Annotated in this window: 91 protein-coding genes (2 of these 91 cut by a window edge); 50 read left to right on the forward strand and 41 right to left on the reverse strand. The window is 48.9% G+C overall.

Annotated elements, in window-relative coordinates:
- Window positions 1–157, forward strand: partial view of an FHA domain-containing protein gene (locus tag AC1S5B_RS02850; RefSeq protein ID WP_482034210.1) — the end only. It extends 842 nt beyond the left edge of the window; only the last 157 of its 999 coding nucleotides appear in the window; its start codon lies off the left edge, out of view; its stop codon occupies window positions 155–157.
- A gap of 61 nt (window positions 158–218) precedes the next feature.
- On the opposite strand, the gene nadB is transcribed toward AC1S5B_RS02850, so the two are convergent.
- The 3 genes from nadB to AC1S5B_RS02865 form a co-directional block, all read right to left on the reverse strand.
- Window positions 219–1,937 (reverse strand): L-aspartate oxidase, encoded by a 1,719-nt coding sequence (gene nadB / locus AC1S5B_RS02855; protein WP_482034211.1) that lies wholly within the window; start codon window positions 1,935–1,937, stop codon window positions 219–221.
- 114 nt (window positions 1,938–2,051) lie between these two features.
- Window positions 2,052–2,531: a photosystem II complex extrinsic protein PsbU gene (gene psbU / locus AC1S5B_RS02860; protein ID WP_482034212.1), complete on the reverse strand. Its 480-nt coding sequence runs from the start codon at window positions 2,529–2,531 to the stop codon at window positions 2,052–2,054.
- 145 nt (window positions 2,532–2,676) lie between these two features.
- Window positions 2,677–4,965, reverse strand: a complete 2,289-nt coding sequence (locus AC1S5B_RS02865) for a tetratricopeptide repeat protein (RefSeq protein ID WP_482034213.1) — start codon at window positions 4,963–4,965, stop codon at window positions 2,677–2,679.
- A 209-nt stretch (window positions 4,966–5,174) separates the two neighbouring features.
- Between AC1S5B_RS02865 and der the strand changes: the two genes are divergently transcribed.
- From der to proC, 6 genes are all read left to right on the forward strand, one after another.
- Complete coding sequence (gene der, locus AC1S5B_RS02870) at window positions 5,175–6,551, forward strand: ribosome biogenesis GTPase Der (RefSeq protein ID WP_482034214.1); 1,377 nt, start codon at window positions 5,175–5,177, stop codon at window positions 6,549–6,551.
- Between the two features lie 3 nt (window positions 6,552–6,554).
- Complete coding sequence (locus AC1S5B_RS02875; protein ID WP_482034215.1) at window positions 6,555–7,541, forward strand: energy-coupling factor transporter transmembrane component T family protein; 987 nt, start codon at window positions 6,555–6,557, stop codon at window positions 7,539–7,541.
- Window positions 7,542–7,663: 122 nt separating this feature from the next.
- Complete coding sequence (gene pipX, locus AC1S5B_RS02880) at window positions 7,664–7,933, forward strand: transcriptional coactivator PipX (protein WP_482034216.1); 270 nt, start codon at window positions 7,664–7,666, stop codon at window positions 7,931–7,933.
- The gene (locus AC1S5B_RS02885) at window positions 7,930–8,607 is read left to right on the forward strand and encodes a YggS family pyridoxal phosphate-dependent enzyme (RefSeq protein WP_482034217.1); all 678 of its coding nucleotides are present in this window, start codon (window positions 7,930–7,932) and stop codon (window positions 8,605–8,607) included. Before pipX ends, AC1S5B_RS02885 begins: the two co-directional genes overlap by 4 nt.
- Before the next feature lie 632 nt (window positions 8,608–9,239).
- Entirely contained in the window at window positions 9,240–9,848 is a 609-nt protein-coding gene (locus AC1S5B_RS02890) for a cell division protein SepF (RefSeq protein WP_482034218.1), read from the forward strand.
- A 120-nt stretch (window positions 9,849–9,968) separates the two neighbouring features.
- The gene (gene proC, locus AC1S5B_RS02895) at window positions 9,969–10,775 is read left to right on the forward strand and encodes a pyrroline-5-carboxylate reductase (RefSeq protein ID WP_482034219.1); all 807 of its coding nucleotides are present in this window, start codon (window positions 9,969–9,971) and stop codon (window positions 10,773–10,775) included.
- 81 nt (window positions 10,776–10,856) lie between these two features.
- Here proC and AC1S5B_RS02900 read toward each other — a convergent pair whose 3' ends face one another.
- The 3 genes from AC1S5B_RS02900 to AC1S5B_RS02910 all read right to left on the reverse strand — a co-directional run bounded on the left by AC1S5B_RS02900 (window position 10,857) and on the right by AC1S5B_RS02910 (window position 22,801).
- Complete coding sequence (locus tag AC1S5B_RS02900; protein ID WP_482034220.1) at window positions 10,857–19,091, reverse strand: cadherin-like domain-containing protein; 8,235 nt, start codon at window positions 19,089–19,091, stop codon at window positions 10,857–10,859.
- A 220-nt stretch (window positions 19,092–19,311) separates the two neighbouring features.
- Entirely contained in the window at window positions 19,312–21,900 is a 2,589-nt protein-coding gene (locus AC1S5B_RS02905; protein WP_482034221.1) for a type I secretion system permease/ATPase, read from the reverse strand.
- Window positions 21,901–22,015: 115 nt separating this feature from the next.
- Window positions 22,016–22,801, reverse strand: a complete 786-nt coding sequence (locus AC1S5B_RS02910; protein WP_482034222.1) for a peptidylprolyl isomerase — start codon at window positions 22,799–22,801, stop codon at window positions 22,016–22,018.
- Between the two features lie 422 nt (window positions 22,802–23,223).
- On the opposite strand from AC1S5B_RS02910, the gene AC1S5B_RS02915 reads away from it, so the two are divergent.
- On the forward strand, window positions 23,224–23,859 hold the full coding sequence (locus tag AC1S5B_RS02915) for a peroxiredoxin (RefSeq protein WP_482034223.1): 636 nt from the start codon (window positions 23,224–23,226) through the stop codon (window positions 23,857–23,859).
- Between the two features lie 140 nt (window positions 23,860–23,999).
- Here the strand turns inward: AC1S5B_RS02915 and AC1S5B_RS02920 are convergent, their stop codons facing one another.
- On the reverse strand, window positions 24,000–24,692 hold the full coding sequence (locus AC1S5B_RS02920) for a uracil-DNA glycosylase (RefSeq protein ID WP_482034224.1): 693 nt from the start codon (window positions 24,690–24,692) through the stop codon (window positions 24,000–24,002).
- A gap of 133 nt (window positions 24,693–24,825) precedes the next feature.
- On the opposite strand from AC1S5B_RS02920, the gene AC1S5B_RS02925 reads away from it, so the two are divergent.
- The 3 genes from AC1S5B_RS02925 to AC1S5B_RS02935 all read left to right on the forward strand — a co-directional run bounded on the left by AC1S5B_RS02925 (window position 24,826) and on the right by AC1S5B_RS02935 (window position 26,946).
- Window positions 24,826–25,527, forward strand: coding sequence for a phosphoribosyltransferase (locus AC1S5B_RS02925; RefSeq protein ID WP_482034225.1), 702 nt, complete (start codon window positions 24,826–24,828; stop codon window positions 25,525–25,527).
- Between the two features lie 69 nt (window positions 25,528–25,596).
- Window positions 25,597–25,902, forward strand: coding sequence for a hypothetical protein (locus AC1S5B_RS02930; RefSeq protein ID WP_482034226.1), 306 nt, complete (start codon window positions 25,597–25,599; stop codon window positions 25,900–25,902).
- A gap of 210 nt (window positions 25,903–26,112) precedes the next feature.
- The gene (locus AC1S5B_RS02935) at window positions 26,113–26,946 is read left to right on the forward strand and encodes a DUF2259 domain-containing protein (protein ID WP_482034227.1); all 834 of its coding nucleotides are present in this window, start codon (window positions 26,113–26,115) and stop codon (window positions 26,944–26,946) included.
- Between the two features lie 110 nt (window positions 26,947–27,056).
- On the opposite strand, the gene AC1S5B_RS02940 is transcribed toward AC1S5B_RS02935, so the two are convergent.
- Entirely contained in the window at window positions 27,057–28,622 is a 1,566-nt protein-coding gene (locus AC1S5B_RS02940) for a glycoside hydrolase family 1 protein (RefSeq protein WP_482034228.1), read from the reverse strand.
- Window positions 28,612–29,820: an MGDG synthase family glycosyltransferase gene (locus AC1S5B_RS02945; RefSeq protein ID WP_482034229.1), complete on the reverse strand. Its 1,209-nt coding sequence runs from the start codon at window positions 29,818–29,820 to the stop codon at window positions 28,612–28,614. The genes AC1S5B_RS02940 and AC1S5B_RS02945 overlap by 11 nt, the downstream gene beginning before the upstream one ends.
- 294 nt (window positions 29,821–30,114) lie before the next feature.
- Here AC1S5B_RS02945 and AC1S5B_RS02950 point away from each other — a divergent pair, with 294 nt between their 5' ends.
- Window positions 30,115–30,753: a hypothetical protein gene (locus AC1S5B_RS02950; protein ID WP_482034230.1), complete on the forward strand. Its 639-nt coding sequence runs from the start codon at window positions 30,115–30,117 to the stop codon at window positions 30,751–30,753.
- 325 nt (window positions 30,754–31,078) lie between these two features.
- Here the strand turns inward: AC1S5B_RS02950 and AC1S5B_RS02955 are convergent, their stop codons facing one another.
- Together AC1S5B_RS02955 and AC1S5B_RS02960 are read right to left on the reverse strand one after the other, a co-directional pair.
- Window positions 31,079–31,429: a DUF4870 domain-containing protein gene (locus tag AC1S5B_RS02955; protein WP_482034231.1), complete on the reverse strand. Its 351-nt coding sequence runs from the start codon at window positions 31,427–31,429 to the stop codon at window positions 31,079–31,081.
- Between the two features lie 156 nt (window positions 31,430–31,585).
- Entirely contained in the window at window positions 31,586–31,927 is a 342-nt protein-coding gene (locus AC1S5B_RS02960; protein ID WP_482034232.1) for a DUF4870 domain-containing protein, read from the reverse strand.
- Between the two features lie 204 nt (window positions 31,928–32,131).
- Between AC1S5B_RS02960 and prfC the strand changes: the two genes are divergently transcribed.
- Together prfC and AC1S5B_RS02970 are read left to right on the forward strand one after the other, a co-directional pair.
- Window positions 32,132–33,760 (forward strand): peptide chain release factor 3, encoded by a 1,629-nt coding sequence (gene prfC / locus AC1S5B_RS02965; protein WP_482034233.1) that lies wholly within the window; start codon window positions 32,132–32,134, stop codon window positions 33,758–33,760.
- Between the two features lie 37 nt (window positions 33,761–33,797).
- Entirely contained in the window at window positions 33,798–36,188 is a 2,391-nt protein-coding gene (locus tag AC1S5B_RS02970) for a M48 family metallopeptidase (RefSeq protein ID WP_482034234.1), read from the forward strand.
- 16 nt (window positions 36,189–36,204) lie between these two features.
- On the opposite strand, the gene AC1S5B_RS02975 is transcribed toward AC1S5B_RS02970, so the two are convergent.
- Complete coding sequence (locus tag AC1S5B_RS02975; RefSeq protein ID WP_482034235.1) at window positions 36,205–36,897, reverse strand: Crp/Fnr family transcriptional regulator; 693 nt, start codon at window positions 36,895–36,897, stop codon at window positions 36,205–36,207.
- Window positions 36,898–37,494: 597 nt separating this feature from the next.
- Here AC1S5B_RS02975 and AC1S5B_RS02980 point away from each other — a divergent pair.
- A complete protein-coding gene (locus tag AC1S5B_RS02980) occupies window positions 37,495–38,226 on the forward strand; it encodes a DALR anticodon-binding domain-containing protein (protein WP_482034236.1) in 732 nt (243 codons plus the stop codon).
- A 299-nt stretch (window positions 38,227–38,525) separates the two neighbouring features.
- A complete protein-coding gene (locus tag AC1S5B_RS02985) occupies window positions 38,526–39,596 on the forward strand; it encodes a glycosyltransferase family 4 protein (RefSeq protein ID WP_482034237.1) in 1,071 nt (356 codons plus the stop codon).
- Window positions 39,597–39,694: 98 nt separating this feature from the next.
- On the opposite strand, the gene rpmA is transcribed toward AC1S5B_RS02985, so the two are convergent.
- The 3 genes from rpmA to AC1S5B_RS03000 are packed head-to-tail and all read right to left on the reverse strand — an operon-like array spanning window position 39,695 to window position 40,604.
- Entirely contained in the window at window positions 39,695–40,000 is a 306-nt protein-coding gene (rpmA, locus tag AC1S5B_RS02990; protein ID WP_482034238.1) for a 50S ribosomal protein L27, read from the reverse strand.
- A 56-nt stretch (window positions 40,001–40,056) separates the two neighbouring features.
- Window positions 40,057–40,467 carry a 50S ribosomal protein L21 gene (gene rplU, locus AC1S5B_RS02995; protein ID WP_482034239.1) on the reverse strand — a complete coding sequence of 137 codons (411 nt, stop codon included), beginning with the start codon at window positions 40,465–40,467 and terminating at the stop codon, window positions 40,057–40,059.
- 11 nt (window positions 40,468–40,478) lie between these two features.
- Entirely contained in the window at window positions 40,479–40,604 is a 126-nt protein-coding gene (locus tag AC1S5B_RS03000) for a hypothetical protein (RefSeq protein WP_482034240.1), read from the reverse strand.
- A gap of 177 nt (window positions 40,605–40,781) precedes the next feature.
- On the opposite strand from AC1S5B_RS03000, the gene aroH reads away from it, so the two are divergent.
- The 4 genes from aroH (at window position 40,782) to AC1S5B_RS03020 (ending at window position 43,830) form a co-directional block, all read left to right on the forward strand.
- Window positions 40,782–41,177 (forward strand): chorismate mutase, encoded by a 396-nt coding sequence (aroH, locus tag AC1S5B_RS03005; RefSeq protein WP_482034241.1) that lies wholly within the window; start codon window positions 40,782–40,784, stop codon window positions 41,175–41,177.
- Window positions 41,178–41,189: 12 nt separating this feature from the next.
- Window positions 41,190–41,357 (forward strand): DUF29 family protein, encoded by a 168-nt coding sequence (locus AC1S5B_RS03010; protein ID WP_482034242.1) that lies wholly within the window; start codon window positions 41,190–41,192, stop codon window positions 41,355–41,357.
- A 134-nt stretch (window positions 41,358–41,491) separates the two neighbouring features.
- Window positions 41,492–42,982 carry an Asp-tRNA(Asn)/Glu-tRNA(Gln) amidotransferase subunit GatB gene (gatB, locus tag AC1S5B_RS03015; RefSeq protein ID WP_482034243.1) on the forward strand — a complete coding sequence of 497 codons (1,491 nt, stop codon included), beginning with the start codon at window positions 41,492–41,494 and terminating at the stop codon, window positions 42,980–42,982.
- A gap of 638 nt (window positions 42,983–43,620) precedes the next feature.
- Window positions 43,621–43,830, forward strand: a complete 210-nt coding sequence (locus AC1S5B_RS03020) for a hypothetical protein (protein WP_482034244.1) — start codon at window positions 43,621–43,623, stop codon at window positions 43,828–43,830.
- A gap of 12 nt (window positions 43,831–43,842) precedes the next feature.
- Here AC1S5B_RS03020 and AC1S5B_RS03025 read toward each other — a convergent pair whose 3' ends face one another.
- The 4 genes from AC1S5B_RS03025 to AC1S5B_RS03040 all read right to left on the reverse strand — a co-directional run bounded on the left by AC1S5B_RS03025 (window position 43,843) and on the right by AC1S5B_RS03040 (window position 49,290).
- Entirely contained in the window at window positions 43,843–45,648 is a 1,806-nt protein-coding gene (locus AC1S5B_RS03025; RefSeq protein ID WP_482034245.1) for an N-acetylmuramoyl-L-alanine amidase family protein, read from the reverse strand.
- A 306-nt stretch (window positions 45,649–45,954) separates the two neighbouring features.
- Complete coding sequence (locus AC1S5B_RS03030) at window positions 45,955–46,575, reverse strand: cytochrome c oxidase subunit 3 (RefSeq protein WP_482034246.1); 621 nt, start codon at window positions 46,573–46,575, stop codon at window positions 45,955–45,957.
- A gap of 11 nt (window positions 46,576–46,586) precedes the next feature.
- Window positions 46,587–48,272 carry a cytochrome c oxidase subunit I gene (ctaD, locus tag AC1S5B_RS03035; RefSeq protein ID WP_482034247.1) on the reverse strand — a complete coding sequence of 562 codons (1,686 nt, stop codon included), beginning with the start codon at window positions 48,270–48,272 and terminating at the stop codon, window positions 46,587–46,589.
- Between the two features lie 25 nt (window positions 48,273–48,297).
- Window positions 48,298–49,290, reverse strand: a complete 993-nt coding sequence (locus tag AC1S5B_RS03040; RefSeq protein ID WP_482034248.1) for a cytochrome c oxidase subunit II — start codon at window positions 49,288–49,290, stop codon at window positions 48,298–48,300.
- Window positions 49,291–49,770: 480 nt separating this feature from the next.
- Here AC1S5B_RS03040 and AC1S5B_RS03045 point away from each other — a divergent pair, with 480 nt between their 5' ends.
- Window positions 49,771–50,031, forward strand: a complete 261-nt coding sequence (locus AC1S5B_RS03045; RefSeq protein ID WP_482034249.1) for a MoaD/ThiS family protein — start codon at window positions 49,771–49,773, stop codon at window positions 50,029–50,031.
- A gap of 70 nt (window positions 50,032–50,101) precedes the next feature.
- On the opposite strand, the gene AC1S5B_RS03050 is transcribed toward AC1S5B_RS03045, so the two are convergent.
- Complete coding sequence (locus AC1S5B_RS03050) at window positions 50,102–56,758, reverse strand: FG-GAP-like repeat-containing protein (RefSeq protein WP_482034250.1); 6,657 nt, start codon at window positions 56,756–56,758, stop codon at window positions 50,102–50,104.
- 643 nt (window positions 56,759–57,401) lie between these two features.
- On the opposite strand from AC1S5B_RS03050, the gene AC1S5B_RS03055 reads away from it, so the two are divergent.
- A complete protein-coding gene (locus tag AC1S5B_RS03055) occupies window positions 57,402–58,490 on the forward strand; it encodes a mannose-1-phosphate guanylyltransferase (protein WP_482034251.1) in 1,089 nt (362 codons plus the stop codon).
- Between the two features lie 40 nt (window positions 58,491–58,530).
- Here AC1S5B_RS03055 and hemW read toward each other — a convergent pair whose 3' ends face one another.
- Window positions 58,531–59,805, reverse strand: coding sequence for a radical SAM family heme chaperone HemW (gene hemW, locus AC1S5B_RS03060; RefSeq protein ID WP_482034252.1), 1,275 nt, complete (start codon window positions 59,803–59,805; stop codon window positions 58,531–58,533).
- Between the two features lie 186 nt (window positions 59,806–59,991).
- Between hemW and AC1S5B_RS03065 the strand changes: the two genes are divergently transcribed.
- On the forward strand, window positions 59,992–61,074 hold the full coding sequence (locus AC1S5B_RS03065) for a PIN/TRAM domain-containing protein (protein WP_482034253.1): 1,083 nt from the start codon (window positions 59,992–59,994) through the stop codon (window positions 61,072–61,074).
- Between the two features lie 26 nt (window positions 61,075–61,100).
- On the opposite strand, the gene AC1S5B_RS03070 is transcribed toward AC1S5B_RS03065, so the two are convergent.
- From AC1S5B_RS03070 to AC1S5B_RS03080, 3 genes are all read right to left on the reverse strand, one after another.
- The gene (locus AC1S5B_RS03070) at window positions 61,101–62,846 is read right to left on the reverse strand and encodes an AAA family ATPase (protein WP_482034254.1); all 1,746 of its coding nucleotides are present in this window, start codon (window positions 62,844–62,846) and stop codon (window positions 61,101–61,103) included.
- Window positions 62,847–62,857: 11 nt separating this feature from the next.
- Window positions 62,858–63,445 carry a hypothetical protein gene (locus tag AC1S5B_RS03075; protein ID WP_482034255.1) on the reverse strand — a complete coding sequence of 196 codons (588 nt, stop codon included), beginning with the start codon at window positions 63,443–63,445 and terminating at the stop codon, window positions 62,858–62,860.
- 113 nt (window positions 63,446–63,558) lie between these two features.
- Entirely contained in the window at window positions 63,559–65,088 is a 1,530-nt protein-coding gene (locus AC1S5B_RS03080) for a DUF4912 domain-containing protein (RefSeq protein ID WP_482034256.1), read from the reverse strand.
- Window positions 65,089–65,453: 365 nt separating this feature from the next.
- Between AC1S5B_RS03080 and AC1S5B_RS03085 the strand changes: the two genes are divergently transcribed.
- A complete protein-coding gene (locus tag AC1S5B_RS03085; RefSeq protein ID WP_482034257.1) occupies window positions 65,454–66,263 on the forward strand; it encodes an LmeA family phospholipid-binding protein in 810 nt (269 codons plus the stop codon).
- A gap of 59 nt (window positions 66,264–66,322) precedes the next feature.
- Here AC1S5B_RS03085 and hemB read toward each other — a convergent pair whose 3' ends face one another.
- The 3 genes from hemB to AC1S5B_RS03100 all read right to left on the reverse strand — a co-directional run bounded on the left by hemB (window position 66,323) and on the right by AC1S5B_RS03100 (window position 69,178).
- Window positions 66,323–67,306, reverse strand: a complete 984-nt coding sequence (gene hemB / locus AC1S5B_RS03090; protein ID WP_482034258.1) for a porphobilinogen synthase — start codon at window positions 67,304–67,306, stop codon at window positions 66,323–66,325.
- 93 nt (window positions 67,307–67,399) lie between these two features.
- Window positions 67,400–67,825, reverse strand: a complete 426-nt coding sequence (locus AC1S5B_RS03095; protein WP_482034259.1) for an MAPEG family protein — start codon at window positions 67,823–67,825, stop codon at window positions 67,400–67,402.
- 84 nt (window positions 67,826–67,909) lie between these two features.
- The gene (locus AC1S5B_RS03100) at window positions 67,910–69,178 is read right to left on the reverse strand and encodes a vWA domain-containing protein (protein ID WP_482034260.1); all 1,269 of its coding nucleotides are present in this window, start codon (window positions 69,176–69,178) and stop codon (window positions 67,910–67,912) included.
- A gap of 200 nt (window positions 69,179–69,378) precedes the next feature.
- Between AC1S5B_RS03100 and AC1S5B_RS03105 the strand changes: the two genes are divergently transcribed.
- The 4 genes from AC1S5B_RS03105 to AC1S5B_RS03120 all read left to right on the forward strand — a co-directional run bounded on the left by AC1S5B_RS03105 (window position 69,379) and on the right by AC1S5B_RS03120 (window position 72,181).
- The gene (locus AC1S5B_RS03105) at window positions 69,379–70,071 is read left to right on the forward strand and encodes an ATP-dependent Clp protease proteolytic subunit (RefSeq protein WP_482034261.1); all 693 of its coding nucleotides are present in this window, start codon (window positions 69,379–69,381) and stop codon (window positions 70,069–70,071) included.
- 45 nt (window positions 70,072–70,116) lie between these two features.
- A complete protein-coding gene (locus AC1S5B_RS03110) occupies window positions 70,117–70,713 on the forward strand; it encodes an ATP-dependent Clp protease proteolytic subunit (protein ID WP_458649363.1) in 597 nt (198 codons plus the stop codon).
- Between the two features lie 47 nt (window positions 70,714–70,760).
- Complete coding sequence (locus AC1S5B_RS03115) at window positions 70,761–71,399, forward strand: J domain-containing protein (protein ID WP_482034262.1); 639 nt, start codon at window positions 70,761–70,763, stop codon at window positions 71,397–71,399.
- Between the two features lie 356 nt (window positions 71,400–71,755).
- Window positions 71,756–72,181: an ATP-binding protein gene (locus tag AC1S5B_RS03120; protein WP_482034263.1), complete on the forward strand. Its 426-nt coding sequence runs from the start codon at window positions 71,756–71,758 to the stop codon at window positions 72,179–72,181.
- 80 nt (window positions 72,182–72,261) lie between these two features.
- Here the strand turns inward: AC1S5B_RS03120 and cobM are convergent, their stop codons facing one another.
- Together cobM and lgt are read right to left on the reverse strand one after the other, a co-directional pair.
- A complete protein-coding gene (gene cobM / locus AC1S5B_RS03125) occupies window positions 72,262–73,107 on the reverse strand; it encodes a precorrin-4 C(11)-methyltransferase (RefSeq protein ID WP_482034264.1) in 846 nt (281 codons plus the stop codon).
- Window positions 73,108–73,280: 173 nt separating this feature from the next.
- Complete coding sequence (gene lgt / locus AC1S5B_RS03130) at window positions 73,281–74,168, reverse strand: prolipoprotein diacylglyceryl transferase (RefSeq protein ID WP_482034265.1); 888 nt, start codon at window positions 74,166–74,168, stop codon at window positions 73,281–73,283.
- A 164-nt stretch (window positions 74,169–74,332) separates the two neighbouring features.
- On the opposite strand from lgt, the gene AC1S5B_RS03135 reads away from it, so the two are divergent.
- Window positions 74,333–75,241, forward strand: coding sequence for a DUF4037 domain-containing protein (locus AC1S5B_RS03135; protein WP_482034266.1), 909 nt, complete (start codon window positions 74,333–74,335; stop codon window positions 75,239–75,241).
- 54 nt (window positions 75,242–75,295) lie between these two features.
- Here AC1S5B_RS03135 and AC1S5B_RS03140 read toward each other — a convergent pair whose 3' ends face one another.
- From AC1S5B_RS03140 to AC1S5B_RS03150, 3 genes are all read right to left on the reverse strand, one after another.
- Window positions 75,296–76,012: a sugar transferase gene (locus AC1S5B_RS03140; RefSeq protein WP_482034267.1), complete on the reverse strand. Its 717-nt coding sequence runs from the start codon at window positions 76,010–76,012 to the stop codon at window positions 75,296–75,298.
- A 172-nt stretch (window positions 76,013–76,184) separates the two neighbouring features.
- Complete coding sequence (locus tag AC1S5B_RS03145; RefSeq protein ID WP_482034268.1) at window positions 76,185–77,633, reverse strand: hypothetical protein; 1,449 nt, start codon at window positions 77,631–77,633, stop codon at window positions 76,185–76,187.
- 49 nt (window positions 77,634–77,682) lie between these two features.
- Window positions 77,683–78,723, reverse strand: coding sequence for a peptidoglycan recognition protein family protein (locus AC1S5B_RS03150; protein WP_482034269.1), 1,041 nt, complete (start codon window positions 78,721–78,723; stop codon window positions 77,683–77,685).
- A 321-nt stretch (window positions 78,724–79,044) separates the two neighbouring features.
- Here AC1S5B_RS03150 and AC1S5B_RS03155 point away from each other — a divergent pair, with 321 nt between their 5' ends.
- The 5 genes from AC1S5B_RS03155 to AC1S5B_RS03175 all read left to right on the forward strand — a co-directional run bounded on the left by AC1S5B_RS03155 (window position 79,045) and on the right by AC1S5B_RS03175 (window position 84,778).
- The gene (locus AC1S5B_RS03155) at window positions 79,045–80,235 is read left to right on the forward strand and encodes a BMP family ABC transporter substrate-binding protein (RefSeq protein WP_482034270.1); all 1,191 of its coding nucleotides are present in this window, start codon (window positions 79,045–79,047) and stop codon (window positions 80,233–80,235) included.
- Between the two features lies 1 nt (window position 80,236).
- The gene (locus AC1S5B_RS03160; RefSeq protein WP_482034271.1) at window positions 80,237–81,382 is read left to right on the forward strand and encodes an ABC transporter permease; all 1,146 of its coding nucleotides are present in this window, start codon (window positions 80,237–80,239) and stop codon (window positions 81,380–81,382) included.
- An 81-nt stretch (window positions 81,383–81,463) separates the two neighbouring features.
- Complete coding sequence (locus tag AC1S5B_RS03165) at window positions 81,464–82,420, forward strand: ABC transporter permease (protein WP_482034272.1); 957 nt, start codon at window positions 81,464–81,466, stop codon at window positions 82,418–82,420.
- Between the two features lie 85 nt (window positions 82,421–82,505).
- Window positions 82,506–84,080 (forward strand): ABC transporter ATP-binding protein, encoded by a 1,575-nt coding sequence (locus AC1S5B_RS03170; protein ID WP_482034273.1) that lies wholly within the window; start codon window positions 82,506–82,508, stop codon window positions 84,078–84,080.
- A gap of 2 nt (window positions 84,081–84,082) precedes the next feature.
- Window positions 84,083–84,778 (forward strand): cysteine hydrolase family protein, encoded by a 696-nt coding sequence (locus AC1S5B_RS03175; RefSeq protein ID WP_482034274.1) that lies wholly within the window; start codon window positions 84,083–84,085, stop codon window positions 84,776–84,778.
- Between the two features lie 43 nt (window positions 84,779–84,821).
- On the opposite strand, the gene AC1S5B_RS03180 is transcribed toward AC1S5B_RS03175, so the two are convergent.
- A complete protein-coding gene (locus tag AC1S5B_RS03180; RefSeq protein WP_482034275.1) occupies window positions 84,822–85,604 on the reverse strand; it encodes a helix-turn-helix domain-containing protein in 783 nt (260 codons plus the stop codon).
- Between the two features lie 42 nt (window positions 85,605–85,646).
- On the opposite strand from AC1S5B_RS03180, the gene AC1S5B_RS03185 reads away from it, so the two are divergent.
- From AC1S5B_RS03185 to AC1S5B_RS03195, 3 genes are all read left to right on the forward strand, one after another.
- Complete coding sequence (locus tag AC1S5B_RS03185) at window positions 85,647–85,856, forward strand: hypothetical protein (protein ID WP_482034276.1); 210 nt, start codon at window positions 85,647–85,649, stop codon at window positions 85,854–85,856.
- 2 nt (window positions 85,857–85,858) lie between these two features.
- The gene (gene ppk1 / locus AC1S5B_RS03190; RefSeq protein WP_482034277.1) at window positions 85,859–87,994 is read left to right on the forward strand and encodes a polyphosphate kinase 1; all 2,136 of its coding nucleotides are present in this window, start codon (window positions 85,859–85,861) and stop codon (window positions 87,992–87,994) included.
- 359 nt (window positions 87,995–88,353) lie between these two features.
- The gene (locus tag AC1S5B_RS03195) at window positions 88,354–89,385 is read left to right on the forward strand and encodes a sigma-70 family RNA polymerase sigma factor (RefSeq protein WP_482034278.1); all 1,032 of its coding nucleotides are present in this window, start codon (window positions 88,354–88,356) and stop codon (window positions 89,383–89,385) included.
- 194 nt (window positions 89,386–89,579) lie between these two features.
- On the opposite strand, the gene AC1S5B_RS03200 is transcribed toward AC1S5B_RS03195, so the two are convergent.
- Window positions 89,580–89,768 carry a hypothetical protein gene (locus AC1S5B_RS03200; protein WP_482034279.1) on the reverse strand — a complete coding sequence of 63 codons (189 nt, stop codon included), beginning with the start codon at window positions 89,766–89,768 and terminating at the stop codon, window positions 89,580–89,582.
- A gap of 204 nt (window positions 89,769–89,972) precedes the next feature.
- On the reverse strand, window positions 89,973–90,236 hold the full coding sequence (locus AC1S5B_RS03205; RefSeq protein ID WP_482034280.1) for a hypothetical protein: 264 nt from the start codon (window positions 90,234–90,236) through the stop codon (window positions 89,973–89,975).
- 105 nt (window positions 90,237–90,341) lie between these two features.
- Between AC1S5B_RS03205 and AC1S5B_RS03210 the strand changes: the two genes are divergently transcribed.
- The 7 genes from AC1S5B_RS03210 to AC1S5B_RS03240 all read left to right on the forward strand — a co-directional run bounded on the left by AC1S5B_RS03210 (window position 90,342) and on the right by AC1S5B_RS03240 (window position 103,598).
- Window positions 90,342–90,917 carry a DUF2854 domain-containing protein gene (locus AC1S5B_RS03210; RefSeq protein WP_482034281.1) on the forward strand — a complete coding sequence of 192 codons (576 nt, stop codon included), beginning with the start codon at window positions 90,342–90,344 and terminating at the stop codon, window positions 90,915–90,917.
- Window positions 90,914–92,347: a DUF2079 domain-containing protein gene (locus AC1S5B_RS03215; RefSeq protein ID WP_482034282.1), complete on the forward strand. Its 1,434-nt coding sequence runs from the start codon at window positions 90,914–90,916 to the stop codon at window positions 92,345–92,347. Before AC1S5B_RS03210 ends, AC1S5B_RS03215 begins: the two co-directional genes overlap by 4 nt.
- Window positions 92,348–92,370: 23 nt before the next feature.
- On the forward strand, window positions 92,371–93,789 hold the full coding sequence (locus AC1S5B_RS03220; protein ID WP_482034283.1) for a DUF2079 domain-containing protein: 1,419 nt from the start codon (window positions 92,371–92,373) through the stop codon (window positions 93,787–93,789).
- A complete protein-coding gene (locus AC1S5B_RS03225) occupies window positions 93,786–94,889 on the forward strand; it encodes a hypothetical protein (RefSeq protein ID WP_482034284.1) in 1,104 nt (367 codons plus the stop codon). Before AC1S5B_RS03220 ends, AC1S5B_RS03225 begins: the two co-directional genes overlap by 4 nt.
- A gap of 385 nt (window positions 94,890–95,274) precedes the next feature.
- Complete coding sequence (gyrA, locus tag AC1S5B_RS03230; protein ID WP_482034285.1) at window positions 95,275–97,986, forward strand: DNA topoisomerase (ATP-hydrolyzing) subunit A; 2,712 nt, start codon at window positions 95,275–95,277, stop codon at window positions 97,984–97,986.
- Window positions 97,987–98,131: 145 nt separating this feature from the next.
- Complete coding sequence (locus AC1S5B_RS03235) at window positions 98,132–99,586, forward strand: uracil-xanthine permease family protein (protein WP_482034286.1); 1,455 nt, start codon at window positions 98,132–98,134, stop codon at window positions 99,584–99,586.
- A gap of 253 nt (window positions 99,587–99,839) precedes the next feature.
- On the forward strand, window positions 99,840–103,598 hold the full coding sequence (locus tag AC1S5B_RS03240) for a Yip1 family protein (RefSeq protein WP_482034287.1): 3,759 nt from the start codon (window positions 99,840–99,842) through the stop codon (window positions 103,596–103,598).
- Window positions 103,599–103,620: 22 nt separating this feature from the next.
- Here AC1S5B_RS03240 and AC1S5B_RS03245 read toward each other — a convergent pair whose 3' ends face one another.
- The 4 genes from AC1S5B_RS03245 to AC1S5B_RS03260 all read right to left on the reverse strand — a co-directional run bounded on the left by AC1S5B_RS03245 (window position 103,621) and on the right by AC1S5B_RS03260 (window position 108,924).
- On the reverse strand, window positions 103,621–104,460 hold the full coding sequence (locus AC1S5B_RS03245; RefSeq protein ID WP_482034288.1) for a nitrate ABC transporter ATP-binding protein: 840 nt from the start codon (window positions 104,458–104,460) through the stop codon (window positions 103,621–103,623).
- Between the two features lie 34 nt (window positions 104,461–104,494).
- Entirely contained in the window at window positions 104,495–106,495 is a 2,001-nt protein-coding gene (locus AC1S5B_RS03250; RefSeq protein WP_482034289.1) for an ABC transporter ATP-binding/substrate-binding protein, read from the reverse strand.
- A 146-nt stretch (window positions 106,496–106,641) separates the two neighbouring features.
- Window positions 106,642–107,484: a nitrate ABC transporter permease gene (ntrB, locus tag AC1S5B_RS03255; protein WP_482034290.1), complete on the reverse strand. Its 843-nt coding sequence runs from the start codon at window positions 107,482–107,484 to the stop codon at window positions 106,642–106,644.
- Between the two features lie 90 nt (window positions 107,485–107,574).
- Window positions 107,575–108,924, reverse strand: coding sequence for a CmpA/NrtA family ABC transporter substrate-binding protein (locus AC1S5B_RS03260; RefSeq protein ID WP_482034291.1), 1,350 nt, complete (start codon window positions 108,922–108,924; stop codon window positions 107,575–107,577).
- Between the two features lie 509 nt (window positions 108,925–109,433).
- Here AC1S5B_RS03260 and AC1S5B_RS03265 point away from each other — a divergent pair.
- The 4 genes from AC1S5B_RS03265 to AC1S5B_RS03280 all read left to right on the forward strand — a co-directional run bounded on the left by AC1S5B_RS03265 (window position 109,434) and on the right by AC1S5B_RS03280 (window position 111,651).
- Window positions 109,434–109,661, forward strand: coding sequence for a DNA-directed RNA polymerase subunit omega (locus AC1S5B_RS03265; RefSeq protein ID WP_482034292.1), 228 nt, complete (start codon window positions 109,434–109,436; stop codon window positions 109,659–109,661).
- A 51-nt stretch (window positions 109,662–109,712) separates the two neighbouring features.
- Window positions 109,713–110,222: a hypothetical protein gene (locus AC1S5B_RS03270; RefSeq protein WP_482034293.1), complete on the forward strand. Its 510-nt coding sequence runs from the start codon at window positions 109,713–109,715 to the stop codon at window positions 110,220–110,222.
- A 52-nt stretch (window positions 110,223–110,274) separates the two neighbouring features.
- On the forward strand, window positions 110,275–110,640 hold the full coding sequence (locus AC1S5B_RS03275) for a DUF1818 family protein (RefSeq protein WP_482034294.1): 366 nt from the start codon (window positions 110,275–110,277) through the stop codon (window positions 110,638–110,640).
- 168 nt (window positions 110,641–110,808) lie between these two features.
- Window positions 110,809–111,651 (forward strand): C39 family peptidase, encoded by an 843-nt coding sequence (locus AC1S5B_RS03280; RefSeq protein ID WP_482034295.1) that lies wholly within the window; start codon window positions 110,809–110,811, stop codon window positions 111,649–111,651.
- Between the two features lie 186 nt (window positions 111,652–111,837).
- Here AC1S5B_RS03280 and AC1S5B_RS03285 read toward each other — a convergent pair whose 3' ends face one another.
- A complete protein-coding gene (locus tag AC1S5B_RS03285; RefSeq protein ID WP_482034296.1) occupies window positions 111,838–112,425 on the reverse strand; it encodes a TetR/AcrR family transcriptional regulator in 588 nt (195 codons plus the stop codon).
- 121 nt (window positions 112,426–112,546) lie between these two features.
- Between AC1S5B_RS03285 and AC1S5B_RS03290 the strand changes: the two genes are divergently transcribed.
- Together AC1S5B_RS03290 and AC1S5B_RS03295 are read left to right on the forward strand one after the other, a co-directional pair.
- Window positions 112,547–113,245 (forward strand): GNAT family N-acetyltransferase, encoded by a 699-nt coding sequence (locus AC1S5B_RS03290; protein WP_482034297.1) that lies wholly within the window; start codon window positions 112,547–112,549, stop codon window positions 113,243–113,245.
- Window positions 113,235–113,930, forward strand: coding sequence for an SDR family NAD(P)-dependent oxidoreductase (locus AC1S5B_RS03295; protein WP_482034298.1), 696 nt, complete (start codon window positions 113,235–113,237; stop codon window positions 113,928–113,930). The genes AC1S5B_RS03290 and AC1S5B_RS03295 overlap by 11 nt, the downstream gene beginning before the upstream one ends.
- A gap of 102 nt (window positions 113,931–114,032) precedes the next feature.
- On the opposite strand, the gene AC1S5B_RS03300 is transcribed toward AC1S5B_RS03295, so the two are convergent.
- Window positions 114,033–115,343 carry the 3' portion of a putative PEP-binding protein gene (locus AC1S5B_RS03300; protein ID WP_482034299.1) on the reverse strand. 1,074 nt of this gene lie beyond the right edge of the window, so 1,311 of the gene's 2,385 nt are visible here — the last part of the coding sequence; its start codon lies off the right edge, out of view; the stop codon is at window positions 114,033–114,035.

Raw genomic sequence — 115,343 nt, forward strand, 5'->3', positions numbered from 1 at the left:
TCAATATATCTCAACCTTGGGGAACGGCTCCACGCCCTTGTCAGAGCATACCGTCACAATGCATGGCTATGAGGCACCCGCGATCGCCTATGCTTGCACCTTTCCTGAACTCGAAACGTTTCTCAAAAAAGCTGAGTGCAACAGCACTGAGTCATAGTTTTTGTAGCGCTATTCTTGCTTGCATGAGCTAACTCACACGTCTCACACCCGCCCCCTAATTACTCTGTTTTAACAGGTTCTGTCCACCAGCGATCCGCTTGCACTAAGGTATGAACTTGCCATTCAGGTTGCGTTTGTGGATAGTCTAGGCGATAGTGTCCACCTCGGCTTTCTGTGCGGAAGTTAGCGCTTTTCAGCATTAAACCAGCCACTTCTAGTAAGTTCCGCGTTTCGCCCCATAGCCGCAAAATAGGGGCGAGATTGGGCGAAGTGAATTCAATTGTTTGCCCCGGATTCACTGCCTGTAGCGATCGACTCATGGGAAGGGCTGCCAACTCCTGTTGCCAGATTTCAACTTGAGCGATCGCCGCTTCCATCTGGTGTTGATTTCGACAAATTCCAGCACTTTGCCACATCAAGCGCGGCAGTTCTCGCCGCAAAAGTTCTAAAGATTCAATCTCAGAGGGACTAGGACAAAGATTTTGCTCGCCATTCGCCACTCGCCATATCTCCTGCGGAGACGCTACGCGAACGCCACTCGTCATTTCCCATTCGCCACTCGTCATTTCTCGAAACTGAGCACCAAACACCAAACATTCCAACAACGAGTTACTCGCGAGGCGATTAGCACCCTGTACGCCCGTGCTAGCGGTTTCGCCCACTGCATACAAGCCTGAAATAGAGGTGCGGTTAGCGATATCTGTGGTGATGCCCCCCATCCAATAGTGGGCGGCAGGTGCAACGGGGATCGGTTCGTTAAAAACATCAATTCCCCACCGTTTGCACACTTGGATAATGTTAGGGAACCGATGCTGAATTTTATCAGCAGGAATGGAGCGCAAATCGAGCCAGACATGGGCAGTTGCCGGATCGGTTTTGGTGGCTTGTAGATAGCTGAAAATGGCTCGACTGACCACATCTCGTGGCGCTAGTTCCCCATCAGGATGGTAGTCAAAAGCAAAACGCCGTCCCTGATCATCCACTAAATGGGCACCTTCACCCCGCACTGCTTCACTAATGAGAAATCGAGGCGCACCTGGTTTCGTTAAAGCGGTAGGGTGAAATTGAACAAATTCTAAATCCCGTAGGGTCGCTCCAGCCCGATGGGCGATCGCCACACCATCGCCCGTACTCAACTCTGGATTCGTCGTTTGGGCAAACACCTGTCCGCCGCCGCCAGTCGCCAAAATTACGGCTCCAGCGCGAATCCAACCGATTTGTTCTCCGTAAACAATCGCAACACCTAAGCAGCGTTGAGTTGTGTCATCCATCCACAGATCCAGCGCAAAGCCTTGCAGCACTTGAATATTTTTCTGAATCAGAACCTGTTCTGCTAAGGTGCTGACGAGGGCACGTCCAGTGGTATCGGCAGCATGAAGCACCCGACGACGAGAGTGGGCGGCTTCTAGGGTTAAGGCTAAGGTGCCGCGATCGCGATCAAAGCCCACTCCCATTTCCACCAGCGCCTGAATACACGAGGGCGCTTGCTCTACCAAAAACTTAACCGCATCATAATCACATAAGCCTGCCCCAGCGCTAAGAGTATCCTGGATATGTAGATCTGAAGAATCGTTTGGGTCAATTACAGCCGCGATTCCACCCTGCGCCCAATCACTGGCTGACAGGGAAATTGGCTCTTTGGTGATCAGACCAATGCTGAGATGTTTGGGCAAGCAAAGCGAGGTGTATAGCCCTGCTGCACCCGCTCCAATAATCAGCACATCAAAGGCTGGGAGCAGTGACAGAGATTGAGGTGTTGCTGCAAAGCTAGAAGACAAGGGCTAACCCCATAAACAGATTTTTCTGAGAAAGTGGTGGATAAAAAAAAGTTGCTCTTTGTCTACTTTAAGCATAGACATTGAGCAACTTAAGATAGGCGGTAGGAAAATGATCTAACGATAGATGCCGTTATTAATTCGGTCTGCCCCTTCAACCAACGCTGATTCTTGAGTGGTTGCGGTGAAGCTATCTAGGTTTGTCCGCAAGATTTCCTTTTGGCGATCGCTTAAGCCATCAATCTCCAATACATCCTCTACGTTTTCGTAGGGGGCGTTTTTAACAATTAAGCTTGCCAAAGTCGGATACATCCCTTGATATAACCGAAATGACCGCATATTGGTATTGTTCAAATCGATTTTTGCACCCAACTCGTTCATTTTGTCGCTAACAACATCCCGAAGATCGGCTTCGGCTTCTACTTCTGCTTTCGCAAAAAACCTAGGGGCTGAAGCGGTATTGAGCCAGCTAAATTGAGCGATCGAAAGTTGGCTGGCTGAAGCAGTTTGGGTCGTAGCGAATGCAGTTTGGCTTAAACCTGACCAACTCAAAAAGCTAACCATGCAGGTTACCAACAGGCAGAATAGTCGTTTCATAAAGTTCATATCTCCCATTCCATCTCACGGAATTTTGATGATGTGTGGTATTTCTTAGAGCCTATCATTTCCCGGTGCCTATCTATCATTGCTCTCAGCCGAACAGCCCGCTTCTACAGAAAACGTGATATTTGCGCCATCTTTTTCACAGCTTTCTCATGATTTCTGGCAAAAGATTGGCTGGAATGTTGGAAAGCGCCAGAGTTTGACCCTGGATACCAAATTCACTATGGAAAGCGCGGGTCGTTTGGGTGATGTAGTCTAAGGTTGTCTGATAAAAATCGGAGTGGGGTTCCCACCCTTGGAGCGCTCGCACATGTTGATTTAGAGCGGACTCTAACAAGGTTTGGCGCTGAGGTAGGGTGAGGCTATTATGTCGATCGCCCGCAAGCTGAAAATAAGACAAGCCCAAGTTGTTAAACGTGGCGCAGATATCAAAAGTGAGGGCAGGGCGCTGTTCAGTTGGGGCGGAGAGTGATTCTACCGCCGCGATCGCAGCTTCATAAGCTTTAATCGCTTGCTGTAACTGTTGCCCGCGATCGCTCTGGGCAGTTGTTTTCAAGTTTGCCAGGTTCCAATAAGCAGTACCCAAATTATTTTGGGTTGCCGCAAAAGACGCAGGTACAGTGTCCACCGTGCGGTAGTTAAGGGCAGTGTGATAAGCGGCGATCGCCAGTTGCAACAGTCGAGTTGGAGACACCGTAGAATGAGCCAGATTTGGATTTGGGTTAGGTTTAAGATGCTGCGCTAGATTCCAGTAAGCAGTGCCCAAATTATTTTGAATCATGGCATAGTGCATCGGCTCAGAGTTTGGGCTGTAATACTGGAGGGCAGCGTGATAGGCGGCGATCGCCTGATTGAGTCGAACGATGGGCTGTTGATGCTGAGCTAGATTCCAACAGGCAGTGCCTAAGTTGTTCTGAGTGGCGGCGTTGCGTGCCGTGTCCTCTTGTGGATCGCCATAGCGCAAAGCCGATTCGTAGGCTTCAACCGATTTCAGTAAATTATTGGCTGGGTCTTGATGGTGAGCCAAATCTCCGTAAGCCGATCCCAAATTGTTTTGGATCATGGCGTAGGTGTGAGGATTGGCTTGAGGCGGGGTTTTATCCAACGCCAAGGTATAAATGTGAATCGCTTTTTGCAAGCTGCTAAGCGGTTGTTGCGGATCGGCTGTCACCCCGCTGTGAGACTGCATCCAATACAGATTGCCTAAATCATTTGCCCCATCCACCCATTGCCGGGTGTCATCTTGCAGCCATTCCAGAGTCTCTTCATGAACCGCGATCGCAATATCTAGGGTTTCGGGTGATGGATTGCCCCGCTCCAATCGATTTTGATAGAGCCGACCCAACTCGCGATAGGCTGCTGCGATCGTTTTTTGAGCGGCTCGTTGCACCAATAGCTGATCGATTTGCTGCAAGCTTCTCAGGGCTATTTGATGTTCGGCTAGGGTCGGTTCTTTGGCAATTGCGGCGAGAATTTGCTGAGTCAGGCGAGATGTAGAAGCGAAAGAAGAGGTGACTTGTGAGTTTTGTAAGGTATTTGAACTAACTGCATCAACGATCGCTTCCGTAATGGTGTGTTTTGCTCCGTTGCGCTGCGGGTTGCCTGCGTCTAACTGGGCTAAATCATAGGTCAGCATATCCCAAATGGATTCTTCGACTGGGGCAACTTCTAGGAAAGATTCAGGCAAAGGCTCAGGGTGATAAACGGGAATGGCGGGGGCGGGGATAGAAGATTGGGCAGGGCTGGAATGATCGGTGTAGCGAGTTGCTGGCAATATTTGAAGCGGGGCGATCGCAGACTCTAGGGGGCGATCGCTGCTTAGCCGGGATTGACTGAGGCTTCGCAGCGGGGCGGGATCACCCTCAAACTCAAATAATGCCGTGTGCCAATCCCAAAAAGCTGGAGCCGATTGTTGCAGCGATCGCAGCCAAGGACGCGGCAACCACAACACGATCGTGCCGTCGATTCCTGGCAAATAATATTCAATCGCTTGAAGATGGGTCAAAAATCGTTTTTGCACAGGAGCGGGCTGGCGGGTGAGATGCTCGACCCCAAGAATCTGAAAGCCCGGAGAGTGGCTCGTATCGGACGAATGATCATGCTGCGATAACCACTGAGCCACTTGAGCCATCGGGTTAGGATCACTCAGATTCAAATTCAAACTCACAAAGCGCGGAGAGCAAAGCGCCGTCTGCAACTGGGCAACCAGATAACTGCGTAGCTCTAGATCATCGCAGACTGCTAAAAAGATTTGACGACGCAAATTAAGTTGCAGCGACGTTTTCAGCCGCGAATACAGCTTCTGGTTTGCTCCAGAAATAGAATAAGCGGCAGCATTCATCACAATGGCAGGCGTAGGGCAGTCGGCAAATGTCATGGTTAAAAAAATCAATGCCAGAGCCTTTGGATCAAGAGGCTCTGGCGGCATTTAGGACATATCACTCTCTTTCAGAGTTTTTTGGTCTTCTCAGGAAAGTGGGCAGAAAATTGTGGCGTTATTTAAGAAAAAAGGAAGTCGCATAAAATCAACACAACAGCATCTTGCAAAGATCGTTAGAATGAAGAACTGAGATTCAAACGAATTTGCATTAAACAAATTAATAGTTTGAACTCGCTTTCCTTTCAGCGTCTTCACCTATGCCACTCCCTATTGTTGCCATTATTGGTCGCCCAAATGTGGGCAAGTCTACTGTTGTCAATCGGTTGGCGGGGGTGCAAGAAGCGATCGTCTATGACGAACCCGGCGTAACGCGCGATCGCACCTACAAGCCCGCCTATTGGCGCGATCGTGAATTTATGGTAGTCGATACGGGCGGCTTAGTATTTGACGACGACACAGAATTTTTACCCCTGATCCGCGAACAAGCATTGACCGCATTAGCCGAGGCGAGCGCGGCGATCTTCATTGTGGATGGTATGACTGGACCAACCGGTGGCGATCTAGAAATTGCTGACTGGCTACGACAACAGCCTGTACCCGTGTTGGTGGCAGTGAACAAGTGCGAATCAGTTGATCATGGCATCATGCAGGCAATGGAGTTTTGGGAATTGGGCTTGGGTGAACCCTACCCGGTTTCTGGCATTCATGGCAGCGGCACCGGGGATCTGTTGGATGAATTGCTGAAGCATTTGCCGCCCCAGGATGAAATCGTTGAAAATGACGAAATCAAAGTGGCGATCGCAGGAAGACCGAACGTCGGCAAATCGAGCCTCTTGAATGCGTTTGTTGGCTCAAATCGTGCCATTGTTAGCCCCATTTCGGGCACCACTCGCGACGCGATCGATACCCTGATCGAGCGGGATGGCAAAACCTATCGCTTGATTGACACTGCTGGCATTCGCAAAAAAAAGAGTGTGGAATACGGTCCCGAATTTTTTGGCATCAACCGCGCCTTTAAGGCGATCGCCCGTGCCGATGTGGTTTTGTTTGTCCTAGATGCGATCGATGGCGTGACCGAGCAAGATCAAAAACTGGCAGGACGCATTGAAGAAGAAGGGCGCTCCTGTGTGCTAATTGTCAACAAATGGGATGCCATTGAAAAAGATAATGAAACAATTTATGAGTACGAACGTGACATTCGCAATCGGCTGCACTTTGTAGATTGGGCAGAGATGATTTTCATTAGTGCAAAAACGGGACAACGGGTCGAAAAGATTTTGGATCTTGTGAACGTTGGCGCTGAGCAGCATCGTCGTCGCGTGACAACCTCCGTGATTAACGAAGTGCTGGAAGATGCCGCTAGTTGGCATACGCCGCCCACCACCCGTGGAGGTCGCCAAGGCAAGATTTACTACGGCACTCAGGTTAGCACTCAACCGCCCTCGATCGCATTATTTGTCAATGATCCTGACCTATTTAGCGATGGCTATCGACGCTATATTGAGCGCCAGTTTCGTCAATCTCTTGGATTTACAGGAACGCCGCTGCGGCTATTTTGGCGGGGCAAAAAGCTTCGCGATCTAGAAAAGACTGAACGAACTGTGAACCGAGCCACACGAGTGAAAACAAAGTAGCGTATGGATTTGCTGCGATCGCTCCCATTGGGGCTTTTTTTAGAACAACCCACCACCTGGCTGCATCGCCTTGATCCTCGGATCAAACTAGCATGGCTATTAACTTTCCTGCTAGCGCCAATCCTAGCAACTCCACTCTGGCGGCTTCTGTTGGTGGCATTGCTGCTGTTATTAACTCTTTCCGCCCAAATCCCGCTGCGAGTTTGGCGGCAACAGCTTGGTTGGCTAACGTTCGTTTGTGTCCTCACTTTTGTGCTGACAACGCTGCTTCCTGACGGGTTAAATGCCAGTCACCAGCCCCGACTGCCTGAAAATGAACTTGCGTTTTCTCAACAAACAACACTGCCACCCCCCCAAGAATCCCAATCCTGGAATCCATTCACTTGGACGAAAGCTCCAGAGAATCCTATAGAACTACCGCCAGAGATCGCATTATCACAGCCCACTGATTATCGCTATGTGCTGCTGAAGGTGGGTTCGTTGACCGTCACCCGTCGATCGCTGGATCTTGCCATTCGAGTTAGCACCTTACTATTCACGCTGCTTTATAGTACAAACCTGTTTTTGCTAACGACCGCACCCGAAGCCGTGACTGCTGCGATCGAAAATTGGCTGAGTCCACTACGCCGCTTCAAAGTACCCGTCACGGAAATTGCCCTAACGCTGACTCTTTCTTTGAGGTTTATTCCACTCGTGCTAGAAGAATTTCAAAATCTGGTGCGATCGGTCAGCACCCGCGCCATTAACTGGAAAAAGCTGGGGCTACGTCGCACCCTTCAGATTTGGCTGCTCGTGGCGGAGCGATTGCTAGAGAACCTGTTGCTTAGGGCAGAGCAAATCTCCAGCGCGATGACCGTTCGCGGGTTTACCACACCAAATCAGCACCACGTTCCATGGCACCAATTTCGCCTGAGAATTCTAGATTGGGTGGCGATCGCGGCTATCATTCTATTCTGGGGAGTTCGCATCTTCTGGAATGTCGGTCTTTAATGGATTGATTTATCGTTCCAGTCCCATCGTTGGATCGATTACCTCATAAGAAAATAGGGTAATCGATAGGCGTAGAACCAAAACCATGTACTATCGAGAGCGTTTATCCAAAGCAAGTTTCAATGAGCGACGAAAATTACTTAAATCATCCAAACTTTGGCTTGCTTTTTAGAATGTGTCTAGTTGATGCAAACCGTGAGTTATTCACAACGCTTTACGCCCAGAGGTTGTTTTTCCTAGTGTCCACGGGCGAAAGCGGCTTAGAGTTTGAGCCTGTTGGTCGAGCTGATGCCCGATTAGCGATTGAAAATCGTATTCGGCAATTGCGACGTTTAGGCTCTTCACCCGAACACACTGAACTCCTCAAACTCTACAAACAAACCTTTCAATGACGATTCAATTAGTCGGTACAATTTCCGAGCGCATTGCTGCCATTCAAGCGTCCCTGCCGCCCTCCGTTCGGTTAATCGCAGTCACCAAACGGGTGCCGATAGAAGCAATGCGAGAGGCTTATGCAGCGGGAGTTCGAGATTTTGGGGAAAGTAAAGTTCAAGAAGCTGAAAGTAAGCAAAGAGAATTAGTCGATCTGCCCGACATCGTTTGGCACTTGATTGGACATTTGCAAATGAATAAAGCCCAGAAAGCCTTGCAATGTTTTCAATGGATTCAGTCGGTTGATAGCTTGAAACTGGCTCTGCGGCTTGATCGTCTAGCCGCCCAACTCACCCAAAAGCCTCAGATTTGCTTGCAGATAAAACTGTTGCCAGACCCTAACAAATACGGCTGGGCACCATCGGAGCTATTAACTGATCTCACCGAACTAGAGCAGTGTCAGCATCTTCACATCAAAGGATTGATGACCATTCCGCCAATGGGCTTGAGTGATACAGAAGTGCTTAAATTATTTGAACAAAATCGTCAGCTTTCCAGCACAATTCAAGCACAAAACTGGCAGCGAGTTCAGTTAAGGGAACTTTCCATGGGGATGTCAGGAGATTTTCCTCTAGCCATTCAAGCAGGAGCGACGATGATTCGCTTGGGACGGGTTTTGTTTGCCGATTCGTGAAACGTTAGCGAAGCTTTCCGCAGGACTCCCTACAGGAATCGTCAATCTTAAGCGTTAGTCGAATGTATAAAAATTGACAGAAAAAACTAAAGAGTTAATGGTAGTAAACACAGACTACTAGGGATAGCGTCAAACTCTTTAAAGCGTTTGTTTGCTTTAGCTTCTAGCATTGCTTTTAGAGTTTCATAGTTCAACCAAGAAAGTAGAAATAAATTAGCAAAAAGGTTTAATTTACTAACATCAACGAGTTCTTCTGTTTTCTAGGAAGGATCATTAGTGCTGAGGTTTTGGATTCTGTTGGGTGATAAGGCTGTTAAATTGAGCAAAATCAGGCTTTTTGAAACTTTCTTTCTTCATCTTCAACAGAAAAATTAAAAATCTTAACAAAAGATCCACTTTCCCCAAGTAAGAGTATACTAACCTATCAATTAAGCAAAAATGGGTAGGAGCATTGAATTGATTGACCTACCGCGTCAACCAATGCCATCATCTAAAAGTTTTTAATTAGCGCGTAACCTGAAAGGCAGTTTTTATTGTGCTTTGACAGATTGAAACTGCTGATTATCAGAGTGCATCGGTGAGTATTGGAAAATGTGTGTGAATAATTAACTGATCGTGATGGAGCGTAAACAGTGAGCAACAATATTTTTGGTAAGCTACGAGATTTTGTTGGTTTTAATGAGCCAGCGGAATATGAATATGAGTATGACGAAATGGACGGGGAAGACTATCAAGGTCTTTATCAACAAGATCAAGATCAACAACCTTCTCTTGAAGAGCCTCGCGCTCGCCGGAGTCGTTTTCGCGATCGCCCGATGATGACTGAAACAACTACTGTGGGAGCACCAACCATGAATGCAGCCTCAATGAGCAACGTAATTGGTATGCCGGGAGCCGTCAATGGCATTTCTGAAGTAGTGGTGATGGAGCCGCGCTCTTTTGAAGAAATGCCCCAAGTGATTCAGGCTCTGCGGGAACGCAAGTCTGTTGTGCTAAATCTAACGATTATGGACCCTGATCAGGCTCAGCGAGCAGTTGACTTTGTGGCAGGTGGCACCTACGCGATCGATGGTCACCAAGAGCGAATTGGCGAAAGCATCTTCTTGTTCACGCCTAGCTGTGTTCAAGTCAGCACGCAAAATAACGTGGTTCACGAAGTCCCACAGCCTCAAGTTCGCATTCCCCGTGCAACGAACCCCGCTGCAACATGGGGTGGTGAGCAAGTCCGCATGGCACAGTAACATAAGCTGTTAAAAATTAATCATTAGTCGTTGTCGCTTGCTGATTGTAGATTAACGATTGATGATTCATTTTTGCGCTTCTTGATTTGAAGAGCGCGGTCAAACAGCTCAGGAGATGAAATGTCGATTCAACTTGGCATGATCGGTGGCGGGATGATGGGAGAAGCTCTCATTTCCCGCCTTGTTGTTCAAGACGTGTATGCGGCTGAGCAAATTTTAGTGAGCGATCCGCAAGCAGAACGCCGGAAGTTTTTGAGCGATCGCTACGGCGTTCAAACGACTGCTCAAAATTTAGAAGTTGCCCAGGCAGAGGTGCTGCTGTTGGCAATTAAGCCGCAGGTATTTGATCGAGTTGCGGCTGAGCTTGCAGAGGATAAAACCCCATTGCTGGCACTGATCTTATCGATTCTGGCAGGCACACCCTTAGAAAAATTAGAACGGGCTTTTCCTGGAAAAGCGGTGATCAGAGCGATGCCCAATACTCCTGCAACCGTTGGCGCAGGAATCACTGCGATCGCGCCGGGTCTGCTTGCTCAACCCCATCACTTAGAAGCAGCAACGCACATTTTTGCAGCGGTTGGAGAAGTGGTAGAAGTGGCAGAGTCCTATATGGATGCCATTACAGGTTTATCTGGCTCTGGTCCAGGGTATGTCGCCCTGATGATCGAAGCCTTGGCGGATGGCGGGGTCGCAGTAGGATTGCCGAGAGCGATCGCTACAAAACTTGCCGTTCAAACCGTTAAAGGCTCCGCCCAACTGCTGCAAAACACTGGAATGCACCCGGCTCAACTAAAAGATCAGGTGACTAGCCCCGGCGGCACTACTATTGCTGGTATTGCTCATTTAGAGCGTGCTGGAGTTCGCTCTGCTTTGATTGAGTCTGTTCGCGCTGCCTACGTGCGATCGCAGGAATTAGGCAAGTCATAAGTCTTTTAGGGTTGCTGAATTAAACATACTAAAAAGGGACAGGAGTTACTAAGTAGCCCCTGTCCCTTTTTTCAGAGAACTTTAAGCAGAAGTGAAGGAGATTTGGAAGAAACCGCTGCCTCCCACCTTACCTAGAGAATCTACAATCGTGAATTGGAAGCCATCGCTGGAACCAACCCCAGAATAGCTGTAGAGGACAACGCCATCCGTAATATCCTTCTGGCTAAAGGTTTGTCCTGTAGTCAAAGGTTGACCAGCGCGACTTAATGATCCCGCACTGGGTAGCGATCCTAATCTAAAGAGTACTTCAGCCGGTAGGTTATCACTATCCGTTGCCCGTAAGATGCTGCTGCTAATCTGACGAGTTGCCGGAGTTCCCGCAGTTAGCGTTAATGGAAGATTAGTCACTATAACCGGCGCATCATTTACAGGGGCAACTGCGATATTGATAATGCCAGGAATCGGCGCAGATAAACCATCTCCTACCACAAAGGTAAAGGCATCTGCCGGCTGTTCGCTACCGTTATGCTGGTAGCTAATTAAGCCGTTATTAATATCTTGCTGGGTAAAGATAGCGCCAGTTCCAAGACTTAGGCTTCCTCTGAGTAACGCTCCGAAGATTGGCTGACCTTGTAGGGTATAGCGCACTTCAGACGGCAGATTATCCGGATCAGTGGTGAACAGCACGTTTCGCAGATTGCGAGAGGTGCCCTCATTCAGAGACACTGAACCAGTCGAAACCAGCGTGGGCGCATCATTAATCGCAGTGACAGCAATATTGAACGATCCCAATACCGTACTGTTGCCATCTGTCACCGAGAAGTTGAATCCATCCGTAGGCGACTCAGCACCATTATTCTGATAAATCAGCAGACCATTGTTGATATCTTCCTGGGTAAAGGTTTGACCTTGGCTCAACGGCGTGCCGCCGAACTGTAGTTCTCCTGCATTCAGGTCACTCTCTAAGGTGTAAACGAGTTCAGCAGGATCAGGGTTATCCACATCTGTGAACGACAGGAGAGTATCCAAAATTGCGCTACTCGCCCCTTCAGAGAGAGCCAGCCCCGTATTGACCAATGCCCTCGGTGGATCATTAAACGGCAGAATCGCAATATTGAAGGTCTCTGGTGTTGCTGGCAAGAGCGTTCCACCATCCGAAATTTGGAAGGTGAAGCTATCTGAGGTTGCCTCGCTGCCGTCTTGGGCATATCTCAGGCGGTTGCTGTCAATATCTGCCTGAGTGAATCGGCTACCTGCCGTCAGCGTGGTAAATCCGGCTCCATTAGAGATACGTAACTGTCCGGCGGTTGGTGTTCCAGCAACCACGTAACTAATCTGAGCCGCAGTGTTGTCTACATCCGTTGATCGAAGCAAACTGTTGCTGATGATGACATTCGTTGGAGTTCCGCTACTTTCACCAACGGTTAAGGTGTTGACGGATAGCAAAACCGGATCATCATTCACCGAAGTCACATTGATTGTGACAGTGCCGATCGCCGGAACTATTGAACCAGAACCCGTTGCTCCTAGATCACTGATGTTAATAGTTAGCCGATCGGTGCCAGAGAAGTTGGCATTGGGTTGGTAGCTGACGTTGGCAAAGGCACTCACAAAGTCGGCGATCGCCCCTGTAAAGGTAACGAAACGACCGCCATTCGAGCCACCTGTCACATTCAGCCCAGCAGCTTGTGGCAACGTAATCGTCCCTTGCTGTACCGAGAGTATGACCCGGACAGGACTGCTACCCGAATCAATATCGGTAAACTGAATCGCATTCGCTCCACTAAACACCAGTGGCGTTAGCGGATCTTCCTGAATGGTCTGGGTTCCAGGCAAGGTCAATGTTGGCGCATCATTCACCGGAGTGACGATGATAGTGAATAGTTGCGGAGCCGAAGTGTCCTGTCCACTGCCAGGGGTAAGCCCACCGTCATCAGTTAACTGAACCGTCACTACCGCTGTGCCGTTGGCATTCGGCGCAGCGGTATAAGTTAGCGTCCCCGTTGGGCTAATGGTGGGTGCCACTGAGAACAGCGATGGATTATCGTTCGCAACCAAGAAGCTCACCGTCTGCGAACTGCCTTCACCCGCACCGGCGGTAATGTTAGAGGCAAAACCAGGCACCGTTCTGATTCCGCTATCTTCAGCAGATGTCGTTTGAGTGGAGCCTTGAGTAAAGGAAGGTGCATCATTGACGGGCAGCACATTAATCGTGAAGACATAAGGCGCTGCTGCATTCACCCCGCCATTCGCGGTGCCGCCGTTATCTCGCAACGTTGCCGTGATTACCGCAGAACCAAAGGCATTAGGAGCAGTTTGGAAGGTAAGCAATCCAGTCGTTGCATCGATCGTAGGTCTTGCATTAGACAGGAACAGGTTTGGATTGCTGTTTACAATGCCAAAGCTGAGGGTTTGAGCCGCTTCGTTAGTTGGTCCAACGGACAGATCAGTGGCGATTTGAATGCTCTGAGCCACATCATCCTCAAGCACGTCAAACTGGGTCAATGGCGAGGGAGTGAAGGTGGGGGCATCGTTCACCGATTGCACCACAATCGTAAACAGTTGTGCCGCAGAAGTGTCTACTCCACCATTATCAGTCCCCCCATCATCTTGCAGACTCACCGTGACAACTGCTGTTCCAAACGCATCCGGTGCCGCCGTATAGGTGAGAGTGCCCGTTGTTGGGTCAATCGCAGGAGCGACACTAAACAAGGAGTCGTTATTGGTACTAACCAGGAAGTTCGCCGTTTGAGTACTTTCATTTGCCAACGTTGTGGTCGGACCAGAGCGAATGTTGGTTGCCCAGCCACTGACCGTGACAGCAGCGGCATCCTCGTTAATAGTCTGATTGCCTCCCTTTGTGAAAGAGGGCGCGTCATTCACAGGGTCAATGGTGATAGTCAGAACAACCGGGTCAGAGGTGTTGATGCCACCATTAAGAATGCCACCGTTGTCTCTGAGAACCACAGTCACGTTTGCCACCCCATTTGCATCGGCGCGCGGCGTATAGGTGAGCGCGCCCGTTAAGGCGTTGATCGCTGGAGGCGTTTGGAACAAGCTAGGGTTATCGTTGCCTGTGACTAGGAAAGACAATGACTGCGATTCATTCGGCGCACCGGATGAAATACCCGTTGCCCAACCCGGAACAGTCACTTGAGGCGCTGCTGTGGTTGATGAGCCAGATTCATTAATTGTGAAGCTGGTGGCAATGGGTGTAAAGGTTGGCTTGTCGTTAATGGCAGTGACGTTCAGGCTAATGAATTTCGTTACGGATAACGATCCAGATAGCCCGGTGGCGCCTTGGTCGTCCACTGTCACCGTGATGCGATCGCTGCCAAAGTAATTGGGGTTACCTTGATACACCAGCCCCGCGAGTGCCGCTTGGGCATCCGCCAATAAGCCGGTAAAGGTTAGAGAACTGCTGCCATTGGTTGTGTCATTGATAAAGCTGAGCGAGCCATTGTCAATGACGGTCAACGTCCCATTGGGAGCAGTCAGGGTTATCTGAATCGGGCTATCTCCAGAGTCCACATCATTCAAGGTCAGGTTCAGTGCGGTCGTTGGGAGATCCTCGCCCACTGTAATGGTTGCAGTTGGCACCGTTAGCGTAGGCGCATCATTGACCGCAATCACGTTCATGGTGACGATCTGAGTGGTGGGCGTTGTGCCGTCTGTCACATTGATAGTGATTTGCTCAGTTCCGTTAAAGTCTTGCGTTCCTTTGTATTTCAGACCGCTTAGGGCACCTGAGATTGCACTAGGAATGCCGCTAAAGGAAATAGAACCTGTACCATTTCCTGTTAAACCGCTTAATCCAATGGTGGAACCCAATACTAAGGTGCCGCCAAACTCGCTAGTGAGGGTTACTGTTAGCGGCGTGGAATCTGGGTCGGTGGCGTTGATGCGATTGATGCCGGAGAACGTGAATTGAGTATCTTCATTCACATTTAAGAGTGCGGCAGTGGGTATGGTGATTGTGGGCGCATCATTAACGGGATTGATCGTGAGGCTAAACGTGGATAGAGGCAAGGTGCCGGTTGAGCCATCGGATGCAGTGAATGTAAAGCGATCGCTGGTTCCCTCACTGCCGTTATTCACATAGGTCAGCAGCGTGGCGCTAATATCTGCTTGGGTGAAGGTTTGCCCAGAAGAAAGCGTGGTGCCATCCCTCAGAAGAGAACCACGGGTTGGCGCAGCACTAAGGGTATAGATTGGGCTAAGCGCCGGACCATCGGGATCGGTGATGAGAAGCTCTGTATCACTAATGATCAGCGTGTTCTCTTCATCAACTACTGATCCGGTGTTCAATACGATTTTGGGTCTATCGTTTACTGGAGTGACGGAGATATTGAAAGTTTGAACGCCTGCCGCCGCACCAGCCGTATCCGTTACGTCAAACACAAAGTTGTCAGTTGTCGTTTCACTACCGTTGTGTTTGTAGGAGATGAGACTGCCGTCGATGTCTGCTTGAGTAAAGGAACTAACAGCAACACCTGCTTTCAGGAGGGTGCCATTAGCCGGAGCGGAAGAGACGTTGAAGGTTAGCTGCGAAGATACATTATCCGGATCGGTTGCGCTGAGAATGGATTTAGTCAGGAGAACCACGCCTTCTTCTAGAAGCGTAACGCCGAAGTTGGTGGCAATGGTGGGCGCATCATTGCTAGGGGTGATGTTGATGCTAAAGGTGGTTAAACCAATTAACCCAGGTGCGCCTAAGCCAGAGGTTGCTCCATCGGAAGCGGTGAAAGTAAAGCGATCGCTCGTAAACTCGCCGCCATTGTGGACATAAAAGACCTGACCACTATTCAACTCTGTTTGGGTAAAGGTTCCTCCAGCCGACAGTGTCGTGTTGCGACTGAGTAGAACACCCCGCTGAGGTTCATTTCCTAGCGTGTAAGTCGTTTCTCCCGGTCCATCATTGTCTGTAATCAGCAAGTTGCCGCTATTGAGCGCAGTAGTAGCGCCTTCGTCCACCGTCAGACTGACGTTATTCGATAGCCCAGGAGCATCGTTGACGGAAACAACATTGATGTTGAATGTCGCCGGATCTCCAAGCGTACCCGACTGGTCTGTAATGGTGAATGAGAAGCTATCCGATGAAGCCTCTGAGCCATTCTGTTGATACCTCACCAGCCCACTATTAATATCCGCCTGAGTAAAGCTGGTGACTGCCGTTCCATTGAGCGAGATACCCCCACCCAATGGTGCGGTCGCAACCGCATAGGTAATCTGAGAAGCTAGACCATCCGGATCAGTTGCATTAAGCAGCGAACTGGAGAAGCTAACACTTCCCCCTTCTGTTACGGTAGCCTGCGGGTTAGTCGTGAGTAAGATGGGCAGATCGTTGACCGGAAGAACACTGATGCTAAAGGTTTTGGGTGCCAGCAGAGTGGTATTACCCGACTCATCGGTAAAGGTAAACGTGAAGGCATCTCTGGTCGTTTCACTGCCGTTTTGTTGGTAAGTAACCAGACCATTGTTGATGTCGTCTTGCGTGAAGATGCCACCCACGGAAATAGGGGAACCGGCTACGGCTAGCTGCCCGTTTAGTGGAGCAAGAGCGCCGACGGTATATCGAATGAAGGGTGGAGCGCTGTCAGAGTCGCTAATATTTAGCTCAACATTGGATAGGGTAAAACTACTGCCTTCACTGAGGGTCAAACTTGGGTTGGTTGTTAATAAAACAGGAGGTCTTTTTACTCCCAGCACAAAGATATCAAAGGTCGATGGGGCGGTCGTGTTGACACCATCCGAAACGGTGAAAGTAAAGCTATCGCTGTTGGTAGAAGTCCCGTTATGCACGTAGGAGACACGACCGGCATTCAAATCGGCTTGGGTGAAGGTATTCGCCACAGTAGAGTTGAGAAAGAGCGTCCCTTGAGCCGGTGAGCCTGTGACTGAGAATGTAATAAAATCTTGAGCCGCCGCAGATAAAAGCTCAGCATCGGTTGCTCTCAAAAGAGAATTAGTAATGACCCTGGTTGAGCCAGTGCTGACCGTCGTTCCTGCATTAGTGACTAGTACTGGCGCATCGTTTTCCTGCAACACTGAGATGCTGAACGTGCGCTGGGCTGGCACCAAGAACCCACCCGCACCATCGGTTACGGTAAAGGTAAATCGGTCACTACCCGGTATATCGGCTCCGTTTGTGTCGTAAGTTTCACTGCCATTCTGTTGGTATCTCAGATTACCGCCATCAATGTCTGCTTGGGTAAAAGTATTGCCCAATGTCAGCGGCTGCGCTCCACCTAAAACATTCAGCAGCAATGTACCCCTCGTAGGCGAACTGTTTAAGCTATAGACAATTTGAGATGCCCCTTGCTCCACATCGGTAACGGACAGACTGCTGCTGCTAATGGTAGTTGTCGATCCTTCTGCAACCGTGACGGGCGCAAGAGAAACCAAAACAGGCAAGTCATTAACTGGAATGGTACTAATGCTAAAGGTCGTGTCGGGAATTGAGCCACCCTGACCATCAGATACGCTGAAGATAAACCGATCGGTTAGATTAACTTGTTCGCTACCGTTTTGCTGATAGACGAGCCTTCCCTGATTAATATCTTGCTGAGTGAAAATATCACCCGTGCTGATTGCGGCTCCATTACGCAGCAGACTGCCATTGGCAATGTTAGGTGCGACGGCTAGTTGATAAGTTAATTGTGTGGGTGAATTATTTGCATCTGTGACCAAGAGCAAGTTACTGCTAATCGTTCGTAATGATGACTCGTTAATCGTGAGTGGACCGCTAGAAACCAACACAGGCGCGCTATTTGCCTGCAAGCTTAGCTCGTAAGAGCTAGCCGCACCCGTCGCACCCGCAAAGACTCGAACATAGTAAGTCCCGCTAGCAAGATTCAGGTTTGTCAGGCTTTCGGGTGTTATGGATCCGTTACTTGAAGAGGCAACCACTCCTCCACTACTGTTCAAAATTTGTACGTTTAAGTCACCGGTTAGGGGAGCACCCCCTACGCCATTTAGGTTCAAGCCAACCAGCGATCGCGCATTCAGTGAGAATCTATAGTAATCATTCGGATCACTGGCTGTAATAGAATCACGGTAAATTCCGCTGGCATTTAAGGTGCCTATATTGAGGGATGCCGCCAAGGTGTTTCCGGCTGCATCTTGCTGGACGACGGGCAGCGATCGCGTCCGAGGTGCAGCGGGTTGCCAATTCGCGCCATTAACTGTAGTAATTGGAACCACTGCCGTGCGGGTTGTGCCGTCCATTAGCCAAACTTGGTTTGCCCCTGTAGAGAAGTTGCGGAAGAGAATATCATTCCGTCCATCCCCATTAAAATCTCCAACAACTTGAGGAGTAAAAGCAGGTGAAGCAAGCAAACTAGTGGAGGAAGCCAAGGTTGTTCCATTCAAGAACCAAACTAAATTGGCACGCGTAGTAGAGTTATGCCACAGCAAGTCAGGAGAGTTATCATTATTGAAATCACCAACTCCCTCAACGCGCCAACCCGCACCAGGCAAAGATCCTATAGTTACAGTGCTGGCTATAGAAGAGGTTGAATTTAATAACCAAGCGCTAACCGTACCAGTCGCAATATTTTGAAAAATAAGATCTGGAACAGTATCACCATTCAGATTGGCAACTCCAGCAATAACCACCCCGGCATTGGGTTCACGAGGTAGGGTAAAAGAGCCAGTTCGCTGACCGCTAGCATTGAGCAGCCAACCCGTATTAGTGCCTATGGGAGCAGCGGTGGTGCCATAGTAGCGAAAAACAAGATCACCAATTCCATCATTGTTGAAATCACCTGAGCCTGAGATTTGCCAGCCAGTATCTGGAATGCTTTCAATGACAGTATTAGCAGCCAAGGTTGTGCCAGCCAGTGTCCAGAGGCGATTTACGCCATTAGCATAATCACGCCAAACCAAATCAGTCCGAACGCCTGTATCGCTTCGCACATTAAGCGTGTAGTTTGTGCTAGGAGTAGTGTTGGGAGGGTCAGCAGGATCAGTTGGAGCACCCGGAAGCACTCGAATGAAATAGTCCCCTGGAGGAAGAACGGTGTTGATTGTTTCAATCAACGATCCTTGATTAAGGGACTGAAGTAGAACACCACCAACGGAGACCACCGCGTCACTGGCATCAACAATGGCAACATCTGCATTGGCGCTTAAACCTGTCAGGGCTAGGTTAAAGCTGCTATTTTTATTTAGCGTAAATTTGTAATAGTCCACATCGCCGAACTCTACGGAGTCGGTAAATGTTTTTGTATTTGTACCTAAGGAAATCGGAAGAGCGGTACTTAGGGTATTTCCAATACTGTCAGGCATCGCGGCTATCACCCCATCAAATGGCATTGCTATGATGCCCTATGAGTTGATCTTGGCATACACACGTTACACAACGTTACAAAAACCGCCGAGCAGCTTGAAGAAACGTGAATTTACCCTAGCCAGCCAGCATTTTATACAATAACTCCCAAGGGGAAACAAAGCGTATCCTATTTTCTTAGATTCGGCTACCGTGAAGTTGCCGTTTGCGATCGCCCTTTCTCATTCCCCTAATCACTTCATTCTGCTAAACCGCTGCTTGTTGTCTCTGATAAAGCGACCAGTACAATCCCTTGCTTTTGAGCAGATCATCATGGGTGCCCTTCTCTACCAGAACCCCTTTTTCCAACACTAAAATCAAATCTGCTTTTTTCAATGGTGCAAATCGGTGAGCAATCAGAAAAACAGTGCGATTGGCTGAAACACGCTGTAGGTTTTGCAAAACTTGCTGCTCGGTTTCACTATCCAAAGCACTCGTTGCCTCATCCAGCACTAAAATTGGAGCTTGCGAAAGAAACAGGCGCGCCAATGCTAACCGCTGCCGTTGTCCACCCGATAGGGCTGTGCCTCGTTCCCCAATATTGGTTTCATACCCATGGACTTGATCACTAATAAAGTCATGGGCAGCCGCTAAGCGAGCCGCTTCAACGACCTGTTCGGCTGTGACATTGGGGTTTCCAAGGCTGATATTGTCAAAAACCGTGCCGTTAAACATGAAGTCTTCTTGCAGCACGACCCCAATTTGTTGTCGCAAAGACACCAAATCTGCGCTTTTAATGTCAAATCCATCGACCAAAATTCGTCCGGATTCCGCTGGATAAAGCCGCTGAATCACTTTAGAAAGAGTGCTTTTTCCTGAACCACTTCGACCGACTACGCCTACGAGCATTCCTGGCTCAACCGTAAAAGAAATCCCTCGTAATACTGGTTCTTGATTGGGGTGGTAGCGGAAAAAGACTTGATCAAATATAACTTGCCCTTGTAAGGGGGGTAGCACTAAGCCAGTGCCTGCTTCGGTTTCGGGAGCCGTGTTAAGAATATCGCCAATGCGATCAACTGAAAGCAGGACTTGCTGAAGCGTTTGCCAAAGCTGAATCAATCGCAGCAAGGGTCCCGTCATGCGACCAGATAGCATTTGAAATGCAACCAGTTGACCAATTGTCAGCTTTTGCTCAATCACCAGCTTTGCTCCAAACCACAGGATAAGCACGGAAGAAAGTTTAGTGAGGAAGTCCGCAATGTTGCCACTGATGTTAGAAGTCGTTGAAGCTTTGAAGCTGGTGCGAATAAATCTGGCAAATAGTCCTTCCCAGCGTTCCCGCGAAACTGGCTCTGCTGTATGAGCTTTAACCGAGTGAATGCCCGTCACCGTTTCAACTAAAAAGGATTGACTGTCGGCACTGCGGTTAAAGGTTTCATTGAGCCATCCTCGTAAAATTGGGGTTGCAATGATGGTTAAAGCTGCGAACAGAGGTAATACTGCTAGCGCCACCCAGGTTAGGGTGACACTGTAATAAAACATGACCGTTAGATAAACGCTGGCGAACACTGCGTCTAAAACGACCGTCATGGCAGTGCCGGTGAGAAAGCTACGGATATTTTCTAGCTCTTGCACCCGTGCAACCGTATCGCCAACCCGTCGTGCCTCAAAGTAGGATAAGGGCAGCCGCATCAGGTGTCGAAAAAGCTGAGCCGAAAGACTCAGGTCTAGCCGTCGTGCAGTATGGGTAAAAACGAACAGGCGCAGTGTTCCCAAAAATGCTTCAAAGAATGCCACCGCTAAGAACGCAAACGCCATGACATCCAAGGTGGACAGACTGCCCTGCACCATAACCTTGTCAATGATGACCTGCGTCAAAATTGGACCTGCCAAACCCAAGATTTGCAGGGTGAAAGAGGCTAACAGCACTTCACTCAGGAGTTGGCGATAGCGCCAGACGGCTGGCAAGAACCAAGATAAGCCAAAGCGTTCTTGCTTTTGAATCGTTTCAACTTGCCATAGTTGCCCGTCCCAAACCGTTTGGATAATCGAACGAGGAATGCTTTCGCAGGTTCTGTTGGGGTTCAAGGGATCGGCAATAATTAAGCGATCGCCCTTCGTGCTATAAACCACCACCCAATGAGCCGATCCCTTAGACGCATTATTTTGAAACGTTGATGATGACGTGTCTTGGTCTTGCCACATCATTAGAACGGGATACTCTAGCCGCCGCAAACCCGTCCAATCAATCCCTTGACTACTGCGTAAATCAATATGACGTAACTGCAACCCTACTTTTTCAGCCGCTTCAATCACATCCGCTGGACGTTGACTAGACAGTTGCCGCTGCACCCAATCCAACTGGGTCGAAATTTGCAAATGATTGGCTACCATGGTCAGGCAGGCAGCAGGAGTATTCACACCTGCCACAAAGGGAAAGCCAGTCACAGGCTGGGGGGCGTTATCTGTTTTAGGTTGAAGACGAATTCGGTGAGATGCCCAGTAACTTTCTAACGCTGGAGTAGCGATCGCTTGCCATAGATCGGTTCGCCAAGTTACCAACTCCACATCCTTCTCTGCCGCCCTTGCCTTCCAAGCTCCCGGCAACTCCAGCAAATCTCCCACCCAGTCTCCCGCTTTGAGAATGATAGACTGATCATCTTCAGGCACCAAGCGCACCTTGCCCTTGACGATATACCCTTGCATCCCAGGAGAATCAGTTGCCCAAATGACCTCTCCTAGACCATAGCGGCGAACTTCTGCTTGCTGCTGAAACTGAACCTGTTGGTCTGCATTCAGCAAGCTAAGCGGCGGAGAATTCCAAGGCAGATTGGTGGTGAGATCAGTTGCAATCATGAAGAGTTCCTGGACTAATGCGTTTAAGGGATGGGGGTAACCAGACTTCGTAAGACATCAACAGCGCTACTTTAACAAATGGAGCAAATTAAACAGTATGAAGAAACTCAGAGTGTTACTCGTTCACTTGCAGCTTGACCGTCATCGCTTGTATTTTTTCAGTGAGCCATTTCTCAAATAATTCACCCTGCATCGTTTGCTTGAGTTGGGCATCCTCTAAAGTCGCAGGCAGAAATTGTTCAACCCGAAAAATTGCCCAGTAACTCTCAATTGGCATAGGACCCACCACACTTCCCGGCTCAACCGAATCCAGTGCTGACCTAAGGACATCGGGCATTGTGCCACGGCTCACCGGTCCCATCATGCCATTGGCAACTCGCTCATCTGCCTTGGAGTATTCGCGAGCAAGTTGCTCAAAACTACCGCCTTCAGCAATTTGAGTATGCAGTTCTTCTGCCATTTCTTTGCTTTCTACCACAATGCGCGACAGTACAATCCGATCGAGCATCAACTTCCGTTCAATAAAATGCTCTTGTAGACGAGGTTCGGTCACCTGAGCCTTAAGTTTTTCAAGCTTAAAGCTGTTTTTAATTTGATCATGAAATAAGTCATAGGTTGTGCCATTCCGCACGAGCCAGTCTTGAAACGATTGCTGATCGGTCAATTGATTTTGCAAACGGAAATCAACCGATGCTTGTTCCACCGCAGCAGGGTTAATCTCCAACCCTTCGCGAGTGTTTAATTCTTGTTCTAGAACATACTGGCGCAAAACATCTCCAATAAATACTTGTAATTTTCCGCCCATTTGCAGGTAGCGTAAACATTGCCTCAGCGAAAGAGGCTTTTCGTCCACAATGAGGAGTGCATTTGGTTCTGTGACGTTTGCGACGTTTGCTTCCATGAATCTCTAACTCTGAATTTTTTTTGAGGACTGTCTCGTCTGAAATTATCGCTTTTTCCTGAAGGTTTTTTGCAGACTGTAAGATTTGGTGATAATGAGATTTGGTAATAACTGAAGTAAGGCGCAGACAACTCAGATCGTCAACAGATAGATTGCTTGGGATGGTGTCGAATGCTTAAAGATTTAAGCCTAATGAATGCTGAGAAGAGTGATTAAGGGCGCGATCGCTTGCCTATCTTATAAACTATCAACCGTATGATTTGTCTAAAGATGTAACGAGTTTGAAACATATAGGGCGCGATCGCCTCCTCCACCCCTCTCAAAAAATAAATAGATCTGGAATCCGACCGGGGAACCGGGGTTTATGGCATGATCTAAACAGTGATTATGTAATTTAGATAGCAGAAAGGAATTAATTGGTTATGGCTCTCTACCTTGGCGACACAGTGCCCAACTTTACCCAGCAATCCTCCGAAGGAGAGATTAACTTCTACGATTGGGCAGCCGATAGCTGGGTTGTGCTTTTTTCTCACCCTGCCGACTACACGCCCGTTTGCACCACAGAGCTTGGCGAAGTTGCTAAACTCAAGCCTGAATTTGACAAGCGAAATGTTAAAACCATTGCTTTAAGTGTAGATGACGCAACCTCCCATGCTGGCTGGATTGGAGATATTAATGAAACTCAAAAAACAACCGTAAACTATCCAATCTTGGCAGATGCGGATAAGAAAGTGTCCGACCTTTACGACATGATTCACCCAAACGCCAATGCAAAGGTGACCGTGCGTACCGTTTTTGTAATTGACCCCAGCAAAAAGCTTAGGTTGAGCCTGACCTATCCACCGAGTGCAGGTCGCAATTTTGATGAAATCTTGCGGGTAATTGACTCGCTGCAATTGACCGACAACTACAGCGTAGCCACTCCAGCCAATTGGAAAGATGGCGATGACGTGGTAGTAGTGCCTACAATTCCTACCGAAGAAGCGAGGCAGAAGTTTCCTAAAGGCGTGACTGAAATTAAGCCCTACTTGCGAACCACTCCCCAACCTAATAAGTAACTAGCTCAGGGAATTAGGCGATTGAAACAAAAGGGAGATGCTCATCATCTCCCTTTTTGTTGAGATCTAGAAAAGGCGATCGCTCGCCTTACCCATTTTGGAAAGCAGGCTACAGCGCGATCTCGCTCATCCTCTTCCCTTTATCCCCGCAACTCATCTAGCTTAGTTCGCACCGATTGAACATCCTGCCACATCAACCATTTGGGCTGTCCCACCTCCCGCGATTGGTTTCTAAGCAGATATGCCGGGTGAAAGATTGGCATATACAACCGACCATCCTGCTCAATCCACTGCCCCCGCACTTTAGTAATTCCCTGCTTAATTCCCAGCAAATTCAACAGGGCAACTTTCCCAGTCAGTAAAATAATTTTGGGATCGACCAACCGAATTTGCTCTAATAAGTAGCCTTTGCAAGCTGCTGCTTCCGCCGGTTTAGGATCACGGTTTTCCGGCGGACGGCACTTGACCACGTTACAAATAAACATATCTTGATCGCGCGTTAGCTTGACGGATGCCAAAATCTTATCGAGCAGTTCGCCCGATCGCCCCACAAACGGTCGTCCGGTGGCATCCTCAGTTTGCCCTGGACCTTCTCCCACAATCATGACATCAGCGTTCAAATTGCCTTCTCCCACTACGGCATTCGTGCGCGTATGACCCAGTTCACATCGATAACAGCGGTTGCAATGTTCTTTCATCGCATCCATCGTGGCGTAAGTTCCTACCGGAATTGGAACTTTAGCATCCACTGGAATTTGCTCCGGGTCAATCGGCGGCGAGACAGTTGGGATATTAGATAAATTGAATAGGTCGATTTGGTTTTCGGCAGTCATGACTTGGGAAAATGATTTGATACCTTTGGGTTAGCGTAGGACAGGTCTGAGAATTTTTCCAGTGTCAGTCGGCAGATTCAGACAAACTTAGGCATGATGGAGAAAATCCCACTATTAGGTTGCTGGGGTCACCATGGCTGATCATTCATCGCCTCTGCGTTCAAATCCAACGGTTTTTGCAAATCGGCTGGAGGCAGGCAATTGCTTAGCCGCAGCGGTTCTGGCTATCTTGGAAGCTCAAACGTCAACTAACCCACCTGAGGCAACCGATCGCTTTGTAGTTTATGCGTTGCCAAGGGGCGGAATTGCAGTGGCGGCTCCAATCGCCCAGGCGTTGCATTGCCCACTGGATGTAATCGTGGCAAAGAAGATTACTCGCCCTGAAAACCCAGAACTCGCGATCGGGGCTGCCACATCAAATGGACATGTTTTGTGGCTAACCCAAGGGAAAGTATTTCCTTCTACCCTTTATGAACAAATGTTGCAGCAAACCCAAGAGCGTGCCCAAGCTCAATGGGAACAATTGGCACCGTTTAGTCCGCAGGTCGATCCAACAGGGGCGATCGCGCTGCTCGTAGACGACGGGATTGCCACAGGAATGACAATGGCAGTGGCAGCCCAAGCCCTACGCGCCAAAAATCCGGCTGAGATTTGGATTTGCGTTCCCGTGGCACCGCCAGAGATTATGCCCCAGTTGCAAACTTGGAGCGATCGCGTGGTGGTGCTGGCAACTCCTCAACCGTTTCAAAGTGTCAGCCGATTTTACAAAGAGTTTCCCCAAGTGAAGATGGAAGAGGCGATCGAGTGTTTAAGAAAGAGGAAAGAGCTTGGGTAGGTGTTTCTTTTAGGTCTAGCCAATTGTTGCTGGCTGCATTATCCTACAGGTAGTTTTGCAGAATTTTGTATGAGACAATGGCGTGCCTGGTGGCGTGGGTTGGAGATGACGAGTCGATATAACCCGCCCCAACTGGTAGAAGCGGTTATGTTGGGCTTGTCCCTAGCGCTTTGTGCAGCATGGTGGGTTCGGCAAGATTGGCAGTATTTGACCCTGTGCCTTAGCTACCTATTTGGTGCGATCGCCTCTATTTTGGTGCGCGAGTGTGTCATGCCTTCACCCCACACAAAGCGGGTGCGCCTCACCGCGATCGCCTGTTTTTTGGCGCTAGCTTCCGCCGCCGGGTTCTATTTTTTTCAAACCCATCTAATTTAGTGAGCGGCTATTCCTGGGACAAGCAACGTCACGCTTCGCGCGATCGCCTAATCTTGTCCTTTACCAGGTTCATCCTCAAAGAGTTGAACCGAATCCTAGCGAACTGTAAACCTATCTAAAAGGTGGGAGAGATTTTGATATTGGCTTGGAACGAAAAATTAGCCTTAGCCGTCTCAAGATCTCAATACAATTGCGCTACGTTTTAGTTTTATGCTGCCAAAAAATATAAATACTCGAATCTTGCTTTTGCCCGTGCTGTTCGTGGGGCTGGCTTCTGCAATTGGCTCCATCTCTGCGGTGAATGCGGAACTAACTCAAACTAAACCGTCATCTAACGAGCCACTGAACCAGGTGAAGCCAAGTCCAACTCTAACTTCTGCCCCGACGGCGGCGATCGAATCAGTCGATTTCTCTGCCCCTTCCCAGCGAACCCTACAAAAAACCGCAGGGTTTTCAGCCGATGGACGCTACTTTTTATATTTAGAAAGCTGGCGAGATTTAGGGGCAGGAATTCCCAAATCAGCACTACACATGGTAGATGTGACAAAGAATGCCTGTGTTGAGGCAGGCTGCGTGGAAACTCAGTATGGTGAAGTTGATGCGGGGTTAAGTTTGGAAGTAGCGGAAAAGAATTTACTGAAACAAACCCAAGCTCTACGAAAAAATCTTCAGCTAGAGGCTCCGGTGGCTGGCACGAGTTTGCCCGTCACGCAGCGATCGCGCACTCCTGACGGCACCGAAACAGCCACCGTGGATCTAGGAACAGGCAAACCCGCGATCCAAATTCGGTTGCAGCAAAAAGCCACAGTTTCATCCATGTTTGGGGGCACTGCTCAAAAAGATCAGGCATTTCTGCAAATGCAAGTCAACTATGGCGGGAAAACAAGGGCGCTTGGTTTAAGTCAAGATGAGACGGTCGATTTTTCCATCCGCGAAGTGGTGCTATCTCCCAACGGCAAAAATATTGTGGTGCTGCTAACTTCCACTCAACGCGCTTTTGAGGGCACTTTGGGTAAAACTCTCGTTCAGGGGTTTGAGCTATAGGAGCAGGTTTCAGGTGCCGGGTTTCAGGTGCCGGGTTTCAGGTGCCGGGTTTCAGGTTTTAGGAGTATGGGGTGCGTTTTTAAACTCCGCACTCTGCACTCTGCCATTGCCTAACTGCCTGGAACTTGAGTGGATAGACTGCCTTTCATTTCGCGGATTAGTTGGGCGTAGGTTTCTGAGGGGCGATCGCCCAAATGATCTTCCACGATGCGATCGCTGCCCTGGGTAAAATCGATCGAAAGCAACCCAAATCGCGGCGTATACGATCCCCACTCGTAGTTATCCGTTAGCGACCAGTGCATATAGCCCACCATCGGCACGCCTTCTTTGATCAAGCGCTCTACTTGAAACACATGGGCTTTCAAAAACTCGCTGCGTTGTAGTTGATCCCCGCGACGAGATGCCACGCTGTTATCGGGTTTGCGCCGTAACGCCATGCCGTTTTCTGCAATCAAAATCGGATAATTGCCAATTTCCTGAGCATAAAACTTACAGAAAAAATGCAACCCTTCTGGCAAACTGCGCCAATCCCACCATTTGCTGGTGATGCCACTCATCAGCCAGCCGCGAAAATCTTTCGTCTCAAACTCAAAATCAGAGAATGAGGGCAAGCGAAAAACATGGGCAATAAAAGGATCGTAGTAATCAATCCCAATGAAATCGAACACTTGGGCGCGGGGTGAGGCTTCCAGTTCTTGCAAAAAGCTGCCCAAGTGACGCGCATCAAAGTTACGTCGTCCCAAACGATTGCCAAACCAGTGAGCAAAGCGCCCCAGTTGATAGGGCAAATCTCGCCGAAACGAAAGATTAGCGTTTTTTAGCGCGGCTTCCATTCGTTGAGCGTTAGCGTAGACGTAGGCTTGTAGTTCAGTGGGGTTCACCGATCGCAGCCGCAAACTGAGCAAATCCCAAATGACTTTTTCAGACCAGTAGAGATCACTGCAATAGGTGTTGAGCGATACGCGGGGAGTTACCCAATCTTCGGCTTCATACAGGTCGTGAATTAGGTTGTAAGCCCGTACATGAGCCGCTAGTAAATGGTTGTAGGCGGGAAACACCGACCCGATCCCCACCATGGAATCGGTGGGAAACTGTCCGCTGAGGTAGGTGTTGGAAACCAAAATATTGGGTTCGTTGAGGGTGATATACCAGTGGATTGGAGCAAGCTGATGATGGTCAATCAGGCGACGGTTAATGTGAGCAACGGTGGTTTGAACATACTCGCCAAAGAGATTGATAGTGTCTTCCGCTAGCCATGCATCCAATCCCAGCCAAGCGGGATGGGTGAAGTGATGCAGGGTGATTATCGGTTCCAATCCATAGCGACGACAGGCAGCAATGCGATCGGCATATCCATCCAATGCTTCTAAGTCAAATGCTGGAATTGAATCAGGCGATAGTTCTGGGGAAGGCTGAATCCGCGCCCACTCTAAACCCAACCGAAAGGCAGTTAGCCCCATGTGATGGCAGGCTTGAAAGTCTTCTTCGTAGCGCGTCCAAAATTCTGCGGCTGCGCCCGTTTTCATCACACTGCCGCGCTGCTCACTGAGAAACCAATTGTTTTTAGGTTCTCCTTCGCCGTTGTAGCCGCCTTCAATTTGATAGCCGGATGTTGCGACTCCCCAGAGAAATGTCTCTGCTGCTGTAGGGAGAGCGGAATTAAAATTACTCTGCATGGGCGATCGCGTTTGATTCTATTTCACTTGTTTCTAATTCACTGACTTCTAGCGTCTGCATCACCCGACGATCGCGAAGATCATTCAGGATGTGTTCGGCGATATTGAGTGCCGCCCGTGGTTGCCCTAGCTCTAAGGCTGACTGATGCATTTCGGCAAGGCGATCAGGGCGCTTCAACAGATATTGCACGGCAGGTGCCACCATCTCTAACAATCGTAGCTGCACTCCCGCACCCGCCGCCGCAATCACATCGGCATTTTGCTCTTCTTGCCCAGGAATGGGGTCTACAATCACCATGGGGGTGCCTCGCGCCAAAATTTCGCTGGTAATTAAGCCCCCGGCTTTGGTCACTACCAAATCACTTGCCACGACTAAATCATCGACATAATCGATCTGTTCCAGTTTCCACAATTGGACATAGCCGCTATTGGTCACCTCTTCCAGCGCTTCCGCTAATTTTTCATTTCGTCCAGCCACTACGATTAAAACCATAGGCAATGGACTGGTCAGCAAATCGACCACCATTGATTTGACCCGGCGGGGATTCAAGCCGCCCCCAAATAAGGTGATGACGGGGAGATGATTGGGCAAAGAGTGACGAGATCGCGCTTCTTCCCGCGTTCTTGGCTCCATAATTTCCAGCTTGACCGGAATCCCCGTCACATGCAGCACTGCCGGATTGACACCCCGCTGAATCAGCAAATTGGCGCTGAGACTATTGGGTAGAAAATAGCCACGCACGCCGTGATTAATCCAAGTACTATGGGCGATCACATCTGTTACTACAACATATTGTGGTTTTGCTGTGTGAGCATTTTGCTCCAAAATTTGCAACAAACGGCTAGGAATTTGCTGGACACAGACGATCGCATCGGGATCGAACTCTTTGAGCAACTGTTCCAAATCTGCAAAAAAGGGACGCTCTAGTTTTGCCCAGGTTAGGTTGCTGTCAAGGGATTTTTCCAGATCGCTGATGTCGCTCCCTTCATAAAAGGCTTTGTACAATTGGGGAGCCTTTTCGCTCAATTGCTTATAAGCTTGCGTCACCGCACTTCGGTAAAGCGGATTGGCATAGCTCAAGGCATCTTCGCTACGAACTTCCACCTCTGAAATGCGCTCAAATGCATTACATAATGCTTTCGCTGCATTCAGGTGTCCCGCTCCTAATGAAGCATGTAGGATCAAAATTCGCGTCATAAATTCCCTTGCAGCTTGAATGTGGCAAGACTGTTGCTAGTATGACAGCGATCTTTACATGCTTTACTTAGTTTCTCAAGCTAATTGAGTCGTCCAATAGACGGATTTTTACAAGCTTCAGATAAGTAAGAAAATTGAGTTGCTCAAATGCTGGGCTGAATCGCTTTTTCTTTAAGAATATCCTGGCAAAATTAAAGGATTCAACTTGAAAGGCTCCTCTTTTAGAAAACTCTTTTACAAGAAAATAAACCTTAAACTTAATCAAAGGCTAGAGGCTTAAAGTTGAAAGTAAAAATGTCTGCAAAGCGATTTCCTTGGGCATCTTTAGCCTTACTCATGGTTTGCTATGCCAGCTTTGGTTGGTATCTTGCAGGATTGCCTTCCCCAAAGCCCACCTGGTTAATTGCGGAATGCTATCAGATGATTGGCGAGCCGATGCTCACTGAGCCACAAGCTCGGCAGGAACCCACGGGGATGCAAAAGCGATCGCAATCCTCAAGCGCTGTCAACCCAGAAGTATCTCCAATGCCCAATGGAAACAAAGCCTCCAAAACACTAACACCTCAGCCTAGCAACCTGTGTCAGCTTGCCCTTGTCCACAATTTATTCACTGCCATCTTAGCCATTAGCTGGATCATCGTATCCTCCATTGCATTCATAGCGCCTCTGACCAGCTTCAGCGCTTTTGTCAACCGTTGGTTTCGTTCAGATACAGTCGCATTCACTGCCATCTTTTTACTCGCAGCCTTGGCAGCCGTCATGCTGTATTGGCTGCATGTTTTTACCCAAATTCTGACAATTCTAGCGGCTGAAACCCTAGCCCGAATTGACCTGCAAACAAGAGACGTGAATGGAATGCAATCCTTTTGGCTATTAACAACCGTTTGTCTGATTGGTTTAGGGTTTGGTTGGAGCTGTAATACAATCTGGTAAGGGCAAATGACAAAATTGGAAAAGAGCGAAGATGGAAATAGAAAAGCAGCCTTAGCGGCTGCTGAGTTTGTTAGTGCATGAGGTGAATGATTCTACTGTAGGATACGATCGTGCCAAAACCGATTTGGTTACTATTTTAGATACGATCTAATGAAAATAGACACTCTAAGGATTGGCACAACCTTGAAACACGCCTGTTAAAAATTTCGCAATACTAAGCACACAAGCGTTTAACTGTACCTTCATGCCCTGCGGTAGCTCGACTGCGGGGCAATTTTATTTGCAGTTTTGCTGTAGACGGAGGGCGATGCTTCAGCGATCGCGTCTATTTCAAAAGCCGAAAAATAAATGGGTAGCGGAATGGTTGATCGGGAGTGTTGAGACAATGAAGAATTGCCCAGCCTGTCAAACCCCAATGAATTAACCACCAAATCCCATTAGCTAATCCAAAGGTGATGAACGAAAGAGGAATCAGAATGATTCCGTAAAGCCAAACATTGAAGTGAAAATTAATCGCTTCTCTGGCATTATCTTTCACGACAGGATCATCAGAAACATTTAAAATCGCAATCGGAATTAAGATGGAGATGAAGGTAGCGCTGATAAAAATTGACCCGTGAGCCAATGAGGATAGAAGCTTGCGCTTATCAGAATCAAAAGTATTAGGAGTTTGCATAAAGCACCTTACATTCACTTGGGCTGCACTACATTGCTACTATACTGCGATCGGCCAAGAGCCGCGATCGCAAAAACCCACCCCAAATTAGCGAGGTTTCCGTAGAGCGGCTAAAACAGATCTCTTCGTAACCAGACCCACACCTTGCACCAAAGTTCACTTCAACAATCGATAAATAAAAGGATACCGATAAGGTTTATTTGGCTCGCTGACTGAGTGAACGATCGCAATAATGGGCAAAACAAAACTGGCAATGCCCAACAAGATTAAAAGCGGAAATCCAATGACAATAAATATTAGCAAGGCGAAAACTGCCGCATAGATATAAAGATTAAAGTGAAAGTTAATCGATTCTTTCGCGTTATCTTTAACGACCGAATCATCTGACATGAATAGAACCGCGATCGGAATCCCAATTGAAATCACCGTGGAGCTAAAGAAAATGGCTCCGTGAGACAAAGCAGACAATAGTTTACGACGTTGAGTCAAATCGTCCATAGTGAGTATTCAATCCATACGGTGAGAACTGTGAAGACAGCAAATTTGTGCTAGGCACTGCTCACATATGGTTTAGTCTAACTTTATTCTGATCGGGTTTCATCCAATAAATTCTTGCCCTTGTAGCTCTGTTTAAGGTGCTGCTAGACTTGATATCCTATCGGATAAACTCCGGTTTTCAAGATTTACCTATCCGGTGAATGAATGTCCACTGAAATCCAGGCTGAATTGCAAACCCAGGTTGAGCGTCGCCGTAACTTTGCCATCATCTCTCACCCAGATGCTGGTAAAACCACGTTGACGGAAAAGCTGTTGCTGTATGGAGGTGCGATTCACCAAGCCGGAGCCGTCAAAGCTCGGAGAGCGCAGCGTCATGCCACTTCCGACTGGATGGAAATGGAGCAGCAGCGTGGCATTTCGATTACGTCTACCGTGTTGCAGTTTGATTACAAAGGCTTTCAAATCAACTTGCTGGATACGCCGGGTCACCAAGATTTTAGTGAAGACACCTATCGCACCCTTGCCGCTGCGGATAACGCAGTCATGCTGATCGATGCTGCAAAAGGGTTAGAGCCACAAACCCGCAAGCTGTTCGAGGTTTGTCGGTTGCGCGGCTTGCCGATTTTTACGTTTGTGAACAAGCTCGATCGCCCTGGCAGGGAGCCGCTGGAACTGCTGGATGAAATTGAGCAGGAATTGGGTTTAGCCACCTATGCGGCAAATTGGCCCATTGGCATGGGCGATCGCTTCAAGGGCGTGTTTGAGCGCAGCACCCAGAAAATTCACCTGTTTGAACGCAGTGCCCATGGGCAAAGAGAAGCCGTAGACACCATGATTGACTTCGGCGATCCCCGGATTGAGCAGTTGTTAGAACAAGATTTGTATTACCAATTCAAAGATGACTTGGAACTGCTAGAAGGCGTTGGCTCAGAACTGAATCTGGAGGAAGTTCATGCTGGCATGATGACTCCAGTCTTCTTTGGCAGTGCTATGACCAACTTTGGGGTCGAGCCATTCCTCAATGCCTTTTTAGAGTATGCCCTTAAGCCAACGCCTCATGTGAGCAATCAAGGCGAAATTGAGCCAACCTATCCCGATTTTTCAGGGTTTATCTTCAAGCTTCAGGCAAACATGGACCCAAAACACCGCGATCGCGTTGCCTTTGTGCGGGTGTGTTCTGGCAAATTTGAAAAAGATATGACCGTCAATCATGCCCGGACTGGAAAACTGGTGCGCCTCTCTCGTCCGCAAAAGCTATTCGCCCAAGATCGAGAAGTGATTGAAACTGCCTATCCCGGCGATGTGATTGGCTTGAACAATCCCGGCGTATTTGCGATCGGCGATACGATTTACGTGGGTCAAAAGCTGGAGTATGAAGGCATTCCTTCGTTTTCTCCAGAACTGTTTGCCTACCTGAAAAATCCGAACCCATCCAAATTTAAGCAATTTCAAAAAGGCGTGCAGGAACTGCGAGAAGAAGGTGCCGTGCAAATCATGCATTCCGCCGATGACTCAAAACGAGAACCGATTTTGGCAGCGGTGGGGCAGTTACAGTTTGAAGTAGTGCAATTTCGGATGCAAAGTGAATATGGGGTGGAAACCACTTTGGAACTGTTGCCCTATTCCGTAGCGCGGTGGGTAGTAGGTGGCTGGGAAGCCCTTGAAAAAGCAGGGCGGCTGTTTAACACGGTGGCGGTGAAAGATAGCTGGGACCGTCCGGTGCTGCTGTTTCGCAATGAGTGGAATGTGGGGCAAGTGGAAGCGGATCACCCGGAGTTACAACTGAACGCGATCGCCCCCGTAGTTTCTGGGAGAGAACCTGCTTCATTGTAGAGGTATCCTTATAAGGTTCCAAGTGGGAGTCCACCTTATGACTTCTTCTCAGTCGTCGTCTACCAATTCTGCCGAACTTGCTGATTTAGAAGCGGGATTAGCCGCATTCAAACAAGAAGAGTATTCCACTGCGGCGCTGCTGCTGGAAAATTCGCTCTCCCTGTCGGTTGATCAATCCTTGGTTGCACGGGCACAAATGGCGCTGGCGATCGCCTATGAGCGATTGGGCGAAACCGATCAAGCGGCGCAAGTATGTCAACAGCTACAGAATAGTTCCAGTGAGCAGGTGCAAACCTGGGCAACCCGCACTCTAGGCAGTTTGGTCAAACGCCATCCTCACCTAGCATCCTTAACCCCTATCCCTGTCACGTCAGAAGAGCCAAGGTTTTCAGATTTAGACGGTTTAGATTCCTCAATAGATCGCAGTGGCTTTGTGCCATTACCATCACCCACGTCGGCTAATCCAGCGGCTACAGTCTCTAGCCAAGCCTCTAACCAAACAGGGTTCGTTTCAATCAATCCTGCATCCAATCTCTCTAATACCGCTTCATTCCCCATCGGTTCGACTTCTACTTCACTTCCGCCAATTTCGGCACCCCCTGAAGCGCCCGTTGAACCATCGGTAAATCTTTATCAACCCACTTGGCGTAATGCGGGACGGGCAAAAAACTGGAAGCCTTTAGGAAAAGTAAAACGGCTTCAGTTAGCGGCGATTCAAATCGTGACGGCGATCGCCCTCTTCGTCGGCATTCAGCAGCTACTTTACTGGGTGTTTGCGTCTTACGAAACGATGCTGGTTAGGCTGTTGCCCCGACTGGGATTTAGTATTGTGCAATCGGGTGAACCGAGATGGACAGGTGCTTTTACAGCGGTCTTGCTATTGATTGTCTTGGCAGGCTCCCGCTGGATTTTGGATGGGTTACTGACAATCCTCTACGGTTTGCAGCCCTTAACCTTACCCAAATTGGCAGGCTATAGCCCTGAAACGACCCAACTCTTACCTCGCTTTTGTCGCCAACATGGAATTTCTCCGCCAGCGCTAGGAATTTTACCTACCCAGACCCCGATCGCGTTCACCTATGGCGCAATGCCTGCGATCGCCCGAATTGTCATTAGTCAAGGATTGCTAGACCAACTTGCAGATGATGAAATAGCGGCTATTTATGCCAGCGAATTGGGACATCTTGCTAATTGGGATGTGCCGCTGATGTCGGTGGCGATGGTGATCCTGCAAATTCCCTACACGCTTTATCGAGTCGTGGCAGATTGGGGCAGCAAAAAGACCGCTGCTGTTTCACGCGCCTGCGCCTCGTTGATTGCCGCCGCCAGTTATGGACTTTATTGGCTGTTACATTGGATTCCGCTCTGGCTATCGCGGCAGCGAGTTTATTACAGCGATCGCGTGGCGACTGATCTGACGGGTAATCCCAATGGCTATACCCGCGCCCTGCTAAAAATTGCGATCGGCACGGCTAAAGGTGTGCAGCAACAACAGCAAACTAGCTATCTGCTCGAAGGATTTGATCTGCTGATGCCTCTTGGTCATCGCGCCGCAATTTCGTTAGGCAGTTTGCATTCTCACCTGCCGATTGAGCCAATATTACACTGGGAAAGCACCAATCCTTACCGCCAGTGGTTAACCATCAATAGTTCTCATCCGACTACGGGCGATCGCCTGCAACTGCTCTCACTCTATGCCCGTCATTGGCAGCTTGATCCCGAATTGAATTGGCAATCGATGCCAGCCCAAAAAACACGACCCTCGGCTTTAACGGGTCACCAATGGCGCAGCTTGCTCTTTCAAGGCGCACCCTATTTTGGGATAGTTTTCGGGGTGTTAAGTGCCTATCTGCTTTTCGTGATTGGCGGAATCGGTAAACAGCTTAACGTGGAAGCGATTAGCTGGATGGCAGGCGATCGCACCCTGTTACGCGGCTTACCATTTGTAGGATTCTGCATTGGCACCATCATTCGCATCAATCCCTTTTTCCCAGAGATTCGCCCCGTTTCGCTAAAAGCATCGGCTCCAAGCCTTCCGTTAGCCAACGCAATTCAACAGGCTCATGCTTTGCCAATCAACAGCCAAACGGTTCGTCTAGAAGGACGGATACTGGGTCGCAGTGAAATTGATAATCACCTCAACCAAGACCTGCTTTTAGAAACTGCAACTGGGATGGTTACACTTCATTGCACTTCGCGCTTTGGTTTTTTGGGCGATTTATTGCCCAAAACGACTCGTCCAGCAGATCTAGTCAATCAAACCATTGTGGCAACGGGATGGCTACGACGAGGCACAACAGCGTGGCTAGATGTAGACACATTGCGAAGTTCGAGTGGACGAGTGAGTCAAAGCGCTCATCCAGTTTGGTCTACCGTTGCAGGCGCGATCGCGGCACTCCTCGGCATCCTGACCATTCTAAATATTTAGCTGTGCATCCCCATTCTTAGCATTTGCTCAACATCGAATCGGTTGGGATACAAATCAAATTATCACCTTGGGTGCAAATCATCCCCTTTTGCCGCAGTTTGCCCATTAGCCGGGTCACAGTGACGCGGGTAGAACCAATTGCACTACCAATTTGTGCATGAGTCAGAGGAAAAGGTAGACAATAGCCATTTTCGGAAGGTTCCCCAAACTCTTCTATCAGCAGGGTTAGAAAGCCCAACAGCCGATCAATCGTGCGTCGCTGCCCTAAAGTGCTAAGCCAAAGCAACTTACGTTGATGTTGATAACGAAACGCATCCAGAACTTCTCGACGAAAGTGCGGCCAATTGTCTAGATCGTGCCAATACATCCACAGAACAGAAGTTTGATCAACATGAGCATAGCTTTGTAACGTAAACGGGGACTGCGCCACAATCTCAAAAGGCTGACCTGCTCCCACAAATCCTAGAAATGCTTCCTCAGGGGTCACGTTTACGGTTCGGGCTATGTTGCTGGTCGCATTCACTTGAGCACTACCGACTAAGCGCACCGCACCCCGCTGCACCAGATAGAGCAATCCGGGTCTTGCTGGAATTTTTTCATCTTTAGCGAACGATCGCACCCGATAGTGTTCCTGCGACCAATCAATGATTCGCTGCCAGGTTAAAAATGGACGTGATGCCTCTGAAATATTAGAAGATACTGAGTACATAGGTACAAGGCTAAGATGAACAGCAAACGTTTAAGATTATTTTTTAGCTGACTCTGCGAAGATTCTCTACAGGGAGAAATTTTACTCTTTGGTCATCAGTGTAACTCTACTCCTCTCTTGTAACCTTTTAGAACTATAAAATGTGTGTTTAGGTAACCGCAAAAATATATCTGTCCAAGGAACCCTGCTTAAACATCATAGGAAAACAATCGTGGGCGATAGAGTTTTGGTCTTGCCCACAGCGACGAGCCAGCAATAAATGGCTTAATAGACTAGTGACATATAAACACTAGTGCCACATAAACTATCTGCTCACTAAAGAGTAACCCTAGAAACAAGAAATTCGCTATTTCAACGAGTGCTGTAGTGCAGGTTACACTTTGTTCACCTAAACAATTGTTGCAAATAATACTACAGGAAGCTTTTCTGTGCCAGGAAATTCCTGTAGAAAAATCATTTTCTGGTCTTCATCCTACTCATCTCTGCTTGCTAAAAAGTAGGGTGCAAAACTCTAAAAGCTTGCTGAAACCCATTCCAAAAAAAGATCAGCTAGCTTATCTATCAGCCATTTCTCATCAAATATGTGTCTATGCAAATATGAGTTCTGTGATGGTGGCAAATAGTTTGGCGGCACAGCTATCTACCTACATATCTGATCACACTTATTTTCAAATTCCTGCCGGGTTATCGCCGACCTTGCTAGATCATATTGATATTCAAGCAACCTCATCCGGCTATCTGGAATTTAGACTGGATGATTGGGCGATCGCTGATTGGCTCACCTGCCTAACCCATCCTATTACCCCACTGTTTGTTTTTGCGGATCTCCAGTCTTACCCAGCCAAAGGCTTACACCCCAGCCTGTTTTCAATTCAACATGCTCACGCCCGCTGCTGTTCATTGCTACGTCTTGCAGCCCAACAGCAGATAATTGGGCTGAACTGGCAGTCGCAACCTTCCCAAGGGCAATGGACACAGCCAAACCCAATCTCTTGGTTAACCCCAGAGCAACAACTTTGGGTGAGTCATGTTTCAGAGCGCCAGTTAATCAAGCAATGCATGATCCTATTGGATGAACTCCCCTGGCAAGTTGATAGTTCACCCGAAAACAGTCAAGCTCCATCGCTGAAGCCATCTCGAATCGTAGCACTTGCTCAAAATTTGGCTGAAGCATTTAGTACAATGCATCGGCAATGCCAGATTTGGGGCGCGCTGGAGAAGGCGGGACGCGATCGCCAGACTGCCCACTTAGCAATTATTCTGGTGACTCAAAGATTGCTGCACGGGCTTTTAACGGGGCTGGGCGTTAGTGCGGCTGAAGAGTTGTAGAAAACTGAAGCTAGTACTCTCACCATCTAGAAAATCAACAAAATCTTTCTAAAGATGATTAATTTCTATAGCTTTAGCATGATGTGTTGAGAGCATTCCCTAGCGGAAAATATCTCAAGAGAATAAAAGCAATAATTACGGTTATCCGTACCTGACACATTCTTAGTCTTTCATTAAACATGTCGGTAAATACACTTTACTTTTTTAACAAACATTTTCTCTTTGCAACACTTAGCAATAGTGCCCTGAGAAATTTATCGCTTTGAGAAATTAAGCTAATTATTAATTAGGAGGTATTCATGCGAATTGCACAAATAGCACCCCTTTGGGAACAGGTTCCACCCGCTACATATGGGGGTTCAGAATTGGTGGTAAGTCTACTCACGGAGGAATTAGTGCGGCGCGGGCATGAAGTTACTCTATTTGCCTCTGGCGATTCCACCACGACTGCCAAGCTCGAATCAGTTCACCCAAAAGCACTACGGCTTGACCCATCCATTAAAGAAGTGGGCATTTATGAAATGCTTCAGTTGAGTCAAGTCTATGAACGGGCTAACGAGTTTGATGTCATTCACTCCCATATGGGCTGTGCTGGGCTACCCTACGCTAATCTGGTGAAAACGCCCACCGTGTATACCTTGCATGGTATTTTCACGCCCGACAACGAAAAAATGTTTGTTCATGCCCGTCGCCAGCCGTTCATTAGCATTTCTAACTCTCAACGGGAACCCAGGCTCAATTTGAACTGCGTGGCAACAGTCTACAACGGAGTGGATACGTCGGCTTATCGATTTTATCCCAAACCCATTGACCCGCCCTATTTAGCGTTTTTGGGTCGGATGTCCCCAGAAAAGGGAACTCACATCGCCATCGCGATCGCGAAAGCTACAGGATGGAACCTCAGAATCGCCGGTAAAATCGATCCGGTTGATGTAAAGTACTTTGAAGAAGAGATCAAACCTCACATCGACGGTACGCAAATCCAATTTTTGGGCGAAGCAAATCACGCTCAGAAAAACGTTCTTCTAGGAAATGCAGTGGCAACGCTGTTTCCCATTACCTGGAGAGAACCGTTCGGCTTAGTGATGGCTGAGTCTATGGCAGCAGGAACGCCCGTAATTGCGATGAATTTGGGATCTGCGCCCGAAGTAATTGCTCATGGCAAAACCGGATTTTTGTGCCACACCGTAGATGAATGCATCCAAGCATTAAGCAAAATTGACACGATTGATCGGCAAGCCTGTCGTCAGCATGTGGAAACCAATTTTAGCGCTAAGCGAATGACGGATGGCTATGAAGCCGTCTATCAAAAGGTTTTGGCAGAACGCTTCGCTCAAAATGGTCGCTCGTTGGTCAATGTCTTGAAATAACTCAACGTTTTGAAATAGCTCAGCATAATAAAAAGCAGTGAACGGAATCGCTCACTGCTTTTTACTTTAAAACAACAAATTGTTGGTTTCCGATTAAGTTATTCTGCCGCAACTAGCTCAGGTGTGACAGATTCGGATGCGATCGCTGCCGCGACTGGATAAACGCTCACTTTCTTGCGTGTTTTCCCCAGTCGCTCAAAGGTCACAACGCCTGCAATCAAAGCAAACAAAGTATCATCGCTGCCGATGCCGACGTTGTTCCCAGGATGATGTTTGGTGCCGCGTTGACGCACCAAAATGTTGCCTGCTTTAACCACCTGACCGCCATAGCGCTTAACACCGAGGCGTTGAGCGTTAGAATCGCGCCCGTTGCGTGTACTGCCTGTCCCTTTCTTATGAGCCATACTTACCTTCCTGCTTTTTTAGCGCTTAAACTGATAGATTGAGACATCTCAAAATTTTATTCGGCAGCTTGTGCAACTGCTTCAGCTTTTTCAAAATCGACATATTGAGTAGGAGTATCAGCAACAGTGCTGGCACTACCCAGCGATCGCCCAGAAATGTTAATGCTGTCAATCATTAATCGTGTTAACTCTTGACGGTGACCCTGTTTCTTACGAGTCTTCTTTTTGGGTTGCATCTTGTAAACAATGATCTTGCGACCCCGCATATGCCTAACTACAGTACCTTCGACTGTTGCCCCATCGACAAGAGGCTGCCCAACATGAATATCGCTATCGTTTTGGATGTAGAATACCTTATCGATATTAACCTTGCCATCAAGCTCAACAGCCAGTCTTTCTACATCATAAAAGCGACCTGGCTCAACCCGAAGTTGCTTGCCACCCGTCTCAATAATTGCGTAAACCATTAATTTTCACCTTAAGTGCGCCGTACAGGTAGCCGAAGCGCGATCGCGTCCTTCAACTTTTGGAGATAACCTGATCCGAGCAAAAAATACAACAGCTTCCAATTGTCACGAATTGCGATCGCATCTGTCAAGCACATTTTCAGTAAAGTTGGGCAAACAGACCCGCTTCAAAAATATTTTAGCGATAGATACTTTAATTGCTGACGTTTAGCAAATTTTCAGCCATGATCATTGATAGCTTTAATGATTAAGTTCTAACTATTTTTTAGTATTAAGCCAGATAGCAGTTGCTTTTGAAAGTGGAGGAAATCAGCGTGGGTTGGCGAATTCGAGCTATTCGTGGTGCAACAACGGTTACAGATAATTCTATTGATGCGATTCGAGAAGCAGTGCATGAACTGCTCAATGAGCTTGAAGTCCGCAATCAATTAGACATGGAAGAAATTGTTAGCGTCACTTTTTCGGTGACTAACGATTTGGATGCTATCTTTCCAGCGGCGATCGCCCGTGAACGTCCTCATTGGTCGCAGGTTCCCCTGTTGGATGTGCAGCAGATGTATGTTAAAGGAAGCCTGCCCCGATGCATCCGCTTTTTGATCCATTTCAACACGCCGAATCCTGATGTTGAAATCCATCACCCTTATCTGCGTCATGCAAAAAACCTCCGTCCTGATTGGACATTTGCAGAAGCTGCCCTCCTATCCCAGTAACGCGTATCCTTGATGGTGCCGCCTTTTCAGAACCGTCTTGTATCTCTATATGACAGGGACGACCAGCTTTGCCTAGATAAAACCGTGGCACAGTTGCGATCGCAAGATTTTAGCCAGATTGCTTTGGAAAACTTGATTGAGGAGACAGAGAGTTTGGGTAAAAGCAACGAACGATACTGATCACTTTGCCAACGCTGAATCAATTGCCGAGAGGTCGTCTGTGATTATTAAAATTGTCTGGGGTGGTGCAATCTTAAGCGATCGCCGCTGCTTGCCGCTAAAATGGAAGCCTATTGTTGTGCAAGAAAGTTTCCATGACAGCATCCGCTCCCGCAAAAACGCAGTATGAAGCAGTGATTGGGTTGGAAACTCACTGTCAACTCAACACAAACACTAAAATTTTCTCTCCAAGTTCAACCAAGTTTGGCGAACCTCCTAATACGTTGATTGACCCGGTATGCATGGGTTTACCCGGAACACTGCCCGTGTTGAATCAAGCCGTGTTGGAATCCTCAGTAAAAATGGGGCTTGCCTTAAACTGTCAAATTGCGCCCTATAGCAAGTTCGATCGCAAACAGTATTTTTATCCTGATTTGCCGAAAAACTACCAAATTTCTCAGTTTGATCTGCCGATCGCAGAACATGGGTTTTTAAACATTGAACTGTATGACAAAGAAACGGGAACTGCCACTCATAAGCGGATTGGCGTGACCCGACTGCACATGGAAGAAGACGCGGGAAAACTTGTACATGGCGGTGGAGAACGGCTTTCTGGGTCTACCTACTCGCTGGTGGACTATAACCGAGCAGGCGTGCCGTTGATGGAGATTGTGTCTGAACCCGATATTCGCACGGGACAAGAAGCGGCTGAATATGCTCAAGAGATTCGCCGAATTGTCCGATATCTGGGCGTTGGCGATGGCAATATGCAAGAAGGTTCGCTTCGTTGTGACGTGAATATTTCCGTGCGTCCGGTGGGGCAAAAGGAGTTTGGCACGAAGGTGGAGATCAAAAACATGAACTCCTTCAGTGCAATTCAGCGGGCGATCGACTATGAAATTGAGCGGCAGATTGCAGCAGTGGAAGCAGGCGAACCGCTGGTACAAGAAACGCGACTCTGGGAAGAAGGCTCTCAGCGCACGATTAGTATGCGGAAGAAAGAAGGGTCTAGCGATTATCGCTACTTTCCAGAACCTGATTTGGGACCCATCGAAGTCTCTGCGGCACAACTGGCAGACTGGAGATCGCAACTGCCCGAATTGCCTGCTCAAAAACGTCAGCGCTACACCACCGAGTTGGGCTTGTCAGTTTACGATGCTCGCGTGTTGACCAACGACCATGCCACAACGGCATACTTTGAAGCCGCGATCGCGGCGGGGGCTTCGGCAAAACTGGCAGCCAACTGGATTATGGGCGATTTAGGTGCCTATCTCAACAACAACGCTAATCTAAGCATTAGTGAGCTACCCCTAAAACCAGAGAGTTTGGCAGAACTGATTGGACTCATTGACGATCGCACGATTAGCAATGCGGCGGCTAAAACTATTTTGCAAGAACTGCTGACTGAGGGCGGCTCGGCAAAGGCGATCGTAGCGCGAGATGGGTTAGGGCAAATTTCGGATACGGGTGCGTTGGAAAGCGCGATCGACGAAGTATTGATCGAAAACCCGAAGGAACTGGAACAATATCGAGGAGGCAAAACAAAGCTCCTAGGATTTTTTGTGGGTCAAGTGATGAAAAAAACGGGCGGTCGTGCCGATCCCAAATTGACCAATCAACTGGTTAGCAAAAAACTAAACAACTAGATACAAGTGTTTGATACCAGCACTTTCAAGCTTTAACAAATTCCGCAAAAGGGCTTACCTCCTAATTTTAAAGCTAGAAAGAGAGATTTCTTCACGAAAAAAACATCATTTAGGGGTGTCACCCCCCACCCCTAAAGTGGCATACTGTGTTTAGTAGATGCACCCTGATGATAGGGAGAGACGCTTAGCGCCTCTCCCTTTTTTATTGAAAGTTTGTTATTGGGAATTCTGCCAGCCCTATCGGGCAGTCTTCCTAGAGAAAGGCATAGCCAAAACTAGAAACTAGCCTCTGTGCGCTGTCTCCACTTGGCTAGTGAACTTTGAAGAAGTAGAAGGAAAATTGGGAAATAAGGGGCGATTATCTAAAATTAAAACTGCACTCAGTGTTGCGATATGTATTGTTAACCCTTGCCGTTTGAATGGAAGTGTTGCAAGTTTGTGATGCTTCGTGATGAATCGTTCCCATTTTTGTCGGGCTTCAATCATAAGAACTGGCTAAGATATAGGATGTTGCGTCATAGGATTCGTTTATCTATGCTCTTTAAGCTGAAAACGCATGGTTTTTAGCAGCCTTGATTATCGGGTAGACGGCTATGATGCAGTGTCACGGGTTTCCCAAAGATTTATAGAGAGGATTTATGGCTATTAATGTTCGTAAAGTCTATGCCAATCTTAAGCACATCGATGAGGTCGATTCTGTTACAGGTGCCCAATATCGTCAGTTGGCTCAAGAAGCGCTGTCTGAGTCGGGTATTAGCCTTGCGCGGCGGATGGTGATTGCAGATCGCCTCATGCAAGCGAATCATTTTTTGGGAATGAAAACCGCTACGAATGGTGATAGCTACTAACTGTTGAATGGATTAACGGCTTGCTTTTAACCATGCAGTGACTCCATCAGCGATCGCGCGTGCGAGTTTCTTTTGCTCTGCTTCACTGGCAATCCATTCGTATTCGTTAGGGTTAATCATGAATCCTAGCTCTAACAGTACTGATGGCGTATTGGATGGGCGAGTCAAGGCTAAATTGTTCCAAAACACTCCATAGGAAGGGCGTTTGAGTGTTTTGACCAAGTAGTTGTGTAAAAAGATGGCTAAGCTATGAGCCTGAGTTTGATACCAAAACATTGAAACGCCCTGAGTTTTGATGGCATCGCCACTATCCGGGAGGGCGTTGTAGTGAACGCTGAGGGCGATCGTCGGCTGTGATGTAGCAATTAGATTCACCCGGTCTTGCAGCCCCACATCGAGATCTTTTTCACGAGTCATGATCACGGTTGCGCCCCTCTGGATCAATTCGTCTCGCAGCAGTTTGGAAGTTTTCAATGTGACGGCTTTTTCTGGTAAACCAGTGGGTCCGACTGAGCCTAAATCTTCGGGTCCACCATGTCCTGGGTCGAGCAGAATTTTTGTTCCTGAAAGCGGTTTTGCCGCGATCGCGGTTCCTTTCCCACTACTCTTCAGATTGGGTGGATGCCGGAGCGCCAAGACTAAACTGGTGCCCTCATATCGCAGCGTATAGCCCCATTGCTGAAGTGTTTTCAGGTTAAAGACATATTGCACCTGTCCGGGTTGGGTTTGCTGCCAGTCGAGGCGGGCAATTAATGGATCGTCGTCTAGCCGGATGGTGTCTGTTTGGGCGGTGGTGTTGTAAAGGGTGAGGGTAAACGTGCGATCGCCCTGCTGCACATTTAGCGGAACCGGAACCTGTAATGGAAAAACAATCTCCGTCCAGTCGCCTGCCCGTCTTGCCTTGACGCTCCGAATCAACGAGGTGGGCGGAACCGCTGCGCGACGCACTTGCACTTCCTGCCGCTTGATCCAAGCACCATAGTCCAAGCGCACCCAGTCGCCTTCATACCCGGTAACGCTTGCTAAGGTTCCTTTCGGGAGCGGGGTTAAACGAGAATAATCAGTGCTGGGTCCTGTGCGGGCGGTGCCGAAATCGGCGGTGACTTCCGCTACTTCTAGCTGAGTAGGCGACAGAATTTGAATATTGCCCGTTCCCAGTTGGCGCGTGGTATTGCCGCCCAAGTTTAGTTCAAATACGGGTCTGCCCAAATCGCCGATTAAAACGCTGCGCCCACACCCTCGGTAAAAGCTTGGTTCAGTTACGGCAACGGGTTGATTTTGCTGAGTTAATACTGCTGAGTTCGGCGGCAACTCGACAAATTGAGATTGCGGCTGAAGCGGCACAGTTTGGCTCGTGCCTAGGCGAACTCCAACGGTGGCTCCCGGTGGAGCGATCGCGCCAAAGCAAATCAACTCATCTGGCAACCTGCCAATATTCACAGCAGGGGTAAGGGACTCTTTGGCAAACGTGGTGCCAATCGGCAAGGTGACACCGCTGGTTTCGCGGGTGACGGTGCGTTTTAGTTCTTGGGTGCCATAGCGAAAGGTGAACTGATTTGTGCCAATTTGCAAGGGAAAGCTGGGAGCAAAGTGTCCGGCGGCACTGCGGGCGATCGCCTGTCCGTTGACCAAAACCTGACCACCCACGGGAGCCGTTCCAATGAAAAAGATTTTGTTCGCCGTAGTTTGATGGATCGGCGGTGGATAGGCGATAAACAGCTTAGGCTGGGCTGCAATTGCGCCAACCGAAACGGCGATCGTACACACCATAGAGAGGCAAAAACAGGTCACTAGGGTAAACGAAACAGGAATTTTCATGGGTGATTTTCACGAACGTCGCTGTGTTGAAACAGGGCAGTTGAAGCAGGGCAGTTGAAGCAGAGCAATAGTGTTTAACTACAGTGAGACTTGCCTGTTATGCTTCCTAGCAATCCACAAACCAATCACAAAAAACTGGCATCATTTCAGCTTAGCCGCTATGGGGTTTGGATAATCGTCCTCATGCCAATAAGCAAGGCTATAGTAACCATGGTCTCGATTCAACGAAAAAAGCAGAAGAAACATCAGCGTTTCTTCTGCTTGACTTGGTTTAACCAATTTTTACCAGATCTTTTGTGGTTGACTTTACTTCAACAAGTACAGCAAGATAAACAAGATAATCCAGATGACATCGACGAAGTGCCAGTAGATTTCGGCGGCTTCGATGCCAAAGTGACTGGTGCTGGAATAGTGACCCGGTTTGCGCGATCGCCACAGCACACCCAACATCAGGATCACGCCAAAGAAGACGTGCAGCCCGTGGAAGCCCGTCAATACATAAAACGTACTGGCAAACAGATTAGTCTTGAGTCCAAACTCTAGATGGAAATACTCATAAAGCTGACCTGCCAGAAATACAGCACCGATCGCGGCAGTAATGGCAAACCACATCCGCATTCCTTTCACGTCATCCTTTTTAATTGCCGTGTCAGCATTGTGGATCACAAAGCTACTGGAAATTAGGATGATGGTGTTCACTCCCGGCAGCAGCAATTCTAGCTCTGGCGTTCCTGGGGGGGGCCACACTGGAGCCACTGCCCGAAACGTCAGATAGGCAATAAACAGCCCCATAAAAATCATTGCTTCCGCCACGAGAAAAACAATGATGCCAAAAATCCGGTGATCAGGGTGAGCGTGATGTCCGTGGGCGGTCTCCGACTGGTGGCTGGTAACAATCGTGGTCGTATCAAGTGCGGAACTTTGCATAGTGTCTCTCCTTATCCTTGTGCTGCCGCCGCTTCCAGTGCCAAAAATGGTCCCGCTTTAATAATTTTCACCGCCTCTTCCGTACCGTACTCATAAGGACCGATTTCAAGGATTGGATCAATCTCAAAGTTTTCTACCGGCGGTGGAGACGTGGTTTGCCATTCAAAGGTTAAGCCACCCCAAGGATTGCTAGACGCTTTCTCGCCCTTGAACACGCTCCAGATGACGTTAAAGATGAACGGGAAGGTAGAAACCGCCAAGATATAAGTGCCCACAGTACAAATCAAATTGAGCGCCGTAAACTTAGGATCATATTCCGCGATCCGGCGGTTCATCCCTTCTAGACCTAACTTGTGCATCGGCAAAAACGCAAGATTAAAGCCAATCAACGTTAGGGCAAAGTGAATTCTACCCAAGGTTTCGTTCACCATGCGTCCGGTCATTTTGGGGAACCAGTGGTAGGTTCCGGCGTAGATGCCAAAGACGCTGCCACCAAACAAGACGTAGTGCAGATGGGCAACCACAAAGTAGGTATCGTGGACATGAATGTCAAACGGTACGGCTGCCAGCATGACTCCACTAATGCCGCCAATCACAAACATAGAGAGGAAGCCCATGGCAAACAGCATGGCGCTATTCAGCCGCAGTTTGCCGCCCCAAATGGTGGCTAACCAGCCAAATACTTTAATGCCTGTAGGCACGGCGATGATCATGGTGTTGATCATGAAAAACATCCGCAGCCAAGGAGGGGTGCCACTGGTAAACATGTGGTGTGCCCAGACAATCAAGCCTAAAAAGCTGATGGCAAAACTGGAGTAAGCGATCGCCTTATAGCCAAAAATCGGCTTACGAGAGTGAACGGGTAAAATCTCGGAGATCAACCCAAACACTGGCAGCACCATGATGTAGACCGCCGGGTGGGAGTAAAACCAAAACATGTGCTGGTATACCACCGGATTGCCGCCGCCCGTGGGGTTGAAAAAGGCAGTACCCACCACCAGATCAAACGACAAGAGAATCAGCGCCCCTGCCAGGACTGGAGTGGAAATCAAGATCAGCGCCGAGGTCGCCAACATTGCCCAACAAAATAAGGGCATTTTATTTAAGGTCATGCCGGGGGCACGCATTTTCAGGATCGTCACCAGAAAATTCACGGCACCCAAAATGGAAGAGGTGCCTAAAATGAGCAGGCTCAAAATCCAAATCATTTCCCCCGGCTTGTTATAAACCAAGCTCAAGGGTGGATAGGAAGTCCAGCCAGCGCCGGGAGCGCCAACAAAGAAACTGCTGAGCAGTAGAATTCCACCGGGTGGAATCATCCAAAAAGCGACGGCATTCAGCTTAGGAAATGCCATATCCCGTGCGCCAACCAGCAGCGGAATCAGGTAATTGCCAAAGGCTCCGGTTGCCGCAGGCACAATCCACAGAAAAATCATCACTGTGGCATGAACCGTAAATAAGCCGTTATAGGTTTCGCGGCTAACAAAATCGACTTCAGGGGTTGCGAGTTCGGTGCGAATTAGCGTGGCTAAGAAACCGCCCACAAAATAGAAAAAGAACGAGGTGACCAGGTATTGGATGCCAATCACTTTATGGTCAGTGCTGAAGCTAAAGTATTTCAGCCATTCGCGCTTTTTTGCCTGAATTGGGGAGGGCTGCGGGATTTTTGCCGCTTCGTCTTGGAGTAGCTGAGTCATAGGACTTTAACAGATCAATAAATGGCTAGCTAGCAGAAGGGTGATGGGCTGAATGAAGCTGCTGAAGGGTGGCTGCATCCACGCCAAGCGGATCAACAAAGGGCGCAAGAAACTGATCGACTGGTTTCTCGGCAGCGGTAAGGGCGATCGCGTCATTTAATCCCGTCGCACTGGCTACCTGCTGACTGGCGATCCAAGCATTGAAGTCTGCTGGAGTTTCAGCAATCACTTTAGTATTCATTGCGCCGTGGTAAGGACCACACAATTCAGCACAGATCACTGGATATTCACCAACGCGAGACGGGGTAAAGGCAAGCTGTGTGGGTGTGCCAGGGATCGCATCCTGCTTAACCCGATACTCTGGCACCCAAAAGGCATGAAGCACGTCGTTGGCAGAAATCGCTAGATTAATCCGGGTGCCGACTGGCACATGCAGTTCACCTGAAATTACTCCGCTGTCTGGGTAGGTGAAAATCCAAGCATATTGCAATCCAGCCGTTTGAATCGTCATTTCTGCCGGGGTATCTGTCACTGCGGGCGCTGAAGGTGCTGAAACGGCATCAACGGTTGCATCAGTTAAGGTGCCAGCGATCGCAGCCCCCGGCATTTTTGCCATCTCATGAGTGGACTGGCTGTGGTGGGCAACGGAATGATCCATCGGATCTAAGCCGCCCATGGAATTGTAAATGTCAAAGCTGTAGACCGCAATTCCTAATACAATGACCGCCGGAATTGAAGTCCAGAGAATCTCTAGAGGAATATTGCCCTCAATGTAAGGTCCATCGGTATCATCGCCCGGTTTACGCCGAAATTTAAAGAATGAATAAACGAGCGCCCCTTGAACCAGCAAGAATAATCCGGTTCCAATCGTCATCATAATATCGAATAACTTATCTACCCGCGGCGCATCTGTAGAAGCTGCCACAGGCATTAAGCCATGATTTTGCCCATACCAAAGACTCACAATCGTCAATACGACCCCAACTAATAGCGTTGTAATTGAACCTGGAATATTCACAAATCTCTCCCTTCTAACAGGCAACCAAAAAGCTAATGATGCTTAAACCTAAAAAATCCTTTGTAAAAACGATTGAAGTTGCTGCACATCAGGATTCAGACTGTATTTCTAGCATTAGCTTGGGCATTAATCAGTCTTAAAAGTACGCTATCAATTTACAACAGAGTACGGATATGTTGTCTAAAAAATCCGACTCTCAATTATCAGGGTAGACTACGTTCCACAAGAATCCGTGTGCAGCACTACAAGCGTAGGGATTATTCACAAAAATCAGTCAGGCTAACTGTGATTGCTTCCAACTTAGCGACTTTCTAGCCTTTGTGCAGCCTTGGATAGGGACAGAAAATGAAATTTATCTTTAAATTTTCGGTTCTTTTCTTCTTTCAAGTCAAGCTTTAGAGGGTAGAGGAGACCTGATGAACCGAGGAAGCCTTCCCTCGCCTTAAAATTAGAGTTGTCACGATCGCGCTTTCATTCACCATGTCTGATTCAACTATTACAGTCACAGTTAAGCTATTTGCAGCGTATCAAGAGGCTTGTGGAGTGTCAGACTTGACACTAGACCTACCTACAGACACCAAGGTTGAGGCGGTGCGCGATCGCCTGATTGCTGCCCATCCTCAACTCGATCAGTGGCAAGATTTAACCCGGTTTGGCGTAAATTTACAATTTGTTCCACCAGAAACCATTTTGCAATCAGGCGACGAAGTGGTTTTGATACCTCCAGTGAGTGGTGGTTAATATCGGGTCTATCAAGAAAGTAGTTTACAAAAGAACAAGCAGAACCCACCTCCCTTAGCATGAGCGTTGCTTAAACGACGTTCCACCCGCTTGAAGTTGAGACACTGCCGATATTGACAAAGCTACTGCGCGCGGTGCCATTCATACCCCATATCGCCACGCTGCCGTTCGAGCTATTGTACCAAAGCACATCCGCATTGCCATCACTGGTGAAATCACCCACCCCAACAATCTTCCACCCTGAGCTACTCGGCACACTCTCGATAACAGTAGATTTCTTGTAAGTCGTGCCATCCATTTCCCAGACTAGGTTTTGCCCACTGCCACTGTTGCGCCAGAGAATGTCAGTTTTGCCATCTTTGGTAAAGTCACCCGTTCCGACAACCTCCCATCCTGAGCCTGCCGCCACGCTGTTGAGGAAAGTGGATTTCTTGTAAGTCGTGCCATCCATTTCCCAGACTAGGTTTTGCCCACTGCCCCTGTTGCGCCAGAGAATATCGGTTTTGCCATCATTCGTGAAGTCACCTGCTCCAACAACTTCCCACCCAGAACTCACCGCCACGCTATTAATGAAAGTGGCAGTTTTGTAAGTGGTGCCATCCATTTCCCATACAAGATTTTGCCCACTGCTACTATTGCGCCAGAGAATATCGGTTTTGCCATCATTGGTGAAGTCGCCTGTGGCAACGGCATTCCACCCTGAACCTGCCGCCTCGCTTTTGAGAAAAGTGCCGTTTTTGTAGGTCGTGTTATCCATCTCCCAGACTAGGTTTTGCCCATTTAACCCATTGCGCCAGAGAATATCGGTTTTGCCATCATTGGTGAAGTCGGTCGTTGCGTTGCGGTTGACTTGGAGCGATGCAGTATCAAATTGCACACTGAACGCGGTGGAGTTGCCGTTGGTCGTGGTGTTTGCCGTTGCCCCGTTAATACCACTAGTTTGATCCCAAGCGCGGTAGGTTATGGCGTTGGCAAGGGTGCCTGTGTAGCCTACATTGGGACGGAAGTATAAACGGGTGCTGGCGTTGTCGGCAAGCAGGAGCGCACTGGTATTGGAGACTCCAGCAATCTCAGCCCAGTTTGCGCCATTATTGGTGCTATAGAACCAAGAGCCGTGGCTGGTGTCGGTGTCAGTGATGGCGATGCCTGTGAGTGCGCCAGCATCGGGGTCAATCACGTTGTTTTGTCCACTGCCGCCTGTGAGGTTGGCGAGTTGGGTGATGCTGGTGCCGACTGCACCGAGGGGAGCCGGGGCATTGCTCCGCACACTATTGAGGGTAACGACAGTATCGGTCAGAATCGGGGCATCATTGAGGTCTTTGACGATAATCGAAAGCTGTTTGTCGTAGGTCAGTCCACTAAAGTCAGTGGTGCGAACCCGAATGCTATAGCTGGGTTGGGTTTCAAAATCGGGGGAGGCATTCAGCCGCAGTTCGTCGTCGTTTGTGATAGTAAAGGCGCTGTTGTGGGTGCTGCCGGTGCCAGGAACAAAGCTGTAGGTGAAGGTGCCGCCATCGGGGTCGAGGGTGGTGAAGGTGCCAATAAAAGTGTTGGGGGCAACGTTTTCATCGATGGTGTTGGCGCTAAGGATCAGGTCGGTGGGTGGATTGTCGTTGTCGGTGATGGCAGCGATGACAGAACCAATGGGGATGCCGCTGTAGTTGGGGTCAAGGCTGGTAGCGGTGTGGCTGATGGTGCCGTTGTGGGGACTGCCTTCGGCGATGTTGTCATTTACTGCGGTGACGGTCACGGTTTGAGCAACGTTCCAGTTGGCACTGGTGAAGGTGAGGGTCGGAACGCTCGTGGTGGTTTGAGTACCAGGATTTAGGTTAATCGTGACATCAGCGGTGGGCTGGGAGGTGAGGACGACGCTGTAGGTATCGGTGGTGCCGCTTTCAGAGATCGCGGTGCCGCCACTTTGAATGATGCTGACTCCGGCATTGTCGTTGTCGGTGATGGCAGCGATGACAGAACCAATGGGGATGCCGCTGTAGTTGGGGTCAAGGCTGGTAGCGGTGTGGCTGATGGTGCCGTTGTGGGGACTGCCTTCGGCGATGTTGTCATTTACTGCGGTGACGGTCACGGTTTGAGCAACGTTCCAGTTGGCACTGGTGAAGGTGAGGGTCGGAACGCTCGTGGTGGTTTGAGTACCAGGATTTAGGTTAATCGTGACATCAGCGGTGGGCTGGGAGGTGAGGACGACGCTGTAGGTATCGGTGGTGCCGCTTTCAGAGATCGCGGTGCCGCCACTTTGAATGATGCTGACTCCGGCATTGTCGTTGTCGGTGATGGCAGCGATGACAGAACCAATGGGGATGCCGCTGTAGTTGGGGTCAAGGCTGGTAGCGGTGTGGCTGATGGTGCCGTTGTGGGGACTGCCTTCGGCGATGTTGTCATTTACTGCGGTGACGGTCACGGTTTGAGCAACGTTCCAGTTGGCACTGGTGAAGGTGAGGGTCGGAACGCTCGTTGTGGTTTGACTGCTGTTGGCAAGGGTGATGGTGACATCGGAGGTGGGTTCGGAGGTGAGGACGACGCTGTAAGTATCGGTTGCGCCGCTTTCGGTGAGGGTGGTGCCCCCGGTCTGGGTGATGGTGACTCCGGCATTGTCGTTGTCGGTAATATTGATGGATCGAGCGGTGGTGGTGCCAAGGGTAATCCCTGCTGACGGATTGCTAAGGGTCAACGTAGCGGTTTCTGTTCCTTCCGCTATGGCATCGTTGAATACGGTGAAGGTGACAAAACCCGTGGTTTGCCCAGCGGGAATAGTGATGGTGTTGTTGCTAAGGGTATAGTCACCAGCGGTGATCCCGGTGCCCGACACGCCTAGGCTGACAGTTTGGGCGCTAGAGACGGCACTAGAGGCGGTGGCGGTGACGGTGATGGCGGTGGTGCCTGCTTCCGTGCCAGCGGTGCTGCTGACTGAGAGGTTGACGGTGGGCGCATCGGCAATGGTAAGGGTGGCGGTGGGAGAATTGTTCAACAGCACCGAGACGTTGCCGGAGTTAGCACTTCCAGTGGCAATGTCTGCCTTGCCATCGCCATTGAAGTCGCCGATCGCTACGGACCAGGGACCTGACCCGACCGCGACATCGGTCGTGCCCGTGAAGTCACCCGCTCCATCACCCAAGCGGATCGAAACACTGTTGGAGTTAAGGTTTGCGGTGGCAAAATCTGCCTTGCCATCGCCATTAAAATCGCCGATCGCTACAGACTGGGGATTTAACCCGACCGCAACATCGGTAGTGCCCGTGAAGTTGCCCAGTCCATCGCCCAAGCGAATCGAAACCGTGCTGGAGTTAGTGCTTGTAGCGGCAAAATCTGCCTTGCCATCGCCATTAAAGTCGCCGATCGCCACAGAATAGGGACGTGGTCCGACCGCGACATTGGTAGTGCCCGTGAAGCCGCCCAGTCCATTACCCAAGCGGATCGAAACATTGTTGGAGAAATAGTTTGCAGCGGCAAAGTCTGCCTTGCCATCGCCATTAAAGTCGCCGATCGCCACGGAATAGGGATTTGACCCGACCGGGACATCAAGAGTGCCCGTGAAGCCGCCTGAGCCATCGCCCAAGCGAATTGAAACCGTGCTGGCGTTAAAGTTTGCAGTGGCAAAATCTGCCTTGCCATCGCCATTAAAGTCACCGATCGCCACGGAACGGGGATTTAGTCCGACCGGGACGGTAGTGGTGCCCGTGAAGCCGCCTGAGCCATTGCCCAAGCGGATCGAAACCGTGCTATCGCTATTTGCAGTGGCAACGTCTGCCTTGCCATCGCCATTAAAGTCGCCGATCGCCACGGAAAGGGGACCTGCGCCGACCGGGATGTTGGCGGTGCTCGTGAAGCCGCCCAGTCCATCACCCAAGCGAATTGAAACCGTGCTGGCGTTAAGGTTTGCGGTGGCAAAATCTGCCTTGCCATCGCCATTAAAATCGCCGATCGCCACGGAATAGGGCTGTGTCCCGATCGCAACGGCAGTGGCAGCCGCAAACGGGGTCGTGGAGTTATAGCCTGTGATGTAGCCACTGCCTGCTGCCAGGTTGAGCTTCACGGTTTCGTTGGGGTCAGCAATGCCATCGTTGACGGCATTGACCAGGAGGGTGGCGCTGGTTTCTCCGGCGGCGATGGTGAAGCTGCTGCCCGTAACCCCGGTGATGTTGGTGCCTGCGGTTAAGGTGTAGTCGGCGGGGTTATTGGCGGTGCTGCCCGTGAGGCTGAAGTTGACGGTTAAGCCACCAGCGGGGGCGGGGGTGTTGAGGGTCAGAGTGTAAATGCCCTGGGTGCTGCCCTCGGCGGGGTTGGTGCCAGCCGCTAGGCTGATGATGGGAAAGTCGTTGTCGGCGATGAGGATATTTTGCGTCGTAGTACTGCCGAGGGTAATACCAGTGGAGGGACTGCTGAGGGTGAGGGTGGCGGTTTCGCTGCCTTCAATGATGAAATCGTCTTTCACAGTGAAGGTCGCGGTGCCCGTGGTTTGCCCGTTGGGAATAGTGATAGTGGAGTTGCTGAGGCTGTAGTCGCCAGCGGTAATGCCTGTGCCGGATACTCCTAGGTTGAGGGTTTGGTTACCAGTAACGGCACTGGATGCCGTGGCGGTGATGGTGATGATAGTGGTGCCTGCTTCCGTGCCTGCGGTGCTGGTAACGGAGAGGTTGACAGCCGGAAAATCGTTGTCGGTAATGGCGATGTTTTGCGTCGTCGTTGTACCCAGAGTAATGCCAGTCGAAGGGCTGCTAATGGTCAGGGTGGCGGTTTCGCTGCCTTCAATCAGGACATCATCGAAGACAGTGAAAGTGACCGAGCCAGTGGTTGCTCCGCCGGGAATGGTGATGATGGAGTTGCTGAGGGTGTAGTCGCCTGCGGTAATGCCCGTACCAGAAACTCCCAGATTCACAGTCTGGTTACCAACAACAGCACTAGAGGCGGTGGCGGTGACAGTGATAACGGTGCTGCCTGCTTCTATGCCTGTGGTGCTGGTGACGGAGAGATTGACAGCGGGAAAATCATTGTCGGTAATGGTGGCGACGACTGGAACAACAGTGATGCCGTTGTACCGAGTGTCTGTACTGTTAACTATGTGGGTGATGCTCCCTGTATGAGTGCCTTCAATCACGCTGTCATCGATCGCGGTGACGGTGACGGTTTGCGGCGTACTCCAATTTCCTGGCGCAAAGATGAGGGGGCTGGAGGGGGTGGCGCTTGCTTGAGTATCTCCGTTCAGCGTTACAGTGACATTCGTAGTTGGCGCAGAATCTAGGACAACGGTATAGGTATCGATAGTGCCGCCCTCGGTGATGGCGGTTGACCCACCCGACTGAGTAATGGTGACTCCAGGGGCAGGGTTAACCGTAAAGGTGCCCGTGGTAATGGAGTTATTGGTCTCATTGCTTTCGAGAATGGTATTACCCGGATCAGCTACTAGAGTCGTGGCACCGAGAGTGCCTGCCTGAGTTGGGGTGACGTTCACTTGAATTTGGGCAAAGCTACCGGTGTTGATGCTGCCCCCGGTAAAGGTGAGGGTAGACCCAGACAGGGTAGGAGCGTTAAAACCGCCTCCGAGAATGGTGGCAGAGTTGTAGGTGACGTTGGCAGGCAGGGTAAAGGTGAGCGTGATACCGCTGGCATTAGCAGTCCCGTTGTTTTGTACATCCAGACCGTAGTTAAAGGGGATACCAACCGCGATCGGTCCTGGTGTGCTAATGCCTGAACTTAAATCAGGCAGAGCAAAATCGTTGTCGGTAATGGTAATACTTTGCGTCGTCGTTGTGCCCAGAGTAATGCCGGAGGAAGGGCTGCTAATCGTCAGGGTGGCGGTTTCGGTGCCTTCAACGAGAGCATCATCGAAGACGGTGAAGGTGACAGAGCCAGTGGTTGCTCCGTTGGGAATGGTGATGGTGGGGTTGCTGAGAGTGTAGTCGCCTGCGGTGATGCCTGTACCAGAAACTCCCAGATTCACAGTCTGGTTACCAACAACAGCACTGGCGGCGGTGGCGGTGACGGTAACAGCAGTGGTGCCTGCTTCCGTGCCTGCGTTGGTGTTGACTGAAAGGTTGACTGTAGGAGTGGTGGGCACAGACAAAGCGAAGTTATCAATGGCTAATCCATGATCAGTGCCAGTGTCATTGTTCTCAACCCAGCGCACCCATAGAGTGCTGTTATTTGCCCAATTGAGACTGGTGAGTGTCCCACCCCGATTGGCAACCAGACCCGCAACATTGCCATTCACTGCGGCGGCGGTTGTTGTTGCTTGTAGCGATGTCCAGTCAAAGTTGCCGCCGGGGGTATTCCAGGTGGAGACAGCGGTAAAACTTGTCCCAAAACCATACTGCAAAACCATTGTTTGGGCAGTGGCATTACCGCCATTGCGCCACTGTTCGCCATCGAAGGCAAGGTTGACCGTGTTGAGGGTTGCACCTGTGGTATTAGTTGCGGAGAAGGCAATCCATCCGGCAACTGCACCATTTCCAGGAACAGGAGTACCAAAATAATTGCTATTGGAGCCAAGTCCGCCTAAGGCTCTGTCAGTGACGGCGGCACCGTAACTGTAGAAATTTCCAGTCCCACTACCGCCATTATCTGCGCCGTAGGTGGTGATGGCAGTACCAGGAATGGGTTGCCTGAAGAGCGACCAACCCAAGATCGTGCTATCGTTCGCCCAAGGATTGCTGGTGCCTGTGCTTGCCAGGGTATTGAAGTTTTGGGTGTAGGAACCAGTGAAGTTAACGGGCATGGATAGACGCTCCAGGGATTAAGGGTCAGGTGAACTGGGGTGAGCGGGTAGAGGGTTTCAACGACTACGGGCAGGGATAATTACAGCGTTGGGCGAAAGGTTGGGCGATCGCGTGTGCCATCGAATACCTTAATCGAGGGTTCTAGGTGTTGTCCGAATATCTCGAAGACACTTATGAAAGAGATATTTTATGGAAGAGATGCTTTATCAAAGCCTTACAGAACCTATGGCAATCAGATGTTTCAGAATTTTGGAATAGGTTCTACTGTTTCAGCGTTATCCGCTTTCCATACTTTTACAGAGGTGTAGTGTTCTCCACTACGGAAGCAACTCGGAACTTTTGACTCGTAGAAAAATACAAAGTCGCGTAAATTTCTAGGTGTGAATTGTTTGGATTTATGCTTATCCTTCCTGAACAGCACCCAGGCATCTCAGTTCTTGAATGACTAGAAAATTTTAGAGATGCAGATGGGGCACTGGCGCGATCGCGCTTTATTAACCCAATGTAAACCAATGGGTAAATTCAAAACTTGATGAAGATTTGTGCGATCGCACTGTGCAAAGGGTTGCAATCTTGTGAACACTAATAGGGCGCGGTGCGCTTCCCCACGGCTAACCCATTCCTAACTTTTGGAGACTTCCCATGAGCAACCCCTCTTTAATCCCTGTAATTTTGGCAGGTGGCAAAGGTGAGCGCTTCTGGCCCCTCAGCCGTCGCAGTCGCCCCAAACAGTTCCTCAGCCTCGATGGCAGCGGTAAGAGCTTGTTGCAGTCAACCGCCGATCGCTTACTGGCGATGGCAGGCAGTTGGGATGCGGTTTGGGTGGTGACCGCTTCACACTTGGCGGACTTGGTGCGGGAACAGTTGCCCCAAATGCCAGAAAGCAATTTGCTGGTTGAACCTGAAGGTCGCGATACCGCGCCTGCGCTGGCTTGGAGTACCTTAGAAATTGCCCGTCGTCATGGCAATGAGGCAGTCGTAGGATTTTTCCCGGCAGATCATTGGATTGCGGATGAGGATGCTTTTCGCGCTACTTTATCGGCGGCGGCGGAACTAGCGGTGAAGGAAAGCGCGATCGTTACGCTAGGAATCGCCCCCACCTATCCCGCTACAGGCTATGGCTACATTCAGCAAGGCGAGAAGCAGGGGATTTATGGAGGCGATCGCGCCACGACGGAGGCTGGCTTTGCAGCTTATCGCGTCGATCGCTTCACCGAAAAACCCGATCGCGCCACGGCAGAAGCGTTTTTAGCAACGGGCAAATTTAGCTGGAACAGCGGCATGTTCGTCTTTCGGGCTGGCGTAGCTTTGGATGAACTGCGAATCCATGCGCCCGAAATTTTGACTCCTTTGGAAGAAAGCGGCGTGGCGATTTATCCCACTCTGCCCAAGAAAAGTATTGACTATGCCCTGATGGAGAACACCCAGCAGGCATACGTGCTGCCCGTTTCTTTTGGGTGGGATGATTTGGGGGACTGGAACGCGATCGATCGCCTGATGCAAAGCGATAAGCCCAACGTGGAACTGGCAACCCATGTTGGATTAGATACCAAGGGCGCTCTGCTCTATGCCTCCGATCCAGAAGAAGTGATCGTTACCGTGGGTCTAGAAGATGTCGTCGTGGTGCGAGATGGGAAAGTGACGCTGATTGTGAAGAAAGACCGCACGCAAGACATTAAGCAAGTGCTAAAAGAAATCCAGGCAAACCCCGATATGCAAGGGCTTTTGTAAGAGGCAGGGAATAAGGGCGAACTTCTCACTTGGTCGTGATCTAGTCTTCTCCAAATTCCTCAAACAGATCGGTTAAGACGACGTTAGAGAAGAGGAAGCCTTCAGGGTTAGTCAGCTTGATTCGTGCGATCGCTGCCATCTCAATCGCGCTTTCTGGCTCAACGGCGACCCATCCGGTTTTGCAGTAAGGCTGCAAACGTTGCCAGACTCGCGCGATCGCCGCTTCGCCAAACTGCTCTACCAAGGGCGCGATCGCTAACCCTTCCTGCAAGCGCAATCCTAACATCAGCGTGTCTAGCAGCAAATCTAAAGAGAAGGTTTCAGGTTTCAAGTTCCGGGTTTCAGATTGATCCCTGTCCCCTGTTCCCTGTTCCCTGTTCCCTGTTCCCTGCCCCCTGCCCCCTGCCTCAACCCACTTATAATATTCCCCAGTTTTCCGGGGACGGGCAACGCGATCGCCAGCAATATAACTGGTTGCGCCCATGCCAAAGCCATAAAAAGGGAGATTTTCCCAATAAACGCGATTGTGGCGGCACGGATAGCCCGGTTTGGCGTAGTTAGAAATTTCGTAATGCTCGTAGCCTGCCCTGGTTAAGACTTGATGCGCCATACGATACATTTCGGCGGTGGTTTCATCAGAAGGGAGCGGCTTAGCTCCGGGTTTATATTGCCGACCAAAAGCAGTGATTGGCTCTACAGTTAGGTCATAGCAGGAAGTATGAGTAGGGGAAAGGGCAATCGCTTTTTCTAGGGAAACTTGCCAATCGGTTAAGGTTTGATGCGGCAGTCCTGAAATCAAATCAAGGCTGATGTTGGTAAATCCGGCAGCGCGAATATAGTCAAACGCCCGGTAAATGTCTTCTACGGTGTGCGATCGCCCAGCGGCTTGCAGCAGGGTTGCTTGAAATGCCTGAACTCCCACGCTGACCCGGTTCACTCCAGCGGTGCGATAACCCAAAACTTGCGCTGGATCGAAGGTTCCCGGATCAACTTCCATGGAGATTTCTGCCTCGGCTGCAATGCCAAACCGTTGAGCCAGGGTTTGCAAAACTTGATCGACTTGGGTAACTGCCAGCAAGGAGGGCGTTCCACCCCCGAAGAAAATGGTGTTGAGCGGCTTACTAGGAGCAGGTACGGGTTCTTGCTGTCGAATTTCTTGACACAAAAACTCGATGTACTGCGCGATCGTGCCAGAATTGCTGCCATTCATGCGATCGCCGGTCTTCGGGTTTTTATCTCCTACCACAGACACCGGAAAGTCGCAGTAGTAGCAGCGTCGCCGACAGAACGGAATATGAATGTAAGCAGCTAGCATACTTTTGTCACAATGAGAACAGATGGGGAGAGTATAATGAACTATGTCAGCCTGTTAGCGCAGCCAGAATCGTTGCCCGTCTTTTTCCATCCGTCCTCTATCATGGGAGAATTGGCGGTATAGCCCAGCTTGGCAGTTCCTTGAGCCTTTTGGCATAGGGATACGTCCTCTAACACCCTTGAATCTATGCTAGACGCAATTATAATCATTTCATTCATGCTGGCAGGAGCAGGGATCGGCTTCTACGGCATTGAAGACCTGCCTGCTAGTGTTTTGCAGCAAGTGTCCAACGAGGGCGCGCTTCAATTTATCATCGCGGTTTTTGGAGCGTTGATTGGGCTAGTTGTGGGCTTCGCGGTGCAAACCGGGTTTCGGCGGTTAGAGCGTCAGGTTCGCGCCATGCCTGTAGATGTGCTGTTGAGTCGGGCGATCGGCTTGGTGCTGGGCTTGCTTGTGGCTAACTTGCTGTTGGCTCCCACGTTTTTACTGCCAATTCCCTCAGAATTTTCGTTTATCAAGCCGCTGATTGCGGTGGTAGGCAGCATTCTTTCTGCGGTGTCAGGGGTTTCTCTGGCAGATACTCACGGGCGGGCGTTGCTGAGGCTAATCAATCCAAACTCTGTAGAAACCTTGCTGTTTTCCGAAGGAACCTTGAAGCCTGCTTCGACTAAATTGCTGGATACCAGTTGTATCATTGACGGTCGAATTGAAGAGTTACTGGCAACCGGTTTTTTGGAAGGACAGTTGCTTGTACCTCAGTTTATTTTGCAGGAGTTACAGCAAGTTGCGGATGCATCCAACGACCAAAAGCGGGTGCGCGGCCGGCGGGGATTAGATATTTTGAACCGAATGCGAGAAGCATACCCCGATCGCATTGTGATTAATTCTGCGGACTATGACGATGTGCCTACAGTGGATGCCAAGTTGGTCAAGCTGGCGCAAGAAATCAACGGCACGTTGCTAACGACGGATTACAACCTGAGCAAGGTTGCCACCGTCCAAAAGGTTCAGGTTTTAAATGTGAATGACCTGACTCAGGCGGTGCGTCCGAGCTATTTGCCAGGAGACAGCATTGACCTGAAGATTGTGAAAGAGGGCAAAGAACCGACTCAAGGAATTGGCTACCTGGATGACGGCACCATGGTTGTGGTGGAAGAAGGGCGCAGCTATTTGGGTAGTGGAGAAGTTCAAGTGATTGTCACAAGTGCGCTGCAAACCTCCGCAGGGCGGATGATTTTTGCTCGTCCCAAAGCTTCTCTAGTGGCGTGAGTGGGCAGACTAATAACTCTGGTAACTTATTTCGACGCTTCATTTAAGTCAAATTCGCGGTTCCAATCGGGAAAATCTGCGTTGGGTAGCCGCCCATAAAGCTGAATCTGGCTGATGGCTTGCCAAGGCACTCGTTTGAGCAGACTCACAGTTAGCGATGACATTTCTACGGGATCAGGCGTAGGATCGGCTTCAAAAACAACCTGGAGGCAATCGCCGCTCGTCATCCGCAATTTGGTAGTCACTCCCATCGGTTTAAGCGATTGCAGCATCAGCGTTGTCAACTGGTCTAGCATCGCTTCAGGGCTTAATGTTGCAGTCTCTACAGGAAAGACATCAGCGCCTTTTGCGGGTAGAACGGGAGCGCGCATTGCCTGTCTAGGGTCTACCACATTCGCTGCGGGAATATCTTCCGGCAAAATGGTAGTCAAAATCTCATCAGTTAAGGTGTTAATAACCGCTAATCGATTTGCCTGTTGTTCGATTGTTTTTTCAAATAAATTTCGGACTAAGCGCCCATTACCAAACGTGCGATCGCGATTTTCATACAGTTCGGTTAGCAACGTTTTCAATTTTTGATTTGCCTCTTCTGTCGGTGAAAAATGGCTGTCTTTGCACATTTTCTTGAAGATGGCGACCAGTTCATCGGGCGTATAATCGTTGAAATAAAAATAGCGATTAAACCGCGATTTCAACCCAGGATTTGATTCCACAAACCGCGCCATTTCATCGGTATATCCGGCGGCAATGACCACCAAACGACTGCGATAATCTTCCATCCGTTTTAATAATACATCCACCGCTTCTTGCCCAAAATCACGGGAGCTATCTGCGGGAATGAGTGCATAGGCTTCATCCACAAACAACACACCATCCAATGCAGAGGTTACTTTCTCATCCACTTTTTTAGCGGTGCCGCCGATAAATTCTGCCACCATGCCTGCGCGATCGGTTTCAACTAAATGCCCTTTGGCAAGAAATCCTAATGCTTTGAAAATTCGACCCGTTAATCGGGCAACTGTCGTTTTCCCCGTTCCCGGCGGACCCGAAAACACAGAATGCAAAGACACTGAAGTAGTTGCCAAACCGCGTTCTGTCCGAACCTTTTGTACTTTCAAAAAATTAGTTAATGTACGAATTTCTTCTTTAATATTCGCCATTCCAATCAACTGATTGAGTTCGTCTAAAACTTTTTCCAGGCTTTCTGGTTCTTCGGTAGCAGCCACTTTCTCCTGTGAAGCTTTAGCATCACCAGATAAGACCTTTGGATCATTTTCATAAGTATGCAGAAGTTGCCAAATTGTGGCGAGTGCCCCCGCTTCCTCTAAGGTAATATTGCCGTCTGCTTTAACAACAGACTGGGCAAAACGATAAAAGCTATTCACAGTTTTGTTTAGAAAATTTGTTTCCTTTTCCTCATCCATTTTTTTGAGCAGTACAGGTAAAGAAAGCTGATTAGTAGGCGCTTCTTTTTGTAGTTCTAACAGAATTTTTAGAGCTTCTTTCTGATATTTCAGCCGAACATCTGGTAAAAACTCCCACTGATCAAACACTGCTTTTAGCCGTTCTTTATCTTGTTTAATTAAGGCGTAAATTGTAATGAAGCCTAGTAGTTCATTGGCAGTAATTTCATTGTTACTGCGTCCACAAATCAACACAATTTGGGCTAAATCTGCTAGCAGAAGCTGTTCATATTCTTTATTTTGTTGCAGCAATGGTAGAACTTCTGTATACAAGCTGCTGGCTTCTTGTTTAATCTCTCTTGTATCCATTTCAATCTCCCTTATGGATTAATTTCTTCCCAGAGTCGCGTCAACCGGTAACGCCACGCGCTGAGGGTTTGTTCTCGCGCTTCGGCACCGGCTTTCATATCGCCTAGCATTCCCTCTTCGTAGAAACGGTCTAGTGTTTGTAACGTTGCTTCGAGGGATTGCCCTTGTTGCTTGGCAACCTGAACAATCTGACGAACTCTAGTTTCTATGAGACGGCTAAAGCAGTCATTTAAGCCTTTCTGGCGAAGATGGAGCAGCCGTTGTACGGCGGAGACAAAATCTTCTGGCGTTAAGGTTGCACAACTATGTTGATAAACGCCCCACAAAACATTTTGTTGTAGAGCGTATCGGGTTTCTTGCGTCAGATCAAAGTTGTCTTCCATCAATTGCTCAATAAACGGTTGAGCCTCTTGGATCGGCGCGATCGCCACCAGCAATCTTAACCACGACTGATCATCCGACAGCAGCACTAACAAACGAAATTCGGGAGTATCTACTTGCCATGATCCAGGTGCTAATAGCTCGACCTGTTCACCAAATAGCTGGCTTAGTTGAGTAGATAGTTCAGGTGGGATCATGGTTTTTGAGTATCTTCGCATACCGCGATCGCCTTGTGATCTGCCAAAGGATGAAAGATTTATCTACCCATAATGAAAAACTCCCCCGAATTGGATCAGGGGAGAACGCTAAGGGGTAACTTTAAGCAAAAACCCTAGGGAATCCATTCCTCAACGGCTTCGTCCTTTGTATTAGTCCGGCGCTCTGGGGTTTCGCGGTTGAACTTCATATGAATAGCGCGAATCTGCTCACCATCGGCGGCAACTGCCATGATTGGGTAGTCAATCAGACCATCCTGGAAAGACATTTGAAACCGGAAGGTGCCATCAGGATTGAGCGCGATCGGTCGCCCGCCGACTGTGACTGTGGCATCTGGCTCAGTAGCCCCATGCACAATCAGTTCTGCATCTGCAATTAGCCAAAATTGACGGGGACGAATAATAGGTAAAGAGCCTGAGAAACCCACCCCAGACATGCCAACTCCAGACATTCCGACTCCAGACATTCCGGCTCCCGACATTCCGACTCCAGACATTCCGGCTCCCGACATTCCGACTCCCGACATGCCAACTCCAGACATTCCGACTCCTGACATTCCGATACCAGAAGTTGTCATGGCAGACATACCCACACCGGACATCATGCCAACCCCAGACATCCCAGTCCCAGACGATATGCCAACCCCAGACATTCCAGCACCAGACATTCCAGCACCAGACATTCCAGCACCAGACATTCCAGCACTAGAAGTTGCCCACATCCCCGAACCAGAAGCAAGTACATAGGAGCTTACAGACTGTTGCATTGAACCAGCCACATGTTGCATTGAACCAGCTACATGTGGGATTGAGCCTGGAACTTGCGTTTGCTGCGTAGAGCTATGAATAGACCCGGCAACATGATCCGCTTGATTGGCTTCTGTCAAACCATAAACTGTCTCATAGGCAGAAACAGATGGATCAACAGTTATCTGCTTTCCGGGAGAGGTCAAAGTAGCGTAGGTTTTGCCGCGTAGTTCTTCCTCCCAGGGAACTGTGAGAAAATGGTCTTCAATCCAATCGGATGGGTAAATGGGCGGAATCCGAACGGGGGCTGAGCGTGCCAATATTAACCAGCGTCCATCAGCACAGCGATAGCCAATCTCGATAACGTAGTCGCGATCGCTCACGGGAATAGGTAAATACCACTCTTGCGCTAGCTCATCGCAGGGATATTCTTGAATGCTGTGGGGTGCTTGAAACAGAAGGCTAACATCGGTCGTATCATAGATACGCAAGGCAAGTTGTTGTCCTCCTTGCTGCCGGAGTTCTTGCTTTGCTGCGAAGGAAATATCCCAATAGGTATATGCCCACTGAGGATCACGGGGCATGAGTACAATGCGGCTGTCGCCATATCCTTGGGGTAAGTCGGGTAAGCCTTCGTCAACGGATGCCCAGTTTTCACCCGTTACACCCGCGACATCGCCTTGACCTAGATCAAATTTGGCAGTTTCCACGACTTCTTGAGGCGCTCTTTCACGCTGAGCCGCGATTTCGCCTTGTTGCTGCATTGCCTGAATGGCTTGAATCGCTGCCAATAGCTGATCTTTACGCATCCGGCTATAGCGAGAAACGCCGCATTCACTAGCGACTCTACGGAGTTGCCGTAAAGTCATTTCATCGATAGGAAGACGTTCTGTAGACATTGCAGATATTGGCTCCAAACTAGGTAAAAGGCTAAAGATGACTTGCTATAAAAAACCGATGATCTCTAACTAGCGCCTGATGGCAAATTAGGTATTTTGGCGCATTGAGTGCAAATTGTTAAGTTCATGTTGCAAGAAAGCTGAAGCGGGGTCAAGGGCTAAAACAAAGAAATTTGAGGCGTTTGACGGATTCTTAAGCGATCGCGAGATCATCATGTCAAGAATTCATAATATTTTGATTTTGATGGGGGATCACTTGAGCAGGTGAGATTGGCGATGATCATGGCATCAGATTTAAGCCGATTGAATAGCACAACTCGATATACTCAGGGAGCATCGTGTGATCCTCAAAAAACATATTCAGCATGTCAAGTTCCGAACTTCAAGAACCAAGCCAGTTGTCAGAGCTTGATTTGGCGGTGGTAGATGAAACTGATGATCCGCCGTCTACTCCCGGAGAACACAAGCAAAGTCGGATCATTAGCCGAGTATTGTCGCCTGCGGTGAAACTTTGGCTGCGATCGCAGCTTGATGATGTGGAAGCCCTGGAACTGGAGATTGAGGCTGGCGATCGCCAGCTTTTATCAGGTTCACTATCCCAAGTGGTTGCGTCTGCAAAGAAAGCTATTTATAAGGGTTTGCACTTCAGCCAAGTGCGCGTGACCGCTCAAGCGATTCAAACGAACTTGGGGCAAGTGCTGCGAGGAAAGCCTTTTCGGTTACTGGTTCCGTTTCCGGTCAGCGGTACGGTGACTTTATCAGCCACCGATTTAAATATGTCGCTTCATGCGCCCCTATTGGGAAATGCGGTCAGCAATTTTTTGCTTAGCTTACTGCAAGACAAGTTAGAAGGCAGTTTGAGGAACACAACCAAAACTGCTGAAATGCAAAATATTCAGGTTGAATTGCAAGAAGGTGGGCTGATATTTAATGCAACGCTAGTGCAGGACAATCAACACTATTCGCTGACAGTGCAAACTCAGCTAGCGCTTGAAGGGGGCGATCGCTTGCGGCTGGAGCAGTTTTGTTGTCAATTGGGATCAGGAGAGCGATCGCCAGTCGATTTGCCAACCAGTTTTATGTTTGATCTTGGTTCGGAGGTTTGTTTAGAAGAGTTGACAATTCATCCACAGGGAATCGTATGTCAAGGGCGCATTACTGTGATCCCGGCCTGACTTGAAGAATTAGGGTGAGTTGAACATAGCCGAAACACACCCTACACAAACTTCCGACTTCAAGCGCCTAACCAACGGGCGGCATCTTTGGCATGGTAGGTGAGAATCAAGTCGGCTCCGGCGCGTTTGAAGCTGGTGAGGGTTTCCAAAACGACTCGCTGTTCATCGATCCAACCGTTGAGCGCAGCGGCTTTGACCATGGCATATTCGCCGGAGACGTTGTAGGCAGCGACAGGCAGGTTAGAGGCTTCTTTAACACGCCAGATAATATCCATGTACGACAGAGCAGGCTTGACCATTAGCATGTCTGCACCTTCGGCAATGTCTAGCTCAATTTCTTTGAGGGCTTCACGGGCGTTGCCTGGATCCATTTGGTAGGTGCGGCGATCGCCAAACTGAGGCGTAGAATCGGCAGCATCCCGGAACGGACCGTAGTAAGCTGAGGCATATTTTGCCGCATAGGACATAATTGGCGTGTCTTGAAAACCTGCGGCATCCAGCCCTTGGCGCACAGCCTGAACAAAGCCATCCATCATTCCTGAAGGAGCAATAATATCTGCGCCTGCTTTTGCTTGGGAAACGGCCGTTTTTTTCAGCAGTTCCAGCGTGGGATCGTTGAGTACTCGTCCCGTCAGGTCGCCCACTTCCAAATAGCCGCAGTGTCCATGAGCCGTGTATTCACACAAGCAGGTATCCGCAATCACGATCAGGTCAGGCACCGCTTCTTTAACCGCCGTCGCCGCTTTTTGAACAATGCCGCAATCGTGCCAAGCGCCCGTGGCATCGTCATCCTTGTCACTGGGAATACCAAATAAAATAATGCCAGGAATACCCAAGTCATAGACTTCTTTGGCTTCCTCAACAATCTTATCTACCGAAAGCTGAAACACTCCCGGCATGGATTTTACTTCTTTGGCGATCGCCTCACCGGCAACCGCAAACAGCGGATAGATTAAATCGCTGGTCGTGAGTACCGTTTCACGCACCATACGACGAAGTTGAGGATGGCTACGAAGACGACGAGGACGATGAACTGGAAACATAATTCAGGTTAAGGATGCATCAGTTCTTAAAAGTCTAAAACGTTCTGTTGATGAAGACCTCACTCAACACGTTACGTTCTGTTGCGCTATGACTTACCCTAGCTGCTTAAGGCTAAGGGCAAACAGGGTAAAAATGCTAGTGGAGCCGATCGCAAACATGAGCGATCGCCCTGGAACGAAATTCAACACATAAAAGACGGGATACAAAGCGCGGGCGATGACAAAGGCGATCGCAGCCCAAGCCGCGTTGGGAGAAGTCACCTGAGTTGTGTATGCCATCAGTGCAGCGGCTGTAAATAGCATGAAAGCTTCAAAGGCATTTTGATGTGCCCAAGTTGCCCGTTGAGCATAGATCGGCAACTTATCCACTAGCGCCCGTGGAGTTTCTAACGCCTGAAACCCGATCTGGATACGCCCATACGCCACCAACAAAAAAGGCAAATAAATCAACGCTGCTGCTGCCACAATGCCATAAAGCAATGCAGCAGGCGTAGAAATTGGAAGTTGGGGAAGGGTCATGGTTCCGTATAAATTAGTAGCGACATTCCTAGCGTACTGGTAGGCGGGGCATAAGGGCGATCTTGGACACTTTGTTAGGGCAAATCATTCTGTTTGAAGCGTCGTTTTAGAAACCATGCGGGTTTTCTTGCGATCGCCTTCCGACAGACCCTCACCGGATTGGAGTCGCGTCGCATTTTGTTGCAGCACGGTAGCGGCGGATTCATCGCCCATTTGCAAGGCGGTTTTGGCGGCAGTTTGCATCATGGTTGCCGCACCTGCCATATCCCCTTGTTGCAACTTGGTTTCCGCAATTTTGGTTTGTCGATATTTTCCTAATGCCAGGATTTGTCGCTGCACGTCAGGGTTGGGATTGGGTTGAAAGTCGCTGAGATAGTCGGCATAGACGGAAATTTTTTCAGAGAGCAACCCTTCGGCGTTGGTTGCAGGGTCATCGTAGCGAATCTGTGCCTGAGCGATCGCCTGTGATCCGGTTGCCATTTGATTCAGGTACAAGTTCGCCAAAATCACCCTGGGCACTTCTACCATCAGATCTCCGAGTCGCACAACGGACTGAGAACTTTCTTGCAGCACCGTTAGCTCAATCGTGTCGGGTGCCACCTGAGAAACGGGCTTTAGCTCTGCCAGTCGTACCCCAGGAGCAAGAGACAACAATAAATGAGCGTTGGTTAACCCAATGGATTGCACCCGGTTTAGCAATCGACTAAACTCTGCCACGGCTTCTTCAGGACTTTGAATATAGGACATGGCACCCCCACCCGCATCGGCAAGGCTTTCCAACACATCTTGATTCCAGGCATCACCTAAGCCAAGAGTGTTAATCGTTAGGTTATAGCCCATCGCCAATTTTGCTAATTTCAAGCAGCGATCGTTATCGCCATGCTCATTTTCGCCATCCGTCAGTAAAAATGCTTGGGAGATGGTGCCTTGCTTGCCTTTTGCCATTTCTTCAACACCAAGACGCAGCCCCTCGTCGATCGCCGTTCCCCCACTTGCCTTCAGTTGATTAATTTGCATCTTTAAGCTAGCAGGATTATCCACAACTTGATAAGGCACTAATACTTTTGCCTTATGGTCAAACCCAATGATCGAAATGCGATCGCCCAACGACAGTCGATCTACCAATCGCTGAGCCGCTTGACGAATCGTGTCGATTGGTCGTCCGCTCATGGAACCACTGTGATCCAAAATTAGGCAGAGATTCAGCGGTGCCGTGCGGCTGAATTCATCCACGATTCCCGCAGCGAGCGTTTCACGAATCGCCGACATCGAAATCGATAGCTGGCGCTGACTCAAGGGTTGAGCCACATCCACACTGGCATCACTCAGGGCAACTTGTAAACCAACTCTCATAAATGAATTATCCTGTCGTAGCGCGAAGTAGAACAAGGTCAGGACTTAAAGGCTAGAAGGAGGAGCGACTCAAAGCGTCCAAGGATTCAAAGCTTAATCTCATACTCCAGCATAGGCGAAATGCTGGAATAGGGACTGTCACGCTAATATGAATAAACAGTGCCGTTCTCCTAGGCAAAACATTTCAGGCGATCGCTGTTATGACATCATCCATTCAAGCTGCTCAGTCTCCCTATGGTGGTGGAGATTCCTACATGCGGACTCCGCCGCCGGATATGCCGTCTCTTCTCTTGAAAGAGCGGATCATTTACCTTGGATTGCCCCTTTTCTCATCCGACGATGTGAAGCGGCGAGTTGGGATCGATGTGACCGAATTGATTATTGCTCAACTGCTTTATCTTCAATTTGAAGACCCAGAAAAGCCAATTCGGTTTTATATCAATTCCACTGGCACCTCCTGGTACGATGGCGACGCGATCGGCTACGAAACCGAAGCCTTCGCAATTTGCGATACCCTCAGCTACATTAAACCTCCCGTACACACGATTTGTATTGGTCAAGCCTTAGGCACCGCAGCCATCATTCTATCTGCTGGCGCTAAAGGGTTCCGTGCTAGCCTTCCCCATGCCTCCATTGTGTTAAACCAACCTCGTACAGGCGCGCAGGGACAGGCAACCGATATTCAAATCCGCGCCAAAGAAGTGCTGGCGAACAAGCAATCCATGCTGGACATCTTAGCTAAAACCACCGGTCAACCTCCTGAAAAGCTGGCAAAAGATACGGATCGGATGCTTTACATGACTCCGCACCAAGCGGTCGAGTATGGGCTGATTGATCGCGTTTTAGAAAGCACCAAAGAAGCACCAAAAGAAGTGCTTGCTGCCGCCAGTTAGCAGTTTCAACCCCAGTAATTTTTCTTATTCAAAGGAGTATTTCTTATGCCTATTGGCATTCCTAGCGTTCCTTATCGTCTTCCTGGTAGCACTTATGAGCGCTGGATTGATATTTACACCCGGCTAAACCAAGAACGGATCATTTTCTTGGGGCAAGAGGTGACTGATTCCTTAGCAAATTCCACCATTGCAGCCATGCTGTACCTGGATTCGGATGATCAAAACAAGCCCATCTATTTGTATATCAACTCTCCAGGGGGTTCTGTAACCGCTGGCATGGCAATTTATGACACCATGCAACACATTAAATCTGAGGTAGTCACCATTTGTGTGGGTTTAGCGGCATCCATGGGAGCCTTTTTGCTAACCGCAGGCAGTAAAGGCAAACGGTTGGCGCTACCTCATGCGCGGATTATGATTCACCAACCGCTAGGGGGCACCGGACGACGGCAAGCGACGGATATTGAAATTGAAGCAAAGGAAATTTTGCGGATTCGCCAAGAGCTTAATGGTTTGATGGCAGAGCGAACCGGGCAATCGATCGAAAAAATCCAAAAGGATACCGATCGCGACTACTTCATGTCTGCCCAAGAAGCAAAAGAATACGGCTTAATTGATAGCGTCATTGAAACGGTCAATTAGAAACTATCTTCAAGTTCTTGTCACCAAGTGACCTCAGCAATGGCAGAATGCTTATTATTTTGCTGTTGCTGAGCTTAATGAATTCCGCAGACTGCTATCGATTGCTTGGACTTTCTAGTGAGGCTTCCTTTGAGGATGTCAAATCTGCCTATCGAGGTTTAGCAAGAAAATATCATCCCGATGTTAGCTGTGGCGATCAACGTGCTAAGGATAAGTTCATTGAAGCGACTATTGCCTACAAGTGGTTGCTAAACAGCTTGCCTCGTGAAGTTAATCAACGTCAAGCTGTCACGACCCAGCATAAGCATCAAGCATCAAAATCAAAATCCAGTCCTAGCAAACAGGCTAAACAAGTGGTGCAGGTTCAAGTGAACCCATCGCTTTCTCCTTTGGAGCAGCAGCTAAAGGCTAGTTCCTATCAACAGCTACAGCAGCTTTTGAAAACCCAAAAATTTCCCAGAGCGATCGCCCTAGTCGAAAGCTTAGCTCACCGCATGTCTCGTGATCCAGAAGTGATTCAGTGGCAGGCGATCGTCTACCAGCAGTGGGGGCGTTTTCTAATTCGGGATCATCAAATTGACAAAGCCCGAATTTATTTGAGAAAGGCTCTACAGACTGACCCCCATAACCGTTCTCTGTGGGCAGAAGTTGAAAAAGATTTTCGTTGTATTGCTCAAAGGCTCTAAGAGAAAATACTGAATCTTGACTTAATCGCACCTTACAACCCTCACAAAAAGGCAAAATTTCCCGCTACAGGTGCATTTTCAGAAAGACTTTGATATAGTTTAAGTGAGGGGATTTCTATTTAGGGCTTTGGTTCTATGTTTTGAGACGTGCTTCTCACACAATCTCTCTGAAATTTTTTAGATGCAATTTCATAAAGCTAGATCAGCTAAGAGCTTTGGTAGGTCTTATTGAAAGCCTACAGGTTTATTATATTTATTTTGATTTATTGCTAGTACGGCGCTTAATTCTTGAGTTGTCTGTCTGACCTGTTGAATACTACAGGGTTTTTTGAGTGGTAGCTATTTCTTCTCATTCAGTGAAGCGAAGTTGGAACACGATAAGCTTTGCTTCAACTCTCTATCTAGTTCCTATTTTGGAGTTGCTGCTAGCAGAAATTCCACACCAGTGGCGTTCAGAGGTAAAGCTTGGTCTGCAAGAAGCCTTGGTAAATGCAGCAAAGCATGGGAACAAGCTAGACCCTGGAAAAACGATCTTAGTTCGGTTTTCAATTATCACTGATCAATATTGGTGGATTATTTCAGATGAGGGGGGTGGGTTTAGACCTCCTCAAGCTTGGGAAATTGCACTAGATCAAAGTCCGGTTTGCCAAGAGCAAGAATGTGGTCGCGGCTTATACATTCTTCACCAGGTTTTCGATAAGGTGCAGTGGAACCTACAAGGAACAGAACTTCGCTTATGTAAGCAAGTGAAGAATTTATCTAAAATACCCATGGTTCCCTAATAAAGCAGGAGTCCGATTCCATCTAAGAGAAAACGCTATTGATTTTTCAACAAATATCGTTTTTGCTCAAGAAGTAATTTTCACGGATGATCGGGGCGAAAAAGGTGCTTATGTTGTGGGTTATACAAGCGCGATCGCGCTTGTGAAATAGCAGCAGTCGCTTCTTGATTAGCGATCTCATTTGGCACCGTGGCAGCCGCTAAAGCAGGGCTAATAATATACATGGTCGTCCGAATCAAATTTTCTGCCTGAGTCATCTTTGCCATTTGGGTCAATGGCACCAGCAAAATTTTCTCATCTTGCCAGCCCACGCGAAAGCAAATCGCCACAGGTGTGTTTTCTGGATAGTGTTGCATTAACCGCTGTTGAGCATCCTCCACATGTCGAGCGCTCAGGTATAAACAAAGGCTAGCCTGATGGGCTGCCAAAGTTGATAGCTCTTCTGCTTCTGGTACTTGAGTACGTCCACTGATACGGGTCAAAATGATGCTTTGCACCACCCCAGGAACCGTTAGCTCCACTCGCAACTTTGCAGCAGCAGCTTGAAAAGCGCTAATTCCTGGGGTAACGTCAAAAGGAATCTCTGCTTCTAATAAAGCTTGCATTTGCTCTTGGATTGCTCCATATAAGCAGGGATCGCCTGAATGAAGCCGCACGACTGACTTCCCCGCCTGAACTCTTGCCACCATTATCGCTAAGATTTCATCCAAGGTTTTGTCGGCAGTCCGAATGACTTCAGCATCGGCTCGAACAGCTTGCAATATCTCCTCAGGCACTAACGAATCAGCAAACACAATTACATCCGCTTGAGTTAGTAGGCGATGCGCTTTAACGGTCAGCAGTTCTGGATCGCCAGACCCTGCCCCAACAATGTAAACGGCGGGTTGAAGCGATGGCTGAATAGGTTGTTTTGACAGTCCGGTCATAAATTTTGCAATTTAAATTCAATTACTCCGGATAGGGTGCTGATTTTTAGAAGAAAGGAGTGGTAGATGCACCCTGATTAAAACCCTGGAGTTTATCTCTAGGGTTTTCTTTTTTATCGCATTGGGTCAGTCGCTTGTCTACGAGGATCGGCTTGCTCTTAAATCCGCGAGTTTTATTGGTTAGAATCACTCAAATCCGTTTTTTGAAGTGCCGCAGCAGGCACCACATCCGGGAGCGATCGCCCCAGCTTATACAACCAAAATAATCCCAAAACTCCCAAAGTAATTTCGACTAGGCTGATCACTTGAGCAATGCGGAGCGCACCGAACATCAAGCTATCGGTTCGCAATCCTTCAATCCACAGTCGCCCAGAGCTATATGCAACCAAGTAAACCAAAAACAGCGTGCCTGTCTTGAGTTTTGGCTTGCCTTTCAAGTCTCTAAAAAACAGCACCATGAGCAGGGTGAAAACCATTAGATTCCACAGCGACTCATATAAAAAAGTGGGATGGTAAAACTCCACGGTTTCAAAGCCTAATGGACGGCGATCTCGCGGAATAAACAATTTCCACGGCAAATCGGTTGGGCTACCAAATGCCTCAGAGTTAAAAAAATTGCCCCAGCGTCCAATTGCCTGCCCCAAAATTAGCGAAGGCGCAACCAAATCAGCTAGCTGCCAAAAAGAAATCTGCTTTAAGCGCGAAAAAATTAGTGCTGCCAGCAAGCCGCCTAAGATAGCACCATGAATCGCAATACCTCCTTTCCAAATTGCAATGATTTGCTCAGGATGATTCACATATTCTTGCCACTGAAACAGAACGTAATATAAGCGGGCGCTTGGAATAGCGGCAACAACTAGCCAAATCGCCAGATCAGCAATCAACTCTGGATCGACTCGACGACGGCGCGCTAAATACTGAGATAAATTCACTCCGATTAAGACCGCCGATGCAATCAGCAATCCATACCAGCGAATCGAAAATCCAGTCCCCTGAAACCAAGGAAGCTCTGACCCTGGAGACGTAAATTGAAAAGCAGGAAGCAGCAAGGAAGAAAACAAGGGACGTTCTCCTAAGAACGATGGACAAGTGACGGCTGTAGATAATCACCGTGCCACAGACTTGATTCTAAGCCGCTAAGGGTAATTTTGGCGGAAGACTCCTTGACCCTCTTGAGAGGTAGCCTTCACTGGCTTAAGAATACGTTTTCCTGCTGTGCGCTACATTGTTTTCAGCAGAAGAAGTTGTAATCCTCAACATGACTGAACACAGCGCATGGCGAATTTCATTAGCTCACAAAATCGCTCCTGCTTTCACAGCGAATCGTAAAGTTGAAGCGTGTTTTGTATTTGGCTCAGCCGCATTAGGGATTTCAGATCAATATTCCGATCTTGAATTAGGCTTCATCTGGTCACAATTACCATCCGTCGAAGAATTACAAACCACAGCGCAAAGTGTTGGTGTCAAAGGATGGGAAATTGAGCCGTATGGAGAAGCGAAACAAGCATGGTTGGAGCAGTTCTATATGTACGGCATGAAAGTAGAAGCGGGTCATTGGTCGCAAAATACGATGGACAACATTGTGAGTGATGTTGTTGAGTGTTATGAGGTGTCGCAAACTGGGCTTTTATTTGAGAAGCAAGCGATCGCATCCCATCTTCAAAACGCAGTAGTTCTTCACGGCGAAAACACCATCAAACAGTGGCAAACTCAGCTTTCTCCTTATCCTGAAGAACTTGCTGTTGCAATGGTTCAAAAGCATCTAAAATTCCGTCCGTTCGATGGTCAAAACATTTTGACCGAACGCCTTGAGATCCCAATGCTATATGAAAACAACTGTACCATCGTGCGATGGCTTCTCAACATGCTGTTCGGGCTAAATCGCACTTATCACCCAGGCTTCAAGTGGACACGTTACTTTGTTGAAGAAATGAAAATCAAACCACCTGAGTTTTTTACCCGGTTGGAGCAAGTTTTTTTATCTGATGCTGCAAGTGGAACTCGTGAGTTGCGACGACTTGTGGAGGAAACATTCGATCTTGTAGAGCAGTGCTTACCGCAAATTGACCTCAATCATCAGCGTCAAACGTTCAATCGACTTTATCCAAGGTGGGAGTTGCCTGTAGATCGTTAACTTAATGCTCATCAAAAGCAACTGGCAGGCAAAGCGATGAACTGTGTTAACGACCTAAAAGGCACCCTTCTTGGCGAGTACGACTAACACAGTTTTTAGAATCAACTGTAGATCGTAAAGAATTGACCATTTTGCTTGATAGGCTACATCCATTTTCACGATCGCTTCAAAGTCCAACACCGTCGATCGCCCGTTTGCTTGCCATTCGCCTGTGATTCCAGGCTTTACATTCAAGCGCTCCCAGTGGTGCCGTTTATAGGCAATAGCCTCATCAATCGTAGGCGGACGGGTGCCCACTAAACTCATATCGCCTTGCAACACGTTCCAAAATTGAGGAAGTTCATCTAGGCTAGTTTTGCGTAAAAATCTGCCAACCCGCGTCACTCTAGGATCGTTGCGATTTTTAAAGATGCCGCTCTTTGCTTCGTTATGAACTAAATGCTTTAACTGATCTGCATCCATCACCATGGAGCGGAATTTCCAAATTTTGAAGGTTTTGCCTTGGTATCCGCATCGAAGTTGGCTATAAAAAAGCGGACCAGGGCTATCAAATTGGGTTGCGATCGCTACTGGAACTGCAACCATTGCGGTGATCATTAGCCCAACTAAAGCCCCTGCAATATCAATCAAGCGCTTAACGCTGCTCTGCACAGAAGGATGCACCACGGAAGGCGAATTGTGAGCTTCTCTGCTTGATGGCAGGGAAAAGTGATTTGCTTGTTCTAACAGGACTGATTTCACGGTTGATGCATTAGTAGTAATCACGGTCATTGCCTGTACAAGTAGAAGAGATTGACTTGCCCTATGATGACCATACGTAATTACGCTGAGCGTACCTAGTAAAAGTTAAAGCGTTTGCTTAATCTTTGAAATGACATCGCTTATTTAAAGTTCTGATGTTTTTCTTCGTTAAACGCACCTTATTTTCAATTCAAGTAGATTTTTAGTGCAAAAAAGGATAAATTGCGAGATCTAGACTTTTTTTATGAAAGCCCGCAAAGATTTTGGGCAGGTAGAGGCATCCTTTTTCACACTGAACCAGTGAACTGGAGCGAGATCGCGCCGAATTTGGTTTTACAGACGATTGCAGTTTTCCAGTCAGACGGGCTACGTCAGCGCTAATATGCATCGCAACAACCGCAGCACCATGACGATTTAGATGGCTAGGATCAGCAAAGTACTGATTTGAATTTAGCGTGTGGTGCAGGCTAAGATCTTTGAATGTAAATCGCCGCGATCGCTCCAGCCGTTTCATTTGCCTGCGAAACTGGTCTTCATAGGCAAATCGCGCCGAATCTAAATAGGTTTGCGTTAGCGGAAGATTGACAAACACCAGCGGAATTTGCTGCCTATTCGCAAAAGCTGCCACTCGCTCTAGTGCATTAATTTGTCTACCCGCTAGGGCAAACCTGAGATAGTCAGCATCGTAGTAACCCGACACCCTGGAAAATCGCTGAAAGTAAGTTTTAGGGTTAAATTGCGTGTTAACCACTTGAAAGCCTAATGTTTCAGCAGTTGTTATCAATGGCATCGACGGCGAGGGTGAAGAAAGCCCTAAGCGGATCGTCACCTTGGCGCTTTGCTGACACTGCCCGTCCTCCATTGCATTCGACGGCATCTTCTGGGCAGGAGTCGAGATAGATTTTGGTTGAGAGATCAGTTTCAGCGGCAGTCCATCCATGCAGATTTGCCCAACGTCTAACCAATTCGGTTGAGGAATAGAGGGGCGAGTTCCAGCGTTGAGCGCTTGATAGCCCTGAGAAGCCCGAATTTTGTTGAAGGTATGGTCAATCCGACCGCTGTTGAACGCGCGTGATCCATCTGCCCACACAATCAGACGCGGCAACTGCTCGGCAGTAAGTAGTTGCCGCAGCAGCCAGTCTACAACCTGCGCCGTGGCACCATTGATCCCAAAGTTGAAGATTTTTAGGTTAGGATAGCCGCGTTTGGCGAGGGCTTGCTGAAGGGCTATCGGATCGACTCCTTGTAAGGCACGAGAACTGCCTACAATCAAAATATCGGGCTTGCCAAATTGAGCTAAGTAGTGAGTATAAAGCTGGAGTTGGCGATCGAGTTGCTGGCTGTTAAACGAAGGATAGCGGGAGTGCGGCAAAGGGCTTTTGGCGGGAGGGATAGCACCGGTTGGAGAAGGTGAGATTTGAGCAGGCTGCGGGATCACAAAAGGGGGCAATTCATGAAACGATCCCTTTGGGGATTGCCCGGTGGTTGGCTCAATCTTAACTTCCACGATCACATCGCCTGCAGCAGGGGTTGCTGAGTGGGTGGTAGGTGCGATCGCGCCTATTAAGATTGGGGACACCAATAGACCAAACGTTGCTTGTTTAACCCAGCCCATATAAAACTTGAGAACGTCTTCACTCAAGTCAACCATAGCGCTTTCTGACTCTGCAATTGATCGCAAAGAAAATTGTCCAAATCCCTCAGTTTTGATGGGGTGGGCGAGTCGCTTTTTTGGCTTCCTTAGTCGGCTGCTTGAGTTTGGAGACTGCTTGAGGCGCTGTACATCCTATGGGGATTTCGACCGTTTTAGGGTAAATTTGCATTAGCTGAAAGAAACGTGAAAAGCTAAAGTTTCTAGGGTCCATTCGTTCCCCAGAGCGATCGACCGCTTTATGAGTAGTAATTCGATCATTGGCTACGCCTGTTTTAGAAATGAGCCAAGCAAGAGATTGATACTGCTGGATTGTATAGCCGCTGTGAGTCGGGGCGTTTGTGTTGCCATCGGGTGGACTTTCTAGGGCGACATGATAGGCAAAGTTATTGACCGATGGCGGAAACTTGGGATGGGTTTTAACGGCTTCTGCTATGCCATTAACCCCAAAGAAGATTGAGTTGCCAGCACCATAGGCTCGTTTGTCGGGAGGAACAAGATACAAAACGGTGCCATCTCGCTGGATCAAGGTGTGGTAGCTTGCCTGGTTGCTGTCGTTGAGGTGCCGCGTGCGAAAAAAATTTAAGGCGCTGCCAGCAGATCCTACGGTTTCGTGCAGCACGACCAGCGGGGGCAGAAGGGCGGGTTTGCCATTTATGTCTTTGAAGTAGCGATCGCCGTAGTTTGTGGGATCAATCAAGAAAACCGCTTCGGGTGGCTGATCGCGGGATTGATTGGGATTAATCAGGCTGAGCGGAGTATTGGAGGTACTTGTGTTGGCTAACATGGTCCGTCGAAAGCGCTCCAATTCTACTGATCCTAAAGGGCGCTGAGCCGTTGAATTAGCTGAATTACGCGATTTAGAAGCGCCGCCAGTGTTCGGCTGCAAAGCACAGTCTAAAGGATTGATAGATTGGCTAACTTTGATAGATTGGCTAACTTTAGGAGTTGACGACGCAACTTTTACGGGCTGCCTTTTTGCAGAGGGCACCTTTGGTCGCGCGATCGATTTGGCTAAGGGTTTAATATCTACAGACCTAGAGACCGTAGGAGCCTCAAATTCAGATCGTTGAGTGTGCCCAGTTGCCACAGTGATAACAAGTGTGATGGCGCATAGTGTGATTAGCAGAGTAACAGTGAACAGATTTCGCCTCACAACTTGTAGTCACCTCAAAGCAGATTGCATAGGAAAGTTTTTTGTTGATTCAGGATAACTGTTCAACGATTAAACTTAAACATTCACATAGTGTTAAATTTTGCATCCTTCTTCAGTGTTGTTTAGGATACACTCCGATAATTTATTTTCAAATAGGCTGGCAAAAGGTTGCTTTTGAAGTAATTAATTAGCAATTCTTCCTCAGCATATGTGCGCCATTAGGATTAGACGAGTCATCAAGGAGATTTTTGCAGAGTGAGTAATCGATATATTTATGTTCCCCGCCGTCAGGTGATTCGAGGGCTTCTAGCCACTGCTGCATTTGGTGCAACTTCTAAGCTCTGGACGGGCTGTTCGTCTTCTCCAACCGATACCGCTGGTACAAGCGGTGGTGGCGCTAGCCCAGATGCAAGCAAACCGATCACTATTGGTTTTATCTACAACGCTCCCAAAGCGGACTATGGCTGGAACCAAGCTCATGCGGTCGGTGCAGCCGCGATCGCCAGTATGCCCGGCATCAAAATCATCGAGCAAGAGAGCGTTCCTGAAACCAAAGAGGTGCAGGAAGTCATGCGAAATATGATCGATCAAGATGGTGCAACCGTTGTCATTGCGACCTCGTTTGGCTACTTTGATCCCCATGTATTGGAAGTTGCCAAAGCGTATCCAGACGTGCAGTTTTTGCACTGCGGCACCCTGTGGAAAGAAGGATTAGCCAAAAATATCGGCAGCTTTTTTGCCCTAGTGGATGAAGGTCAATACCTTGCCGGACGGATTGCAGCCCAAGCGAGTAAAGGGGGCAAAATTGGGTTTGTGGGTGCAAAACCGATTAATCCGGTGCTGCGGAACATTAACAGCTTTATGTTAGGGGCGCGGAGCGTTAAGCCCGATATCAAAATGCAGGTGATTTTTACAGGTGACTGGTCGCTGCCCGTGAAAGAAGCAGAAGCCACGAACTCCCTTGCCGACCAAGGTTTTGATGTGATCGCAGTGCATGTGGATAGTCCTAAAGTGGTGATTGAAACTGCCGAGAAGCGTGGGGTATTGTCCAGCGGATTTCACTCCGATCAGTCTGCTTTGGCACCCAAAGGCTACTTAACTGGAACAATGTACAACTGGGGTACGATTTATAAAAATTATGTAGCGCTTTTAACGGCAGGTAAGACGCTGATGAATGGCGGTATTGAGCCTCAATATATCGGCGGCGTTGCAGACGACTATATTGGTCTGGCAACGTTTGGTCCAGCGGTGACTGAGCCAATCAAAAAAGATGTAGAGGCGGTAAAAGCGAAGCTGGTTGATGGGTCAGCCGTGGTTTATAAGGGTGCCATTAAAGATAATGCTGGCGCAGTCAGAATTCCCGCAGGCACGACCTACAAAGTGACTGCTCCTGAATTGACAAAAATGGATTGGTTGGCTGAAGGCGTTTCTGGAAAGACGGGTTGATATGGCACTGAGTCGTTCTAACTGGCGATCGACCGCTGAATCCATAGTGATTCCGCTGGCTGCACTATTGGTCGCCCTAGTTTTGTTCGGTATATTCTGCATGTTTGCTGGCAAAAATCCCTTTGCGGTTTACGGAGCCATTTATAAAACCGCATTTGGAAGCTGGAACGCGTTTCAAGGAACGTTGCTGCGGGCTGCTCCCTTGATGCTAACAGCGCTATGCACGGCGCTTCCGGCTCGATTGGGATTAATGGTGATTGGGAATGAAGGAGCCTTGGTTTTGGGAGGATTGGGGGCAGCAGCGGTAGGGCTGATTTTGTCCTATGGCAGCATTACTCCGAATCCAGCCCAACTGCAAACCACGTTGGGTCTGGCTCCAACCGTGGTGCAGATTGGCATGGCTTTGGGAGGGATTATCGCAGGCGGCATTTGGATTGCGATCGTGGGTGCTTTGCGCCATTATCGAGCGGTCAATGAAACAATCAGCAGTTTGCTGATGAACTACATTGCGATCGCCCTGCTTAACCACTTGGTCGAAGGTCCCTGGAAAGATCCTGCCTCTTTGAACAAGCCTTCCAGTTTCCCGATTCCAGAGCTATATCAGATTGGAAACATTGGTTCTACTCGGATTCACTATGGGCTGATTTATGGCTTGGTGGCTTGTGCGATCGCCTACTTTTTGATTCAGCACACCACCTTTGGGTTTGCGGCTCGGACTGCGGGGGGCAACGTCAAAGCGGCTCGGATTGCTGGGTTACCTGTTGGTAAACTAACTATCATTATTTGCTTCCTGGCTGGCTCCTGTGCAGGGTTGGCAGGCATGGTTGAAGTAGCAGCCGTTCAGGGTCAGGCAAATGCCTCGATTGTCGCTGGCTATGGATATGCAGGCATTCTCGTTGCGTTTATCGCTCGATATAACGCTTTGGCAGCAGCCGTAGTTGCGATCTTGCTAGGCGGAATTATTAACAGTGGCGGCGCACTTCAGCGATCGTTTGGAATGCCCGATGCCACCGTCCTCGTATTCCAAGGACTCGTCTTTTTAGTTGTTCTATACAGTGAATCGCTGTATGGACGTTTCAAAATCTTCAAGGAGCCAGAGATTCCCATGACTCCCCCTCCTGTGCCGTCTACAGCGGTGCCTGTCTAACGATTGATTAAGGTCGCTCATTGTTGATTATTTCAATTGATTTAACGCAGTTCAGTAATTTGATTTAGAGGAACTCATTAGATGGCAGCAGAGGCACTCGGTTGGTTGGGGGTTCCCTTGGGCATCTTGGCAGGCACCCTGCGAGGAAGCGCTCCCTTTTTGTTCGTCAGTTTGGGGGAATGCCTGACTGAAAAAAGCGGCAAAATTAATCTGGGATTGGAAGGAACCTTGCTTACAGGCGCAATGAGCGCCTATGCCGTTTCCTATCTAGCATCCGATAAATGGGGTATTCCAACCTCAGTTTCTCCATGGCTGGGTGTTCTGGTGGCAGGGTGTGCAGGCATGATTCTGGGATTCATCCATGCCTGGTTGTCTCAGCAGCCCAAGGTGAATGATATTGCGGTTGGGATTGCCATGATTATTTTTGGCAGCGGCATCGCTTTCTTTTTTGGTAAGGCGTTCATTCAACCCAAAGCGCCTCAGTTACCAACATTTGATCTCGGTGGATGGAGTTCGTTGCCCGCTCTACAATCTGCCCTCAAAATTAGTCCCCTATTTATTTTTGGTGTCTTACTTGCTCCTCTAATGGCATGGTTCTTCAAATCGACTCGCTGGGGCTTGTTTGTGCGGGCGGTGGGTGACAGTCCCGATGCGGCTTTGGCAATGGGAGTCTCTATTAAGCGCGTGCGGATGCTTTGTATTATTGCGGGTAGCTTCTTAGCAGGAATCGGCGGAGCTTGTTTGTCTCTCTATTATCCGGGGCTGTGGTCAGAGAGTATTTCCAGTGGTCAGGGTTTAATGGCAGTTGCCCTCGTCATTTTTGCCCGTTGGAATCCGGTTCAGTGTCTTTGGGCATCCTTATTTTTTGGTGGCGCTCAGGCGATCGGTCCTGCCCTCCAATCCGTTGGCGTGGATCAAGGACGTTACTTATTCAATGCCATGCCCTATATTTTGACTCTGCTAATTATGATTATTACCTGTTCGCCTAAAAAGACTTTATCAGGCGCTCCGGGTGCATTAGGAACGATTAACGGCTAAGGCGATTTCATGAAACGATCGCCACGGGATGCGATCGCACAGGCTGAATTCTAGAGATGTACGGAAAGCAATCGGAGATTTTAAGATGGCAGAAGTTGCGAACTCAATTGATCAGGTTGATCAGGCTACGCCGACTGTGATTCATGCCTCCGCGCCTCCAGATCTAGAAGTGGTCAATATGACTAAACGATTTGGTAGCCTCGTTGCCTTGGATAATGTGTCGCTGCATCTCAAGCCTGCCACGTTTCATGCGCTGCTTGGTGAGAATGGTGCCGGAAAAAGCACTTTGGTGAAATGCATCATGGGCTTCTATCGTCCGACTCATGGGGATGTGTTAGTTGACAAGCATTCCCGCGAAATCGATAGTCCTCGCGATGCTCAACGGTATGGCATTGGCATGGTCTATCAGCATTTCACTTCTGTGCCTGCCATGACGGTTGCCGAGAACCTGGTTTTATCGCGCCTGGAAAGTCCTAGCGTGATCAATTGGAAGCAGGAAATGGAGCATCTGGCTGCCTTTATGGAAAGTTCGCCGTTCAAGGTGCCTTTAGAATTGCCGGTGAGTCAATTAGCGGCAGGGCAAAAGCAAAAGTTAGAGATCTTGAAGCAGCTTTATCTAAAAAGCAGAATTTTGATTTTGGATGAGCCAACCTCTGTATTAACTCCCAGTGAAGCGGACGAAGTGTTGGGGTTGATTCGAGAACAGGTGACCGATCGCAAGTTGAGTGTGCTGATTATTAGCCACAAGTTCCGGGAAGTGACGGCATTCTGCGACGAAATTACGGTGCTGCGGAAAGGGAAATTTGCAGGAACGGGCTTGGTTAAAGATCTGGCTGTGTCCGATATGGCTGAGATGATGATGGGTGAAAAGCGGGAGCCAACCCCCGTTGAAAAAACCACTCAGACTGAAATAACGCCTGTTTTGCAAGTGCAAGAAATGCGCGCTAACAAAGATAATGGCGTGGAAGCCGTTCAAGGATTGAGTTTGACGGTGAATAGTGGTGAGATTGTGGGCATTGCTGGAATTTCTGGCAATGGACAGCGGGAATTTGTGGAGGTGTTGGCGGGGCAGCGATCGCCCACATCTGGACAAATTTTGGTGAATGGTGAAGCCTATGGCATGACCCGTTCTGAAATGTATAAACATCGGGTATTTTTGTTGCCAGAAGAACCGCTGAAAAATGCCTGCGTTGCTCATATGAGTGTGGCGGAGAATTTGGCGTTCCGCACCTTCGATCGCCCGCCGCAAGCCATGGGCGGTATTTTGGTTCTGTTCAAAGCCATTCGCGAAATGGCAACGGGCTTAATCACCTCCTTCAAGATTAAAACGCCTTCCCCCGAAACGCCAGTCGGGAACTTATCGGGGGGCAATGTGCAGCGAACAGTTCTGGCACGGGAGCTATCTGCCGATCATATTAATCTGCTGATTGCGGCGAACCCGTGCTTCGGTCTGGATTTTGCTATGGTGGATACGATTCACACGCAAATTTTGGCTGCTCGAAATCGCGGCGTAGCGGTGCTGTTGGTCAGTGAAGATTTAGATGAACTACTGAAACTCAGCGATCGCATTCTAGTCATTAGCGAAGGAAACTTTACCTACGATAGCCCAATTGAGCAGGCAGACTTTAAGGCGATCGGTCAAGCCATGGCGGGGCACTAATCATGACTACGACTATCGCCGCTCTTCCCTACGACTATGAGCTACCCGAATCAGGCAACGTAGCACTGATTGTGATTGATATGCAGCGCGATTTTCTAGAGCCGGGGGGCTTTGGTGATGCGTTGGGCAATGATGTGAGTTTGCTACGGGCGATCGTGCCCAGCCTCAAATCCCTGATTGAAGGGTTTCGCTCTATGGGATTGCCCATCATCCATACGATCGAATGCCATCAGCCCGATTTGTCGGATTGTCCGCCTGCTAAACTCAAGCGCGGTAAGGGAGATCTGACGATTGGCAGTGAAGCTGGGATGGGAAGAATTTTAATAAAGGGCGAACCGGGCAACGGCATTATTGCAGAACTCGCGCCTTTGCCGGGAGAAGTTGTGATTCACAAGCCGGGGAAGGGGGCTTTTTATGCCACCAATCTTGACTCAATTTTGAAAGAGCAAGGGATTACTCACTTATTTATTACTGGGGTGACCACTGAAGTGTGTGTGCAAACCACGATGCGAGAAGCCAACGATCGCGGCTATGAATGCCTCATGGTGGAAGACTGCACCGAAAGTTATTTTCCTGAATTTAAGCAAGCGACCCTTGAAATGGTGAGAGCGCAGGGCGGTATTGTCGGCTGGACGGCGATCGCGGCAGAAGTGCTTAAAGGGCTGGAACAATGGCAACCCGCCAAAGCGTTGGTTTAGCGCGTTTCGACTTCGCTCAATTCACTAGACGCGATCGCGTGTCTCATTCACCAATTGCCAATTGCCCCTCACCTCTCGCCTCTTTTTGCACAAACCCTTTTCCGGTGTAACTCCAAGCAATACCTTGAGGATCGAGCGTTTGGCTCCACTCGCCGAAATTTGTGCGCTCTTTATAGCGACTGATCGTACTGCTGCTGACTCCAAGGCGGTGGGCAAGCTGTCTGCCAGAGAGGGATTGAGTCTCCGCTTCAGCCATCCACTCCAGGTAGGAATCCCAAAAAACTAACATCAGCGCCAGCGCCATCATGGCAACAATTTCTGGTCGCTGCAAAATGGTTTGTAGAGAGTTCAAATCTTCATTTACCGTGGAATCTATTTTGATTTTTGGCTCAATCAATGCCATCGGTATCAGTGCTGTCGAACGTTCAGGCGAAAGGTTGGAATCGATCGCTGAATCAGGCGAGGTGCTTACGACAGAGCAAGGTTGAGTTGCTGTAAAAGGTGCTTCAAGGGTTTGTGTCCACAACATCGCGCGATCGCTCTGATGATGAGCATTAATTTCTACGGTTGAAATTTCCTCAATTGCTAATTCGCTGATCACTTCATATACTAAGCGCACCATAACCTCCTGCTCGACGCTGGAAACGGTCTCAATGAACACAGATAGGTAATTGCCTAACCGAATGACGCTAGCGGTAGCGTCGTAGCGCTGAGCTACTGTGTAATTAAGAATCGTGGCGATCGCGATTGGGTCGCCTTGTTTTGCCAGTTCCAATGGGTTTTCAGAAGGCATAATCAGTCGAGTGTAAACTGTGGAGATGGGCATTACCGGGAATTATAGAAGGGTTGTTCGCTTGTGGATAGTCAAATGGATAGTGAAAAACTGGCTCGTTACATGGAGGCGACTAATGGCATCTCCAAGCCGTGGCTGCTGACCCAACTGCGGCTCAAAAAACTCCAAGAAGACCGAGAAAGTTTATCGACAGAAGCCTACGAAGCTGCACTGAAGGATATTCATGCCGATCTGATGAACCTGGGAGAATGGTGGACTGGGCAAGAAGATGAGGTGTTTAGTTAATCATGCCTAGACGCAAAATTTCGACGACGACTGAGCTAGACCTAAGCGACCCACAATATTATTTCAGCCGTGAACTCAGTTGGCTAGAGTTTAACAACCGCGTGTTGAATGAAGCCTTTGATCCACGCACTCCACTGCTAGAGCGACTAAAGTTCTTAGCGATTTTTAGCTCTAACTTAGATGAGTACTTTATGGTGCGGGTCGCTGCCTTGAAGCAACAGGTTGAGGCACAAGTCACCCAGCGATCGCCCGACGGACGAACCGCCCAAGAACAACTTGCTCTAATTCGGCAGCGCTTGCACCCGATGGCATCCCAAGCCCATCTTCATTTTGATCAGGCACTCCGCCCCCCCCTCTCTTCCCACGGTGTTTATCTGCTGGACTACATCGATCTCAACCAAGAGCAGCGCACCTATTTTCAGCAATATTTTGACGAGCAAATTTTTCCAGTGTTAACCCCGCTGGCGATCGACCCTAGCCATCCGTTTCCCTACATTTCTAACCTCAGCCTCAATCTTGCCGTAGTCATGAAAGACGGGGAAACCGGCAAAGAACTGTTTGCGCGGGTCAAGGTGCCCAAGAGCCTACCTCGGTTTCTGCCGCTGCCCGAAACCCTGCGCCATCAGCAAAAAGAGGTTACTGCCATCTGGACAGGCGTGCCCCTAGAGCAAGTGATCGCCCATAATTTGGTAGAGCTATTTCCAGGAATGGATATTCAGGAATATCATACTTTTCGAGTCACCCGCGACAGTGATTTGATGCTGGCAGAAGATGAGGCAGATGATTTGCTGCTGGCGATTGAGCAAGAACTCCATAAACGGCGATTAGGTGGTTCGATTGTCCGCTTAGAAATTCATTCATCAATGCCTGAAGCCTTGCGAGTCATGCTGATGGAAGAGATGGATCTGACGGATGGAGATGTCTACGAAGCAACGGGTATCCTCTGTTTGCGAGATTTGATCACGTTTTTGGAAGTCCCCTTACCCGACCTCAAAGATCCACCGTGCTATTCGTCTGTGCCCCAAGCTCTGCGCGATCGCAGCAAGCTCAGCTTAGATAGCACCGAGCCAGAAGATAATTTATTTGCGATGATTCGCAAGCAAGATCTGATGGTGCACCATCCTTACCAATCTTTTTCGCGCACGGTTCAACGATTCATCACGGAAGCAGCCGAAGATCCCCATGTGCTGGCAATTAAAATGACGCTCTACCGCACCTCTGGGGATTCGCCCATTGTGCAGGCACTGATCACGGCAGCGGAAAATGGCATCCAGGTGGCGGCATTGGTGGAAATCAAAGCCCGATTTGATGAGGAAAATAACATTAACTGGGCGCGTAAGCTAGAAAGCGCTGGGGTTCATGTGATTTATGGGTTGGCAGGACTCAAAACCCATACCAAGGTGGTGCTAGTCGTTCGGCGAGAGGAGGGGCACATTCGCCGCTATGTTCATATTGGCACCGGAAACTACAACCCAAAAACCTCTCGGATCTATACCGATATGGGGCTGTTAAGCTGTCGCGAGGATTTGGGGGCTGATTTAAGCAATTTATTTAACTATTTAACGGGCTATTCGCGCCATCACACCTACCAAAAATTGCTAGTGGCACCTTCCGGTTTGCGGAACCGCATGACGGAATTGATTAACCGAGAAGCCGCGATCGCGCGTCAAGGTCACCATGCCCGCATTGTCGCTAAGATGAACGCCCTGGTTGATCCAGCCATCATTGTTGCGTTATATCAAGCTTCTCAAGCAGGGGTGCAAATTGATTTGATTGTGCGGGGCATGTGTTGCTTGCGTCCTGGAGTACCGGGTGTGAGCGACAATATTCGCGTGATCAGCATTGTGGGGCGCTTTTTAGAACACTCCCGCATCTTTTATTTCCATAATCAGGGGCAGGAAGAGATCTTTATTGGCAGTGCTGATTGGATGACGCGCAACCTGGATCGCCGAGTGGAAGCCGTTGTGCCGATTGAAGACCCGGCGATCGCCAAAGACCTACAAGAGATTTTGGGCATCATGCTGGCAGACAATCGCCAAGCCTGGGATTTACTTCCCGATGGGCGTTATATTCAGCGTCATCCCGCAGGAAATAGCCCAGAACAAAGTTCTCAAAAAAAATTGATGGAAATTACGTAATCATTTTCGCCATCGTCGTGTAGGATAAAGCCTTAGTTTGGATTGATGAAAAGAGTGACTTAAATTCAGTTGCTCAAAAGTAGATTTGAATCTTTTTTACAAGTATTCTTCTCCTTCACAATTCTGACTACTTCGCCGCTCAAAACTTTTGGTGAGTCAGCTTTTATAGCGACTCATTCATCGCCGCTTAGAATCCTTTTTAAGGAAATGAGTGGTTTTCGCAAAACATCTTGAATGCCCCGATATTTAATACAAAAATTTAGACTTTTTTTGGAAGAAAGGGGTGCATTTACCAAGATTTTTGGTAGAGTTGGAGGCAATTTTACGCAACTTTTTTCTTAAAGATTATGTGAGTGTGTATGAGTGCCGAATCGCCTTCTAAAATCAGTCAAATTGATGCTGAAGTCAGTTCTCTTGAACAAGAATTCAATGTCGATCTCTCCGTTGAAATTGATATTGACTTGGATGAACTGAACAGTTTAGAGAAATTTGAAACGGTTGAATTTGCTCCTAGTAAACCACCCGTTAAAATTAGCAAAGCAGAGCGTCTAGGACTGACCGATGATTCAGTCGGGCTATTCCTGCGTGAGATGGCGCGCTATCCGTTGCTGACTCAAACCCAAGAAATTGAGTTGGCGCGGGAGATTGCCAAAGGCGGTTCTCAAGCGGAACGGGCTAAACGTAAATTGGTTCGTTCAAACCTGCGATTAGTGGTTTCGATCGCCAAGAAATATCTCAATCGTGGTGTTCCTTTCTTGGATTTAATTCAAGAAGGTGCCATGGGTTTAATGCGGGCGGCTGAAAAGTTTGACTATGAGCGGGGCTATAAGTTCTCAACTTATGCGTATTGGTGGATTCGCCAGGGAATTACCCGCGCGATCGCTTCCCAATCCCGAACGGTTCGTTTACCTGTTCATATGGTTGAAAAACTGAACCAAGTTCGCAAAGCTCGGCAATTGCTTTCTCAAAAGCATGGACGCAAGCCAACAAAGCAAGAAATTGCTGATGAGTTAGGCATTGACGAAGATAAGTTAGATCATGTTTTAGATGTGAGTCAGGGTACTCTTTCTCTCCATGCTTGGGTGGGGCGAGAAGAAGATACCGAATTGATGCAATTAATCGAAGATTCGGATAATGTTGCACCCAACGATTGTTTAGATCACAAATTGCTCTGCGATCGCCTCGATTCTGTTTTAGAACATTTGAGCGAACGGGAACAAGAAATCATTCGATTGCGGTTTGGTTTAACCGATGGACAACATTACACCCTTTCTGAAATTGGTGAGCGGTATCAACTTTCAAGAGAGCGCGTTCGCCAAATCCAAGCAAAAGCGATGCGGAAGCTACGCCACCCCAGACGGCAAGCGCTTTTAAAGGATTGGATGCGTTAAGCAGAAAGACACTCACATTACAAGCTTCTGAGCGATCAGGAGATAGAAGCTAAAAGCCAGGAGCGTGTAAAAACTCACTCCTGGCTTTTTTACGGGTTTCTAAAGTGCGGTGTGCGGCGGGGGTTGAGTGCGGAGCGTTTTCCTAAGAGAAATGCTGATTACTTGGTATTTGCGCCCTCGTCCCTCTTAAAAAATTAGTTTTCTGTAGTCCCATCAGGAAACGTGCGCTTGAATTCATCAATTAAGTCATCCACTTCCTCGATCGCTTGATTTACATCAATTCTCAAAGTACCTAAGTTGGGCTGTTCCAAGAGTTTCACTAAAAACTCACGCTTGCCCTCGATCTGAGTAAATTGCTCTCGCATCGTTTGCGGATCTACCATGAGCCTTTCTTTCCTTCTTAAATATCAACGAGGTGTGCAAACTTATTCTACGGTAGCGTACAGGTTTCGAGTTTCAGGTTTCAGGTTTCGGGTTTCGGGTTTCAGGTCTAACGTGCAGACAGCTTGCACCGAGTCCTTATATCCCTGAAAATTTACTCTCTGACCCCTGAAACCTAATTCCTGACTCCTGAAACCTAATTCCACTTATCGTAAAAATGGGGGACGCTTTGGATCGACAGGTTTTGTTTTAATCACCTCATCCATAAACCGCTTGAGGGCTTGTTCGCGATTTTTCATGAATGCCGCCCAAAAACCGGGATGAAATTCATCCATTGTTTTGGCGATCGCCCACACATCCACCGCCAAAATATTCTGCAATATTTCGTCTTCCCGCTTGAGAGAATTGATTTGCTCCATTAAAATCTGGTCTTTAGCAGCCTGCTGATGATCATCTTTAGCCATTGTCATAGTTCAATCCAGAAAACTTGATTCATCAATCGGCGGTGATGGGGTTCAGGAGTCAGGGATAATATAAAGCTGACCAGGTTTTATAGCGCGACTAATTGTAACTCTATGCTACGTCAAATTTCCTTAGGAATGGTGGGGTTGGTGGTCGGTGGTGTTCTAACCATCGTCGGCTTTATTGCCTACTTTATTTTGGACAATGCCACGCTAAATTTGATCGGTTTTTTCTATGGAATTCCCATTTTGCTGGGTGGGTTGGCGCTGAAAGCGTCTGAGCTAGAGCCTGCTCCCTATTCACAGCCAACCTCTGAAGCAATCGTGGCACTGCGCGATCGCCAAGCTACTGCCACTCAAACTCAAATCCGCAAAGATGTAACCCGGTTTCGCTATGGACAGCGCGCCCATTTGGATACCTCCCTCAAGGCATTGAAACTCAGCCCCACCGATGAAGAATGCCCCATGTTGCAGAGCATTCGTGAAGAGGAAACCAACGGAGCTTATACTCTAGTGCTGCAATTTGAGTCGCCGTTTTTTCCGGCTCAAGCCTGGAAAGATAAAGAACAAAAGCTAACTGGCTTCTTCGGTCCGGGTGTGCGGGTAGAAGTGAATGCTTTGGACGACGAATTGGTGGATGTTGCTCTCATTGCGACCCCAGAAGTTAGTGAAACGCCTGTGGCAGCATGAGCAAACCCTTACGAATGTCTCAGCGATCGCTGCCGGGTTGGTTTCAGCAAGCAGATCATCAGCGGCTAACTGGGATGATCGCAGCCAGCACGGTGATTTTGTTTTTGTGCAGCAGCATTCGACATCTACTGTTTCACTCCACCGCCTACGATCTGGGCTATTTCGATCAACTATCCTACTTGCTGAGTCAAGGATTGCCGCCGGTGATTTCCTTTTGGGGATATCACTTTTTAGGCGGACATGCCGATTGGATTATGTATTTTGTAGCGCTCCCATATAAAATCTATCCGTCTGTGTTTTGGCTGTTGGGCATTCAAGCGGTCGCTTTATCACTCGGCGCTTTGCCCACCTATCATCTAGCACAACAGGCGGGACTTAAAAATGGTCAGGCGACGGCGATGGCGGCAGCTTATTTGTTGCATCCCATCATTTTCAATCTGAATCTGTTTGATTTTCATCCCGAAGTGATTGCCCTACCGCTGATTTTGACTGCGATTTTGACCGCACGACGGAATCAAGTGGGCTGGTTTGTTTGGTGTGTCATCCTAATTTTGGGTTGCCGAGATGCCTTATCGCTCACCGTGTTTGCCATGGGGTTTTGGCTATATCTGTTTGAGAAAAAGCGAATGTGCGGTGCGATCGCGCTGATCTTAGGCGGTGGCTGGTTCTTGTTTGCCACACAGGTGCTTATCCCTTCTTTTCCGCCCGGTGGTGTGATCTCGGTTGCCCGATTTGACTATTTGGGCAGTTCCGTTGGGGAAATTATCCTAAATTTATTCTTAAAACCCAATTTGGTTTTGTCTGCTTTATTCACCTTGCCCAATCTGCAATATCTTTGCCTGTTATTTTTACCGGTTATTTGGGGCTTATCCTGGCAGCATCTAGCGCCGCTAATCCCAATCATTCCCACCTTGCTGCTGAATCTGCTGAGCACCTTGGAAACCCAAAAGGATTTGCTGCATCAGTATTCTCTACCAGCGCTACCGTTTTTGATGGTGGCGATTATTGCGACCCTTGCGGATGGCAAAGGGTGGGTGCAAAGTCGGCGGGGAATTTTGCTGTGTTCGCTGATTGGCTTTTTGGCGCTGGCAAAGTTTGGCTACTTTGCTGATCGCTATCTCAACTCGCTGGATACCTGGCAGGCAAGCCGCAGCGCGATCGCTCAAATTCAGCCCCAAAGCCGGATTTTGACCACTGCATTCTTGGCACCCCATCTAACCCATCGCCCTACAGTGCAATTGGCGATCGCTGGAACGGAAGCGATCGACTTCGATCAGTTTGACGAGGTGCTGCTGAATGTGCGGCATCCTGGTTGGGCGAGTACCTCCAGCCTTCAGCAGGGTTTGGTGGAGCGGCTCCAGCGTGAGCCTGGTTTTAAGCCGTTAGTGGAACAAGATGGCGTGTACTTGTTCTCTCGTGTAGGCGCTTGATATGACTTTGGGCGATGGCAAGCATGGGTGATTTGACGGTGAGGAATTTGAAAACTTGGATGCCACCGCGATCGCTGCGGTGGATGGTGGTCATCAGTGCAGTGATTTTGTTTACCAGCAGCACATTGCGACATGGATTATTTCACTCCAATGCCTGGGATTTGGGCATTTTTGATCAGCCGCTCTATTTGCTCAGTCGCGGATTGCCGCCCATTTCTTCGATCATTGGGGTGCATATTTTAGGCGACCATGCCGCCTGGATCTTTTATCCGATTGCAGGACTGTACTGGATTTATCCCGATGTCCATTGGCTGTTTGCGGTGCAGGCGATCGCGCTGGCGCTAGGGGTTTTGCCGACTTATCATCTAGCGCGGCAGGCAGGATCACCAGAAAAGCAGGCGGTGGCAGTTGCCCTAGCTTATTTGCTCTATCCGCTGATCTTTAACCTGAATTTATTTGACTTTCATCCCGAAGTGATTGCCTTGCCGTTAATGCTGGCAGCCGTTTGGCTGGCACGCGCCGATCGGATTGTCGGCTTTGTCATCTGCATTGTGATCATCCTAGGCTGTCGAGATGCCCTGGCGCTAACGGTGGCAGCAATGGGCGTATGGCTATTTATCTTTGAGAAAAAGCGGGTCTGTGGCGCGATCGCCTTCATCGCGGGTTTAGTCTGGTTTTATCTAGCAACTCAGGTGATTTTGCCGCATTTTCAGCCTGCGGGTGTGTTGGGGCTGTCGCTGTATGCTGAATTGGGCAACTCCATTCCCGAAATCGCCTTAAGTCTGGTGCTAAAGCCGGATGTGGTGTTGCGGCGAGTGCTGACTTTTGCCAACCTTGGCTATCTGGTGATTCTGTTTGCTCCGTTGGCATGGGGATTGAATCCGCGCTATTTTTCGCCCATGATAGCGGCAGTTCCCCAATTGGCAATGAATCTGCTGTCTGAAAAAGATGTGCAAAAAAACTTGGTGCATCAATATTCCCTGCCAATTCTGCCGTTTATGCTGTTGGTGGTCATTGCGACTTTGGCAGCAGGCAACGCTTGGATTCAGCGTCCCAAACCTATTATGCTGTGGTCGCTAGTGGCGTTTATGGCGCTGGGGCAGTGGCATTTATTTGGCACCCGCTATCTGACTAAGCTGAGTACTTGGCAGGCAACTCACCGCGCGATCGCCCACATCACTACCCAAAACCCTGTTTTAGCCCCAGCCGCTCTCGTGCCCCATTTAAGCCATCGCCCGATGATTAACGTTGTCAAGAATGCAGCAGGCGTGAGGTTAGAAAACTATCACTATTTACTACTCAATCAGCGTCACCCTGGAGGATTAAGTACGCCTGAAATAGTGTTGGAGTTAGTCAATCAGGCACAGAAAAGCTCTTGTTTTCAGCTTAGCTTTCAGCAGGATGATGTGTTTCTGTTCCAAAATACCTGTGGAATGAAATGATGGAATCTCGCTGGATTGACAAACCCACTGTGCTTTACTTGATTTTGGCGATCGCGGTTTGGGTGCAGCATGGAATAATCTGGCTGTGGATCGCTCACACAAAAGGCATCTCCTGGGTAACGTTGCTAAACCACTGGGATGCAGAGCATTACAGCATAATTGCCACCCAAGGCTATGAAGGTGCAAATTGGGCTTTTTTTCCGCTCTATCCCTTGCTGGTTCGCGCCGGGGCAGCGGTAACAGGATTGTCGGCGGTGCCCCAAGTTGCAGGCACATTGCTATCGTCGTTGATTTTTCTGGGCTGGCTGGCTGTGGTGGTTTGGTTGCAAGCTTCACCCCAAAATTCTGAGGCAATCCAGGCAGGCTTATTACCTAATACGATTTGGGGGTGGCTTCTATTTTTGTACTCGCCTGGATCGTTTATCTTTCACTCGCATCATACCGAATCGCTGTTTTTGCTCCTGTCCTATCTTGCAGTTGCCGCTGCCGTTTTCCGCAAACCCAGACTGGCGACGATCTCGGCTGGGCTGTCTGGACTAACGCGCACTCAGGGACTTTTTGTGGTCGTTTGCATCGCACTGATCATTGCGGCTCATCCACGCGATCGCAGGGTTCAAGTGCGCCATTTTGCCTGCGTTTGCTTAGGTGGCATCGCGATTATGCTGCTGTTTCCGCTTTATCAATATTGGCAAACGGGCAATCCTTGGCAATCGGTGCAAGCGCGATCAAACTGGAGTCACGCCACATCCTGGTTTTCAATGTTGCAAACCCTATGGTTTGGCAACCCCTGGCAAAATACAAATTTGGGTTCCGTGCTGCATCATGCGGTTTATGGGCTTTTATGGGGCGGAACCGTTTTGCTGTGGCGGGTTTCTCGTCCCATGGCTCTCTACACAGCCTTATCGTTGGGGGTGATGCTGCAACAGGGTGAGCTAATTAATATCTTTCGCTATGGGGCAGTGTTGTTTTCAGTATGGTTTGTGTTGGGCGATCGCCTCTCTCGGTTTCCTCCTTGGATCAAAATTGGCTCTCTGGCTCTGATGGTTGTCCTGAATTATTCGGTGACTTGGAGCTATGCGATCGACCGATGGGCGTATTGAGGAAACATAGGAAAAACTGCTGAATGGCAATCCACAGGGCTATGGTTTTGGAGTTTTTTTGCATCGTTCAAAGAACACCTTAAACACTCAATTAGTTTTCACTCAAAGATGATTAAAAAGGGGATTAAAACTTGCTTGAAATACTCAAGTTTTTGATTGCACAGCGATCGCTTGAGGTATTCAGAAAAGCAAGCATGAATTGAGCCAGTGAGGGTTGATAAACTCCTATGGCTTAGGCGCGATCGCGCCACGAAACTTAGTTTCCCATGATACAATTAATAGGCTAAAGGCTAGCTTTTTGAGCATACAAATTCAGTTAAGTTTGTTCATCTTTCAAAAGCTGTTCCTTTTGCGAAAATATTGATCTTTCGGAGTCTTTCATACTATGACTTTTTCCCAGGAGCCGCCTCAAGATCGCATCGTCCCCACAGATTTACGAAACGAGATGCAGCGGTCTTACCTGGAATACGCCATGAGCGTGATTGTCGGGCGAGCGCTCCCCGATGCCAGAGATGGGTTGAAGCCCGTCCACCGCCGCATTTTGTACGCGATGCATGAGTTGGGTTTGGCACCCGATCGCCCCTTTAGAAAATGCGCCCGTGTGGTGGGGGAAGTGCTAGGTAAATACCATCCCCACGGCGATACGGCGGTTTACGATGCCTTGGTGCGGATGGCGCAAGATTTTTCCATGCGATCGCCCCTGATTGATGGGCATGGTAACTTTGGTTCGATTGACAACGATCCACCTGCCGCCATGCGGTATACCGAGTGTCGCTTGCGCCCCCTGACGCGGGATTCACTGCTGCAAGACATCGAATCGGAAACGGTCGATTTTGGCGACAACTTTGATGGCTCTCAGCAAGAACCGCTGGTGTTGCCCTCTCGTATTCCTCAACTGTTGCTAAACGGGTCTTCTGGAATTGCCGTTGGGATGGCGACCAACATTCCACCCCACAACTTGGGAGAACTGATTGATGGGCTAGTTGCCCTGATTCACAACCCCGACATCACGGTGAAGGAGTTGATGCACTATATTCCTGGACCTGACTTTCCCACGGGCGGTCAAATCCTGGGTTTAACTGGCATTCGCGAAGCCTACAATACCGGACGCGGCTCCATCATCATGCGCGGGGTTGCCAGCATTGAAACGATCGAGCATCGCGGCAGACCCGATCGCGAAGCCATCATCATCACCGAGCTACCCTACCAAACCAACAAAGCCGCGCTGATTGAAAAAATCGCGGAAATGGTGAATGAGCGACGCTTAGAAGGCATTTCAGATATTCGGGATGAGAGCGATCGCGATGGAATGCGAATCGTGATTGAACTGCGGCGCGATGCCTATCCCCGCGTGGTCGTCAATAATCTCTACAAGCAAACGCCTCTCCAAACAAACTTTGGGGCAAACATGCTAGCGCTGGTGGATGCCTATCCGCAACTGCTCAGCCTCAAACATTTCCTCTCTGTTTTCCTAGATTTCCGCATCGTCACGATCACCCGTCGCACCCAATATCAACTGCGAAAAGCGGAAGAGCGAGATCACATCCTCCAAGGATTGCTGATTGCCCTGCTAAATCTAGATGCCATCATTAACCTGATTCGCGGTGCCGCTGATGCTCCCACTGCCCGGTTGGAACTCATTGAACGGTTTGGTCTGTCAGACGTGCAAGCGGATGCCATTTTGCAAATGCAACTGCGCCGTCTCACCGCCCTAGAAGCCGATAAGATTCAGCATGAACATGATGATCTGCAAACTCAAATTGCGGACTTGCGGGATATTTTGGCACGTCGAGAACGGATTCTAACGATCATTGAAACCGAATTGGCTGCTCTCAAAGCTGCCCACGCTACTCCTCGCCGCACGGTGATTGAGCAGTCGGAAGATGAGATTCTGGATGCGGATCTAATTGCCAATGAACGGGCGGTGATTTTGCTGACCGAGCAGGGCTACATTAAGCGGATGCCTGTCAGCACGTTTGAGTCCCAAAATCGGGCAACGCGGGGTAAGTCGGGCACCCGCATGAAAGATGATGATGGGGTGGAACAGTTCCTCGCCTGTCGCGATCACGATAGCATTCTGTTCTTTAGCGATCGCGGTGTGGTGTATTGCCTGCGCGCCTATCAGATTCCGGTTAGTTCTCGGACTGCCCGTGGCACCGCGATCGTGCAGCTATTGCCCATTCCTCACAACGAAAAAATCACCTCGATCATTCCCGTGAGTGAATTCAGCGAGGATGAATATTTGGTGATGCTGACGAATAAAGGCTACATCAAAAAAACGGCACTTTCGGCATTTAAGAATATTCGCGCCAATGGCTTGATTGCCATTTCTCTGGAAGAAGCCGATCTGCTGCGTTGGGTGCGCCGTGCCCGTGCTGAAGACACCATCTTAATTGGTTCGGAGTTCGGCAAATCGATTCACTTTCGGGCAAGCCACGACCAACTGCGTCCGCTGGGTCGCGCCACACGGGGCGTGAGAGCAATGGCACTGCGTCAGGGCGATAGTTTAGTGGGTCTAGATATTTTGCCCAGCGAGATTGTCGAAACTCTCGCGGCGGATCTGGAGTCTGATGGGGTTGGCGAGGAAGAGGTGACCAGCGATGACGCAACGGAAACCTTGGAAGCCCTGGAAACCGTAGCGCCTTCCGGTCCTTGGATTCTAACGGTCACTGCCTTTGGCTATGGTAAGCGGGTGCCTGTAAACCAGTTCCGCTTACAAAATCGGGCAGGCTTGGGCATTGTGGCGACGAAGTTCCGCAAACCTGGCGATCACATGGCATCGCTGCGAATCGTCCACGAAGGCGAAGAATTGATGCTGATCACCAGTCGCGGCATTATTATTCGTCAAGCGATCAACGCCATTTCGTGTCAATCTCGCGTTGCTTCTGGAGTTCGCCTGCAACGCTTGGACGAAGACGATGAGATTGTGGCAGTAGCGTTAGTGCCCGCTTCGGATGCAGAGGAAGATGCATTGCTAGATGGGGACATGAGCAGCGGGGAAGTAGAAACTGGTGAAGTGGTAAGCGGGGAAGCGGGAAGCGGGGAAGCGGCGATCGCAGATCCAATCTTAGAAAAAAGCAACACCATCGAATCATAATGCAAGGTAGTCAAATATCCATAGATTAAAGCCAGACTACCCGGATCGCCTGCGCCCTAGCTGTTTGTATTCGTTTTGACAGAAAATACAAGCTTGTTTTGCGATTGTATGCAGGATACAGTACGCAGATCTGAGGAACCTCATTATGACTGAAATGCAGAATAGCCTTGTTGTAGAGGAGGTTGAGGAAGCACAGACCAGAGAAGGAATCTCAGATCTGCTCTATAGCTTGAATGACAAACCTCCTGTCTCAGAATCGATTTTTGTGGCATTTCAGCATGTTCTAGCTGCTTTTGTTGGCATCATTACCCCTGCTCTAATCATCTGTAGTGGATTGGGCCTCGATCCAGTCAATACTAGCTACATCATCAGTATGTCGCTGTTTGCATCTGGAGTTTGCACCTTCATTCAATGCAAAAGAATTGGACCTGTAGGATCAGGATTGTTAAGTTTGCAAGGCACTAGCTTCGCATTCCTCGGACCAATCATGGGAGTTGGCGCGGTGGCACTGCAAGGAGGAAAAACACCTGAACAAGCACTGGCACTGATTTTTGGCGTTTCCTTCTTTGGCTCTTTTGTGGAAATTATTCTGAGTAGGTTCCTGCATCTGCTCAGTAAAATCATTACTCCGGTCGTATCTGGCACCGTCGTAATGATCATTGGATTAGGATTAATTAAGACTGGGATGATCAGCTTAGCGGGTGGGGCAGGGGCACTCGCGAAAAACGATGGCTCGTTTGCAAGCTGGCAAAATTTAGCACTTGGCGGCACTGTCCTCTTATTAGTGTCGGTGCTAACGTTATCCAAGAACCGCTTTCTGCGAATGGGCGCGATCGCCATTGGGTTAGCAGTCGGCTATGTAATTTCACTATTTCTGGGTATCGTCAACTTCAGTGCGCTGGGTAGCCTGCCCCTGTTTAGAATACCCATTCCATTTCGGTATGGCATGAGCTTTGATTGGGCTGCCTTTGCACCATTCATTCTTTTGTATGTGTTAACTGCCATTGAAACAGTGGGTGACCTAACGGCAACCTCAGCCGTATCGGGAGAACCCGTCAAAGGATCGCTCTATGTTCGCCGCATTAAAGGGGGAGTCTTGGGAGACGGAGTCAACTCGCTAATTGCAGCAGTTCTGAATACATTTCCAAACACAACCTTTAGCCAAAACAACGGCGTAATCCAAATGACAGGGGTTGCAAGTCGGCATATTGGCTTTTATGTGGCGGGGATTCTTGCCATCCTAGGATTATTACCGGTTGTTGGCGGTGTCTTTCAAGCGTTGCCTCAGCCTGTTTTAGGGGGTGCGACCTTGGTTATGTTTGGCTCGATCGCAGTGGCTGGATTAAACATCATCTCATCCGCAGGCATGGATCGGCGATCGGTGATAATCGTAGCAGTTTCCCTCAGCATGGGTTTAGGGGTTATTTATGTGCCTGAGTTGTTCGCGAACAAAGATCCTTTGATCAAAAACCTCTTTGGTTCGGCAATCTCAACAGGCGGATTAACCGCAATTTTGCTTAGCTGGCTTCTACCCAACACTTCAAAGCCTACATCTGAGCCAACTGCTGAATCGAGTGAGCTAATCGCTGAAAATCAATAGAAATAGGATTAATAATCTCCTACTGTGCAGCGACTTTACCCGCATCCCGCCCTTTTCTCCTTTCCATGGGAGAGAAGGGCATGGGAGTGGGAATCTTCAGAATTCATAGTCTGATTCAGCAATGCTCTAATTTATTCAGCCAAAATCAAATTTATTCCTTTCATATATTTGTTGTGTAATCTTTCTGATGTAATCTGATTGCACAAATGTGATGACACAAATGGTGTCAGGCGATCGCTAGGAAAATACGGTCATGACGGCAACCAGTTCATATCAATTTTGGGACTTGCTGAGCGGGGTATTTAGCCTGAGCTTAGAAGCCTTTCAAGAGATTGCCTCCTTACAGAGAGGAATATTGCCATCGGTGCTAGTGGTGATATTCGCCGGATTATCTTTGGCGATCGGGCAAAGTATTGTGCTCTTCATCAATCGGGTTAAGCCGATTCGCTTTGTCTTTAGTCTCTTGCTCAATGCCATTCTATTTACCTTGGGCTTCTTGTTTCTGGCGTTTAGCACCTGGTTGATTTGTCTATTGCCCTCGTCGGTGCAGGTTTCCTTCAGAACGCTGATCAAAGTATTTGGGTTCAGCTATGCGCCCCAATTATTCAGCTTTTTAGGTGCATTGCCCTATGCAGGGCTGCCAATCTTAAATGTCTTGTCGGTGTGGCGATTGCTGGCAGCAGTGGTGGGCTTTGAAGCCGCCGCTGGAGTAGATGGTGCAACGGCATTTGGCTATGTTGCCGTTGGCTGGGTGGCGCTGCAATTTTTGGAAGGCAGCATTGGACAACCGATCGCTCGATTGGGTCAAAGGCTTTCCGATCGCGTGGCAGGTGTGGAACTGGTAGAGAATCGATCCGAACTACGCGATCGAGTGCAGGCAGGGCGTGTGGCGGCTCCCATCGTGACTGACACTCAAACCACTGCACCGGAAATGAATCAGTTGATTCAAGCCTCGGAGCGATCCGATCCAGAAGCCGCCCAAGCTGTGGCTCAAGCGGTCGTTAACAACGCAGGCAATACCACTGCTGCTACTATCGCTCAGCGGGCAGATCTCTCTAATCCACTGGTGCAGCTTAAGCAAAAAAACAACGGCATTCCCCAGCAGATCAAGCTGCTGGTCGGGTTATTGGCAATGATTGTCGTGTTTGTGGTGATCGCCCTACTGCTACGCCCGATTCGAGAAAATTTATTTGGCTGGCACAGTAGCTTGCCCAAGCTATTCAAATTTGTCTTTGATTTAATTTGGATTGGGGTCGTTGCGATCGTCTTTGCGGCAATTCTGGCTCCGTTGGAAACTTTAGGCTGGTGGGCTGGCTGGTATGGGGACGATCTGGATACGAGCCAAACTGTGACTGTAGATGATGCGATCGCATCGCCGATGTCTGCAATCAATCCCGTATCCCGCTATGTCGTTTACCTCGACGGCGTTGGACAATCGGGCGAAGCATACACACCCGATATCGTGGATTTTCTGAATGCATTCGAGCCAGTCCTACCCAACAACATGGAACTGGTGCAGGGATTGATGATGTATTCCGTCTTGAATCAACCCTTAGATCAAGATCGCCCCTTAGCCTTTGTCTGGAGACTGGCGGACAAAATGCGATGGAGTAACCCAGCGGCAATTTTGGGGTTAATGCTCAACGTGCGAAATATGTTCATCGTGGCAGTTTCAGCCGATAAACGCTATGGTCCAATCTACAACCAGGGCATTGCTCAGGTCCTTTATGATGGGCTAACCAAGCGCGGCTATCAACCCGGAAGCGGCATCCCGATTACGCTGATTGGCTATAGCGGTGGTGGTCAAATGTCCGTTGCGTCTGCACCTTACCTAAAACGAGCAACGGGCGCACCGATCGACGCAATTTCCCTAGGCGGGGTAATGAGCGCCAACAATAATCTCCTCAAGCTAGAGCATCTCTACCACTTAGTGGGAGACAAAGATTTTGTTGAGCGAGCGGGTCCAGTACTCTTCCCCGGTCGCCGTAAGTGGTTTTTCCTATCTTACTGGAATCGGGCAATGCGGCGCGGTAAAATCACGGTGCTGTCGATGAAGGGCGTAGGACACCAAGTTCCGGGTGGCTACATGGACCCCATAACAAAACTGCCTGATGAACGCACCATTTTGCAAACTACGATTGAACTGATCCTGCAAATTCTGCGGGGCGAAGTGCTGCTAGCAGATAAAACCATTCCTCAGAAAGCCAGCAATTATTCGGTTTATCAACAGTTAGCCTTTCTTCATTCTGACTATTACCCGCTTGATCAGACGGTAGATCTAACCTTATACCAACCGAGTAATCCGTGGATGGGGCGGCTGATCCTGCCTAAGCCAGAAGAACGTGACTACGTGCAAGGTTCGCTGTTTGAGGTGCATCATGCGCCAGCAGAGCATCAGTCATTCATTGGGCAGGTGGTAAATCTGCGCTGGGCAGATCGCCCAATTCTCAAAAAACTGGTGATGGCAGTGACAAAGGATGTTCACTTTAGCGCCGATGCTGAATATGGCAGCAAGTTTGGTGGATCAGTCAATCCCGATCGCCTCAATCACTGGCGACAGGTCGATCCCTTAGAGTCTCTAGCGGGTTCTCGTCCCGTTGATGACATGATGGTGATGCTCAATTATCCGGTTGATGTTGAGCAGATGGAGAGGCGTAGGGCTGATGAGTGGATCGGTGAAAAACAACCGGTCAGCCTCTACATTCGTAGTCTGCCTACAGAAATTACGGGGCGTTACTACGCAGTGGTTCAGTTTTTGGCACCTGTGACTGGGGAACAGTATCGAGTTGTGCATTTCAACCGATCTTCTCGTCAGTTTGATGGTGTGCAAGAAGTCGTTTCGGTGCCCCAAGTTTTGATGGCACCCGAATATGGCAGCTATCCTTCAACGACTCGCGACATTGAACGATCGCCCTTAAACGAAGCGGGTTGGTATATCTACGGAGCGAAAAATGCAGCAGGCGTATTTGTAGTGCAGTCTTTGGCTCCTCGATCATTGTTTCGCTTGCAGCCGCAGGAGGTTGTTTTTGGCTCGAAAGCGGGCTACCGCTATATTCGCAAACGCGCTTGGGCAGAGGTTGAGGCGCAAAAGGGCAAGATTTCGTCGGTGTTGTGTGCCCCAAAATCGAATGGATCATCGGGCACCATTCAATCGGCGATCGCTGATTGGCAAGAAGGCGATCGCGCTCTGCTGATCCATAACTATGGTGGGATTGGCGGCATTCAAAAAGAACCTGCCGCTGCCACCCCAATTTTCTTTGGGCATTTCGCCTATGGCATGGCTAAAGTGGTGCGCGACCCGCTGACGGATGAACTGCGCTTTGAGATTCTCTATCACCAGGTCTATTGCCAAAACACCGATGGTCTGATTGCGGGAACAATCCACTGGTCGCGCTACATGGGCGATCGCCAAATGGGTTGGGCAGGCACCCGCCCTACCTGCGACCTTCTGGTGAAGCTAGATGCATTTACCAAAGACTACGACGTGAATGGCGAGATCAACAGCCCCTTAGATTTAATGATGCGCCAGTTGCAAGTGATGACTTCTCGCTATCGGATTGGGGATGGCACGGGCGCTACGTTTGTTGGTCTTGCCAACAACTGCACCCAAGACTCGAACCAAGCATTGTTTGCCAGCATTCAACAAACCACTAAGGCATTCCAAGCAAACCCCGAACTGCTGCGATCGCTGAGAGAAAACCCTGAACAAGCCCAACGATTGCAGGTACTTCAGCAGTTGGGGGAGGGTCTTGAGTCGGAGCTTCAGCCCTTAGGCGGTCCTCGTTCTGATTGGGCAAAGAACGAGTTTAACTTAGGCAGCACAATGGAAGATAACCCACTGCAAAACATAAAGACGGGTTTGGGAAGCTGGCGCACCATCCTGCCGCGTCTTGCCAGCGACACGGTTGTTCGCATTTTCTTGAAGCAGGGTGCTAGCGTTTGGGTGCTTCGGACTAGCCAGATTGGGGGTCACGATCCAAATATCGCCCCGATCGCACCCATGACGCTTTAATAACCCGACTTGCCTTTAACAATCAACCACCATCATCATCATGGGCAAATCGGTTGTAGAGGTAGTCGAGAATATAGTTCCGTAGCTTGTAGAATTCAGGATCTTCCATAATCCGATCGCGATCTCGCGGTCTTGGAAACGGAATATCAACAATTTCTCCAATCTTTGCCGCCGGACCATTGGTCATCATCACTAAGCGATCGCAGAGGAACAACGCCTCATCAATGTCGTGGGTAATCATCAATACGGTGCAGCGATGATCATTCCAGATCTTTAGCAACTCAATCTGCAATTCCTCTTTGGTAATCGCATCTAAGGCACCAAACGGTTCATCCAGAATCAACACTTCAGGGCGAATGGACAAAGCGCGGGCGATCGACACTCGTTGGCGCATTCCACCCGACAGTTGCCCTGGTTGCTTATCGGCAGCTTCAGTCAGCCCAACCATTGCCAGATGATCCTGAACAATCTGCTTCTTCTCAGCGTCAGATTTGTTGGAATAGACCGAATCCACAGCCAGATACACATTTTCGTAAGCAGTCAGCCAGGGCAACAGGGCATAGCCTTGAAAGACCATCATGCGATCGGGTCCCGGCTCAGTGATCCGCTTACCCTGCAACGTCACGAGTCCCTCGGTGGGCTGCGAGAACCCAGCCACCATATTCAACAAGGTGGATTTACCACAGCCCGAATGACCAATCACGCAGACAAACTCGCCTTCTTGAACTTGTAGATTAACTCCTTCAAGCACCACATAGCTGCCCGTGGGAGTTGGATAGACCTTGGAAACATTATCAATGACGAGAAACGGTTCTTGGCTAGATTGGGGATTGTGAGTGGTTTGTGCCGGTAGAGTTTGCATCGTTCCTTCCGTTATTAAAAAAGATGAATGATTTTTATGCGGTCGTGAGGGAATGGGTTAAGGGCACTTCTGCCATGTAGATGTCGTGCTTGATCTCTAAGTTATTGAGATAAGAGATCGGGTCATCTGCATTGAATGTCGTACCGTCAAATAGCTGAATTGGACCTCGACTATAGGTGATGTCAGTCAAGCCCAACTCCCGTGCCGCCGTACTAAAGGCACTAACCCGACACACGCGCTCTAGAATCTCAACCCAATTGCGGGGAAAGGGAACATCACCCCAACGTGCCATTTGCGTCATCGTCCAGAGATGCTCTGTCCGGCTAGGACGGTTGATACCCTGACCATAGAATTGATGATGCGCGTATTCCTTGGGTGAAGGACGAAGACTACAGATCTGGGAATTGGGGTCACCAAGATGAATATATTGCAGGTCAGTACTCAGGTATTCGCGACGGGCAAGAATTTGGCGAATTTCTTCATGATTTGCCTCATCGGTACAATATCGACAAGCTTCTAACAATGCCTTCACGAGTGCTATGTGGGTGTTAGGGTATGCCAAAGCCCACTCCTCTCGAACTCCCAGCACTTTTCCAGGATGTCCTTCCCACACTTCCAAATCAGTCGCGATCGTGTAGCCAATGCCCTCAACGGCTGCTCGGACATTCCAGGGTTCGCCGACACAAAAACCATCAATGTTGCCCGCTTGCAGGTTGGCGATCATTTGGGCGGGAGGAATTGTATCGAGTTGGACATCGTGGTCTGGGTCAATGCCCCCGGCTGCCAACCAATAGCGCAATAATAAATTATGCATAGAGGCTGGATGAACCATCCCAAACACATGCTGTTTCGATTGCGTGTCGAGCAACATTCGCTTCAGGTCTGGGAGAGTATGAATTCCCTGGTCATAGAAGCGTTTGTCGAGGGTGACGGCATTCCCGTTCCGAGTTAGGGTCAATGCACTAACCGTGGGTAGATATCGCCCATCCATTCCTCCCAAGGTTAGCCAGATTGGCATCCCAGAGGGCATTTGGGCAGCATCTAGATAATTCCCTGCAAGCCCATCTTGAATGCCACGCCAACTGGATTCGCGAACTAAGTGGACTTCATCTAAGCCATGATGGGCAAAGAAGCCTTTCTCTTGGGCAACGGCGAGGGGCGCACAAGCGGTCAGGGGCACAAAACCAATTTCTAAGTTGACTTTTTCTAAACCATGACGGGCAATAGCTGGTTTTTTGCGCGCCCGCATTTGTTTGATTCGCTTTTGCTGATTGAGGAAATAGATGATTTCACTCCGCATGGAGTAATAGCTGGGATGATTGATCACTTCCAAGCGCTTGCGGGGGCGAGGAATATCGACCTCTAGGATTTGCCCGATTTTAGATTCAGGGCCATTGGTCAACATGACCACGCGATCGCTGAGTAACAACGCCTCATCGACATCGTGAGTCACCATCACCGCTGTCACCTTGCTTTCATCGCAAATTTGCATCAGGCGTTCTTGCAAATTGCCGCGTGTCAACGCATCCAGTGCGCCAAAGGGTTCATCGAGCAACAGTAGTTTGGGACGGATTGCCAAAGCACGGGCGATCGCCACTCGCTGTTTCATGCCGCCCGACAATTGACCCGGTGGTTTATCAGCAGCATGTTGTAAGCCCACCAAATTAATGTGATGTTCGATCACTTCGCGGCGTTCCGAAACCGGTAAATGAGATAGCACTTCATCCACGGCTAGGGCAATGTTTTCTCGCACCGTCAACCAGGGCAGCAGCGAGTAGTTTTGAAACACGACCATTTTGTCGGGACCCGGTTGGCGAACCGTCTCACCATCCAGCAGAACCACGCCCTCGGTAGGCAAATCTAACCCGGCAATGATGTTTAACAGCGTTGATTTGCCACAGCCAGAGTGACCAATCAGTGAAACAAATTCACCCTCACGGATGTTTAGATCAATTCCTTTCAACGCGATATAGCGATCGCCATTGGCTAAGGAAAACGCTTTTTTGATATTTTCAACAGCAACAAAGGAGGTCATAGGAAATAGGGGATAGGTTTCAGGGGTCAGGTGTTAGGGACTGTCGAGGGGCAAGTAGCGAGGGGCGAATTCAAAATATCTCCTACGGAGACGCTGCGCGAACAAAACTCAAAACTTTCGCCGCACTTCGCACTTCGTCATTCGTTCTATCGTTGTTCTTCTGGCAAAATCGCTGTTTGTAACCACGCTAAGGACTTATCGAGGATCAGTCCCACCATGCCGATGTAAAACAGGGACAAAATAATTTCACTCACCTGACCATTTTGATAAGAATTCCAGATGAAGGAGCCAATGCCAACTACGCCTGACATGACAATTTCAGCAGCAATAATGGCGAGCCATGCCAGACCGATCGAGATTCGCAATCCGGTAAAAATGTAGGGCAACGATGCCGGAAAGAGGACCTTGAAGAAATACTTTTTCTGCGATAGCTGCAACACACGCGCCACGTTGTTGTAATCCTGAGGAATCTGGCGAACCCCCACAGATGTGTTGATTAGGATGGGCCAGACCGCCGTAATGAAGATGACGAACAGAGCGGCAGGCTGGTTTTGCTGTAGTGCTGCCAGTGCAATCGGCACCCATGCTAGAGGTGGCACTGTTCGCAGCAGTTGAAAAATTGGATCAAGAGCTTTAGATAGGGTGTCGTTGAGTCCGACCAAAACCCCGACACTGATGCCAATGATCGCCGCAAACGTATAGCCAATCGCCACCCGCTGCAAACTAGCAGCCACCTGCCAGAATAATCCCTTATCCGTACCGCCTCTGTCATAAAAGGGATAGAGGATCAACATCCAGGTATCTTGCACGACCTTAATTGGACCAGGCAATACTGCACCTGGAAGCAATGAGAAAAGTTGCCAAAGGGTGAGAAAGATGATGATCGCGATCGTGGGTGGGATTAAATCTTTGAGTCGTTCTTTTATTTTCCAACGTTCAATGAAGGAAGGATCAAAGGTTGTTTTAGTGGTATTGGGAGCGATCGTCATGAGTCTATGCCTTCAGGTTGAGTAGTATGTCAACAATGTTTAAACAGAAGCAGCTTTTCTTGACTCGAAAAGCTGCAAAACTGTCAGATTCTAAGCTTTCTTAATCTTTAAGCTGTTCAGGTAAGCTTGGGGATTTTCGGGATCAAACTTAGCGCCGTCAAAGAATGTTTCAACCCCGCGAGAGGTGCTAGTTGGGATATCCGCCGCCGCAATACCGAGTTCCTTCGCTGCCTCCCGCCAAAGGTCTTCTCGGTTCACTTGTTTGATTAAGTCTTTCGCTTTAGTCAGCGTATCTTTCGGCAAAAAGCCCCAACGCACACTTTCAGTCAGGAACCACAAATCATGGCTCTGGTAAGGATAGGAGACACTGCCTTTCTCATCCTTCCAATACAGTACTGCCAGTGATTTATCATCCACCGATCGCTCACCCAAGTTATATTTGCCCATCAGTGGTTCAAGTAAGACCTTCTCTGGCACCCCAAAGTATTCGCGCTTAGCCAGAATGCTTGCTAGCTCCTGGCGATTGTCGAAGTTATCACACCACTGTTGGGCTTCCATGACTGCTTTGAGGACTGCTTTGGTCGCCTTGGGATGCTTATCTACCCAATCTTTGCGAATTGCCAAATATTCTTCGGGGTGATTCTTCCAAATCTCCGCTGTAAGGGTTGCGACGAAGCCAATCTTATCAGACACAATCCGGTTGGGCCAGGGATCGCCCGTGCTGAAGGCATCCATTGCGTTTGCTTTCATATCGGCAACCGTTTGAGCCGTTGGAACTGTTAACAATTCAACTTCTTTGTCGGGATCAATGCCATTTCCAGCGAGCCAATAGCGAATCCAAAATTCTTGGTTTGCTTTGGGAAAAGTGTATGCCGCTTTGAATTTCCCTCCCTCTGACTTCAATTTGTCAAAGAAGGCAACTTGTTCGGACATTTTAGTCGATAAGCCTTTACCCAGATGCTTGTTGGCGACCGCAATCCCATTTCCTTGGGTATTCAACTGCGCCAACACATACATCGGCACTTTGGTTTTGTCGGTGATGATGCCTTCCGAAATCAGATAAGGCATTGGCATTTGCCACTGTCCGCCGTCAATGCCGCCACCAGCCGACCCAATTTTCACATTGTCTCGTGCGGCTCCCCAATTTGCCTGTTTGTCAATCTGAACATCAGGCAACCCATGCTTAGCGAAAAATCCTTTCTCCTTAGCAACAATCAGAGGTGCCGCTTCCACAATCGGCAGATAACCCAGCTTAACCGTTTTCACTTCCGGCATCATTTCCGGTTTGATGTCTGTAACTGGGCTGGCAACTGGCGAACTTTGACTAGAAGTGGTTGCATCTGGTGGATTGCCCAAACAGCCCTTTAGTAATACAGTCCCAGACGATGCCGCAGCGATCGTGATGAACCGACGACGAGAAACCCTTGAAAAAATAGACATTCTATCTCCTAATATCCCAACGTAGGTTGTTAAAAATGTGCGATGGACAAATGTAGTTGTCTTGCGACAAAACATCGGGTTCAAATACCCTCACGAGATGGCTCAGATCGCCTAGTCCTCAATCACGAAAAGAGGGAAATATCTGACTTTTATCTGATCTCTTAAAGAGCATTGAAGCTATCAATTCGCTTCATCGAAAAAAGTCTATCTATTTTTGAGTAAAGATAACTAAAAATCTATCTTGAAAATACTTTAGCGGCACACGGCGCAAAAAACAATTGGAAAATGTATAGAAAGTTACTATGACAAAGCTAAAGATTTACCTATGTTTGGTTTCTCAGGACTTCTCAAGGTTGTTGAGTTGCGATCGCGCCTCAATTCATTCCGTTTGGATGACACCTAGGGGAAAACCCAAGCAGATTTAACCGCGATTCCCGTAGGGATCGTTTCACGAATCGCCGATTCTATTGATAGACTGAGGAAGCCTTTTTTATTGGAAACTACGTTTTATGCAAAAGCGTCTTGTGTATGACAGCACTCATGTGATGCGCCGTGCCGATGAACTGATTGGAGCAGCCTCTAATCGCTATCGGATTACGGTTCAGGTTGCCAATCGTGCTAAAAGACGACGCTTTGAAGATTTTGACAATAATGAAGACCCTTCCATGAAGCCAGTGCTGCGAGCAATTATGGAAATGTCGGATGAATTAACCCAGCCTGAAATCATTGGCGAATAAGGGATTCTCTCGAATTAAAAGTTAAAAGCTGACGATTGAGGTTGACTGACTATGCTAAAACGCTTTCATCGTTTGGCCACGATCGCCGTCGGTTCAATGGTCGCAATCGGATTGGCGCTAGCGAGTGGAGACGGGTTTGCAGGATGGCAGCCCTCATCTGCCGCGATCGCGCAATCAATCGTTCGCTCAGAAGGCGTATGGCGAACTGTTTACGAACAGATTCCCGACTTTCCGCGAGAAAACCAATACATCAGCAAAGAAACAGGCAAGGTCGCTCCGGAAAACACCTTAGTGAGTCGGCTGATTCGCTACCATCTCTACGTCAAAGGGCGACCTCCTATCTATCGCTTGGATTGGAAGATTACCCTTGCTGAGTATCTAGGTTTGACCGGAGCGCTGGAGACGAGCGACTATCCTGGGGCTAACAAACTGAAAAAAAATCCTGCTGAAGGAGATGTAGCAGCCATTCGCCAGCTAAACCGCGCCCAGCGAGATGCCCTCGTACAAGCCTTAGTCAATGGATTTTCTCCCCAATCCGCGCGATCGCCCCTTTCCAACTAGCTTCTTTTTTCTCTCTTCTCTCTTCTCTCTTCTTTTTTCTCTCTTAACCTCCATGGCTCGACTGCTCAAAACTGGCGTTGGCTGGCGAATTGGTTGGGATGCAGAAGCCGCTACCTTTCAAGGCTTGGTGGGTGCAGAAGACTGGGCAATAGAGCTAACGAATGCTGAACTCGAAGAGTTTGCTCGATTGCTCAATCAACTGGTTAGGGCGATCGCCCACATGCAATCCGAGTTAATGGATGAAGAAGCGATCGCCTGTGAAGTAGAGGGCGATTTGATTTGGCTAGAAGCAAATGGTTATCCCCATAGCTACAGCCTGCATTTAATGCTGTTAACCGGGCGACGGGGCGAAGGACATTGGGCTGCCGAGGTAGTGCCCGAACTGATCCAAGCGGTGCGATCGCTGAAAGTTTTTTAAGCTAGCAGCGTTGAGAGATTTAGAAATATCTAAACCTTCATTTAGAGAAAATACTCAGGTTTGGTTAGCAACAACTCAATGTGGGGCAGTCTAACAAAAGATTGTTCTAGCTTCGCAGCAGAAGCATTGCCAAATCTAAGTATTACTAAATTTCAGGGGTCTACCATCATGCCAAAAGCAACCACCAATGCAGATACCTTTCTCAAAAGACGCGTCTTAGCTGCCAATGATTTGCCAGATGCCGATAAGATTTTCATGGAAAAGGGCAAAACCTTTAGCGTCACTGAATTCAGCCCCGATCGCAACCAACATATTCGCCTGATGTTGGCATCTCCCCTCACGGCAAAAGACGGTCAGACAAAGATCCAGGAAGTCTATGTTTACGACCCTCACATTACCATCGAAGGGGAAGACGCTAAGCAAGTGATCAAACTGGATGTTCCTTACTGCTCTCAGCTAAACAACGACCCCACAGTCTTTGGACCCGGCTGGCGGCAGTGCAACACCACCAGCAACACGATGCTGGCAAATTATTTGCTCAAAGGAGAGGTCTCCAAACAAGCGAAGCAACAAGGGTTTCCTGAGCCAGAGTCGGTTTACATGCGCCTGGTCAACAAGTATGGCGATACCATTGACCACGAAGCTCAAACTAAGGCATTGAAAGACCTCGGCATCGAATCCTATTTCACCTATACGCTGTCTGGAAAAGATGTGTTGCTATCCCTGAAAGCGGGTATTCCAGTCGTGGTTGGGTTCGCCTACAAAGGGTCGGGGCATATCTGTGTCATTGTCGGGCATGATCCCATCAACAAGGCTTGGCTTGTCCACGACCCCTATGGCACCCGCTATGGATCTAGCGACTCCTATGATGTGGGCTTTGGCGGCAAATACGATGCCTATACTTACGGCACCATGCAAAAGATTTTTTGGGATCAAGGCAGTGAAGCGGGTTGGGGAAGAGTGGTTACAAGTATCAAAGGGAAGCCTACTGGTTTGCCAATGGGACTGTAATAAAGTGCTGAGTGCTGAGTACTCAGCACTCAACTAGAAAAGCGAGTAGTCTCTAAACCCAGAGTTAGGTAGCTTGAGCTATTGATCGGGTTCTGAGCCAACTTCTACCCATCTGCATCAAGAAGCAACCTGTTAATGAGATGACTGCGATCGCCAAGCCAAATATTTAACATTCGATCAGTAGGATTAACTCCGGTGCCGCATCAGTAATGTCTCCACTAGAGATTGTGCTGTTTTCAATCGATTAGGATCATTCGACTGTGCAACCCAATCCGCTAAATCATTCAGCGAACCATTGACCAGGTGAGCAAAACCCTCTGCATCGATCGTGTTTAGCTCACCCTCAGTGACCGCAATCTGAATAGACTCACGCAGCAAAGCAAAGCCATACTGATCCATTTCAGCCAAGTCATCTGCTGCCAAAACCGCTGGAGCCTCAACGAAAACTAACCGTCGCAGTTCCTCTTGGTGAGCGACTTCGAGAAATGCCTGACAGCCGACGATAAGCTGTTGCCAATTGGTGTCTAAGGGCTGAATTTTAGTTTGGATGTAGTCTGTGATCTCACCATAGGCTTCAACGATGACCGCCTTAAACACGCCCAACTTATCGTTGAATTGGTGATACAAGGCTCCCCGCGTAATCCCTAATTCGCTGATGATTTCCTCGGTGCCCGTAGCGGCATACCCCTTTGTGGCAAATAGGTGCCGCGCTTGATCCAGAATAGCGCGACGAGTGCGACGAGTTTGTTCCGCTTTGGTCAACTTTGCAGGCATGGTGAATAACTCAACTTTAACATTCAGACAGTATGTATCTTGACAAGAGGAAGGCTCTCTCGCTACCTTAAGATACATACAGATTGTATCTTAAGGTGGGGGACTTCCTCCAAGGGGTTTTATGTTAGCCATTCTCAGCACTCGCAAAGCAACCACTGCTGATATTCCATTCCTCGCCCAGATTGAGTACGAAGCTTCGTTGCCGCCATTCGATCACTGCTTTTGGGAAGATCTATTAGAGGGGACTGGAACGACTGCCTTGCAATTTATCGAGGCAGAACTGAGGACAGAGGCTTCTAACTGGGGCAACGTTGAAGATTTTCTGATCTTGGAGGCTGAAGGGAAGCCCGTTGCTGCCGCAGCAGGCTATGTACCCGATACAGAAGACTACTGCCCGTTGCGCCTTTCCCGTCTTGAGGCGATCGCCCAGGAATTAAACTGGTCTACCGAAACTTTAAGCGTCTTTTGCGATCGCTATCTGACACTGTGGGGAGGGGATGTGCAACCGTTTTTCCTTACACCCCAGGCAACCTGGATCATTGAAAATGTTGCCGTATTGCCAGAAGCGCGAGGGCAAGGCTTTGGCAAAGCGTTACTTCGAGCGTTGCTAGAGGAGGGGCGATCGCAGCAGCATGAATTTGCTGGAATTATGGTGATCAACGGCAATGATGTCGCTCGCCATACCTATGAGTCCATTGGATTTAAGCCCTATCAAACCTTCCACGCCGATTACTTCTCGGAACAATTCAATATCGAGTTTCCGGGAGTGACCAAGTTTGGTCTGCGCCTCAATGAACGGGAGAAAACTAATGTCCTTTAAAACCATTCTGGTCGCTGGTGCGAGTCGCGGTATTGGACTGGCGGTTGCAGACCATTTGATAGACCAGTGCGATCGCCTATTGGCAGTGTCTCGGACAGCGCCTCCGGTCGGTGAATGGGTACAGGCAGATTTGTCTAACCTGGTCGGTGTAGAAACGACCGTAAATGCGATTGGAGATGATTGCTTAGATGCTTTGTTATACATGGGTGGAACTTGGGAAACCCATGCGTTTACCAGTCAATACAGCTTTGAAGAGTGTTCTGATGAGGACATTGTTCGTGTGATTGCTGTCAATCTGGTCGCGCCCATTCGATTGGTAAAAGCGTTACTGCCTGCCCTGCGGCGATCGGATAATCCCAAAATCATTTTTATGGGGGCGCTTTCCGGTCGAGATAATTTCCCAGGAAGAGAGGTTGCCAATAGTGCATCGAAGTTTGGACTGCGGGGAGTGGTGCATTCTTTACGGGAAGAACTGCGATCGCAGCAAATTGGGGTAACGGTGATCAACCCTGGCAATGTTGGCACACCCGAAGTTTTGGCAGATCTTGCGGCAGCCAATATGACGGATGGTGCAGCCATTCCTCTCAGCGATCTGCTTTCCATCATTAACTGTATTCTCTCTTTGTCACGAGCTACTTGTATTAAAGAGATTGATGTACCTGCAATGCTAGGCGAGGGAGCTTAAACTTATGGCACTGTCGATTAGTTGTGGCGATTATTAAACGAGTTGCTAGTTGCCAGCTACCTGACACTGCGTCGGTGCGACAGAAAAGCTCTCTGTGAGAGTTCAAGGGTATCTGTCGCTGCACAACTTCACCATTCGTTCCGCTTCGACGATCGCATCATAAGTAGTTTCTACCGCTTCTGGCGCAACTGAAATGGATGTGATGCCCCAGCGAATCAGGTCGGGAATCAGTTCTGGGTAACGCACAGGCGCTTCTCCACAAATGGAGCAAGGAATGTTATTTTCCTGTGCTTGCTGAATCAGTTGGGCGATCGCTCGTTTTACCGCCGGATGCCTTTCATCAATTGTTGCGCCTGTTTGAGGTTGATTGCGATCAAGATCAAAGAGAAGCTGAGTTAGATCATTGGTGCCTAAAGAAATGCCTTGGACTCCAGCTTTGACGTAATCGGGCAGAAGAAACAACACAGAAGGCACTTCTGCCATAATCCAAAGCTGAAAAGCAGGATGCTGAGTCAGTCCAGCTTGTTCCACGCGATCGCGGCAAAATTCAAACTCTTCCACCGTCCGCACAAAGGGCAGGATTAAACATAGATTGGTTGCCCCCGCCTGTTGCATTTGCGCGAGTGCTGCCAGTTCTAAATCAAACAAAGCAGGATCGGCTTGATAGCTTCGAGTTCCACCCAGACCCCGTTCCGGCGTAGAACGGGTACTGGTAGATGCTAAAGGACGAAACTCTTGAGGGCGCAAATCGAGAGACCGATAAAAAACAGGGCGTGGGTTGATTGCTTGGGCGAGGGGAAGCAGGCTTTTTGTGAAACCAGCAATCAACTCAGCGCTCGTGTGGTGCTGAAGCCAGGTAGTGGGATGCTCTGTTCCTAAAATTGAGGGTGCCAAAAGTTCTGCTCGAATCAAGCCAATTCCGTCAATCGGCAGTGCCATCAACGGCTCTAATTGATCTAAGTGACTCAGGTTTACCATCAGTTGAGTGGCGATCGCAGGATGATCTATTTCAAACTGTTCAGATGATAGTGGGCTAGCTGTTGGATGGGTGAATGAGTCGGGATGAGCTTTGAGAGCCTGCGGAACCCGATAGACCTGACCGAGATCGCCATCTACCCACAGGAAATCTCCAGGCTGAATCGTCTCCGTTGCATGGGGTGCCCCAACCACCGCCGGAATCCCCAAACCTCTTGCCACAATTGCGCTGTGGCTGGTTAAGCTACCCTGCTCCATCACAATGGCAGCAGCATTTTGCAAGAGTGGCAACCACTCCAGCGGCAGGGTTGTGGTCACAAGGATAGAGCCTGTCGGCAACTCTGAAGGCAGGTCATTTTCCACCTGCAAGATCCAAGCAGGCGCGATCGCGTGCCCTGGTGAAGCCGCCGTTCCCGATGCTACGAGTATCGCTTCTGA

The organism is Leptolyngbya sp. CALU 1928, from assembly GCF_056784215.1.

Excerpts from the sequence above, each read along its gene's own strand:
- psbU (WP_482034212.1), bottom strand. The coding sequence starts at position 2,531 with ATGAAACGACTATTCTGCCTGTTGGTAACCTGCATGGTTAGCTTTTTG.
- AC1S5B_RS02865 (WP_482034213.1), bottom strand. The coding sequence starts at position 4,965 with ATGCCGCCAGAGCCTCTTGATCCAAAGGCTCTGGCATTGATTTTTTTA.
- der (WP_482034214.1), top strand. The coding sequence starts at position 5,175 with ATGCCACTCCCTATTGTTGCCATTATTGGTCGCCCAAATGTGGGCAAG.
- AC1S5B_RS02875 (WP_482034215.1), top strand. The coding sequence starts at position 6,555 with ATGGATTTGCTGCGATCGCTCCCATTGGGGCTTTTTTTAGAACAACCC.
- pipX (WP_482034216.1), top strand. The coding sequence starts at position 7,664 with ATGAGCGACGAAAATTACTTAAATCATCCAAACTTTGGCTTGCTTTTT.
- AC1S5B_RS02885 (WP_482034217.1), top strand. The coding sequence starts at position 7,930 with ATGACGATTCAATTAGTCGGTACAATTTCCGAGCGCATTGCTGCCATT.
- proC (WP_482034219.1), top strand. The coding sequence starts at position 9,969 with ATGTCGATTCAACTTGGCATGATCGGTGGCGGGATGATGGGAGAAGCT.
- AC1S5B_RS02900 (WP_482034220.1), bottom strand. The coding sequence starts at position 19,091 with ATGCCATTTGATGGGGTGATAGCCGCGATGCCTGACAGTATTGGAAAT.
- AC1S5B_RS02905 (WP_482034221.1), bottom strand. The coding sequence starts at position 21,900 with ATGATTGCAACTGATCTCACCACCAATCTGCCTTGGAATTCTCCGCCG.
- AC1S5B_RS02910 (WP_482034222.1), bottom strand. The coding sequence starts at position 22,801 with ATGGAAGCAAACGTCGCAAACGTCACAGAACCAAATGCACTCCTCATT.
- AC1S5B_RS02915 (WP_482034223.1), top strand. The coding sequence starts at position 23,224 with ATGGCTCTCTACCTTGGCGACACAGTGCCCAACTTTACCCAGCAATCC.
- AC1S5B_RS02920 (WP_482034224.1), bottom strand. The coding sequence starts at position 24,692 with ATGACTGCCGAAAACCAAATCGACCTATTCAATTTATCTAATATCCCA.
- AC1S5B_RS02925 (WP_482034225.1), top strand. The coding sequence starts at position 24,826 with ATGGCTGATCATTCATCGCCTCTGCGTTCAAATCCAACGGTTTTTGCA.
- AC1S5B_RS02930 (WP_482034226.1), top strand. The coding sequence starts at position 25,597 with ATGAGACAATGGCGTGCCTGGTGGCGTGGGTTGGAGATGACGAGTCGA.
- AC1S5B_RS02935 (WP_482034227.1), top strand. The coding sequence starts at position 26,113 with ATGCTGCCAAAAAATATAAATACTCGAATCTTGCTTTTGCCCGTGCTG.
- AC1S5B_RS02940 (WP_482034228.1), bottom strand. The coding sequence starts at position 28,622 with ATGCAGAGTAATTTTAATTCCGCTCTCCCTACAGCAGCAGAGACATTT.
- AC1S5B_RS02945 (WP_482034229.1), bottom strand. The coding sequence starts at position 29,820 with ATGACGCGAATTTTGATCCTACATGCTTCATTAGGAGCGGGACACCTG.
- AC1S5B_RS02950 (WP_482034230.1), top strand. The coding sequence starts at position 30,115 with ATGTCTGCAAAGCGATTTCCTTGGGCATCTTTAGCCTTACTCATGGTT.
- AC1S5B_RS02955 (WP_482034231.1), bottom strand. The coding sequence starts at position 31,429 with ATGCAAACTCCTAATACTTTTGATTCTGATAAGCGCAAGCTTCTATCC.
- AC1S5B_RS02960 (WP_482034232.1), bottom strand. The coding sequence starts at position 31,927 with ATGGACGATTTGACTCAACGTCGTAAACTATTGTCTGCTTTGTCTCAC.
- prfC (WP_482034233.1), top strand. The coding sequence starts at position 32,132 with ATGTCCACTGAAATCCAGGCTGAATTGCAAACCCAGGTTGAGCGTCGC.
- AC1S5B_RS02970 (WP_482034234.1), top strand. The coding sequence starts at position 33,798 with ATGACTTCTTCTCAGTCGTCGTCTACCAATTCTGCCGAACTTGCTGAT.
- AC1S5B_RS02975 (WP_482034235.1), bottom strand. The coding sequence starts at position 36,897 with ATGTACTCAGTATCTTCTAATATTTCAGAGGCATCACGTCCATTTTTA.
- AC1S5B_RS02980 (WP_482034236.1), top strand. The coding sequence starts at position 37,495 with ATGAGTTCTGTGATGGTGGCAAATAGTTTGGCGGCACAGCTATCTACC.
- AC1S5B_RS02985 (WP_482034237.1), top strand. The coding sequence starts at position 38,526 with ATGCGAATTGCACAAATAGCACCCCTTTGGGAACAGGTTCCACCCGCT.
- rpmA (WP_482034238.1), bottom strand. The coding sequence starts at position 40,000 with ATGGCTCATAAGAAAGGGACAGGCAGTACACGCAACGGGCGCGATTCT.
- rplU (WP_482034239.1), bottom strand. The coding sequence starts at position 40,467 with ATGGTTTACGCAATTATTGAGACGGGTGGCAAGCAACTTCGGGTTGAG.
- AC1S5B_RS03000 (WP_482034240.1), bottom strand. The coding sequence starts at position 40,604 with ATGTGCTTGACAGATGCGATCGCAATTCGTGACAATTGGAAGCTGTTG.
- AC1S5B_RS03010 (WP_482034242.1), top strand. The coding sequence starts at position 41,190 with ATGGTGCCGCCTTTTCAGAACCGTCTTGTATCTCTATATGACAGGGAC.
- gatB (WP_482034243.1), top strand. The coding sequence starts at position 41,492 with ATGACAGCATCCGCTCCCGCAAAAACGCAGTATGAAGCAGTGATTGGG.
- AC1S5B_RS03020 (WP_482034244.1), top strand. The coding sequence starts at position 43,621 with ATGGCTATTAATGTTCGTAAAGTCTATGCCAATCTTAAGCACATCGAT.
- AC1S5B_RS03025 (WP_482034245.1), bottom strand. The coding sequence starts at position 45,648 with ATGAAAATTCCTGTTTCGTTTACCCTAGTGACCTGTTTTTGCCTCTCT.
- AC1S5B_RS03030 (WP_482034246.1), bottom strand. The coding sequence starts at position 46,575 with ATGCAAAGTTCCGCACTTGATACGACCACGATTGTTACCAGCCACCAG.
- ctaD (WP_482034247.1), bottom strand. The coding sequence starts at position 48,272 with ATGACTCAGCTACTCCAAGACGAAGCGGCAAAAATCCCGCAGCCCTCC.
- AC1S5B_RS03045 (WP_482034249.1), top strand. The coding sequence starts at position 49,771 with ATGTCTGATTCAACTATTACAGTCACAGTTAAGCTATTTGCAGCGTAT.
- AC1S5B_RS03050 (WP_482034250.1), bottom strand. The coding sequence starts at position 56,758 with ATGCCCGTTAACTTCACTGGTTCCTACACCCAAAACTTCAATACCCTG.
- AC1S5B_RS03055 (WP_482034251.1), top strand. The coding sequence starts at position 57,402 with ATGAGCAACCCCTCTTTAATCCCTGTAATTTTGGCAGGTGGCAAAGGT.
- hemW (WP_482034252.1), bottom strand. The coding sequence starts at position 59,805 with ATGCTAGCTGCTTACATTCATATTCCGTTCTGTCGGCGACGCTGCTAC.
- AC1S5B_RS03065 (WP_482034253.1), top strand. The coding sequence starts at position 59,992 with ATGCTAGACGCAATTATAATCATTTCATTCATGCTGGCAGGAGCAGGG.
- AC1S5B_RS03070 (WP_482034254.1), bottom strand. The coding sequence starts at position 62,846 with ATGGATACAAGAGAGATTAAACAAGAAGCCAGCAGCTTGTATACAGAA.
- AC1S5B_RS03075 (WP_482034255.1), bottom strand. The coding sequence starts at position 63,445 with ATGCGAAGATACTCAAAAACCATGATCCCACCTGAACTATCTACTCAA.
- AC1S5B_RS03080 (WP_482034256.1), bottom strand. The coding sequence starts at position 65,088 with ATGTCTACAGAACGTCTTCCTATCGATGAAATGACTTTACGGCAACTC.
- AC1S5B_RS03085 (WP_482034257.1), top strand. The coding sequence starts at position 65,454 with ATGTCAAGTTCCGAACTTCAAGAACCAAGCCAGTTGTCAGAGCTTGAT.
- hemB (WP_482034258.1), bottom strand. The coding sequence starts at position 67,306 with ATGTTTCCAGTTCATCGTCCTCGTCGTCTTCGTAGCCATCCTCAACTT.
- AC1S5B_RS03095 (WP_482034259.1), bottom strand. The coding sequence starts at position 67,825 with ATGACCCTTCCCCAACTTCCAATTTCTACGCCTGCTGCATTGCTTTAT.
- AC1S5B_RS03100 (WP_482034260.1), bottom strand. The coding sequence starts at position 69,178 with ATGAGAGTTGGTTTACAAGTTGCCCTGAGTGATGCCAGTGTGGATGTG.
- AC1S5B_RS03105 (WP_482034261.1), top strand. The coding sequence starts at position 69,379 with ATGACATCATCCATTCAAGCTGCTCAGTCTCCCTATGGTGGTGGAGAT.
- AC1S5B_RS03110 (WP_458649363.1), top strand. The coding sequence starts at position 70,117 with ATGCCTATTGGCATTCCTAGCGTTCCTTATCGTCTTCCTGGTAGCACT.
- AC1S5B_RS03115 (WP_482034262.1), top strand. The coding sequence starts at position 70,761 with ATGCTTATTATTTTGCTGTTGCTGAGCTTAATGAATTCCGCAGACTGC.
- cobM (WP_482034264.1), bottom strand. The coding sequence starts at position 73,107 with ATGACCGGACTGTCAAAACAACCTATTCAGCCATCGCTTCAACCCGCC.
- AC1S5B_RS03140 (WP_482034267.1), bottom strand. The coding sequence starts at position 76,012 with ATGACCGTGATTACTACTAATGCATCAACCGTGAAATCAGTCCTGTTA.
- AC1S5B_RS03145 (WP_482034268.1), bottom strand. The coding sequence starts at position 77,633 with ATGGTTGACTTGAGTGAAGACGTTCTCAAGTTTTATATGGGCTGGGTT.
- AC1S5B_RS03160 (WP_482034271.1), top strand. The coding sequence starts at position 80,237 with ATGGCACTGAGTCGTTCTAACTGGCGATCGACCGCTGAATCCATAGTG.
- AC1S5B_RS03165 (WP_482034272.1), top strand. The coding sequence starts at position 81,464 with ATGGCAGCAGAGGCACTCGGTTGGTTGGGGGTTCCCTTGGGCATCTTG.
- AC1S5B_RS03170 (WP_482034273.1), top strand. The coding sequence starts at position 82,506 with ATGGCAGAAGTTGCGAACTCAATTGATCAGGTTGATCAGGCTACGCCG.
- AC1S5B_RS03175 (WP_482034274.1), top strand. The coding sequence starts at position 84,083 with ATGACTACGACTATCGCCGCTCTTCCCTACGACTATGAGCTACCCGAA.
- AC1S5B_RS03180 (WP_482034275.1), bottom strand. The coding sequence starts at position 85,604 with ATGCCCATCTCCACAGTTTACACTCGACTGATTATGCCTTCTGAAAAC.
- AC1S5B_RS03185 (WP_482034276.1), top strand. The coding sequence starts at position 85,647 with ATGGATAGTGAAAAACTGGCTCGTTACATGGAGGCGACTAATGGCATC.
- ppk1 (WP_482034277.1), top strand. The coding sequence starts at position 85,859 with ATGCCTAGACGCAAAATTTCGACGACGACTGAGCTAGACCTAAGCGAC.
- AC1S5B_RS03195 (WP_482034278.1), top strand. The coding sequence starts at position 88,354 with ATGAGTGCCGAATCGCCTTCTAAAATCAGTCAAATTGATGCTGAAGTC.
- AC1S5B_RS03200 (WP_482034279.1), bottom strand. The coding sequence starts at position 89,768 with ATGGTAGATCCGCAAACGATGCGAGAGCAATTTACTCAGATCGAGGGC.
- AC1S5B_RS03205 (WP_482034280.1), bottom strand. The coding sequence starts at position 90,236 with ATGACAATGGCTAAAGATGATCATCAGCAGGCTGCTAAAGACCAGATT.
- AC1S5B_RS03210 (WP_482034281.1), top strand. The coding sequence starts at position 90,342 with ATGCTACGTCAAATTTCCTTAGGAATGGTGGGGTTGGTGGTCGGTGGT.
- AC1S5B_RS03215 (WP_482034282.1), top strand. The coding sequence starts at position 90,914 with ATGAGCAAACCCTTACGAATGTCTCAGCGATCGCTGCCGGGTTGGTTT.
- AC1S5B_RS03220 (WP_482034283.1), top strand. The coding sequence starts at position 92,371 with ATGGGTGATTTGACGGTGAGGAATTTGAAAACTTGGATGCCACCGCGA.
- AC1S5B_RS03225 (WP_482034284.1), top strand. The coding sequence starts at position 93,786 with ATGATGGAATCTCGCTGGATTGACAAACCCACTGTGCTTTACTTGATT.
- gyrA (WP_482034285.1), top strand. The coding sequence starts at position 95,275 with ATGACTTTTTCCCAGGAGCCGCCTCAAGATCGCATCGTCCCCACAGAT.
- AC1S5B_RS03235 (WP_482034286.1), top strand. The coding sequence starts at position 98,132 with ATGACTGAAATGCAGAATAGCCTTGTTGTAGAGGAGGTTGAGGAAGCA.
- AC1S5B_RS03240 (WP_482034287.1), top strand. The coding sequence starts at position 99,840 with ATGACGGCAACCAGTTCATATCAATTTTGGGACTTGCTGAGCGGGGTA.
- AC1S5B_RS03245 (WP_482034288.1), bottom strand. The coding sequence starts at position 104,460 with ATGCAAACTCTACCGGCACAAACCACTCACAATCCCCAATCTAGCCAA.
- AC1S5B_RS03250 (WP_482034289.1), bottom strand. The coding sequence starts at position 106,495 with ATGACCTCCTTTGTTGCTGTTGAAAATATCAAAAAAGCGTTTTCCTTA.
- ntrB (WP_482034290.1), bottom strand. The coding sequence starts at position 107,484 with ATGACGATCGCTCCCAATACCACTAAAACAACCTTTGATCCTTCCTTC.
- AC1S5B_RS03260 (WP_482034291.1), bottom strand. The coding sequence starts at position 108,924 with ATGTCTATTTTTTCAAGGGTTTCTCGTCGTCGGTTCATCACGATCGCT.
- AC1S5B_RS03265 (WP_482034292.1), top strand. The coding sequence starts at position 109,434 with ATGCAAAAGCGTCTTGTGTATGACAGCACTCATGTGATGCGCCGTGCC.
- AC1S5B_RS03270 (WP_482034293.1), top strand. The coding sequence starts at position 109,713 with ATGCTAAAACGCTTTCATCGTTTGGCCACGATCGCCGTCGGTTCAATG.
- AC1S5B_RS03275 (WP_482034294.1), top strand. The coding sequence starts at position 110,275 with ATGGCTCGACTGCTCAAAACTGGCGTTGGCTGGCGAATTGGTTGGGAT.
- AC1S5B_RS03280 (WP_482034295.1), top strand. The coding sequence starts at position 110,809 with ATGCCAAAAGCAACCACCAATGCAGATACCTTTCTCAAAAGACGCGTC.
- AC1S5B_RS03285 (WP_482034296.1), bottom strand. The coding sequence starts at position 112,425 with ATGCCTGCAAAGTTGACCAAAGCGGAACAAACTCGTCGCACTCGTCGC.
- AC1S5B_RS03290 (WP_482034297.1), top strand. The coding sequence starts at position 112,547 with ATGTTAGCCATTCTCAGCACTCGCAAAGCAACCACTGCTGATATTCCA.
- AC1S5B_RS03295 (WP_482034298.1), top strand. The coding sequence starts at position 113,235 with ATGTCCTTTAAAACCATTCTGGTCGCTGGTGCGAGTCGCGGTATTGGA.